General features: G+C 53.0%; 93 protein-coding genes, 2 pseudogenes and 1 riboswitch (1 of these 96 running past the window's edge). Of the genes and pseudogenes, 50 read left to right on the top strand and 45 right to left on the bottom strand.

What is annotated here, in order from left to right; translation table 11 throughout:
* Together GBAG_RS01130 and yjdN are read left to right on the top strand one after the other, a co-directional pair.
* Window positions 1–230 carry the 3' portion of a zinc ribbon domain-containing protein YjdM gene (locus tag GBAG_RS01130; RefSeq protein WP_034492586.1) on the top strand. Its footprint begins 106 nt before the window's first position, so only the last 230 of its 336 coding nucleotides appear in the window; its start codon lies off the left edge, out of view; it ends in the stop codon at window positions 228–230.
* Between the two features lie 167 nt (window positions 231–397).
* Entirely contained in the window at window positions 398–838 is a 441-nt protein-coding gene (yjdN, locus tag GBAG_RS01125; protein ID WP_034492584.1) for a VOC family metalloprotein YjdN, read from the top strand.
* A 113-nt stretch (window positions 839–951) separates the two neighbouring features.
* Here the strand turns inward: yjdN and GBAG_RS01120 are convergent, their stop codons facing one another.
* Window positions 952–2,166 carry a phospholipase effector Tle1 domain-containing protein gene (locus tag GBAG_RS01120; protein WP_051873610.1) on the bottom strand — a complete coding sequence of 405 codons (1,215 nt, stop codon included), beginning with the start codon at window positions 2,164–2,166 and terminating at the stop codon, window positions 952–954.
* 190 nt (window positions 2,167–2,356) lie between these two features.
* Here GBAG_RS01120 and phnC point away from each other — a divergent pair, with 190 nt between their 5' ends.
* From phnC to phnP, 14 genes are all read left to right on the top strand, one after another.
* Window positions 2,357–3,139: a phosphonate ABC transporter ATP-binding protein gene (gene phnC / locus GBAG_RS01115; RefSeq protein ID WP_034492581.1), complete on the top strand. Its 783-nt coding sequence runs from the start codon at window positions 2,357–2,359 to the stop codon at window positions 3,137–3,139.
* 34 nt (window positions 3,140–3,173) lie between these two features.
* On the top strand, window positions 3,174–4,190 hold the full coding sequence (gene phnD / locus GBAG_RS01110) for a phosphonate ABC transporter substrate-binding protein (protein ID WP_034492578.1): 1,017 nt from the start codon (window positions 3,174–3,176) through the stop codon (window positions 4,188–4,190).
* A gap of 111 nt (window positions 4,191–4,301) precedes the next feature.
* Window positions 4,302–5,084, top strand: coding sequence for a phosphonate ABC transporter, permease protein PhnE (gene phnE, locus GBAG_RS01105; RefSeq protein ID WP_034492575.1), 783 nt, complete (start codon window positions 4,302–4,304; stop codon window positions 5,082–5,084).
* A gap of 16 nt (window positions 5,085–5,100) precedes the next feature.
* Entirely contained in the window at window positions 5,101–5,826 is a 726-nt protein-coding gene (gene phnF / locus GBAG_RS01100; RefSeq protein WP_034492573.1) for a phosphonate metabolism transcriptional regulator PhnF, read from the top strand.
* Window positions 5,827–6,288, top strand: a complete 462-nt coding sequence (gene phnG / locus GBAG_RS01095; RefSeq protein ID WP_034492571.1) for a phosphonate C-P lyase system protein PhnG — start codon at window positions 5,827–5,829, stop codon at window positions 6,286–6,288.
* Window positions 6,285–6,869 (top strand): phosphonate C-P lyase system protein PhnH, encoded by a 585-nt coding sequence (gene phnH / locus GBAG_RS01090; RefSeq protein WP_034492569.1) that lies wholly within the window; start codon window positions 6,285–6,287, stop codon window positions 6,867–6,869. Before phnG ends, phnH begins: the two co-directional genes overlap by 4 nt.
* Window positions 6,869–7,933: a carbon-phosphorus lyase complex subunit gene (locus GBAG_RS01085; RefSeq protein WP_034492567.1), complete on the top strand. Its 1,065-nt coding sequence runs from the start codon at window positions 6,869–6,871 to the stop codon at window positions 7,931–7,933. Before phnH ends, GBAG_RS01085 begins: the two co-directional genes overlap by 1 nt.
* Window positions 7,926–8,774, top strand: coding sequence for an alpha-D-ribose 1-methylphosphonate 5-phosphate C-P-lyase PhnJ (locus GBAG_RS01080; protein ID WP_034492565.1), 849 nt, complete (start codon window positions 7,926–7,928; stop codon window positions 8,772–8,774). The genes GBAG_RS01085 and GBAG_RS01080 overlap by 8 nt, the downstream gene beginning before the upstream one ends.
* Window positions 8,771–9,529, top strand: coding sequence for a phosphonate C-P lyase system protein PhnK (phnK, locus tag GBAG_RS01075; protein WP_034492562.1), 759 nt, complete (start codon window positions 8,771–8,773; stop codon window positions 9,527–9,529). Before GBAG_RS01080 ends, phnK begins: the two co-directional genes overlap by 4 nt.
* A 115-nt stretch (window positions 9,530–9,644) precedes the next feature.
* Window positions 9,645–10,346: a phosphonate C-P lyase system protein PhnL gene (phnL, locus tag GBAG_RS01070; RefSeq protein WP_034492559.1), complete on the top strand. Its 702-nt coding sequence runs from the start codon at window positions 9,645–9,647 to the stop codon at window positions 10,344–10,346.
* Window positions 10,336–11,472, top strand: coding sequence for an alpha-D-ribose 1-methylphosphonate 5-triphosphate diphosphatase (gene phnM / locus GBAG_RS01065; protein ID WP_034492556.1), 1,137 nt, complete (start codon window positions 10,336–10,338; stop codon window positions 11,470–11,472). Before phnL ends, phnM begins: the two co-directional genes overlap by 11 nt.
* The gene (phnN, locus tag GBAG_RS01060) at window positions 11,472–12,005 is read left to right on the top strand and encodes a ribose 1,5-bisphosphokinase (RefSeq protein WP_034492553.1); all 534 of its coding nucleotides are present in this window, start codon (window positions 11,472–11,474) and stop codon (window positions 12,003–12,005) included. Before phnM ends, phnN begins: the two co-directional genes overlap by 1 nt.
* 106 nt (window positions 12,006–12,111) lie before the next feature.
* A complete protein-coding gene (gene phnO, locus GBAG_RS01055; RefSeq protein ID WP_034492551.1) occupies window positions 12,112–12,570 on the top strand; it encodes an aminoalkylphosphonate N-acetyltransferase in 459 nt (152 codons plus the stop codon).
* A complete protein-coding gene (phnP, locus tag GBAG_RS01050) occupies window positions 12,548–13,306 on the top strand; it encodes a phosphonate metabolism protein PhnP (protein ID WP_034492549.1) in 759 nt (252 codons plus the stop codon). Before phnO ends, phnP begins: the two co-directional genes overlap by 23 nt.
* A gap of 89 nt (window positions 13,307–13,395) precedes the next feature.
* On the opposite strand, the pseudogene GBAG_RS22890 reads toward phnP, so the two are convergent.
* From GBAG_RS22890 to pgi, 6 genes and pseudogenes are all read right to left on the bottom strand, one after another.
* Window positions 13,396–13,738: pseudogene (locus GBAG_RS22890) on the bottom strand (transposase).
* A gap of 127 nt (window positions 13,739–13,865) precedes the next feature.
* Window positions 13,866–15,962 carry a YjbH domain-containing protein gene (locus GBAG_RS01045; RefSeq protein ID WP_034492546.1) on the bottom strand — a complete coding sequence of 699 codons (2,097 nt, stop codon included), beginning with the start codon at window positions 15,960–15,962 and terminating at the stop codon, window positions 13,866–13,868.
* Window positions 15,962–16,669: a capsule biosynthesis GfcC family protein gene (locus GBAG_RS01040; RefSeq protein WP_034492544.1), complete on the bottom strand. Its 708-nt coding sequence runs from the start codon at window positions 16,667–16,669 to the stop codon at window positions 15,962–15,964. The genes GBAG_RS01045 and GBAG_RS01040 overlap by 1 nt, the downstream gene beginning before the upstream one ends.
* Before the next feature lie 59 nt (window positions 16,670–16,728).
* Entirely contained in the window at window positions 16,729–17,367 is a 639-nt protein-coding gene (locus GBAG_RS01035) for a YjbF family lipoprotein (RefSeq protein ID WP_034492542.1), read from the bottom strand.
* A 63-nt stretch (window positions 17,368–17,430) separates the two neighbouring features.
* Entirely contained in the window at window positions 17,431–17,676 is a 246-nt protein-coding gene (gene yjbE / locus GBAG_RS01030; protein ID WP_034492540.1) for an exopolysaccharide production protein YjbE, read from the bottom strand.
* A 371-nt stretch (window positions 17,677–18,047) separates the two neighbouring features.
* The gene (gene pgi, locus GBAG_RS01025; protein WP_034492539.1) at window positions 18,048–19,697 is read right to left on the bottom strand and encodes a glucose-6-phosphate isomerase; all 1,650 of its coding nucleotides are present in this window, start codon (window positions 19,695–19,697) and stop codon (window positions 18,048–18,050) included.
* Between the two features lie 211 nt (window positions 19,698–19,908).
* On the opposite strand from pgi, the gene GBAG_RS01020 reads away from it, so the two are divergent.
* Together GBAG_RS01020 and lysC are read left to right on the top strand one after the other, a co-directional pair.
* Window positions 19,909–21,714 (top strand): cation:proton antiporter, encoded by a 1,806-nt coding sequence (locus GBAG_RS01020; protein ID WP_034492537.1) that lies wholly within the window; start codon window positions 19,909–19,911, stop codon window positions 21,712–21,714.
* A gap of 51 nt (window positions 21,715–21,765) precedes the next feature.
* Window positions 21,766–21,926: riboswitch (Lysine riboswitch) on the top strand.
* Between the two features lie 270 nt (window positions 21,927–22,196).
* Window positions 22,197–23,552, top strand: coding sequence for a lysine-sensitive aspartokinase 3 (gene lysC, locus GBAG_RS01015; RefSeq protein ID WP_034492535.1), 1,356 nt, complete (start codon window positions 22,197–22,199; stop codon window positions 23,550–23,552).
* Here the strand turns inward: lysC and yjdP are convergent, their stop codons facing one another.
* Complete coding sequence (gene yjdP / locus GBAG_RS01010) at window positions 23,553–23,897, bottom strand: DDRRRQL repeat protein YjdP (RefSeq protein WP_034492533.1); 345 nt, start codon at window positions 23,895–23,897, stop codon at window positions 23,553–23,555.
* 288 nt (window positions 23,898–24,185) lie between these two features.
* Here yjdP and GBAG_RS01005 point away from each other — a divergent pair, with 288 nt between their 5' ends.
* The 6 genes from GBAG_RS01005 to GBAG_RS00980 all read left to right on the top strand — a co-directional run bounded on the left by GBAG_RS01005 (window position 24,186) and on the right by GBAG_RS00980 (window position 45,454).
* A complete protein-coding gene (locus GBAG_RS01005) occupies window positions 24,186–25,964 on the top strand; it encodes a sodium:solute symporter family protein (RefSeq protein WP_034492531.1) in 1,779 nt (592 codons plus the stop codon).
* Between the two features lie 482 nt (window positions 25,965–26,446).
* Entirely contained in the window at window positions 26,447–39,166 is a 12,720-nt protein-coding gene (locus tag GBAG_RS01000; protein WP_034492529.1) for an Ig-like domain-containing protein, read from the top strand.
* A gap of 10 nt (window positions 39,167–39,176) precedes the next feature.
* Window positions 39,177–41,099, top strand: a complete 1,923-nt coding sequence (locus GBAG_RS00995; RefSeq protein WP_034492527.1) for a TolC family protein — start codon at window positions 39,177–39,179, stop codon at window positions 41,097–41,099.
* Window positions 41,100–41,106: 7 nt separating this feature from the next.
* Window positions 41,107–42,003, top strand: coding sequence for an efflux RND transporter periplasmic adaptor subunit (locus tag GBAG_RS00990; protein ID WP_051873608.1), 897 nt, complete (start codon window positions 41,107–41,109; stop codon window positions 42,001–42,003).
* Window positions 42,000–43,352: an efflux RND transporter periplasmic adaptor subunit gene (locus tag GBAG_RS00985; protein WP_034492525.1), complete on the top strand. Its 1,353-nt coding sequence runs from the start codon at window positions 42,000–42,002 to the stop codon at window positions 43,350–43,352. The genes GBAG_RS00990 and GBAG_RS00985 overlap by 4 nt, the downstream gene beginning before the upstream one ends.
* On the top strand, window positions 43,349–45,454 hold the full coding sequence (locus GBAG_RS00980) for a site-2 protease family protein (protein ID WP_246864841.1): 2,106 nt from the start codon (window positions 43,349–43,351) through the stop codon (window positions 45,452–45,454). The genes GBAG_RS00985 and GBAG_RS00980 overlap by 4 nt, the downstream gene beginning before the upstream one ends.
* 212 nt (window positions 45,455–45,666) lie before the next feature.
* Here the strand turns inward: GBAG_RS00980 and GBAG_RS00975 are convergent, their stop codons facing one another.
* Complete coding sequence (locus GBAG_RS00975) at window positions 45,667–48,231, bottom strand: ATP-binding protein (protein ID WP_034492523.1); 2,565 nt, start codon at window positions 48,229–48,231, stop codon at window positions 45,667–45,669.
* Between the two features lie 273 nt (window positions 48,232–48,504).
* On the opposite strand from GBAG_RS00975, the gene GBAG_RS00970 reads away from it, so the two are divergent.
* From GBAG_RS00970 to GBAG_RS22465, 10 genes and pseudogenes are all read left to right on the top strand, one after another.
* On the top strand, window positions 48,505–48,936 hold the full coding sequence (locus tag GBAG_RS00970; protein WP_246864843.1) for an Hcp family type VI secretion system effector: 432 nt from the start codon (window positions 48,505–48,507) through the stop codon (window positions 48,934–48,936).
* Between the two features lie 78 nt (window positions 48,937–49,014).
* Window positions 49,015–49,563 carry a hypothetical protein gene (locus tag GBAG_RS00965; protein WP_034492520.1) on the top strand — a complete coding sequence of 183 codons (549 nt, stop codon included), beginning with the start codon at window positions 49,015–49,017 and terminating at the stop codon, window positions 49,561–49,563.
* 7 nt (window positions 49,564–49,570) lie between these two features.
* Entirely contained in the window at window positions 49,571–49,915 is a 345-nt protein-coding gene (locus GBAG_RS23200; RefSeq protein ID WP_072011122.1) for a putative T6SS immunity periplasmic lipoprotein, read from the top strand.
* A gap of 424 nt (window positions 49,916–50,339) precedes the next feature.
* Window positions 50,340–51,863: a sugar ABC transporter ATP-binding protein gene (locus GBAG_RS00955; RefSeq protein ID WP_034492516.1), complete on the top strand. Its 1,524-nt coding sequence runs from the start codon at window positions 50,340–50,342 to the stop codon at window positions 51,861–51,863.
* The gene (locus GBAG_RS00950) at window positions 51,856–52,851 is read left to right on the top strand and encodes an ABC transporter permease subunit (RefSeq protein ID WP_034492514.1); all 996 of its coding nucleotides are present in this window, start codon (window positions 51,856–51,858) and stop codon (window positions 52,849–52,851) included. Before GBAG_RS00955 ends, GBAG_RS00950 begins: the two co-directional genes overlap by 8 nt.
* A 76-nt stretch (window positions 52,852–52,927) precedes the next feature.
* Entirely contained in the window at window positions 52,928–53,860 is a 933-nt protein-coding gene (locus tag GBAG_RS00945) for an ABC transporter substrate-binding protein (protein ID WP_034492512.1), read from the top strand.
* A 188-nt stretch (window positions 53,861–54,048) separates the two neighbouring features.
* Complete coding sequence (locus GBAG_RS00940) at window positions 54,049–54,732, top strand: D-lyxose/D-mannose isomerase (protein ID WP_034492509.1); 684 nt, start codon at window positions 54,049–54,051, stop codon at window positions 54,730–54,732.
* Window positions 54,733–54,783: 51 nt separating this feature from the next.
* Window positions 54,784–55,644: a ketose 1,6-bisphosphate aldolase gene (locus tag GBAG_RS00935; protein ID WP_034492507.1), complete on the top strand. Its 861-nt coding sequence runs from the start codon at window positions 54,784–54,786 to the stop codon at window positions 55,642–55,644.
* 9 nt (window positions 55,645–55,653) lie between these two features.
* Window positions 55,654–56,661, top strand: a complete 1,008-nt coding sequence (locus tag GBAG_RS00930; protein WP_034492505.1) for a carbohydrate kinase family protein — start codon at window positions 55,654–55,656, stop codon at window positions 56,659–56,661.
* Window positions 56,662–56,934: 273 nt separating this feature from the next.
* Window positions 56,935–58,348, top strand: a pseudogene (locus GBAG_RS22465) (IS3 family transposase).
* A gap of 185 nt (window positions 58,349–58,533) precedes the next feature.
* Here GBAG_RS22465 and GBAG_RS00915 read toward each other — a convergent pair.
* Window positions 58,534–59,442, bottom strand: a complete 909-nt coding sequence (locus GBAG_RS00915) for a LysR family transcriptional regulator (RefSeq protein ID WP_034492501.1) — start codon at window positions 59,440–59,442, stop codon at window positions 58,534–58,536.
* A gap of 121 nt (window positions 59,443–59,563) precedes the next feature.
* Between GBAG_RS00915 and GBAG_RS00910 the strand changes: the two genes are divergently transcribed.
* From GBAG_RS00910 to GBAG_RS23155, 4 genes are all read left to right on the top strand, one after another.
* On the top strand, window positions 59,564–60,493 hold the full coding sequence (locus GBAG_RS00910; protein ID WP_034492499.1) for an alpha/beta hydrolase: 930 nt from the start codon (window positions 59,564–59,566) through the stop codon (window positions 60,491–60,493).
* Between the two features lie 306 nt (window positions 60,494–60,799).
* The gene (locus GBAG_RS00905; protein ID WP_032611697.1) at window positions 60,800–61,066 is read left to right on the top strand and encodes a type II toxin-antitoxin system TacA family antitoxin; all 267 of its coding nucleotides are present in this window, start codon (window positions 60,800–60,802) and stop codon (window positions 61,064–61,066) included.
* A complete protein-coding gene (locus GBAG_RS00900) occupies window positions 61,054–61,539 on the top strand; it encodes a GNAT family N-acetyltransferase (protein ID WP_034492494.1) in 486 nt (161 codons plus the stop codon). The genes GBAG_RS00905 and GBAG_RS00900 overlap by 13 nt, the downstream gene beginning before the upstream one ends.
* Before the next feature lie 342 nt (window positions 61,540–61,881).
* The gene (locus GBAG_RS23155) at window positions 61,882–62,031 is read left to right on the top strand and encodes a Hok/Gef family protein (RefSeq protein WP_072011121.1); all 150 of its coding nucleotides are present in this window, start codon (window positions 61,882–61,884) and stop codon (window positions 62,029–62,031) included.
* An 85-nt stretch (window positions 62,032–62,116) separates the two neighbouring features.
* On the opposite strand, the gene GBAG_RS00895 is transcribed toward GBAG_RS23155, so the two are convergent.
* Window positions 62,117–62,851, bottom strand: coding sequence for a response regulator (locus GBAG_RS00895; protein ID WP_034492491.1), 735 nt, complete (start codon window positions 62,849–62,851; stop codon window positions 62,117–62,119).
* 271 nt (window positions 62,852–63,122) lie between these two features.
* Here GBAG_RS00895 and fdhF point away from each other — a divergent pair, with 271 nt between their 5' ends.
* From fdhF to GBAG_RS00865, 5 genes are all read left to right on the top strand, one after another.
* A complete protein-coding gene (fdhF, locus tag GBAG_RS00885; protein ID WP_081908361.1) occupies window positions 63,123–65,270 on the top strand; it encodes a formate dehydrogenase subunit alpha in 2,148 nt (715 codons plus the stop codon).
* 206 nt (window positions 65,271–65,476) lie between these two features.
* On the top strand, window positions 65,477–67,432 hold the full coding sequence (gene acs, locus GBAG_RS00880; protein ID WP_034492484.1) for an acetate--CoA ligase: 1,956 nt from the start codon (window positions 65,477–65,479) through the stop codon (window positions 67,430–67,432).
* A 135-nt stretch (window positions 67,433–67,567) separates the two neighbouring features.
* Window positions 67,568–67,882, top strand: a complete 315-nt coding sequence (locus GBAG_RS00875; RefSeq protein ID WP_034492482.1) for a DUF485 domain-containing protein — start codon at window positions 67,568–67,570, stop codon at window positions 67,880–67,882.
* Window positions 67,879–69,537, top strand: coding sequence for a cation/acetate symporter ActP (gene actP, locus GBAG_RS00870; RefSeq protein WP_034492480.1), 1,659 nt, complete (start codon window positions 67,879–67,881; stop codon window positions 69,535–69,537). Before GBAG_RS00875 ends, actP begins: the two co-directional genes overlap by 4 nt.
* Window positions 69,538–69,671: 134 nt before the next feature.
* Complete coding sequence (locus GBAG_RS00865) at window positions 69,672–70,964, top strand: Gfo/Idh/MocA family protein (RefSeq protein WP_034492479.1); 1,293 nt, start codon at window positions 69,672–69,674, stop codon at window positions 70,962–70,964.
* On the opposite strand, the gene GBAG_RS00860 is transcribed toward GBAG_RS00865, so the two are convergent.
* Window positions 70,965–71,654 carry an LrgB family protein gene (locus tag GBAG_RS00860; protein WP_034492641.1) on the bottom strand — a complete coding sequence of 230 codons (690 nt, stop codon included), beginning with the start codon at window positions 71,652–71,654 and terminating at the stop codon, window positions 70,965–70,967. It lies immediately after the preceding gene.
* Window positions 71,647–72,072 (bottom strand): CidA/LrgA family protein, encoded by a 426-nt coding sequence (locus GBAG_RS00855; RefSeq protein ID WP_034492476.1) that lies wholly within the window; start codon window positions 72,070–72,072, stop codon window positions 71,647–71,649. Before GBAG_RS00855 ends, GBAG_RS00860 begins: the two co-directional genes overlap by 8 nt.
* A 103-nt stretch (window positions 72,073–72,175) precedes the next feature.
* Between GBAG_RS00855 and GBAG_RS00850 the strand changes: the two genes are divergently transcribed.
* Window positions 72,176–73,063, top strand: a complete 888-nt coding sequence (locus tag GBAG_RS00850) for a LysR family transcriptional regulator (RefSeq protein ID WP_034492474.1) — start codon at window positions 72,176–72,178, stop codon at window positions 73,061–73,063.
* 50 nt (window positions 73,064–73,113) lie between these two features.
* Here the strand turns inward: GBAG_RS00850 and GBAG_RS00845 are convergent, their stop codons facing one another.
* The 4 genes from GBAG_RS00845 to soxR all read right to left on the bottom strand — a co-directional run bounded on the left by GBAG_RS00845 (window position 73,114) and on the right by soxR (window position 78,392).
* The gene (locus GBAG_RS00845; protein ID WP_034492472.1) at window positions 73,114–74,760 is read right to left on the bottom strand and encodes a Na+/H+ antiporter; all 1,647 of its coding nucleotides are present in this window, start codon (window positions 74,758–74,760) and stop codon (window positions 73,114–73,116) included.
* Between the two features lie 373 nt (window positions 74,761–75,133).
* Window positions 75,134–76,483, bottom strand: coding sequence for an NCS2 family permease (locus GBAG_RS00840; protein ID WP_034492470.1), 1,350 nt, complete (start codon window positions 76,481–76,483; stop codon window positions 75,134–75,136).
* Between the two features lie 503 nt (window positions 76,484–76,986).
* On the bottom strand, window positions 76,987–77,649 hold the full coding sequence (locus tag GBAG_RS00835; protein ID WP_034492467.1) for a glutathione S-transferase family protein: 663 nt from the start codon (window positions 77,647–77,649) through the stop codon (window positions 76,987–76,989).
* 284 nt (window positions 77,650–77,933) lie between these two features.
* Window positions 77,934–78,392: a redox-sensitive transcriptional activator SoxR gene (soxR, locus tag GBAG_RS00830; RefSeq protein WP_034492464.1), complete on the bottom strand. Its 459-nt coding sequence runs from the start codon at window positions 78,390–78,392 to the stop codon at window positions 77,934–77,936.
* Between the two features lie 86 nt (window positions 78,393–78,478).
* On the opposite strand from soxR, the gene soxS reads away from it, so the two are divergent.
* Entirely contained in the window at window positions 78,479–78,802 is a 324-nt protein-coding gene (soxS, locus tag GBAG_RS00825; RefSeq protein ID WP_034492462.1) for a superoxide response transcriptional regulator SoxS, read from the top strand.
* A gap of 236 nt (window positions 78,803–79,038) precedes the next feature.
* Window positions 79,039–79,320, top strand: coding sequence for a YjcB family protein (locus tag GBAG_RS00820; protein ID WP_034492460.1), 282 nt, complete (start codon window positions 79,039–79,041; stop codon window positions 79,318–79,320).
* Window positions 79,321–79,381: 61 nt separating this feature from the next.
* On the opposite strand, the gene GBAG_RS00815 is transcribed toward GBAG_RS00820, so the two are convergent.
* The 11 genes from GBAG_RS00815 to ssb1 all read right to left on the bottom strand — a co-directional run bounded on the left by GBAG_RS00815 (window position 79,382) and on the right by ssb1 (window position 91,670).
* Window positions 79,382–80,407, bottom strand: a complete 1,026-nt coding sequence (locus tag GBAG_RS00815) for a LacI family DNA-binding transcriptional regulator (protein WP_051873605.1) — start codon at window positions 80,405–80,407, stop codon at window positions 79,382–79,384.
* A gap of 12 nt (window positions 80,408–80,419) precedes the next feature.
* Window positions 80,420–81,928, bottom strand: a complete 1,509-nt coding sequence (locus tag GBAG_RS00810) for a tripartite tricarboxylate transporter permease (protein WP_034492458.1) — start codon at window positions 81,926–81,928, stop codon at window positions 80,420–80,422.
* Between the two features lie 9 nt (window positions 81,929–81,937).
* Complete coding sequence (locus tag GBAG_RS00805; RefSeq protein ID WP_034492456.1) at window positions 81,938–82,405, bottom strand: tripartite tricarboxylate transporter TctB family protein; 468 nt, start codon at window positions 82,403–82,405, stop codon at window positions 81,938–81,940.
* A gap of 58 nt (window positions 82,406–82,463) precedes the next feature.
* A complete protein-coding gene (locus tag GBAG_RS00800; RefSeq protein WP_034492453.1) occupies window positions 82,464–83,435 on the bottom strand; it encodes a tripartite tricarboxylate transporter substrate binding protein in 972 nt (323 codons plus the stop codon).
* Window positions 83,436–83,451: 16 nt separating this feature from the next.
* Window positions 83,452–84,501, bottom strand: coding sequence for a sialidase family protein (locus GBAG_RS00795; protein ID WP_034492450.1), 1,050 nt, complete (start codon window positions 84,499–84,501; stop codon window positions 83,452–83,454).
* A gap of 11 nt (window positions 84,502–84,512) precedes the next feature.
* A complete protein-coding gene (locus tag GBAG_RS00790) occupies window positions 84,513–85,439 on the bottom strand; it encodes a dihydrodipicolinate synthase family protein (protein ID WP_034492447.1) in 927 nt (308 codons plus the stop codon).
* 12 nt (window positions 85,440–85,451) lie between these two features.
* Entirely contained in the window at window positions 85,452–87,098 is a 1,647-nt protein-coding gene (locus GBAG_RS00785) for a signal transduction protein (protein WP_034492444.1), read from the bottom strand.
* Between the two features lie 21 nt (window positions 87,099–87,119).
* Window positions 87,120–88,715 (bottom strand): FGGY-family carbohydrate kinase, encoded by a 1,596-nt coding sequence (locus GBAG_RS00780; RefSeq protein ID WP_034492442.1) that lies wholly within the window; start codon window positions 88,713–88,715, stop codon window positions 87,120–87,122.
* Window positions 88,716–88,961: 246 nt separating this feature from the next.
* On the bottom strand, window positions 88,962–89,738 hold the full coding sequence (locus tag GBAG_RS00775; protein ID WP_034492438.1) for an ABC transporter substrate-binding protein: 777 nt from the start codon (window positions 89,736–89,738) through the stop codon (window positions 88,962–88,964).
* 15 nt (window positions 89,739–89,753) lie between these two features.
* Window positions 89,754–90,932 carry a M20 aminoacylase family protein gene (locus GBAG_RS00770; protein ID WP_034492435.1) on the bottom strand — a complete coding sequence of 393 codons (1,179 nt, stop codon included), beginning with the start codon at window positions 90,930–90,932 and terminating at the stop codon, window positions 89,754–89,756.
* A gap of 201 nt (window positions 90,933–91,133) precedes the next feature.
* The gene (ssb1, locus tag GBAG_RS00765) at window positions 91,134–91,670 is read right to left on the bottom strand and encodes a single-stranded DNA-binding protein SSB1 (RefSeq protein WP_034492433.1); all 537 of its coding nucleotides are present in this window, start codon (window positions 91,668–91,670) and stop codon (window positions 91,134–91,136) included.
* A gap of 227 nt (window positions 91,671–91,897) precedes the next feature.
* Here ssb1 and uvrA point away from each other — a divergent pair, with 227 nt between their 5' ends.
* Window positions 91,898–94,729, top strand: coding sequence for an excinuclease ABC subunit UvrA (gene uvrA, locus GBAG_RS00760; protein WP_034492431.1), 2,832 nt, complete (start codon window positions 91,898–91,900; stop codon window positions 94,727–94,729).
* On the opposite strand, the gene GBAG_RS00755 is transcribed toward uvrA, so the two are convergent.
* From GBAG_RS00755 to dnaB, 5 genes are all read right to left on the bottom strand, one after another.
* A complete protein-coding gene (locus GBAG_RS00755; RefSeq protein ID WP_034492428.1) occupies window positions 94,730–95,083 on the bottom strand; it encodes an MmcQ/YjbR family DNA-binding protein in 354 nt (117 codons plus the stop codon).
* 288 nt (window positions 95,084–95,371) lie between these two features.
* On the bottom strand, window positions 95,372–96,085 hold the full coding sequence (gene aphA / locus GBAG_RS00750; RefSeq protein ID WP_034492427.1) for an acid phosphatase AphA: 714 nt from the start codon (window positions 96,083–96,085) through the stop codon (window positions 95,372–95,374).
* A 170-nt stretch (window positions 96,086–96,255) separates the two neighbouring features.
* Complete coding sequence (gene tyrB / locus GBAG_RS00745) at window positions 96,256–97,449, bottom strand: aromatic amino acid transaminase (RefSeq protein ID WP_034492425.1); 1,194 nt, start codon at window positions 97,447–97,449, stop codon at window positions 96,256–96,258.
* A gap of 59 nt (window positions 97,450–97,508) precedes the next feature.
* A complete protein-coding gene (alr, locus tag GBAG_RS00740; protein WP_034492422.1) occupies window positions 97,509–98,588 on the bottom strand; it encodes an alanine racemase in 1,080 nt (359 codons plus the stop codon).
* Between the two features lie 170 nt (window positions 98,589–98,758).
* Window positions 98,759–100,165, bottom strand: coding sequence for a replicative DNA helicase (dnaB, locus tag GBAG_RS00735; protein ID WP_034492420.1), 1,407 nt, complete (start codon window positions 100,163–100,165; stop codon window positions 98,759–98,761).
* A 78-nt stretch (window positions 100,166–100,243) separates the two neighbouring features.
* Here dnaB and GBAG_RS00730 point away from each other — a divergent pair, with 78 nt between their 5' ends.
* Window positions 100,244–101,227 (top strand): quinone oxidoreductase, encoded by a 984-nt coding sequence (locus GBAG_RS00730; RefSeq protein ID WP_034492417.1) that lies wholly within the window; start codon window positions 100,244–100,246, stop codon window positions 101,225–101,227.
* A 214-nt stretch (window positions 101,228–101,441) separates the two neighbouring features.
* Here the strand turns inward: GBAG_RS00730 and dusA are convergent, their stop codons facing one another.
* From dusA to GBAG_RS00715, 3 genes are all read right to left on the bottom strand, one after another.
* A complete protein-coding gene (dusA, locus tag GBAG_RS00725; RefSeq protein ID WP_034492414.1) occupies window positions 101,442–102,440 on the bottom strand; it encodes a tRNA dihydrouridine(20/20a) synthase DusA in 999 nt (332 codons plus the stop codon).
* A 94-nt stretch (window positions 102,441–102,534) separates the two neighbouring features.
* Window positions 102,535–103,842 (bottom strand): conjugal transfer protein TraF, encoded by a 1,308-nt coding sequence (locus tag GBAG_RS00720; RefSeq protein WP_034492411.1) that lies wholly within the window; start codon window positions 103,840–103,842, stop codon window positions 102,535–102,537.
* A gap of 168 nt (window positions 103,843–104,010) precedes the next feature.
* Entirely contained in the window at window positions 104,011–104,514 is a 504-nt protein-coding gene (locus GBAG_RS00715) for a cupin domain-containing protein (RefSeq protein WP_034492408.1), read from the bottom strand.
* Between the two features lie 109 nt (window positions 104,515–104,623).
* On the opposite strand from GBAG_RS00715, the gene zur reads away from it, so the two are divergent.
* On the top strand, window positions 104,624–105,139 hold the full coding sequence (zur, locus tag GBAG_RS00710; RefSeq protein ID WP_034492406.1) for a zinc uptake transcriptional repressor Zur: 516 nt from the start codon (window positions 104,624–104,626) through the stop codon (window positions 105,137–105,139).
* A gap of 62 nt (window positions 105,140–105,201) precedes the next feature.
* Here zur and GBAG_RS00705 read toward each other — a convergent pair whose 3' ends face one another.
* The 4 genes from GBAG_RS00705 to GBAG_RS00690 all read right to left on the bottom strand — a co-directional run bounded on the left by GBAG_RS00705 (window position 105,202) and on the right by GBAG_RS00690 (window position 108,059).
* A complete protein-coding gene (locus tag GBAG_RS00705) occupies window positions 105,202–105,411 on the bottom strand; it encodes a CsbD family protein (protein ID WP_034492637.1) in 210 nt (69 codons plus the stop codon).
* 157 nt (window positions 105,412–105,568) lie between these two features.
* Window positions 105,569–106,900, bottom strand: coding sequence for an MATE family efflux transporter DinF (gene dinF / locus GBAG_RS00700; protein ID WP_034492404.1), 1,332 nt, complete (start codon window positions 106,898–106,900; stop codon window positions 105,569–105,571).
* 73 nt (window positions 106,901–106,973) lie between these two features.
* A complete protein-coding gene (gene lexA, locus GBAG_RS00695; RefSeq protein WP_034492403.1) occupies window positions 106,974–107,582 on the bottom strand; it encodes a transcriptional repressor LexA in 609 nt (202 codons plus the stop codon).
* Window positions 107,583–107,690: 108 nt separating this feature from the next.
* Complete coding sequence (locus tag GBAG_RS00690) at window positions 107,691–108,059, bottom strand: diacylglycerol kinase (RefSeq protein ID WP_034492402.1); 369 nt, start codon at window positions 108,057–108,059, stop codon at window positions 107,691–107,693.
* 126 nt (window positions 108,060–108,185) lie between these two features.
* On the opposite strand from GBAG_RS00690, the gene plsB reads away from it, so the two are divergent.
* Window positions 108,186–110,615: a glycerol-3-phosphate 1-O-acyltransferase PlsB gene (gene plsB / locus GBAG_RS00685; protein WP_034492400.1), complete on the top strand. Its 2,430-nt coding sequence runs from the start codon at window positions 108,186–108,188 to the stop codon at window positions 110,613–110,615.
* A gap of 32 nt (window positions 110,616–110,647) precedes the next feature.
* Here plsB and ubiA read toward each other — a convergent pair whose 3' ends face one another.
* The 5 genes from ubiA to GBAG_RS00660 all read right to left on the bottom strand — a co-directional run.
* Window positions 110,648–111,520, bottom strand: coding sequence for a 4-hydroxybenzoate octaprenyltransferase (gene ubiA / locus GBAG_RS00680; protein WP_034492399.1), 873 nt, complete (start codon window positions 111,518–111,520; stop codon window positions 110,648–110,650).
* A complete protein-coding gene (ubiC, locus tag GBAG_RS00675; protein ID WP_034492397.1) occupies window positions 111,520–112,029 on the bottom strand; it encodes a chorismate lyase in 510 nt (169 codons plus the stop codon). The genes ubiA and ubiC overlap by 1 nt, the downstream gene beginning before the upstream one ends.
* A 173-nt stretch (window positions 112,030–112,202) precedes the next feature.
* Window positions 112,203–113,150 carry a maltose operon protein MalM gene (gene malM / locus GBAG_RS00670; RefSeq protein WP_034492395.1) on the bottom strand — a complete coding sequence of 316 codons (948 nt, stop codon included), beginning with the start codon at window positions 113,148–113,150 and terminating at the stop codon, window positions 112,203–112,205.
* Window positions 113,151–113,295: 145 nt separating this feature from the next.
* Window positions 113,296–114,606 (bottom strand): maltoporin, encoded by a 1,311-nt coding sequence (locus GBAG_RS00665; RefSeq protein ID WP_034492393.1) that lies wholly within the window; start codon window positions 114,604–114,606, stop codon window positions 113,296–113,298.
* 45 nt (window positions 114,607–114,651) lie between these two features.
* Window positions 114,652–115,343, bottom strand: a 692-nt coding sequence (locus GBAG_RS00660; protein WP_034492391.1) for a TOBE domain-containing protein, incomplete at its 5' end; no start/stop codon positions are given.

Here is a 115,343-nt window from a genome sequence, read left to right as displayed (position 1 = left end):
CGCAAGACAGCGACCAACTGATTGTTAAAGATGCCAACGGTAATCTGCTGGCTGACGGCGATAACGTCACCGTAGTGAAAGATTTGAAGGTTAAAGGCAGCTCTTCAATGTTGAAGATTGGTACTAAAGTCAAAGGGATCCGTCTGGTTGAAGGCGACCATAACATTGATTGCAAGATTGATGGTTTTGGCCCGATGAAGCTGAAGTCTGAGTTCGTTAAAAAGAACTAACTTAGTGTCGGATGACGCTGCGCTTATCCGACCTACGAAGGGTCGTTGTAGGGTAGATAAGCGCAGCGTCATCCACCATTCCCCCTCCCCCCGCCTGGCTAGCCCCGCGCCCCGCATCTAAACTTGTTCTGTCCATAAAATAATCTCTCTCTATGAGGAATTAGACCATGTCTATTGGCCCCTACATCTTTTTTGACGGCACCTGCGAAGAAGCTATCGAGTTCTACAAGCAAGCCGTTGGTGCTGAGTTACTGTTTAAAATGACTTTTGGCGAAATGCCGAAGGATGAAGCAAGCGACACCGCCGAGGGTTGCGGCAGCGGATTTAACTGGCCTGACGATAAAATCATGCATGCCAATGTACGTATTAGCGGCGGCGAAGTGATGATGAGTGACGGCAATATGTGCGCCGATAAAGTGAAACACACGGGTTACGCGCTGAGTCTTACCAGCAAAGATGTCGACGAGGGCAAACGCTGGTTTGATAGCCTCTCTGCCGGAGGCGATATCACCATGCCGTACGGAGAAACCTTCTGGGCGAAAGGCTTTGGCATGTTGACCGATAAATACGGTATTCCGTGGATGGTGAATGTCGAAAAACCGATGTAACCGGTTCGACCTGATGCCAAACGTAGGTCGGATAAGCGCAGCGTCATCCGACAAATCTGGCGAAAATGGTGGATGACGCTAGCGGTACAAACCGGGCACATGGGTAACACTTTTTACCGCGCAATCGCCCAATTAATGGGGATCACGTTTGCCGCATGCTGGTAATCCAGCAATGGGTGCGGAACATAAGGCCCGGTCTGCCACTCCCCGCTTACCGCCGACTGTTGTAGCAACGATTTTCCCCCATTAAGCCGCTCGATAACCGACTGATGCACCATCATTGACGAGCTAACGGGGGCAGGAAGCTGGCGCGGCATAATGCGCAAATAGCGCGTTGGCGGATACCATTCGCAGTGCATCGGGCCAAGCGCATCAGACACCACTTCGCCCCGCGCCAAATGAATACCCAAATCATCGAGCGCATCGTGCATCCACAAATACGCGCCATTAGACAAACAGCGATCTTCATCAGTGCCGCTGTAATAACCGCCCACATCATGATGAATCCCCGGAAACATCACCTGCAAAATACGGTCGCGGTTATCCCACAGCACCGGGGTTAAATCGACGCGCTGTTCATCTATTGCAATCGCCTGTAGCCCGTATTTGACCCGCGAATGCAGCTCTGTACTGTGAAAGCGAAAAATATCGTAACGTTTGTCGTTGAAATATTTAGGAATGCCCATCTGCCCGACGGTTTCCCAGACCGCAACCGCTTCAATGGAAGCCGGGCGCGTAATACAAGTGGGATCAACGCTGTCGCAGAAAAACCCAGGAAGCTCACGCAATACGCTGCCCAAAATACTCGGGCTCATATCCGGCCCATGAGCCAGATATTGCGCCCAGATGGACGAACCAAAACGCCAGGCCTCTTCTTTATTGCGCACGTTTAAATGCAGCCTGTCGCGGTTGAGTAAGCCGCGATCGACGATCATTTCTGCCAGCATTCGCGCGGTATAAGCCCCGTGGCTAAATCCGACAATATAAATCCGGTCGCCAGGCTGCCAGTGGCGGCTAATAAACGTATAGCCGCGAATAATCGGGATGATCAGGCTCGCGCCAAATGCGCCGCCCAGGCTTTTTACCAGGCCGTTATGCGGATCGCCCATGCCATGAATATATTTGGCCACTTGCAGCACATTGCCGCTGTTATCGGTAAGCGTCTTTTCTTGTTCATTTGCCAGTAGCAAACTTTGCTGGTCTACAGCACCTTTTAAATCAACGAATAACTGATAAACATTACTTGCCGCGGCTTCGTCATCCGCTTGTTCTTCAACACCAGGAGCGCTCCATGTGCCATCGGCACAAAAAATAATATTTTTGCTCATTGCTGAATTCCCAAGGCCAGAGGGTATCTGTAAGCAAAGCCAAAAACGAGACGCTAAACAATACGACAAATAGTTGATTAGCCTGATGACTTCCAGGCTGAGACTCACTCTTCATCATATGTACACTTATCCTTAACAAAATCGTCACATTTCATCGGCACCATGAGGCAACTTTTTAAGGAGCCGTGTGATGCAAACTATTATTCGCGTCAACAAACTGAGCAAAACCTTCAACCAGCATCAGGCATTAAATGCTGTTGATTTGGAAGTTAATGAAGGTGAGATGGTCGCTTTGCTGGGACCGTCTGGTTCAGGCAAATCCACTCTCTTACGTCACCTAAGCGGCCTGATTACTTCTGATAAATCAGCCGATTGTCATGTTGAATTGCTTGGCCGCACCGTCCAAAAAGCAGGCCGCCTGGCAAGCGATATCCGCAAGAGTCGTGCTCACACCGGCTACATCTTCCAGCAGTTCAACCTGGTGAATCGCCTGACAGTACTCGAAAACGTGCTGATTGGCGCGCTCGGTGCCACGCCGTTCTGGCGCACCTGTTTTAACTGGTTTACCCGCGAACAAAAGCAACGTGCGTTGCAGGCGCTGACCCGCGTCGGCATGGCGCAATTTGCGTATCAACGCGTCTCCACCCTGTCCGGTGGGCAACAGCAGCGCGTGGCGATTGCCCGGGCGCTGATGCAGCAGGCGAAAGTGATTCTGGCCGATGAACCGATTGCCTCACTCGACCCGGAATCCGCACGCATCGTGATGGAAACGCTGCACGACATTAACCGTCTGGACGGCATCACCGTAGTCGTGACGCTGCATCAGGTGGATTACGCCCTGCGCTATTGCGAACGCATTGTCGCCCTGCGACAGGGTCATGTTTTTTACGACGGAAGCAGCTCGGCGTTCGACAACGAACGGCTGGGAAATCTTTACCGCAGCATAAATCGCGTTGATGCGGTTGCTGCTTAACCACTTTGCTATCTACTTCAAGGAATAGTCAGCCATGAGCTACAAAGCCGTAAAAGCACTCGCCTTTACCAGCCTCCTGAGCGTTAGCGCCCTGTTCAACGCAGCCCATGCGGATGAGCAAGAAAAGTCCCTGAACTTCGGCATTATCTCCACCGAATCCCAGCAAAACCTGAAACCGCAGTGGGAACCGTTCCTGAAGGATATGGAGAAGAAACTGGGCGTGAAAGTGAATGCTTTCTTCGCGCCGGACTACGCCGGGATCATTCAGGGGATGCGTTTTAACAAAGTGGATATCGCCTGGTACGGCAACCTTTCGGCCATGGAAGCGGTGGATCGCGCCAACGGCCAGGTGTTTGCTCAGACGGTCGCGGCAGATGGATCGCCGGGTTACTGGAGCGTGTTGATCGTTAACAAAGACAGCCCAATCAATAATCTGCAGGACATGTTAGCGAAACGTAAAGAGCTGACTTTTGGCAACGGCGACCCTAACTCTACGTCGGGTTATCTGGTCCCTGGATACTACGTTTTCGCCAAAAACAACGCGGCACCGAACGAATTCAAACGCTCAGTGAATGCCAACCACGAAACCAACGCGCTGGCGGTGGCAAATAAACAAGTGGATGTGGCGACCAACAACACTGAAAACCTCGATCGTTTGAAGCAAACCGCCCCTGAGAAATTCAAAGATCTGAAAGTCATCTGGAAATCTCCGTTGATCCCAGGCGATCCGATCGTGTGGCGTAAAAACCTCTCCGAAGCCACCAAAGACAAAATCTATGACTTCTTCATGACTTACGGCAAAACGCCGGAAGAAGCTGCGGTGCTCAAAGGCCTGACCTGGGCGCCGTTCCGCCCATCCAGCGACCTGCAACTGGTGCCAATTCGCCAACTCGCCCTGTTTAAACAGATGCAAGGTGTGAAGGACAACAAAGGGTTAGCCGAGCCGGAAAAAACCACCAAAGTCACTGCCCTGCAAAACCAGCTTAGTGACCTGGATCGTTTGACCGCCGCGCTGTCTGCGATGAGCAACGTGAATAAAGCGGTTCAGTAAATTGTTGGTGGATGACGCTTCGCTTATCCCCCCTACGGCCCAGAGCTTGTAGGTCGGGTAAGCGCAGCGTCACCCGACAGTGTTAAGCAAAACCCAAACACGGAGCACCCCATGCAACAAACCATTCAGGTCGCCGCACCAAAACGTAGCTGGTTCTCGCTACTGAGCTGGGCGATTTTGTTAGCGGTACTCGTTGCCTCCTGGCAAGGCGCGGAAATGGCTCCGCTGACTCTGTTCCGCGATGCGGGCAACATGGCGACCTTCGCCGCCGACTTCTTCCCGCCTGATTTCAGCCAGTGGCAACAATACCTCGGTGAAATGGGCGTCACGCTACAAATCGCCGTCTGGGGCACCGCGCTGTCCATCGTGCTTTCCATTCCCTGCGGCCTGATGTGCGCCGACAATTTAGTGCCATGGTGGATTTACCAGCCGATGCGCCGCCTGATGGACGCCTGCCGCGCCATCAACGAAATGGTGTTCGCCATGCTGTTCGTGGTCGCCGTTGGCCTCGGCCCTTTCGCTGGCGTTTTAGCGCTGTTTATTCACACCACCGGCGTGCTGTCCAAACTGCTTTCTGAAGCGGTGGAAGCTATCGAACCCGGCCCGGTAGAAGGCATTCGCGCCACCGGTGCCAACAAACTTGAAGAAATTATCTACGGCGTGCTGCCGCAGGTGATGCCCCTGCTGATTTCCTACTCGCTGTATCGCTTTGAGTCGAACGTCCGTTCGGCAACGGTGGTTGGCATGGTGGGCGCAGGCGGGATTGGCGTCACACTTTGGGAAGCGATTCGTGGATTCCAGTTCCAGCAAACCTGCGCGCTGATGATTGTCATCATCATCACCGTCAGCCTGTTGGATTTCATGTCGCAACGGTTACGTAAGCATTTCATTTAACGAGGCTTTGTTGAAAATGCACTTATCCAGACATCCGACCAGTTACCCGACGCGTTACCAGGAAATCGCCGCCCTGCTCGAAGTGGAGCTGCGTAAAAACTACCGCTGCGGCGACTACCTGCCCGCCGAAAGCCAACTGGCAGCGCGTTATGAAGTGAATCGCCACACTCTGCGCCGCGCCATCGACCAGTTAGTTGAGAAAGGCTGGGTGCAGCGCCGCCAGGGAATTGGTGTGTTAGTGCTGATGCGCCCGTTCGACTACCCGTTAAATTCGCAAGCCCGCTTTAGCCAGAACCTGCTCGACCAGGGAAGCCACCCCACCAGCGAGCGCTTACTCGCGGTGCTGCGCCCGGCCTCCAATAGTGTGGCAGACGCGCTCGGCGTCACCGAAGGCGAAAACATTATTCACCTGCGCACACTGCGCCGCGTTAACGGTATCGCGGTGTGCCTGATAGACCATTACTTTGCGGAACTCGCCTGGTGGCCCACGCTGCAACAGTTCACCAGCGGTTCGCTGCACGACGTGATTCAGACCCAACTCGGTATCAACCTCACACGCACCCAAACACGCATCAGCGCACGCCGCGCTCAGGCCAAAGAAAGTCGCCTGCTGGAGATCCCGAATATGTCTCCGCTGCTGTGCGTGCGCACTCTCAACCACCATGAAGGTGACGCCTCGCCTGCGGAATACTCCGTCAGCCTGACGCGCGCCGACATGATTGAATTCACCATGGAGCACTAAATGGACGCACCGCATTTTGACACCGCACAGCGCCAGCAGTGGATGGCCGTGCTCGCCCACAGCCTGCCGCAAGAGTTGGCAGCCATTTGGGCAGAACAAAATCTCAACCCTGAATATCAAGTTATCCGCAAGGCCGAAACCGGACTTGCACAAATTCAGGCGCGAATGGGCGCAACCGGGCAACGCTTTTTTGCCGGTGACGCCACGCTCACCCGCGCCGTGGTGCAGCTCGCCAACGGGACTTACGGCTACAGCTACCTATTAGGGCGCGACAAAGCCCACGCCGAACGCTGTGCCGTGATCGACGCGCTAATGCAGGAAAAAGTTCGATTCCAGACTTTACAAGAAACTGTTATTGCGCCTCTGGCCGCCAATCGCGAACAGCGTTTAGCTGCTCGCCGCACCCAAATTAACAGCAGCCGAGTCGACTTCTTCACTCTGGTTCGCGGAGATAACGCATGACCCTGATGACCGCTTTCAACCTGCCCGTGCAGGACGCCCAACAGAGCTTCCGTCGCCTGCTAAAAGCGATGAGCGAGCCGGGCGTAATCGTCGCGCTGCATTCCCTGCAACATGGCTGGAAACCGCTGAATGTCGCCTCCACCAGCGTGCTGCTGACGCTTGCCGATAACGACACTCCGGTGTGGATTAGCGACGCTCTGAGCAATGACGTCACGCTGCAAAATGTCCGATTCCATACAAATGCCCCCATTTCCCTGACGCCTGAGCACGCGCAGTTTGCCGTCGCCGACGCAGAAATCACCGCCGGGCAGTTGAACGCGCTGGCGCAAGGCACCGACGTCGCCCCCGACACCAGCGCGACTTTGATTTTGCAGGTGCCGAGCCTGAGCGGTGGCCGCATGTTGCGCTTAACCGGCGCGGGTATTCGCGAAGAACGCATGATTGCCCCACAACTGCCGGACTGCGTGATCCACGAACTCACCGAACGCCCGCACCCGTTCCCGCTGGGCATCGACCTGATTCTCACCTGCGGCGACCGCCTGCTGGCGATCCCTCGCACCACTCATGTGGAGGTGTGCTGATGTACGTCGCCGTCAAAGGGGGCGAGAAGGCGATTGCCGCCGCCCACCAACTCCAGGAACACAATCGTCGTGGCAACCAAAACCTGGCCGAACTGAGCGTCGCGCAAATCGAGCAACAGCTTGGCCTGGCGGTGGATCGCGTGATGACCGAAGGCGGTATTGCCGACCGGGAACTCGCCGCTCTCGCCATCAAACAGGCCAGCGGCGACATGGTCGAAGCCATCTTTCTGCTGCGCGCTTATCGCACCACGCTGCCGCGCCTGGCGGTGAGCGAGCCGCTGAACACTGCCGAGATGCGCATCGAGCGCCGAATTTCTGCGGTCTACAAAGACGTGCCGGGCGGGCAATTACTCGGCCCAACTTACGATTACACCCACCGTCTGCTGGATTTCACCTTGTTGGCAAACGGCGAAGCGCCACAGCTTAAAACCACGGATGACCACGCCGAACCCGCGCCGCACGTATTCAGCCTGCTGGCAAAACAGGGGCTGGCGAAAGCCGAAGAAGATAACGGCGAAAAACCTGACGATATCACCCGCCAGCCGCCGGTTTACCCGTGTTCACGTTCCTCGCGCCTGCAACAACTGGTGCGCGGCGACGAAGGCTATTTGCTGGCCCTCGCCTATTCCACGCAGCGCGGCTACGGACGCAATCACCCGTTTGCGGCAGAGATTCGCAGTGGCTATGTCGATATGGAAATTGTGCCGGAAGAGCTGGGTTTTGCACTTAACGTCGGCGAACTGCTGATTACCGAGTGCGAAATGGTCAATGGTTTTGTCGCCCCCGAAAATGAAGACCCGCACTTCACGCGCGGCTACGGGCTGGTGTTCGGCATGAGCGAACGCAAAGCGATGGCGATGGCGCTGGTTGACCGCGCGCTGCAAGCGCCGGACTACGATGAAACGGTAGCAGGCCCGGCGCAGGACGAAGAGTTCGTGCTGGCCCACGCTGATAACGTCGAAGCCGCCGGGTTTGTCTCGCACCTGAAACTGCCGCACTACGTCGATTTCCAGGCCGAACTGGAACTGCTCAAACGTCTGCAAAAGGAACGTCATCGTGACTAAGGCACTCTCCGGCTACAACTTTGCTTATCTGGATGAGCAAACCAAACGCACCCTGCGCCGCGCCATTCTCAAAGCGGTCGCCATTCCGGGTTATCAGGTGCCGTTTGGCGGGCGAGAAATGCCGATGCCCTATGGCTGGGGAACCGGCGGCATCCAGATCACTGCCAGCGTGATCGGCGAAAACGACGTGCTGAAGGTGATTGACCAGGGCGCAGACGACACCACCAACGCCGTGTCGATTCGCAACTTCTTCAAGCGCGTCACCAACGTGGCGACTACCGAATCCACCGCCGACGCCACGCTGATTCAGACGCGCCACCGCATCCCGGAAACGCCACTTCGTGAGGACCAGATCCTGATTTACCAGGTGCCAATCCCTGAGCCGCTGCGCTTTATCGAGCCGCGCGAAACCGAAACCCGCACCATGCACGCGCTGGAAGAATACGGCGTGATGCAGGTGAAACTGTACGAAGACATCGCCCGTTTCGGCCATATCGCCACTACTTACGCCTACCCGGTGAAAGTGAACGAACGCTACGTGATGGACCCGTCGCCAATCCCGAAATTCGACAACCCGAAAATGGACATGATGCCCGCGCTACAACTGTTCGGTGCCGGGCGTGAAAAACGCATCTACGCGGTGCCGCCGTTCACCCGCGTCGAAAGCCTCGATTTTGACGACCATCCGTTTACCGTCCAGGCGTGGGAAGAGCCTTGCGCGATTTGCGGCTCGCACCACAGCTACCTTGACGAAGTGGTGCTCGACGATGCGGGCAACCGCATGTTCGTCTGCTCCGATACCGATTTCTGCCGCCAGAACAGCGAGGCCGCAAGCAAATGACTCAACCCTTACTTTCGGTCAATAACCTGACCCACCTGTACGCGCCGGGCAAAGGCTTCAGCGATGTGTCATTCGAGCTTTATCCTGGCGAAGTGCTGGGGATAGTCGGCGAATCTGGTTCCGGTAAAACCACGCTGCTGAAATCCATTTCCGCACGCCTCGCCCCACAGAATGGTGAAGTGGTGTACCTCGACTCTTCTTTATATGACATGAGCGAAGGCGAGCGCCGCCGCCTGCTGCGCACCGAATGGGGCGTGGTGCACCAACACGCGATGGACGGCCTGCGCCGCCATGTTTCCGCGGGCGGCAACATCGGCGAGCGTTTAATGGCAACCGGTGCGCGTCACTACGGTGACATTCGTGCCACCGCCGAGCGCTGGTTAGAAGAGGTGGAAATCCCGGCTTCGCGCATCGACGACCTGCCAACCACCTTTTCCGGCGGGATGCAGCAACGTCTGCAAATTGCCCGCAATCTGGTGACGCACCCGAAACTGGTGTTTATGGACGAGCCAACCGGCGGGCTGGATGTTTCGGTGCAGGCGCGTTTGCTCGACCTGCTGCGCGGCCTGGTGCGTGAACTCAACCTGGCGGTAGTGATTGTCACCCACGATTTGGGCGTGGCGCGTTTGCTGGCCGACCGCCTGCTGGTGATGAAACAGGGGCAAGTGGTGGAAAGCGGCCTGACCGACCGTGTGCTGGACGACCCGCACCATCCGTATACCCAGTTGTTGGTGTCATCGGTGTTGCAGAACTGACATTTGTCGGATGACGACGCTGACGCGTCTTATCCGACCTACGAACAACGAACCTGTAGGTCGGATAAGGCGAAGCCGTCATCCGACGTCATGGCATACGTTTTAAGGAACCAACATGTACAGATTACGGGTTGAAAACCTCAGCAAAACCTTTGTGTTACACCATCAACACGGCATCCGTTTGCCGGTGCTGGCGAATGCCTCTCTGGAAGTGGAATCGGGCGAATGTGTGGTGCTGCACGGCCATTCCGGCAGCGGAAAATCCACTTTGTTGCGCTCGCTGTACGCCAACTATTTGCCTGACCAGGGCCATATCTGGGTCAAACATAACGACGAGTGGCTCGATATTGTGCAGGCTCCGGCGCGTGACGTGCTGGCGGTGCGCCGCCAGACCATCGGCTGGGTGAGCCAGTTTTTGCGTGTCATCCCGCGAATTTCAGCGCTTGAAGTCGTGATGCAGCCGCTGCTGGATTTGGGCGTCTCGCGTGACGTCTGTGAAGACAAAGCGTCCATGCTGCTGACGCGCCTGAATGTGCCGGAGCGCCTGTGGAACCTGGCTCCATCAACGTTTTCCGGCGGCGAACAGCAACGCGTAAACATCGCCCGTGGCTTTATCGTCGACTACCCGATTTTGCTGCTTGATGAACCGACGGCCTCGCTGGATGCGAAAAACAGCGCCGCCGTGGTGGATTTGATACTGGAAGCCAAAGCGCGCGGCGCGGCAGTGGTCGGGATTTTCCACGATGAAAGCGTGCGCAACCAGGTCGCAGATCGTTTACACAATATGGCAACCGTTGAGGCCAAAAATGATCATTAATAACGTCAAGCTGGTGCTGGAAAATGAAGTGGTTAACGGCTCGCTGGAAGTGGCCGACGGTGTGATTCGTAATTTTGCCGACAGCCCAAGCCAGTTGCCGCAGGCGCAAGATGGCGAAGGTGGCTGGCTGCTGCCGGGGCTTATCGAGCTGCATACTGATAACCTCGACAAATTCTTTACCCCACGCCCAAAAGTCGACTGGCCCGCGCATTCGGCGATGAGCAGCCACGATGCTTTAATGGTGGCGAGCGGGATCACGACCGTGCTGGATGCCGTCGCCCTTGGCGATGTGCGCGACGGCGGCGACCGCCTGGAAAACTTAGAGAAAATGATCAACGCGGTGATGGACAGCCAGGCGCGTGGCGTGAACCGCGCCGAGCACCGCCTGCATCTGCGCTGCGAACTACCGCACCACACCACGCTGCCGCTGTTCCAGCAGTTGATCGACCGTGGCGGCGTGTCGCTGGTGTCGTTGATGGACCATTCACCAGGCCAGCGTCAGTTCTCTAATCTGGTGAAGTATCGCGAATATTATCAGGGAAAATATCAGCTTAACGACGCCGACATGGACCACTATGAAGCGGAACAGCTGGCGCTGGCTGATCGCTGGTCGCAACCCAACCGCCTGGCGATTGCCACTGAATGCCGCGCACGCAATATTGCGCTCGCCAGTCACGACGACGCCACCCGTGCGCACGTCGCAGAATCTCATGAACTGGGCAGCGTCATCGCCGAGTTCCCGACCACGCTGGAAGCCGCACAGGCGTCGCGCCAGCATGGTTTGAGCGTATTAATGGGCGCACCGAATATCGTGCGCGGCGGGTCGCATTCCGGCAACGTGGCGGCACATGAACTCGCACAAGTTGGCCTGCTGGATATTCTCTCCTCCGACTATTATCCGGCGAGTTTGCTGGATGCCGCGTTCCGGGTCGCTTTTGAAGAAACCAACCCTTTCACCCTGCCACAAGCCGTAGCACTGGTGACACGCAACCCGGCCAAAGCGCTGAACCTGGACGATCGCGGAGTGCTCGCAGAAGGCAAACGTGCCGATATGGTACTGGCACATCAACATGGCGATCACATTCACGTCGGCCACGTCTGGCGTCAGGGAGTACGGGTGTTCTGATGAACAAAATAGTCTGGTTGATGGGGCCGTCAGGCTCCGGGAAAGACAGCCTGCTCGGCGCGCTGCGCCAGCAGGAGAATAATCAACTGCTGGTGGCGCACCGATATATCACCCGCGCCGCCGACGCTGGCTGTGAAAATCATATCGCCTTGAGTGAAAAGGAGTTTACTCAGCGCCAGCGCCAGGGCTTGTTTGCCCTGTGCTGGCAGGCGCATCACCAACGTTACGGCGTGGGCATCGAGCTGGATATCTGGCTCGATTCCGGGTTCGACGTGGTGGTGAACGGTTCGCGCCAGCATCTGTCCCAGGCGCGGGCGCGTTACGGCAAAGCGTTAGTGCCCATTTGCCTGCATGTTTCGACGGACGTGTTGCGCCAGCGCCTTGAAGCTCGCGGGCGCGAAACCGCGCTGCAAATCGAGCAGCGCCTGCAACGTGCGGCACTTTACGCCCCGAATTTGGACGAGTGCTTGATACTGAATAACGACGATAGTCTTGATGAATCTGTCTCGTCGTTTATACATTTGATCTATTGAGCTGCTTTAATGTCGGATGACGCTACGCTTATCCGACCTACAAGTGCATGATTTTGTAGGGTGGATAAGCGTAGCGTCATCCACCAAATTCACAAGGAAACGCGCCATGCTTGAATTACGCCGCGCCACACTCGCCGATAGCGATGCCGTTTACGCTTTGATTTGTGAGCTAAAACAGGCGGAGTTTAACCGCCAGGCATTTAACGTGGGTTTCGCAGCCAACCTCGACGATCGCAACTTATGCTACCAACTTGCGTTACTTAACGGTGCTGTTGTCGGCATGATCAGTTTGCATATGCAATTTCACCTGCATCATGTGAACTGGGTGGGTGAAATCCAGGAGCTGGTGGTGATGCCCGCCGCACGCGGCCACGGCGTGGGCAGCAAACTGTTAGCCTGGGCAGAAGAACAGGCGCGGATTGCAGGCGCGGAACTCACCGAGCTTTCCACCAGCGCCAAACGCCTCGACGCGCACCGTTTCTACCAGCGCGAAGGCTATCAAAATACCCATTTCCGCTTTACTAAACCGGTGGAGAGTTTGAGTGAGCCTGACGTTAACCCTTAGCGGAACCGGCGGTGCGCAACTGGTGCCCGCTTTCGGCTGTTCTTGCGCGGCCTGCGAGCGCGCGCGCAATCATCCACACTATCGCCGCAAGCCTTGTAGCGCAGTCGTGAAGTTTAACGACGCGGTCACGCTGCTGGATGCGGGCATTCCCGATTTAATGGACCACTGGCTGCCTGGAGAATTTCAGCAGTTTTTGCTCACCCATTACCATATGGACCACGTTCAGGGCTTGTTCCCGCTACGTTGGGGCGTGGGCGATAAAATCCCGGTTTACGGCCCACCGGATGAGCAAGGCTGCGACGATCTGTTTAAACATCCTGGAATTCTCGATTTCAGCCACACGCTGGAACCGTTTGTCGGGTTTACGCTGCAGGCGCTGCGCATAACCCCTCTGCCGCTCAACCATTCAAAACTCACTTTTGGTTATCTGTTTGAAACTCCGCACAGCCGTGTGGCGTGGCTATGCGACACCGCTGGCCTGCCGGAAAAAACGCTGAAGTTTCTGGCGAACAATAAACCGCAGGTGATTGTGATTGATTGCAGCCACGAACCGCGTGCCGAAACACCGAAAAACCATTGCGATTTCAATACGGTTATCGAGTTGAATAAACACATGGGTTGCCCGCGCGTGATCCTCACACACATCAGCCATCAATTTGATTGCTGGCTGATGGACAATGCGTTGCCGCAAGGGTTTGAAGCCGGGTTTGACGGGATGGTTATTCGGGTGGATTAGTGTTTTTGTCGGATGACGCCTGCGGCTTATCCGACCTACGATTTGCGATTTGCGATTTGCGATTTTGTAGGGTGGATAAGCCGTAGGCGTCATCCACCGGCTTTTCGTTCTCCGGCTTGAAAATCTTCGACTTTCCCCGCCCAATCCGCTGGATAAAGCCCATTTCTGACATCACGGTGAAAAGACGAATACGGCCACTCAATGGCTGATTTCACTAATCCATGCTTAACCGGGTTGATATACACGTAATCGACATGCGCCTGATAATCCCGCTCATCCCGAATGCTGTGCTCCCAAAAACGTTTTTGCCTTTCGAATGGATTGCCTTAACTCAACAATCTTTCTGGTGAGCAAATCGGATTGACGGTCATGCAGGTTTACAGTGAAGAACCATGTTCCACCCGCAACACGCATACGGCGGTAATTCGACATTGAAGCATCCTTGTTTGTTGTCGTATGACGCTTCGCTTATCCGACCTACGAAGCTACCAGAAGAACATATCACCAGGGTATCCGGTTTTTTATTCCCTTACCAAAAACCGGAAACCCCCTCGCAAACTTAGCGGAAATTAATATCTCTGTCGCTCGTCATGCCATACAGCTCAAACTTGCGTCCCAGCATCTGCCCACCGTCGCGAGTTAAAGGCGTCCAGCTTACCTGCGCGCGGCTGCGGGTTGGCGATGAAGAGAAGATATCCAGCGGCACATTGACGTAGAAACCTTTGGTGAAATCCCCTTCCCCGTACTCTTCTTTCGAGACGTTAGTGATCGTCGCGTAGGTGCCGACCACCACGCCGCTGTCGAAGCGTTTCGAGATTTCCAGCGTGCCGCCTTTATCTTTCGCCAGATACTGGCCGATGCTGAGTTTAACCAGCACATCGTCCGCAAACGGTGGCGTCCAGTAACCGGTGATATGCCCGGTTGGTGCGCTGTAATCGGTGAACTTCATCATGTCCAGCGAGCTGGTCCAGTCACGCTGTTTGACGTAGTTGGCGTTGGCACCAATCGCCCAGTTGCTATCGACCGGGCGGTACAACACTTCCGCGCCCACGCCGCCGTACATGGTTTCGAGATAGCCGCCGTAAACCTGCCCGTACCAACTGTTGCCCAGGTACTGGAAGTAGTTGGCTTGCAGGTTATTGACGTAAACATCATTTTCAACGTAGTCGCGAACGTGGGTACGCACACGCGGCAGCGTCGAGTCGTTCGGCGGATTGGTGTAATTAAATTTGTCGTAGTTATTGGCGATGTTAGCAAACAGGCTGCCGGTGGTGAGCAAGTGGTCCGTGACCCACCAGTCGGCGGTTCCCATCACGCCAACCTGATACATATAGAAGCTTTCCGGCCCGCCAACCGACTGGTTGAGCACCGGGTTTATCGCGAAATTCACCTTTGATTTGTCGATGAAATACCCTTGCTCGGTTTTCTCAGGGATCACCGGCTCGACGCGTTTTTGCACCAGTTGTGTTTCATGCCCCAGCGGCTCGCCTTGCAGATGGTTTTGCAGGCTGGCGACATCCGTTTCCGTCGTCACCTGCGGCATATTCAGGCGCGTTTCGGTGATGCGGAGGGTGCGAATATTTTCCGGCAGGTCGTTCATGATAATGCGGTTGGCGCGTTCAATACCTTCGCGGGAATCACGGTATTTCACCTGCTCGCCGGTTACATACAGCGTATCGCCTTTGACCTGGATATTCGGGTTGGCCAGCCCCGCGTTGTATTTAAGCTGTGTGAGCTGATTGGCGACCACCGTCGGCTGGAGAATTTCATCTTGCGGTTGCGGCTGGTATTGCGGGCGACGATTGTCGTTATAGCCCGGTCGCAAATCGTTGAAGTTGGTCCGCAACGTCACGCCAAACATGAAGGTGTTGCCGCGTTCGTAGCTGACGTTAACGTCGGCCCAATCGGCGACACGGTAGATAGCGCCGACGTTAACGTTGCTACGCTGCTCGAGTTTCCCGGCAAAATCCTGGGTGTAATTATTGCCTTCATATTCCACTTTCAGGCGCAGCGGTTGCCACGGCGTCTGGTATTCAATGCCGCCAAACAGAGACGCCGGGCCGTGGAACATGCCGCTAAAGTTGAACGAACCCGCCTGATTGTAGCTGTTATCACGATAGCAATAACCGTCGCTGACTTCGCAGAATGGGTTTTTCACGTTACCACTGGTGCCCATGTAGCCCCAGCCCATTCCGAGTGTGAAATCGAACGGCCCCCAGGCTTTGCTCGCCACAATATATTCACTGTCGAACAACCCGGTACCGCCTAAATCGCGCACGCCGACCGCCACTTGCGGCAGGTAATATCCCTCTTCCCAGAGGCGTACTTTCATGTCGAACGCTTTGTCTTTGTAGGTTTGATTACCCGAGAAAGCCTCGACGCTGCTGTATTGTTTGGTACGCACGTCGGTGTAGCGCAGCGTGGTTTCAAGCCACGGGAAAAGCTGCACCGAAGCCGAGTAAAAGCGGTATTGGTCGTTATCGCGGTAGTTAAGGCTGAATTCGCCCTCACGCGCCATGCGTGCCGTTGGGGTTTGTAGCAAACCGACGCCGCCGAAATCCGATTGTGACGGGCCAACAGGTGCCGGAAAAGTTTCGGCATGGCAGGCCGCGGAGACCGCCAGCGCCAGCAAGCTGTAGAGCGTTTTATTCTTCATCAATCCGGTCTCCGATGGGTCAGAGAGTTGAGGATTTGCTGATTCAGGCTGTTGAAATCAGAGTTAAAAAGTCGGTCGCTGAAACCGACAAACAGGATGCTGCCGGGAGTGAGTTCCACATGGCGTTTATTCCAGTACGCGACCGGCGCTTTTTGCGTTTTGCCGTCCGGGTAAATCACCCACGCATAGCTGCGGTCAGCCCCGCTGAGTTTGTCGATGCCATCCAGATATTCATCGGCACTGCGCCCGGCTACAAACGGCTTCTCGCCCGGCGAGCTGACCAAACCCATCAGCGTGATGGTGGTCGGCTGTGCGCCGGTCCACAGGCTGTATTCGCCCTGAAGTGGGACGTTGGCACGCGGGCGAACGCGCACCCAGTCAGGATCGAGGTCAACAAACTGCCGTCCGGTGACGTGTATGGCCTGCATCTGCTGGCGCATGCCGTTGATAGCTGCGGCGTCGTCGCCGTCTTCCTGCGCGGCAAATTCGCTTAGTTGAGCGAGTAATTTCTGGTGATTTTGTTCAGCCACCGCCGTTGCCTGGCGTTCGCTGATGACGGCACCCGGCCACCAGGCGTTTGCCAGCGCAGGTTGTGTAACTAAATCAGCCAGTCTTTCTACGTTTTTAATGGTTTGATTTTGTGGGTAAATCGTCACATTTCCGGCAGCGTAAGCATTGAATACCAGGGTGGATAAGCAAAGCGCCATCCACCCTTTCGCGCAAACCCGTCGGATGACGCTGCGCTTATCCGACCTACGTTTTATTTTCATTCTTTCGCCGCCTTCAACAGGATCGTGTTAACAGGCCAATAATCGGGGCCAAGATATTGTTTTGACTGGCGGATATGACCTTCGCTGTCTACCCAGAAGCGGTTATGCCAGGTTTTGCCGTCGGCAGTAATTTCTTCGTCGAGCACGCGAACCGGCGTGGTACTCATCGCCACTTTTAGCGTGTCGGTACCGTCCCAGGTGAAGGTCGAACGCGCCGTCGCCATGCGCACCTGTTGGCGTTCAGTCCAGGCCATTTGCCGCGTCCAGCTTGCGCCATCAATAATCTGATTCGGGTTGGTTAGCGGGTCGTTTGCCAGGTTAGTGACCTGCTGGAGGTTGTCGCCAAGCCCGGTGGTTTTCACGATGCGGCTATGTTCGGTGACGATCATCGAGCGGTCTTGCGTCACCCATTTTTGTTGGCCGTTTTCGTCAAAGGCCAGCACCACAAAAATTTGCGGGCCGTTATTGATGCGCATGTACTGGCTGGCGTAGCGCATATTTTGAATTTCATCATGAGTTAGCTGTATGCCGTCATCCCCCACCATGCTGTGCCAGAGCGAGGAGCCAAGGCCTTTGGTGGTGTCGGAACATGCCTGAAGTAACAGGCAAGAAAGAAGAATTACGAGTCGCTGCACGAGGTTTCCCCGGAGTCGAAATAACCACACCGAAGTGTGGTTAGAGTTAAATCACCCGCGAAATTAACGGGTGCTGGTCGTGGTGGTGGTGGTGGTCCCGGTATTGGAACCATCACCGCCACCGGTTGCAGCAAGTGCTACACCCACTGCCGACCCGACAGTGCTGGCGCTGGTCGCAGTAGAACTCCCTGCGGACACATTCGTTGCTTGTGCGCCAGCTGCTTCACCCACAGAAACAGGGTCAGCATTTGCCGCGCCAGCCGCTGCCAGCGTGAATATGGCGAAAGCGCCATAAAGAACTTTTTTCATAACAATTTCCCTTCATTGAATGAATGGAGGTTGCCCAAAAGAATTTCAGGCGCTTTCGAGTATACACAACAAGTAATAGCGACAGACCGCAGCGGGGAATAAGGAACGAGCTTTAAGATAAATGGAAATATAACAATATTGGCAATATCGTCATTTAATTTAGATGATAAAAAACAGACAGTTAAAATACAATCAAGAGGAAATACAATCTACTTAATCCGAAAGTAAACCCGTAAAACTATCAGGTTATAGGTGTTTTTAGGATTAACCTCACGCCGGGGAATTAAGCTATTTACGGGGCAAGGGGAATTATCTTATTTAAATAAATAAGCCGACCATAAGGCCGGCTTATATTTAATTCCAGACGCTAATTATGCACGCCAGGATTTATAACGGTTGATTAAACCATTTGTAGAACTGTCGTGGCTGTTGATTTCAGCCGCATCGCCCAGCTCAGGCAGAATACGGTTAGCCAGTTGCTTACCTAATTCCACGCCCCACTGGTCGAAAGTGAAGATGTTCAAAATCGCGCCCTGGGTGAAGATCTTGTGCTCATACAGCGCAATCAGTGCGCCGAGGCTGAACGGAGTGATTTCACGCAGCAGGATGGAGTTAGTTGGGCGGTTGCCTTCGAATACTTTGAACGGCACAACGTGTTCCAGAGTTTTTGGATCTTTACCCTGGTCAGCATATTCCTGCTCAACTACATCGCGTGCTTTACCAAATGCCAGCGCTTCTGTCTGAGCAAAGAAGTTAGACAGCAGTTTAGGATGGTGGTCAGAAAGCGGGTTGTGGCTGGTCGCAGGCGCGATGAAGTCACAAGGAACCATTTTGGTACCCTGGTGAATCAGCTGGTAGAACGCATGCTGACCGTTAGTGCCAGGCTCGCCCCAGATGATTGGGCCAGTCTGGTAATCCACCGCGTTGCCGTTACGGTCAACGTATTTGCCGTTGGATTCCATGTTGCCCTGCTGGAAGTAAGCAGCAAAACGGTGCATGTACTGGTCGTATGGCAGAATCGCTTCGGTTTCTGCGCCGAAGAAGTTGTTGTACCAGATACCAATCAGCGCCAGCAGCACAGGCAGGTTCTGTTCTGCCGGAGTGTTAGCAAAATGCTTATCCATAGCGTGTGCGCCGGACAGCAATTCAACAAAGTTTTCGTAGCCGACTGACAGGATGATAGACAGACCAATCGCGGACCACAGGGAGTAACGGCCACCGACCCAATCCCAGAATTCAAACATGTTGGCGGTGTCGATACCGAACTCGCCAACCGCTTTCGCGTTGGTAGACAGCGCCGCAAAGTGTTTCGCAACGTGTTTGTTATCGCCAGCGGTTGCAAGGAACCAGTCGCGCGCGCTGTGGGCGTTGGTCATGGTTTCTTGCGTGGTGAAGGTTTTAGAGGCAACCAGGAACAGCGTGGTTTCCGGGTCAACATTCTTCAGCACTTCGGCAATGTGGGTGCCGTCAACGTTAGACACGAAATGCATATTGAGGTGGTTTTTGTATGGACGCAGCGCTTCGGTCACCATGAATGGGCCGAGGTCTGAACCGCCGATACCGATGTTCACCACGTCAGTAATCGCTTTGCCGGTGTAGCCTTTCCAGTTGCCGCTGATAATGCTTTCAGAGAAGGTTTTCATCTTCTCAAGCACCGCGTTCACTTCTGGCATGACGTCTTTGCCATCAACGATGATTGGCGTGTTGCTGCGGTTACGCAGTGCAACGTGCAGCACAGCACGGTCTTCAGTGCGGTTAATTTTCTCGCCAGAGAACATGGACTTGATTGCGCCCTGCAAATCCGTCTCTTTTGCCAACGCTTGCAGCTTGGTCAGGGTTTCTTCAGTGATGCGGTTTTTGGAGTAATCCACCAGCATTAAATCGTCGAAAGTAGCGGAGAACTTGCCAAAACGATCAGCATCCTGCGCGAACAGCTCAGCGATTGTGACGTCTTTCATTTCGTCAAAATGCGCCTGCAAGGCCTGCCATGCAGCGGTCTGCGTTGGGTTGATATTTTTCATAGCGTTACCCTTTTGATTTGAGAACTGTGACTGCGGTCAATTGTATATCCACAAAACGGGATTTGTGATGATTTTTCTGCCATTGCACAGGGAATACCGTTTCAGGTTATGTGCCAGCGAAAAAGTTATCGAAGCGGACTCAGCCCATCTGGACCCCGTCTACACTGAGAAAAACAGTATGGCGCTGTAAACCAGGTAAGGTAAAAATTTTATGGAACTGTCCGTACCCCTTTTATTGGTGATTATCACCATTAGCTCGCTGGCGGCGCAGTGGCTGGCGTGGGCGATTAAGCTTCCGGCTATCCTCCCTTTACTGTTATTCGGGCTGATTCTCGGCCCGTTTACGCATGTGCTTAGCCCCGACCAACTTTTTGGCGAACTGCTGTTTCCTGTGGTTTCCCTCGCCGTGGCCATTATTTTGTTTGAAGGTGCGCTCACGCTGCGTTTTGATGAGATTCGCGGTTTAGGCGGCGTGGTGCGCAACCTGGTCAGCGTTGGGATGCTGGCGACTTTTGCCGTGATTAGCCTCGCCTGTTGGTGGCTGTTGGCCTTAGAACCGGCGCTGGCAGCACTGGTGGGTGCCGTGACGGTCGTGACCGGCCCAACGGTTATCGCTCCGCTGATGCGCGTGGTGCGCCCGAACGCCGCGATTAACCGGGTGCTGCGCTGGGAAGGGATTGTTATCGACCCGGTCGGCGCGATTTTTACGTTGCTGGTGTTCCAGTTCATCACGCTGCGCCAGGAAGCAGGTTCGCATCTGCAATTGCTGATGATCTTCGCTCAGACCGTGGTGGTGGGTTTAGCCTGCGGCGCGCTGTTTGGCTGGTTGCTTGGCACCGCGTTAAAACGCGTGTGGTTTCCAGCATATCTGCAAAATTTTGCCGTACTCGCAGTGGTGTTGCTGACGTTCGGCCTTTCAAACTCGCTGGCCGATGAGTCAGGGTTGTTGGCGGTGACAGTGCTGGGCATCTGGCTGGCGAACATGCGCGATGTGGATGTCAGCGATATCGTCGCGTTCAAAGAAGAGTTGTCGGCCATTCTTATCTCGGCTTTGTTTATTATTCTCGCTGCCCGCCTCGATATTCATGGCGTGCTGGCGATGGGCTGGCCGCTGGTCGTTTTGCTGCTGGTGATTCAATTTGTCGCCCGCCCGTTATGCATTGCGATTTCTACTCTTGGTTCGTCGTTAACCCTGCGCGAAAAGCTGCTGCTGAGCTGGATTTCTCCGCGCGGTATTGTCGCGGCGGCGGTGAGTTCGTTATTCGCCCTGACGCTGCAAAAAAGCGGTTACGAAGGCGCGGATAAACTGGTCAGCGTGGTGTTCGCCATCATTATTGGCACCGTGGTGCTACAAAGCCTGACCAGCGGCCCGCTGGCAAGGTGGCTCGGCGTGCAACAACGCAAACCAAAAGGGGTACTGATTATTGGCGCAAATACGGTGGCGCGAACGCTGGCTCACGCTCTGGTGAAACAAAACATTCCGGTAATCCTCACCGATAATAGTTGGGAATATTACCGCCTGGCCCGCATGGAAGGATTGCCCGCTTATTACGGAAATGCGTGGTCGGAGCATGCGGAAAACGTGCTCGATTTAAGCAACACAGCGCAAGTGCTCGCGCTCTCACCGAACCGTCACCAAAACGCGCTGGCGGTTTATCACTTCAGCCATATTTTCGGCAACGATAAGGTTTTTGCTATCCGTTCCGGTTCCGCGTTGAAAGGGCGAGGCAGTAACGAAAGCGCGCGTTTTCGTCGCCATGAGAAACTTTTTCCTGAGGATGTCACCTGGAGCAATTTAAGCAGCCAGCTTGCCAAAGGAGCGACCATTAAAGCGACCCGCCTGAATGAAAATTTTGGCTGGCTGGAATATCTGGAGAAAAATCGCGGCGTCGTGCCACTTTTTGCCCGTCTGGAAGAAGGAAAAACTATCGCGATAAACGGACAAACCACCCCAACGCTGCCCTGCACTTTGATTGCATTGGTGCAGACCGATAAATCCCCGGCTTCCAGACGTTGACATCTGGCGCGTAACATTTTATTTGTATACGGCTACTTGCTCACTTGTGAGTAAGCCAGAAGAGGCGCGTCGCCCAGGTATCGTGTTTGAGGAGCCAATCCGCAGACGACACAGGAGGGGGAGCGACGCCGAGGTAGTGCATGTATGGCAGCATGTATTATCGGCCACGGGGGCTGAATCCCTTGGGCTGTCACCAGGAGCACTCAGTGCTCCAAATTATTCCCCGAATTTATTGGCGTTGCAGCAAGGCGACAAGCTAATGAATCCCGATGAGCTTACTTGAGTAAGTGATTCGGGTGAGTTAGCGCAGACAACGCCGCTGCGGCGTCAAGAAATCGGGGAAACAAGGTGGGGCGCTTCTGGGTGTATCGTAGTTCAGAACTTCTATTCTACGTCTGCCCCGTATCCCGCTCTTCCCTTGTGCCAAGGTTGATTGACTTTTTTGCCATAGCGATGGCTCCCTGACACGAGGCTGTACCGTAATGTCCTACCCACAAACCGTTATTGCCAAATTTGGCGGCACAAGCGTTGCAGATTACGACGCGATGAACCGCAGCGCCGACGTGGTGCTGGCTGATGAAAACGTTCGCGTTGTCGTTCTTTCCGCATCGGCAGGTATCACCAATTTGCTGGTGGCGCTGGCAGGCGGACTGGAAGCTACAGAGCGTTTTGTTAAGCTCGATGCGATTCGCAAAATTCAATATGACATTGTCGAACGTTTAGCTAACCCGCAAATCATCCGCGAAGAAGTCGAGCGTCTGCTCGAGAACATCACCACTCTGGCTGAAGCGGCTTCGCTTGCAACTTCAACCGCATTGACGGATGAACTGGTTAGCCACGGCGAGCTGATGTCTACGCTGCTGTTTGTCGAGATCCTGCGCGAGCGCAAAGTTGACGCGCAATGGTTTGATATCCGTAAAATCATGCGCACTAACGACCGTTTTGGCCGCGCCGAGCCGGATGTCACCACCTTAGCGGACCTGGCGAGCCAGCAGCTCCTGCCACGTCTGGCGCAATCTCTGGTTATTACTCAAGGCTTTATCGGTAGCGAAGCGAAAGGCCGCACCACCACGCTTGGTCGTGGCGGCAGCGACTATACCGCGGCATTATTGGGCGAGGCGTTACATGCAAGCCGTGTCGATATCTGGACTGACGTGCCGGGCATTTACACCACCGATCCACGCATGGTGCCCGCGGCAAAACGCATCGACAAAATTGCGTTTGAAGAAGCGGCTGAAATGGCAACATTCGGTGCAAAAGTGCTGCACCCGGCCACGTTATTACCTGCGGTTCGTTGCGGTATTCCGGTGTTTGTGGGTTCCAGTAAAGACCCAAAAGCCGGTGGCACGCTGGTGTGTAATCAAACTGAAAACCCGCCGCTGTTCCGCGCGCTGGCCGTTCGCCGCAAGCAAACGCTGGTGACGCTTCACAGCATGAGCATGCTCCACTCCCACGGTTTCCTTGCGGAAGTGTTCAACATTCTGGCACAACACAATGTGTCTGTTGATTTGGTGACCACTTCTGAAGTCAGCGTCGCGTTGACGCTGGACACCACCGGCTCCACATCCACCTCAGACAGCCTGCTGACGACGTCTTTGCTGACCGAGCTTTCTTCATTGTGCCGCGTTGAAGTGGAAGAAAACCTCGCGCTGGTTGCTATCATCGGCAACCAATTGTCGAAAGCCTGCGGCGTGGGCAAAGAGGTGTTTGGCGTGCTTGAACCGTTCAATATCCGCATGATTTGCTACGGCGCATCCAGCTATAACCTGTGCTTCCTGGTGCCGGGCGATGACGCAGAAAAAGTGGTGCAGAAGTTGCACCACAATTTGTTCGAGTAATTAACGATAGTTATCGTCTAAGCGCCGCTCATCTTCCTCAAGCTGGCGGCGCTGTTCGTCTAACTGACGCTGCTGGTCATCGAGCTGGCGGCGTCGGTCTTCAAGCTGACGGCGGCGATCCTCATACTGCCGACGCCCATCTTCGCTACGCTGCCTGTCCTGCTCTTCCCAACGGCTATCATCCTGCTCATCGTCACGGTTATCGTTTGGCTTATAAGCGTCGTTTATTGCCTGCGAAATAGAACCGACAATCGAGTTGTCAAACAGGCCATCCAGCGCATCGGCGTGGGCAATTGAGGTCATGGTCAGGGTGCCGAGCAGCAGCACAGTGGAGTAGCGATTCATAAGCCTGTCTCATGAAATTGGTTCGCTAAACGATAAGAAAAAGGCCTGTGTGCCAGTAGCGGAGAAATCCCAATTTTTAACTAACATTCCCCTTACATATCACCTTACTGGTTAATGATTCGTCCCCCGCCGCCCCTAAGATCCTTCTCAAGCACTAACAGAAAAATCCTAAAACATGATCCTCGTCCGCTATTTAAAATAAACATTGAAACGCTATTTCAAGTTATATGATTGCGGTGTTTTAATGTTTCCAGTTGAAACTTACTCATACGGACATGGGGTACTAAAATGTCTTACGACTATATTGTAATAGCGGGTTATTTTTTGTTAATGGTGGCGATTAGCCTGCTATTTAAAAAAATGGCAAATAATAGCACCAGCGACTATTTCCGCGGTGGCGGCAAGATGCTGTGGTGGATGGTTGGGGCAACGGCATTTATGACGCAGTTCTCCGCCTGGACCTTCACGGGTGCCGCTGGTAAAGCCTTTACCGATGGCTTCGCCGTGCTGGCGGTGTTTATCGGCAACATGTTTGCTTATCTTCTGGCGTGGGCCTACTTCGCTCGCCGCTTCCGCCAAATGCGCGTAGACACCCCAACTGAAGCGGTTCGCCGCCGTTTTGGCCCGGTCAACGAGCAGTTCTTTACCTGGGTTATTATCCCGCTGAGCGTGATTAACGCAGGCGTGTGGTTAAACGGCCTTGGGGTATTTGCCTCCGCTGTATTTAACGCCGATATCATCACGACTATCTGGATTACCGGCCTCGCGGTGCTGGCGATTTCCATGTTGAGTGGCGCATGGGGCGTCGTGGCATCCGACTTTATTCAAACATTGGTTATCGCAGTCATTTCCGTCGCTTGCGCAGTGGTTGCCCTGTGGGCAGTGGGCGGCCCGGCAAACATCGTGACTGAATTCCCATCCGGCTTCTTTACTGGCCCGGATATGAATTACCCGTTACTGATGGTTGGCACCTTCCTGTTCTTCGTGGTGAAGCAACTGCAAAGTATCAACAACATGCAGGAGTCCTATCGCTTCCTGAATGCTAAAGATTCCAAAAACGCCAGCAAGGCCGCTTTAATGGCGCTGCTAATGATGCTGGTTGGCGCGGTGATTTGGTTCATTCCACCGTGGGCGACGGCGATTCTTTACCCGAATGCAGGCGCACAATATCCAGAACTTGGCGCGAAAGCACGTGATGCGGTTTACCTGGTGTTTGCCCGCGAAGCGATGCCGCTTGGCACCGTTGGACTGTTGATGGCTGGCCTGTTTGCCGCAACCATGTCTTCTATGGACTCAGCACTAAACCGTAACTCCGGCATCTTCGTACGTAGCTTCTACGCAACGATTGTGCGCAAAGGCAAAGCGACCGACAAAGAGCAACTGCGTGCGGGCCAAATTGCCTGCCTGGTGAACGGCCTGTTGGTTATCTTCATGGCGCAGTTCTTCAACTCGCTCAAGCACCTGAGTCTTTTTGACCTGATGATGCAAGTCGCGACCCTGCTGCAATCGCCGATTCTGGTGCCATTGTTCTTCGGTATGCTGATTCGCAGAACGCCTTCCTGGGCGCCATGGGCAACCGTAGTATTCGGCCTGGGCGTCTCCTGGATGGTGGTTGATGTGTTCACGCCGCAGTACGTCATGTCCTGGTTCGGGGTTGAAACACTGACTGGCCGTGAAGTGAGCGAGCTGAAAACCATCATTCCTATCGTTGCACACCTGGTGCTGACCGGCGGCTTCTTCTGCCTGAGCGCCCTGTTCTACAAACCGCAGGCCGACAGCAATGTCGCCGCAACAGATGCATTCTTTAAAGATGTCGAAACGGAGTGTGTTGAAGACGACGCGCAGGACATCGTTGACCGTATGCAACGTAACAAGCTGGGCGACCTGACTATCTACATGGCTGCGGGCTTGTCTGCGATGATGCTGATTCCAAACCCAATGTGGGGCCGCCTGCTGTTCCTGGGCTGCGCTGCGGTGGTGTTTGCTGTCGGATACGCGTTAAAACGCAGTGCGCGAATTGATGATGCCACTGTCATCCTCAAGCCCTCGACGCAAGCGCAACGTTAACCGCAACGTGAATAGACAACACGCTTAATCCCCCAAAGCCACCGAATCCGGTGGCTTTTTATTTATCTTCACATCTTGCTAACATTATTTGGTAACTCATTATTTCTCAGATAATAGCTATTATTAGAAATATAAAAGTATTGCTTACTATTTAATCTAATTTAGCTCGATTCGTTCCTGGCAATTCACGCTTAATAATGCATTAAACTCTCAGATAGAAACTATTCCGTGATGCGAAAATTAAAATAGAACAATAACTGCACGTGGCTTTATTATTAACTCTGGAAACAATTTAGTTCTTTTATCCCGCCATCTCCCTTTCTGCCAAAAACCTTATAGAAAGCATGTGAATATTTCGAAAAACTCACTCTCAATACATTCGTAAATATTATGTAATAAGCCCATCTAATACATTCATATTATGTAAACACGTTGTATCATTATCTTAATGCTACGACGCGCTACCAGAGTGATGCACCGCTATGTCGACACAAAGAAGAGACAACCCCGCCCGCCCCCGCCATCATCGTTTCGCTCTGGAGCCACGACAATTGTTTGATGGCGCAGCCGTCGCTGAAGCCGCAAGCCATACGGATAACCCGCTAGACGCGCAGCATCACAATAACGCGCCGGACGCCTCGAAAGCGGTGACTGTGCCGCAATCAACCGCCCCTGCTCCGGCGTCCATTACCGCGCCCACGCCTGCACCTGCTGACGCACCAGCCTCTGCCCCGCACGAGGTGTATGTTGTCGACAGCCACGTGCAGAACTGGCAGTCGCTGGTAGGCCAGTTGCCAGAGGGCAGCCGCGTGCTGGTGCTGGACTCAAAGCAGTCCGGGCTTGAGCAGATTAATGACGCCTTAAAAAACGATAAAAATATCAGCGCGATTCATATCATCAGCCACGGCGCGAGCGATGAAATCACCCTCGGTAGCGACAAACTTAACGATAAAACGATTGCGCAGTATCAGCAGCAGCTAGAAAAGCTGGGCGAAAAGCTCACCTCTGATGGCGATATTTTGCTGTATGGCTGCAATGTCACCGCACAAGATACCGTGCTCATTACGCGTATGGCGGATTACACCCATGCGGATGTGGCGGCGTCGAATGACGAAACCGGCAGCGCGGCAAAAGCCGCAGACTGGACGCTTGAGTCCAGCACTGGCGTCATTGAAACGCGCTCGTTATCCCTGGCTTATGACGGTGTTTTACAAGCGCCGGAAATCACCACTCGCGTGCCGGATATGGTGGTTTCTGAGCCAAGTGCACTGCGTCCGGGTGCTGAAACCGGGAGCTTCAGTGGCTTAACGCTTAACGTCAGCGATGAAAACGTCGCGATTAGCGTGAGCTTAACGAATGCTGCCGCAGGGGATTTGGTTAACGGTGCAACTTCCGGGAAAACCCTGGAGTTCGTCGGAAGCGTGGCGGATGCACAGGCCTGGCTTAACTCGCTGAAATTCACCGCCAGTGACACCGAACTGGGGCATCAGTCGGCCTCAACCGATGTGCAGTTTTATGTCCTTAGCCTTTCTGGTAACGACAGCCTGGTCACGCACATTTCGATTACGCCAGCCAACGATCCGGTTACGGTCGCCGACAGCACGCTCATCGTGCCGGAAAGAAATGGTTCGGGCACCGTGATTACTGAAGCCACGCTCGCAGCACTCGATCCTGAATTACAGATTGGCGCGCAAAGCGCATCGCAAATTGTCTACAGCCTGACGGCGATACCGCAATACGGTTATCTGACGCTCAACGGCACGCGCCTGGGCGTGGGGTCGGTGTTTACTCAGCAAGATGTGCGCAACGGTACGCTGAAATATGTCCACACCGCGACGGGTGACACACAAAACACCGCCGATGGTTTTTCCGCCAAAGTGAACGACGGCGCAACGCCCATCGGCCAATCCGACACGGTAAACGTCACCCTTGAGATAGCACCTGAAAACCAGCCGCCCACCATTAGCGGCGGGGGCATTGTGTATGAAGGTCAGCCGCAAAACGCAGCCAACACGGGGAATGTCGGGCAGTACATCGTGGCCGAAAGTGGTGGCGATACGCAGGACATCAATCTCACGCTAACCATTACTGCGTTGCCCGCTCACGGCACACTTTATTTTAAGGGCGTGCCGGTCACACAAGGCCAGCAGTTCAGCTATGCCGAACGCAATTTTTTGACCTATGAAAATGACGGCCAGGACAACGTAGGAACGGATTCATTCGGCGTGACCGTGACTGACGAAGGCGGTGGTACAGCTACGTCTGCCAGCGCCAGTAACACGATAATACTTGATATTCAGCCGGTAGATGACGACCCGTTCCTTGATACCGAATCCAGCCTGCACGCCGATGTGGTGCCAGGCCCGGCTGATGTGGTGCTTACGCCCGAAATGCTCACCAGCCTGGATACCGACTCCCCGGCCGAACGTGTCAGTTTTGTTGTGGATACCGCCGGGCTGACGCACGGTTATTTGACGCTCAACGGCTTGCTGTTAAAGACCGGCGACACCTTCACTATGGAAGATGTGATTGAAGGTAAAGTCGCGTATGCGCAGTATCTGAATGCGCAACCGGGCGGCATCGACGTGTTTAACTTCCGCGTCATTGACCACTCCACTGCGCTGCGCTGGAACCCGGACGGCACCACATTTACCCGCCAGGGCGGGATTTGGGACGGCGACGCGGCAACCGATCGGTTAACCCATTTCCAGTTCACGATTGGCCTGGTTCGCCTGGCAAACAACCCGACGCCGGATAACGTCCCACCGTGGAATATTCCCGACAGCACGAACAGCTCAGATTATATCGGCACCGATCCCGATAACCCAACGCAGCCGCCGCACGGCGCCATTAACGAAGGCGGCTCGCTGGCGCTGTCTGGCACCGGAAACATCTCCGACGCCACGCCGGGCATGAGTTATGTGGTGCAAGGGATTAGCCCGAATGAAATCGTGTATACCTATCTCGGGACCGATGCGGGCCAAAGCGGCCTGACCATCATGAAAAGTGATGGCAACGGCGGCATGGTCGCGGTTAACGCGTTTGGGTCTTTCACCCAGGCCGAACTGGATGCAGGCCTGGTGCGCATCGTTCATGACGGCGGCGAAAACTTCGAGTTTAATGCTCGTTTCTCCGTTTCCGCAGGGCAAGTCACGCTCGACGCCAATGGCAACCCGGTGGCAGTGACGTGGAACCCAGAGCTTAAAATTTTCGTCACTCCGGTTAACGATGCGCCCGTGATTACAGGCTCCTCCAACACGGTTCTGGCAGAAGGCGAAACGGTGTATATCACCACCTCGCAGCTGAATTTAAGCGACCCGGATGACGCCAACAGCGGCTCGCCGTGGGAAAACATCGCCAATATTAATGGCAGTAATAACTACGCACTCAATAACGAAGTTGTCGGAGCTAACGCCCTAAAAATTGTCTTCCAGTCGCTGCCAACCGGTGGCGTATTGCAGTATTTCAATGGCACCAGTTGGGTCACGATCACCAGCGCCGATATCGGTACGCTAAAACTCGATGCCAGCCTATTGAAAAACGATAACAGCAGCGGGCTGCGGTTTGTCAGTAATGGCTCTGAAGTCCGCAGCACCAGCTTTATTGTCGCGGCAGTGGATCGCTGGGGTACTGCGTCTGCGGCCAACGCGACGGTGGGGATTATCATCACCAACGTTAACGATGGCCCGATGATCCCGGCAACGCCTGACAGCCCGGATATCACCGTGCCGCCGGACTCGCCCAATAACATCGGCGGTCAGCCCGCTAACAACCCGGCTACGGTGGTGGAAGGCGGTTACGTCCAGCTCGACAATTCTCAGCTTCAGGCCTACGACCCGGACAGCTCGCCCGAGCAGGTGCAATATACGGTTTCCACCGTCCCGGCTCACGGACGCCTGGCGTACTCCACCGACGGCGTGAATTTTAGCTTCCTCGGCAATGGCTCCACCTTTACCCAGGCGGACATCAACAATGGCCGTATTTATTACCTGAACAACGGCGATGAAACTGCTGGTGCCGGGCTAAATGCCGACGGTTTTAACTTCACGCTTTCGGATGGCGATAAAGAGCAATCGGGGAATCACTTCACGATTAATGTCACGCCGACCAACGACAAACCCACCGTCACCGCGCCTTCCGGCCCGATTGATATCGGCGGCAGTTCGCACGCCATCAACGGTTTTACCGTGGCCGACCCGGATATCACAAGCGATACAAGCGCTACCAATATCCTCGAAACGACCGTGCGCTTACTGCACAGCAATGGCAGCACCTTTAGCCAGGCCGAATACAACAACATCGTGCTGACGGCGGCGGCAAACACCGGAGCGACCGTCACAGGCGGTATCAATGGCTATTTGGTGATCACCGGAACCGTCGCCCAGATTAACGCGGCGCTGGCGGGTTTGACCGTCACCTTCCCTGATGACCGCAACGCGCAATACCAGGTGCAGGTCATCACCGATGACCGCCTGCGTGACGACAACGGTAATTTAGATGGGGCGGCTAACGGCGGCCCGGTAAACCAGCCTGCGACTCCGGCATTCGGCACCCTGCCCGGCGCGGTTGATGGCACCACTTACAACTGGTATCTGGACGGCGTTCCCGCCAGTAACGGCAACATCTCCGCTAATCAGGTGGTGATTAACGCCTCCGAAACCAATGACCCCGGCAATCTGGTGGTCGGTAATACCGACAAAACCACCTTCGAAGATCAGCCGACGATTATCGGTGGCGATATCACTATCGCGGATGACGAGTCAGCGGCTTTCGGCAAAAACGTGACCGTGACGCTGACCGTCGCCCAGGGCCAACTGGGGATTGCAGGCGCAGATGACAACAGCGGTTTTATTATTGATGGCGTCACGATTACGGGCGATAACAGCGGGCAACTCGTGCTAACCGGCACCGCCAGCGCCATTCAGGCGTTGCTCAATGACCCGACCCGTGGCCTGACTTATCTCAGCGATAAAGATGCCAACCACGATCAAAACGCGGCGGCGGCAGGCGATGTGACGCTCAATATTCATCTGGATACCTCGGCGTCTAGCGTCGGGAACACCACCAGCGCAGTGCCGGCAGATGTGCAAGTCGCCATTACCATTACGCCGGTTAACGATGCGCCAACCGTGACCGCGCCAACAGACACGATTCTGCTTGATAACAACGCACCCGGTGGCAACAGCGTCGGCGGGTTTGTGATAAGCGACCCGGATATTTCGGATGCGGGCGGCATTGCGACAGGCGAACAAAATATCGTGCAAGTGACGGTGCGGATCACCGATCAAAACGGTAATCCGTTCGATGTTTTACAATATCGTGACCAGCAAAACTCGGCGGTGACTATCTCCTCGCTGAACACCACATCGGGCGTGACGGTGCAATCCACCAGCCCGGATGGCGTCAATCCGCCAGCAAATGGCGTCAATGCACCGCTGGTGATCACCGGTACTATCGACCAAATCAACGCTTATCTCGCGCAATTACAGGTAAGAATGAACGGCATCCAGGTTGATGATGCTGACCAGTATTTCCGCGTTGAAGTGATTGTTGATGACCGCATGCGCGATGCAAACGGCAGACTGACGACCGGTGCCAACGGTGGGAATAATGCCAATCCTACGGGCGATGGGACATCACCCGTTCCGACCACTGAAGTCAGCCCTTACGCTAAAGTCCCAACCGGGCTTGAGCTAAACGTCGCGACCACGTATCGCACCGTTTTCCAGAGCAGTATCAACGACCCGGCGCATATCGATCTGGGCGGCAGTCCGGTGCTCAACACCAATGAAAACAGTGCCACGGTCACGCTGCCACCGATCACCCTCAGTGATGTGGATGCGGGCAGCCAGACTATGACGGTGACGGTTAAGCTGCCGAACGGATTTACCTTTGTCGCGCCAACCGGCAGCGGCGGCACCGTCACCGGAGCAGGCACCGACACGCTGACCTTTACCGGCTCATACACGCAAATTAATACTTATCTCGCGGGGCTAAAAGTCTCGCTGCCTGACGTGCCTGGAAGTGCCACGGCGTCGGACTGGAACGGCAATTTTGGCGTGACGGTGGCGGTCAACGATGGCGGCAACTCCGGTTCGCGCCCGGTGACATTACCCAATATGACCGATCCTAATTCTGACCCAGGCCAGGTCGAATACGAAGATGGCCCTGGCGGCACCTCGTCGGCATTGATCACGACGCGCACCTTTACCTTCACGGTCAATCCGGTGAATGACGCGCCCGTGGTCGTCGGCACGCCGACGGTGACAATCCCGACGCTCGAAGAGGACACACCCGGAAGTTCAGTGAACGGTCAAAGCGTTAACAGCCTGTTTAGCGGCTTCTTCAACGACCAGCACGACACCGTGGATAACAGCACCAATGGCGGCGCGGGCGGCTCGCTGGCGGATAACTTCTACGGCGTGGCTATCACGCAATTAACCACCAACGCCGCTCAGGGCGAATGGCAGTATTCCCTCGATGGCGTGAACTGGCTTGCCGTGGGCAACCGCAGCGACAGTAACGCGTTAATCCTTACGGCCAGTTCGTCACTGCGTTTTGTGCCTGCCGCAAACTATTTTGGCAACCCGGCAACGCTGGGTGTCCGGCTGGTAGAAACCAACGTCAACGGCGATATATCTTCCACGCCGACGGTTCTTCCCAACGGCAGCGTCACCGATATCAACACCACGGGCGGGCATGGCGGCACCTCAATCTACAGTGAAACCGTCATCACCCTCAGCACCGTCGTCACCAACATTAACGACCGCCCAACGCTGGGTGATAAAACGCTGACTATCGCCGAAGACACCAACGGCACGCAGACGGTTGGGCAACTGTTCCAGTCGGTTTATGGTGATGCTACCGATAACCAGACCGCGATTGCAGGCGGCGGAAACGCCAGCGGCGCATTGGGTTACGTGGCGATTTACGCCAATGACACCGATGCCAGCAAAGGCCAATGGCAATATTTTGATGGCACCACCTGGCAGGCGATCCCGTCCGATCTGGGCGAGAACCGCGCCTTTGTGCTCGCCAGCAACACGCAGATGCGCTTTGTGCCAACCGCCGATTACAACGGTTCGGTCAGCGGCGGTCTGCATTTGCGCGCCTCCGACACCACCGACACCACCGCCAACGGGATCTTTGGCGGTCGGGTGAATTTCTTCGATTTTGCTCGCGATAACGACCCGACTTCGCACTGGTCAAATACCGCCACCCTGGGCGTGAATATTACGGCAGTGGCCGATGCGAACAACGACAGCTTCACCACTCACGCCAATGTGCCGCTGATTAAAAATGCCAGCGACCTGCTGGCTAACGACTCGTTTACCAACGCGGATAAAACCGTTACCACGGTGACGCAACCGACAAACGGCACGCTGACTTACGTCGGCGGCGTGCTGACGTATACGCCAAACCAGGGCTTTGTCGGCACCGATTCTTACACCTACACCGTCACCAGCGGCGGCGTAACGGAACAGGCAACGGTGACGATTAATGTCACCAACCAGGCGCCGATTGTTGCCAACGAAAACCAGACGCTCAACGAAGATACGTCGGCCTCGGGCAACGTCTTAACCAACGACCGCGATCCGGATGGCGCAGTCGATACCCTCACGGTGAAAACCTTCACCGTTGAAGGGCAAACTTACAGCGCGGGCACCACCGTGACGCTGGCAGGCAGCCACGGAACTCTGACCGTTAATGCCAATGGGACGTACAACTACACTCCTGGCGGCGACTGGCACGGCGATATTCTGGTCAGTTACGTCGTGACCGACGGCAACATGAACGGTGACAAAACCGCGACGTTAGGGCTGCACATTGCCGCCGTAGACGATGCGGTCGATAACATCGAAAAAGAGCATACCGGTACCGTCATTACCACCGATGTGCTGGCGAACGATAGATTTGTAAACCCGGATCGGGCCGTCACCGATTTCAGCCAGGGTACGCACGGCACCGTGACTCGCGGCCCCGGTAACACGCTGATTTACACCCCGACGCCGGGCTATGTCGGCCAGGATAAATATACCTATACCGTCACCAGCGGCGGCGTTACCGAAACCGCCACGGTGTTTATTCTACTGACCAACACACCGCCAACGCCAACCACTCAGGTGGCTTCAACGCCGGAAGATACGGCGCTGAATGGCGACGTGCTGCATACCATTGTTGACCCCGATAACGACCCGTTGCACGTGACCGATTTCCAGATTGCGGGAATCACAGGAACATTCCAGGCGGGCGATAGCGTCGTTATTGCCGATAAAGGCACCTTTATCCTGCGCGCCAATGGCACTTACACCTTTGTGCCGATTGCCGACTGGAACGGCAAAGTGCCAACCATCACGTTTAACGTGTCGGATAATACCTTCGACCCGCCGACCCAAAGCACGCTGGATATCACCGTCACGCAGGTTCAGGACTCGGTGAACGACTCGGTATCCACACATGCCGGGACACCTGTCACCATCGACGCGCTAAACAACGACCGTTTCAGTAATGCCGATGCCACCATCACCGGCACCGGCGTGCCTGCGCATGGTTCGGTGAGTATTGTGAATAACCAACTGGTTTATACGCCGGATGCGGGTTATGTCGGCGAAGATTCCTTCACCTACACCGTCACCAGCGGCGGCATCACCGAAATCGCGACGGTCACGGTCACGATGACCAACGTCGCGCCGACGGTGCCGAATGTGTATATCACCACCACGGAAGACCGCCCGATTCTCGACACCCTGCTTGGCGGTGCGACGGATGGCGACAACGATAATCTGAGCATTGTTAAATTCACGATTAACGGCACCGATTACGCAGCGGGACTCACCCCGGTTGATATCCCCGGCATGGGCCGAATCACCATCACCCAGCAAGGGCTGTATTTATTTACCCCGCTCGCTGACTGGAATGGCATCGTGCCGCCAATAAATTACACCGTGAGTGACGGCAACCAGGGCGGAGAAGTCAGCAGCACGCTGGTGATTACCGTGACGCCAGTGGTAGATATTCAGGCAGACCAGGCCAGCACGCACTCTGATGACGCCGTGATTATTAACGTGTTAGCCAATGACACCTTCACCAACGCCGACCGCCAGGTCTCGGTTTCCGGGATCAGTGCCCAGGGTGGCAGGCTGGAAGTGCTGTCGAATAACACGGTGCGTTATTCGCCACCTGCGGGCTACGCGGGGCGCGATAGCTTCACCTACACCGTCACCAGCGGCGGCATAACTGAAACCACAATTGTCTCGATTCTGGTCACGAACACTTCGCCACTGACCGGCGACATGCAGTTGACGATGAACGAAGATGGCACGCCGCTAAGTGGTGAGCTGAATGTGACAGACCCGGACAACGACGTCCTGCGTGTGACCTCGTTCGAAGTGGCTGGCATAGCGGGCAGTTTCCCGGTGCTAAATCTGGGCAGCCCAACCGTTGCAGTGATCCCAGGCGTTGGGACGTTTACGCTAAGTTACGACAGGCAATACACCTTCACGCCGGTCGCCGACTGGAATGGCATCGTGCCGCAAATTAGCTACACCGTGACGGATGACAACGGCGGCGCGCTGGTGGTCGGTAAAATCGACATTGCGGTAAATCCGGTGACGGACATCGCCGATGACAACGTGACGATACACGCCGGAACCAGCACGACGACTAACGTGTTTGCAAACGACACGTTCGAAAACTCAGGCAGGGAAGTCACCAGCGTGGGCACCGCCCAACATGGCACCGTCACTTTTAGCGCTGACGGCAATATTGTCTATACGCCAGCGCCTGCATTTGTCGGCAACGACAGTTACACCTACTCCGTCACCAGCGGCGGCATTACCGAAACCGCCACGGTGTACATCACCGTCATCAACTCCCCTCCGGTGGCGCAGCCTGATGTCAACGCGGGTGACGAAGACACGACCATCACCGGGAACGTTTTAACCAACGATACCGACGCCGATAACAGCACCACCGTTCAGGACACGCTGACCGTCACAGGCTTCACCCTGGCTGGCGATTCGCTTTCTCGCGTGGTCGGCAGCCCGGTATTTATCTCCGGGCAAGGCCAATTCACCCTCAACGCGGATGGCACCTACACGTTCGTCCCGGTCAAAGACTGGAACGGCACGCTGCCGGTGATTACCTACCAGATTAGCGACGGGCGAAACGGCGGCACCAGCAGCAGCACCCTGACGCTGACAGTCACGCAAGTGCAGGACATCGCCCGCGACAGCGCCACCACACACGCCGGAACGCCTGTCGAAATTGACGTCCTGGCCAACGACACCTTTGAAAATAGCGACCATCAGATAACCGCCACCACCAACGGCCTGCACGGCACCACAACGATTGTGAACGGGAAAGTGGTTTACACCCCGGTCGCGGGTTTTGTGGGAAATGATATCTTTGGCTACACCGTAACCAGCGGCGGCGTGCGTGAAGTGACCTTTGTCACCGTCAACATTACCAACACCCCGTCCCAGGCGGTTGATGACAGTAACTCCACGCCAGAAGATAGCGTGGCGAGCGGTAATGTGCTGACCAACGATACCGATGCTGATAACGACAAACTGACCCTCACCGGCTTTACCGTGGATGGCACGACGATTTATGCGGCGGGCGGCGCGCTCAACATCCCCAATATGGGCGTGTTAGTCATGCAGGAGGACGGTAACTGGACGTTCACCCCGGTCGCCGACTGGAATGGCACTTTGCCGGAAGTGACGTATTTCGTCAGCGATGGCAATAATGGCGGCGAATCCGAAGCCAAACTGCGGGTCATCATCACGTCGGTAAAAGATGCTTTTGACGATAACGTCACGGTACACGGCAACACTTCCGTGACCACCGATGTCTTCGCCAACGACACTTTCGCCAACGGCGATAAAATTATTCAGAGCGTGACCCAGGGCAGCCACGGCACGGTGAGCATCGTCAACGGCAAAATCACCTACACGCCGAACGTGGGGTATGTCGGCCCCGACACCTATACCTACACCGTACTGAGCGGCGGAATTATCGAAAGGGCGACGGTTAACGTGACGGTGGAAAACACTCTCCCCGTGACGCGCCCGGATCTCAACATTACGCCGGAAGATAATGTCGTCAGCGGCAACGTGCTGAATAACGACACCGATCCCGACGGCGACCCGCTCACCGTCACGCAATTTAGCGTCGGCGGGCAAACTGCGCCTGCAGGATATCCGGTGATTATCGCGGGCGTGGGGGCATTCACCTTACGCAGCGACGGTAGTTACACGCTAACCCCTATTGCCGACTGGAACGGCGTGGTGCCCACCGTCACTTACACCGTTAACGACGCGCTGATTGGCGGCAATTCCATCGGCACACTGAATATTATTATTTCGCCGGTGGCTGATATTAATGCTGACGACGCCACCCTCCACGCCGGGAACCCGGTGACGACGGATGTCCTCGCCAACGATAACTTCGAGAACCCGAACGCCATCATCACCGCCGTGACTAACGGCGCAAACGGCACCGCCGTCTTGCAGCCAGACGGGCAGATAACCTATACGCCGCGCGCGGGCTTTGTCGGCACCGATACCTACACCTACACCGTGACCAGCGGCGGCGTCACTGAAACCACCACCGTCACCGTTCATGTGATTAACAGCGCGCCCGTCGTCAGCCCGGAAGGGGTCATTACCCCGCAAGGGGACGCGGTTTCCGGCAACCTGTTAACCAACGATTCGGACCCGGACGGCGACCCGATTCATCTGTCCAGCTTCCAGGTTGGTGGCCAACGTTACGCCGCGGGCGAAACCGCTGTGCTGGCGGGCGTTGGCAGCCTGACGGTGCTGCGCGACGGCAGTTACACCTTTACGCCTGTGAGCAGTAAATTCGGCTTCGTTCCGCCCGTGACCTACACCGTGAGCGATGGCAATGAAGGGGGCGAAACCAACGGCACATTGCGCATTCTGGTCGCGCCATCGGCGGAAATTCAGGTCAGAGAATCTGGCCTGACGCCGCTTGACCCTGGCGCTCAGGAAGTCAGCGGCACGCTGGATGTGCTGTCGCTGGATAAACTGCGCACCCTCACCTTCCAGGGGCGGGTGATCACCGCCGAGCAGCTTTTGCAGCTCAATCCGCTGTCGCCAATCACTATCGAAACCGTGACCGGCACCATCACGCTGCTGGCGTATTACAGCCCGGCCGACGGCGAAGGCCGCATTGATTACCGCTTCACCCTGCGCGGAGCGGTGTCGCAGCCTGGGTTTGTCAGCACGTACAACGATTACGCCGTGCAGGTGAACGGAGCCACCATCGGTCAGTTACGCATTACGGTGTTTAACGATTCGCCAACCGCCACCGATGACAACGCCGACATCTTGCAGGACCAGGGTCAGGAATCTGCCAGCGGCAACCTGTTTAACGATGACCGCATCGGGGCAGATGGGGCGGCAAACAACGGGCCAGTCACCGGGGTGAGTTCCGAAAATACCGGCAGCGCGGGCATCATTGGCGGCAATACGTCCGGGCAATACGGCACGCTGACACTCGACAGCCAGGGCAACTGGCGTTACCAGGTGAACAGCAGCGATCCGCGTGTGGCAGCCCTTGAAGCCAACGCGTCGTTGAGCGAAGTGTTCGTTTACACCATCACCGACAGCGATGGGAACACAAGCGAAGCGCGTCTGACCATTTTGATTCATGGCATCACCGCCATGCCAAACACCGACAACCGGGACGGCGACCAGATTTTCGGTCGCGAAGAAGAGGAACAGCTGTCGCCTTATAGCCAAAGCTACGAGCCGGGCTTGTTTATTCTGCCGTTGGTCTATGATTTACAAAGCGATTCAGTGGGTCTGCAAACTCGCCTTAACAGTCGGTTTGCCGCCTACGGTTATGGCATCGAACATGCCAATGCGCCAGTCATGCAACAAGCGGTGCTGTTCTCTCGCTGGTACAGCGACACACGCGAACAACGCACGTTGCCAGGCCTTGAAAGCAACGGACTGGGGCAAAACTCGCTGGGGAACTCATTTGGCCCATTCGCCGTAGGGCAGCCTGAAAAAGCCGTTGAAGCACCCGTTGAACAAACCGTTGAACAAACAGTTGAACAACCTCCGGTTATCGCACTGGGGGCACAACCACTCACGGCGCAGCTCGCGGCTTTAGAGAAACACACTTTGGCATCTGGAAAACACATTGCGGTCCCGACAATGACTCGCCGGTAAAGGCTTTAAGATGGAAATAACAACGATGAACGCATACGTGATAACTGAACAAAAAAAACGTGGCGTGCCGTTAGTCAAACCTGTTGCCGGGTTGATTGCGGTGCTGATTTTGGCAGGCTGTGGCACCATTAAACCGGAACCGCTTTCTCAGGATGAAATAACCGCGCGAGTGAATCGTGACCGGGCGGAAATGTACCGCGGGCAGGAAGCACTCAGCGGCCCGATGACGTTGTCCGACGCCATGGCGCGCGCGTTGAAATACAACCTCGACTACCGCCTGAAAATGATGGAAACCGCGCTGTCGCGCAGTTTGCTGGATGTTTCGCAACAAGACATGCTGCCAAAACTGATGGCAGATGCGGGCTATCGCTGGCGTAATAACGACTCCGGCGGCACCAGCGTCGGCATTGATGACGGGCTGGTCAGCTTGCGTCCGTCCACATCTGAAGAGCGCGAACATTATCTTTCCAGCGCCACCTTCTCCTGGGATCTGCTCGATTTCGGGATGAGCTACTTCCGAGCCAAACAGCAGGCCGATGAAGTCAACATTGCCGAAGAACGCCGCCGTAAAGTGCTGCAAAACATCGTCCAGGAAGTGCGTGATGCCTACTGGCGTGCGCTGGGTGCGCAGCGTTTACTCGACGAAACTCAACCGTTGGCCGAGCAAATTGCCCAGGCGCTGGATAAAACGCGTGAAGCCGAACAGGCCGGGATCCTGCCGCCAATCGAAGGGCTGGAATATCAACGCGCCCTGCTTGATGCCATGACCTTGCTGAACCAGAAGCGCCAGCAAATGGAACTGGCGAAAAGCGAGCTGACCGCACTTATCAACTTGCCGCCAGGTACGCCGCTGGTGTTGCAAGACACGCCAACGCCGCTGGCTCCGGCCCCGACAAATATTGATAAGCTTGAGCAAATGGCGCTCGAACGCCGCCCTGAGCTGCGCGAAGAAGATTACAAAACGCGTATCGACAGTTACGAAACCAAGCGCCAGATTGCCTCGTTATTCCCGAGCCTGAACTTGTTCGCCGGGCTGAATTACGACTCCAACGATTATCTCTACAACAATGACTGGATTGAAGGCGGCGTGGGTGTCTCGATGAACCTGTTTAAACTGCTGAGTATTCCGGCCATCAGTAACGCCAGCGATGCCCGCGCACAAACCGACGACGCTCGCCGCATGGCGCTGAGTATGGCGGTTCTGACCCAGGTGCGGGTAGCCACCGAGCGCTACAAACTTGCCTCGTATGACTTCCAGATTGCCGAGCAATCCGCACAGGTCGATCAACGCCTGGCGAGTATTTCCCGCGCCGGATCTGACAACTCGCTGACCAGTGACCTCGAAACATTGCGTACTCAGGCGCGTTCGATTGTGTCGCGCTTCCAGGAAGCCTCATCGTATGCCGAAGCCCAGGCCGCTTACGGGCGCGTGCTGAACTCCGTGGGGATTGATTTGCTGCCGGATCAGGTCACAAAAACCGACGTTGCCAGCTTATCGCGACAAATCGCCACCAGTTTGCGCCAGCAAGAAAGCAGCGTATTTGCTCATACCGCGGGCATCAGCGTGGAAAAACACCCGATTGCGATTCAGATTACGCGCGTGCCGTCCGGCGTGTCGCGTGGTGCTGTCGAACAGTCGGTTGGCCGTGTGATTGAAGCCAATCACCTGTCGCTGGAACCGTCGCCAAATAGCCTAAATCTGCAAATGAGCTTTAGCACCGGAGCCAGCAGCGGCACGCGTAAAGGCGTGTGGACGATGCGCGTGAAGGATGCGAGCGGAGCCGAAGTGCTGACGCGCCAGTACACCAGCTATCTGCCAAACGAAACCAGTACGCGTTCCATTACCGCCCTGGCAGAAGCCGCGACGTTATCCATTACCAGTGATTTGCAGAGGCTCGCAGGAGCGCCCCCTGTTCTGACCGCGACGCCATGAGGCTTTTATGAATACAAAAACAATGGTGGATGACGCTACGCTTATCCACCCTACAAAACATGCGAATCATTTTCGTCCGGTGAATGCATCCTTGAATGGTCTTCGTAGGTCGGATAAGCGCAGCACCATCCGACAAAAATTTATCGCCGGGTTAATCTGCGCCCTTTCCTGCCTGTCTGTTCCTGCGTTTGCCCAGGACGGCAACACCCAGGTGCGCTTCCTGGTGCTCGCCAACCGCGAAAGCCCGCTTTCCAGCGTGGTTCCCGGACGCATGGCGAAAATCAACGTGCAGCTCGGCGATTCCGTCACGCAAAACAAAGTGCTGGCGACCATGGACTGTAGCGATTTGGTGGCGCGTAAAAATGCCGCCGAAGCGGAATATCACGCCGCGCAATTGCGTTACGAAGCCAAAGCAAAACTACAAGGTTTGCAGTCTGCCGCCGCACTGGAAGTGGGTTTAGCCGCCTCCGAAGTGAACCGTACCAAAGGCCAGATGGGGATTTTTGACGCCCAACTGGCGCAGTGCAAATTCATCGCGCCGTTTAACGGACGGGTGGCGAAAATCTACGTCAAAGAAGGCCAGGGCATTGGTGCGGGAGCGCCGGTGATTGATCTCGTCGGCAGCGGCACATTGCGCGCGCGTTTAAACGTGCCGTCAAATTGGGTGGCGTGGCTGAAAATTGGCTCGCAGCTGAATGCCTCGGTCGGTGAAACGGGCAAACAATATCCGCTCACCGTGACCAATATCAGCGGCAAAGTGGACGCCGTCAGCCAGACCATCGAAATCGAAACCCGCTTCCCGGAAAAAACGGATGACGTGCTGCCAGGAATGAGTGGGCAAGCCGTGGCGATTTGCCCGCCGGATGAAAACCGTTGCCTGAAAAGCGGAGCTGCAAATTCGTGACTTCCCCAACAGCCTTCTACCAGCTTGCAGCAAGGGTAGAAGCGATAAGCCACTGCGCAGAGTTAGGCTTCGCGATATGTAATGAAACACGCCAACTGGTGGAATATCGCCAGGCGGCGCTGCTGTCCCTCAGTGCATCAAACCGCGCAAAACTGGTCGCCCATTCCGGGTTAAGTGATACCGACAACAACACACCGTACGCCTTGTGGCTGGCGGATGTGGCCAAAGAAATCGCCCCCCATTGCCGGGCGCTGCCGCCCGAAGCCCGCGTGCTGGCGCTGGCTCCTGCACAACTCAGTGAACCTCTCGCCCGCCAGTGGAGCGAATGGCTGCCGCCGCACGTTTGGGTGCTGCCGTTAACCGGTGCCGACGGCGAAATTCACGCGCTGTGGTTTTTAGGGCGCGATGACGCCTGGCCGACCTCGCTTGCCCCGGATTCACCGGAATTTGCGCTGCTGCAACTGAGCGGTTTATACGGTTACGCCTGGTGGGCATTGACCGCAAAGCCCTCGCGCTTCCGGCAATTCTGGCAGCGTAATACCGGGCGGCGTCTGGCTTATATCCTGCTGGCGATTGTGCTGGTGATGTGTATTCCGGTGCGGGAATACACGCTGGTTCCCGCTGAAATTATCTCGCTACAAAGTGAAGTGATTGCCGCCCCGGATTCCGGCGTGATTCAACGCATGGTGGTTTTGCCTAATAGTGATGTGAAGAAAGGCCAGGTGCTGGCGACGCTTGACGACACCACGCTACACAACCGTCTCGCCGTAGCGCAGGCGGAACTGGAAACCGCAGAAACCACGCTGCATCAGGCTTCGCAACAAGCCATTGAAGATCAGCAGGCGAAATCAGAGCTGGCGATGGCAGAAGGCAAATATCGCGAGAAAAAAGTCGAAGTCGAGTCGATAAAACGCGATCTGGCAAAACTGACGATTCGCGCCCCCGGCAACGGCGTGTTTGTCTATTCCGACCCGGATGACTGGGCTGGCCGCCCGGTACAGACCGGCGAGCGCATTGGTTTACTCGCCGATCCGAACAATTTAGGCGTTCGCGCCTGGGCACCCGTGAGCGAGTCCACCAACCTTGATCACGGTGCGCCGATGAAAGTGTTTTTGAAAGTCGCGCCGCTGGACTCGTTTACCGCGAAACTGGATTACGCGGGCTATCAAACCGTCGAAGCGCCGAACGGCATCGCCAGTTATCTGCTGCGCGGCACGCTTGATGGTAAACCGGCGGTGGCGCGTATCGGCTTGCAGGGTACGGCTCGCGTGACAGGTGACTGGGCGCTGCTCGGTTACTTGCTGCTGCGCCGCCCCATCGCCACATTGCGTGCCGGGAGCGGCTGGTGATCAACGCCGCTGCCACCGCTCCACCGTGGCCTGCGCTGCGCGATGAACTGCGCCTCAACAGCGCGGGCAGCAACCGCGACGGCTCCCCGGCGTGGCATTTATCGGACCCGGTGCGAAACCTGTTTTTCCGTCTCGGCTGGCTGGAAATTGAAATCCTCAAGCGCTGGCAATTAGCCGATGCCGGGAAGATCGCGCAGGCAATTAATCAGCAAACCACGCTGAATGTCGAAGAAGAAGATATCAAAGCCTTTGTGCTGTTTTTGCAGCAACAGCAACTGCTGCGCACCGCCCGTTTTCGCCCGGCATCGTCGGCGTGGAAATGGCTGCTGCACAGCTATTTGTTTATCCGCATTCCGCTGGTTCACCCGGAAAAAGCCCTGCGCAAAGCGCTGCCGTGGGTGCAACCGCTGTTCAGCAAAACCTTTCTTTGGCTGACGCTGTTTGTGGCAATCACCGGTATTGTGCTGGCGGCTCGCCAGTGGGATACCGTCGTCGCCACGCTGCATAATTCGGTGAACTGGCACGGTGCCGTAGCGTTTGCCATCGCGCTGGTATTTTCTAAATGCTGGCACGAAATGGGCCACGCGCTGACCGCTACAAAGCATGGCGTGCGGGTCGGGCATATGGGCGTCGCGCTGTTGGTAATGTTGCCGATGGCCTACACCGACACCGGCGAAAGCTGGAAACTGATTCGTTCGCGCGACCGGCTAAAAATCGCCGCCGCCGGGATTGTTTCTGAGCTGGTGCTGGCGGCGTGGGCGACGTTGCTGTGGTCATTCGCCCCCGAAGGCAGCGTAAAGAACGCACTGTTTTTCCTCGCCACCACCGCCTGGATTATGACGGTGGTAGTCAACGCCAGCCCGTTTATGCGCTTCGATGGCTACTACATTCTGAGCGATATTCTCGACTTTCCAGGCCTTCACGAACGCGCCGGAAACTGGGCGAAGCGGGCGATGCGCTGGCATTTGTTTGGCATCAACGACCCGAAGCCCGATAACGTCACTCCGGCCTTCGCCCGCTTTCTGACGGTATTTGCTTTCGCAACCTGGATTTACCGCCTGCTACTGTTTATCGGCATCGCGGTTTTGGTCTATCACGCGTTCTTTAAGGCGCTGGGCGTGGTGCTGTTTTTAATAGAGATTGTGACTTTTGTGGTGCAGCCGATGATCAGAGAAATCAAAACTATTTGGGCGCGTCGGCAGGAAAGCCAGCCGTTTTATCGCCGCAGATTACTGTTGATTACCGCCATCGTGTTGCTGGCCATTTTTGTGCCGTGGTCGAATAAAGTGAGCCTGCCGGGCGTGATAGAAGCCGGTTTTGTGCAGCCGATTTATACGCCTTACAGCGCAAAACTTGAGAAGGTTTTTGTCACCGACGGGCAAGAAGTGAAAGCCGGGCAACCGCTGTTTGAGTTGATCGCCCCGCTGCCGGAAACGTCACAGCGCAAGGCCGAAGAGATGCGTCGTGCCTGGGAATTCAGCGCGCGGGGTGCGTTGGGTCTGGATAAAGACGGCCCGGCAAAACAGGTGCTGGCAGACCAAATGGCACGCCAGTATTCGCTTCAGCAAAGTGCGGGCAACAGCGAATTGCTGCGTCTGCGGCTGGTGGCGGCGTCTGCGGGAAGGATTGAAGACCGTGATTTGTCGTTGCAGCCTGGAAGCTGGGTTTCGCCAACGTCACACATCGCGACCCTGGTGAATGCCGACCGTTGGCGAGTGAAAGCGCTGGTGGGCGAGGAAGATCTGGCGCGATTACGTGTGGGTTCACCCGCCAAAATTTATCAGAACGGTGAATGGCATCCGCTTATCGGGCGTGTGGTTTCTATCGATCATAACGTAGTGACGCGCCTGCCCTCGCTGCTGCTGGCTAAAGATCATGGCGGCCCGGTGCAGCTGAACCCGACGGCTCAGGCAAAAGATCTGCGCCCGCAAGGCGTGTGGTATCGCGTGTCGATTGAAGGTGACGGGAAAACCGCGCAGCTTAACCGGGAAAATCTCGCCGCAATTTCGGTTGAGAGCCAACGCCAGAGTCTTGCGCATCGCTGGTTTAATAGCGTGTCATTGATGTTAATTCAGCAGACGGGTATGGGGAAAGACGGGTAAAGTCAGCCCCTCTTTGCAGAGGGGCTAAGTCCTTGCTACAGGATGATCAGTGAGGTGCATATCAATACATGTGGCAGCTAAGTTGTGTCCTGGACCCACCCACTTCCTCCTGCGATACTGGAAGGGGTCGTTCTATTAATGTCCGTTTCCAGACTTTTAGTCAATTGTTTGACGATGACCTTTTCATTGATTTGCAAACCTGACACAAAATGTTATGGATTCCGTGCAAGGCGCAAAGCCTGCGCCAGTTTTTGCTGGTTGAAAGGCTTACGCAAAAGCTCGACCGGCGGCAGTTGCTGCCCGCTGCGGCGCAGATCCTGGCCACTGATTAACAAGCAGATCAGATGCGGATAATGCTCGCGAGCGTGCTGGATCACCTCTGCCCCGCTCATCGGCCCAGGAAGCATTAAATCGCTGATAACAATTTGAATATCCGGCACATCTTTCAGCAATTGCATGGCCTGCTGGCTGTCGCTGGTTTCCAGCGTCAGATAGCCAAGCTGATGCAATTGCTCGCAGAGCGTCTGGCGCACATCGTGTTCATCTTCCAGCACCAACACTAACGGGTTCTCTTCAGCATTAGCTCCTGCTGGTTCCGGTAATACTTCGCTGACCGCCTGCGCGGGCGCGCGCGGCAATTGTAAACGTACCAACGTTCCCTGCCCTGGCGCACTTTCAATTTCCACTCGTCCACCGGACTGGCGCACAAATCCATACACCATCGACAACCCCAAACCGCTGCCGCTACCCGTCTGTTTGGTGGTGAAAAACGGCTCGAAGACATGGGCTTTTATCTCCGCAGACATCCCCTGCCCGCTGTCGATCACTTCCAGCGCCACCATATCCTGCTTTCCACCGCCCGAACGCACCACACGCTGATTCCAGGTACGAATTTTTATGCTGCCGCTTTGCCCATCCATCGCGTCACGTGCGTTCATCACCAGATTGATAATCGCATTCTCAAGTTGATTGACGTCAATCCAGGCGGGCCAAGCCGGATGCTGGGCTTCAATTTCAAGCGTCAGAGCGGCAGGCAGCGAATGGCGGATCAGCGGGTCGAGGTTTTCCAGCAGATGTTTCATCGACACTGCGTGCGGGTGCAGTGACTGTTTGCGGGAAAACGCCAGTAAGCGCTGGGTCAGTTGTGCGCCACGTTCGGCGGCTTTTAAGGCGCGCTGAATGCGTATGGCATCAGGCGAATCCACAGAGGTCAGTTCCAGACTGCCGATAATCACCGCCAACAAGTTGTTGAAATCATGCGCCAGGCCGCCGGTTAACTGCCCCACCGCTTTCATCTTCTGGCTGTGAACCAGCGCCTCCTCCAGTGCTTTGCGCTCGCTGCGCTCCAGCACCACGTTGACCATGCCGCGCCCCGGCACCGGGCTAAAACGCAGCTCGATAGTGCGATTGTCCGCAAGCCTTAGCTCCTGCGGTTTAGGGAGCGGGCGCGAAAGGTTCTCAACGATATGTTCCTGGAGCGGCGTCACCTGTTTTAGCAGGTTCATATAATGTTGCCCACGCTGGAGATGCTCCGGCGAAAGCCCCAGCAGCAGCGGATACTGCGGGTTCCACACCACCAGGAATCCATCGTTATCAAACAGCGCAAAACCGTCGCGCATGGCGTGGAAGGTGGTTTCCAGTTGCGTGCTTTTTTCTTTCAGCAGTTTCGAGGTGTGTTCCAGCGATGCGGTGTTTCTCGCAAAAACGTTAAACGCTCGCGCCAGTTCGCCCAGTTCATCACGCCGCTGCAACGCAGGCACGCTTACATCGCGCTCGCCCCGCGCCAGCCGCGTCATCGCATGGGAAATCGCCGTCAGGTTCGAGCCGAGGTTGCGGTAAATATACCACCCGGCAAAACCCGTAATCACCAGTGCCAGCAGGGCAAATAGCCCGATAAACGCAATCATTGATTGCAGCTCTTTGTGGCTCTGCTCGGTACGGTTGAGCGACTCCTGCGCCACTTTTTGCACGTACAGGTTGATGTCCTGATTCAAAAACGCGACCAGCGCTTTGATGTGGTACATGTACCAGGAAATCCCGAGATCGCTGTTTTCAAGCTGATCCGCAAGTGGCAGCAATTGCTGCAAATGAGCGGTTAACTCCTGCAATATCCCATCAACCAGCGGTGAATCGGCGTGCTTCGGGAGTTGCGCCATCACGTCCGTAAGCTGCACTACGGTCGCTTTTGGCGATGGCGTTTGAATGGCAATCAGAATCAAGCGGTCCATTTCCGTTAGCAGCCGCGCCTCCGGCAGCGCTAACCCGTCACGGGCATTGATATCCTGAATATGATGCAAGTAACTTTGGTTTTGATACAGCGCACTGAGCAGCGCATTGCGCTCCAGATGGCGACGATGACCAAGCTCCAGCATCCGCGTGACGCTGCTTTCCAGCTCGTTGCTGCGCTCCGTGATGCGTGTAACCAACTCCGGCTCGTGGCTAGCCAGCGGGGCATTAGCCAGATGATTAAGCGAGTTTTGTAGCGCCTGCTGCGTTTGTTGCAAACGCTGCGCTTCACTTTGATATTCCAGCGCACCCACCACTTGCGTGAGACGCACCGCCGCCGTCGCCACATTGGCGGTATCCCGCGCCAGCTCCATGCTGCCGGACATATCACTCAGCGTTTGCCCCTGAACTTGCTCCTGCAAGCGGCTGGCGTGATCAAAACCTAAAATCGCCACGCCGCACACCAGCAAAGTCACCGCTACTACCAGCAGGTTAAAGGACAGCAAACGTCCACGGGCGCTGGTGAGAAAGGGTGTGCGGGGTGTTGGCATGGTTTGGCTCCGGGTTGTAGCCGAATGTATGAAAACAGAATTGCCATATTCTCCAACTGGTGTCTAGTATTCTCCACTCAAAGGCAATCACTGCAATAAAGCATGGAAACCTTAATAGCTCCCTCGACAAGTCGGTAGAATTATTTATTCGAAATTCAAAATTCAATATCCAATAAATAAGCAGCCATTAAATTACTAATTATTTACACTAAAGTAAGGTGCAACATGGCAAATTCAATTTATCTGACACTTAATGGAAAAAATTAGGGGTTAATATCTGTAGGATGTATGTCCCTTGATTCAATTGGAAATAAAGCGCAGATCTCACATCTTGATCAAATTATGGTATATGAGTTAAACCACCGACTAACACGCATTGATAACGTCAATCATCACTGCCTAACCATCAGAAAACCTATTGATAAATCCTCACCATTATTGAGTAAAGCAATTAATGACAATGAAATATTAACTTGTGAATTTCCTGTGTATAGGACCAATCGCTTTGGTATAAATGAGCTGTATTACATTATAAAATTGACCGACGCGCGTATTTGTGACTTACAGCTCCACGTCCCCCATGTAGTTGACGACAGCAAAGGGCTTGCGGAAGAGACAGTTTCATTTGTTTATGAAGCAATTAGTTGGGAACATTGCACCGCAGGAACAAGTTCTTATAGTTTGTGGATGGATCGTGTCCTCTAACAGCATGCGAAGTAATGACTAACTTGTAAAATATTAAATGACGCTAAGACAACTCATTAGCTAAGTAGGATTCAAGATATGTATCAAGGGCAAACAAAATATAATGCTATATCGGAAGGAGGGCTGAGGCGATTAACATTAGGTGAGATTAAATTAGCCTCTACACTTTATGGTTTCAGTATTCACTACAATCAAGTATGGATTCACTTAGAAAGTTACCTACCTTTTAATCTGCAGAACCCAGGACAAGCTATGAGTCCTAACGGTGAAATGTGGTTTAGGCAGGAAAAATATCGGGATGACTTCTCTCTTTCTCATGGGCCAAGTTTTAAGCATCTTTTTCTTCATGAAATGATGCATGTCTGGCAACATCAACGAGGAATGTGGGTAAGAACCAGAGGAGCTTTCTCTTGGGTTGCTGATTACACCTATAGTTTAGACAAGGCTAGATTGCTTGATTATGGGTTAGAACAACAAGCAAGTATTGTGAGTGATTACTGGTTGTTAAAAAATTATGGATTCTTTGGGAACAGTAATCTTTATGCTTACAGAGATTATAATGCTGATGCACCAGAAATAGATCTGTTGGCTATATACGAAAAGGTATTAGGGATCTTTCCTAAATGAAAAACTTATTTTTTTAATTTTTTTATGTACATTATTAACAGGTTGCCCTGGTGGAAATAGAGAAGGGAAAGAAATCGGAGATTATAAACCATTCTACGTAACACGAGGAAATATATGTTTCAGTGTGAATAAAAATGATGTGCTAAGTCGCTATACTTTGTATTCTAATCAAGGTGGGGAAAAAAGACTCGTCGTTAATGATAGAGTTAAACTCTCCTATCCTGATACCTGTATAAATGTAGACCTGAATATGGGCTACCAGTATTCATCAAGTTATAACTTGAATGGTATTAATTATCACTATGATTTTTTTATCGATAATAACGGGAGTGTCACAGGATTAAACCAATGATTAAGAATACCTTAAGCAGCTGATGTGTATCTATATGATGAGAGTAAAATGAAACGATTCATGAAACAGTTCTTTTTTGACTGGATAAAAACCGAAACATTGTATTCATATTTACCGTTGGCCATTATTATTATTTTGTCCTGCACTTTTTACAGATATTTTCCTGAGCATTGGGGGAAGTTAACGTTGTTTTCAATTTTTATTGTCATCGTCGCGGTCTGGAAAATAGCGAAGCATATAGAAAAATAACCTTCCATCTAAAAGTTCTTCACTCATATTTCCAACATTCTCCGAGGCGCAATCAACGTACCGGTATTTGAAGAATGATGGGTATATGACAAATGTGAACAGCCTCTGACATTCTGCATTTACTTTGACGTGTTCAACTGGCAGCAATCGAACCTTCACCCGCAGGAGTCGCACCATGAGTAGCGTTCCCATTCTGGAGATGCGCAATATTGCCAAATCATTTGGCAAGTTCTATGCGTTGAAAGGTGTCGACTTAACGGTGTTCCCCGGCGAAATTCACGCGCTGATGGGGGAAAACGGTGCCGGGAAAAGTACCCTGATGAAGATTCTCGCCGGAGCCTATACCGCCACCAGCGGCGAGATTTTAATTAACGGCGAACCCTACAGCATCAAAGGGCCGAAAGACGCACTCAACGCAGGCATCACGCTGATTTACCAGGAGATGCAGCTTGCGCCGAATCTTACCGTCGCTGAGAACATCTTCCTCGGCAGCGAGCTGTCACGCGGTGGTTTAGTCAAACGCAAAGAGATGGTGATGCAGGCCCAGACGGTTATCGACCGCCTCGGCGCGCAGTTTAAGGCCAGCGATTTGGTTTCGCGCCTGACGATTGCCGAACAGCAGCAGGTGGAGATCGCCCGCGCGCTGCACCGCAACAGCCGCATTTTAGTGATGGACGAACCCACCGCCGCCCTTTCCTCGCGTGAAACGCACCGCCTGTTCGAGCTGATTATGCGGCTGCGCGATGAAGGGATGGCGATTATCTATATCAGCCACCGCATGGCGGAAGTGTACGAGCTTTCCGACCGTGTGAGCGTGCTGCGCGACGGGCAATACGTCGGTAGCCTGACGCGTGAACACCTCAATGCCAACGAACTGGTGCGCATGATGGTGGGCCGCCCGCTAAGCGATCTGTTTAATAAAGAGCGCGATATTCCGCTGGGCAGTGTGCGTCTGAACGTTCACCACCTGACGGACGGCGTAAAAGTCCAGCCGGTCAGTCTACAAGTGAAATCCGGCGAGATAGTCGGCCTTGCGGGGCTAGTCGGTGCCGGGCGTTCTGAACTCGCACAGCTGATTTTTGGCGTGCGCAAATCCACCGGCGGCACGATAGAAATCGACGGCAAGCCCGTCAAAATCCATTCACCACGCGAAGCGATTAGCCACGGGATCGGTTTCCTGACCGAGAACCGCAAAGAGCAGGGTTTGTTCCTCGAACTCGCCGCGCAAGACAACATCACGATGGCGACCCTTGAGCGTGACGCGCACTACGGCTGGCTGGATCGCAAAAAAGCCCAGACCATTTCTGACGATGCCATCAGTTTGCTGAATATTCGCGTGCCACACGCGCAAGTACGGGCTGGCGGGCTGTCTGGCGGCAATCAGCAAAAACTTTTGATTTCACGCTGGGTGGCGATCGGCCCGCGCATTTTGATCCTTGATGAGCCAACGCGCGGGGTAGATGTCGGTGCGAAAAGTGAGATCTACCGGATCATGAGTCAGATGGCAAAACAGGGCGTGGCGATCTTGATGATCTCCAGTGAATTGCCTGAAGTGGTCGGCATGAGCGACCGGGTGTATGTGATGCGTGAAGGCAGTATCGCCGGGGAGTTGCACGCCGCTGATATCACGCAAGAGAAGATTATGACGCTGGCAACCGGCGTTGAAGATGCCCATAAAAAAGGGGTTCACCATGGCTAGCCCAACCACGCCACAACAAGTCGCCAAATCTGCCTCGCTGAAAAAAGCGCTGTTTGGCGATTTGATGCAAACCGTCGGGATTTTGCCGATTTTGATCCTGATCGTCGCCGTTTTCGGTTTTATCACGCCAAACTTTTTTACCGAATCTAATTTGTTGAATATCGCCCGTCAGTCGTCGATCAACATCGTGCTCGCCGCCGGGATGACCTTCATTATTTTAACCGGTGGGATAGATCTTTCCGTTGGCTCCATTCTGGGCACCACGGCTGTGACCGCAATGGTGGTTTCGCTGATGCCGGGTTGGGAATCGCTGTCGATTCCTGCCGCGCTGATGATGGGCACCGGGCTGGGGCTGTTTAACGGCATGTTGGTCGCCTGGGCCGGACTACCGCCGTTTATCGTCACGCTCGGCACTTATACCGCGCTGCGCGGAGCGGCCTATTTGCTGGCCGACGGCACCACGGTGATTAACTCCAATATCAATTTTGAATGGATAGGCAACTCGTATCTTGGGCCGATTCCGTGGCTGGTTGTGATTGCCCTGGCGGTGATTGTGGTCTGCTGGTTCATTCTGCGCCGCACCACGCTTGGCGTTCATATCTACGCGGTCGGCGGCAATATGCAGGCCGCACGCCTGACCGGCATCAAAGTCTGGCTGGTATTGCTGTTCGTATATGGCATGAGCGGTTTGCTTTCCGGGCTAGGCGGCGTGATGAGTGCTTCGCGGCTCTACAGCGCCAACGGCAATCTTGGGATGGGTTATGAGCTGGACGCCATCGCTGCGGTGATTCTTGGCGGCACCAGTTTCGTCGGCGGTATCGGCACGATTACCGGCACGCTGGTCGGCGCGCTGATTATCGCCACGCTCAACAATGGCATGACGCTGATGGGCGTCTCGTATTTCTGGCAACTGGTGATCAAGGGTGCGGTGATCATCATTGCGGTGCTGATCGATAAATACCGTACCCGTCACCATCAAAGTGCATAACAAAACACAACACAACAATAGTCGTAGGTCGGATAAGCGTGAGCGTCATCCGACAAAACCAGACAGGAGATTCACCATGCGTTTAAAACTACTCGCTGCTGCACTCATGATTGCCGCTGTGCCTTTCGTTCAGGCAAAAGAATTGAAATCCATCGGGGTGACGGTGGGCGACCTCGCCAACCCGTTCTTCGTACAGATAACCAAAGGTGCGGAACTTGAAGCCCGCAAACTGGCGGGTGACAACGTGAAAGTGACGCTGGTTTCCAGCGGCTACGATCTCGGCCAACAGGTATCGCAAATTGATAACTTTATTGCCGCGAAAGTGGACATGATCATCCTGAATGCCGCGGATTCTAAAGGGATCGGCCCGGCGGTAAAACGTGCGAAAGACGCCGGGATCGTGGTGGTGGCGGTGGACGTGGCGGCGGAAGGTGCCGATGCAACGATCACCTCGAACAACACCCAGGCGGGTGAGATAGCCTGTAAATACATTGCGGATCGCCTGAAAGAAAAAGGCAACGTGGTGATCATCAACGGGCCGCCGGTTTCTGCGGTGCAAAACCGTGTTGAAGGTTGTGAAACCGAATTTAAAAAACACCCGGGCATTAAGATCCTTTCTTCTAACCAGAACGCCAAAGGCAGTCGTGAAGGAGGACTTGAAGTGATGACCTCATTACTGGCGGCTAATCCGAAGATCGACGGCGTGTTTGCCATCAACGATCCAACCGCGATCGGTGCCGATCTGGCGGCGAAACAAGCTCAACGTAACGAATTCTTTATCGTCGGCGTGGATGGAAGCCCGGATGCGGAAGAAGCGCTGAAACGCGGTGGAAATACGCTGTTTGTCGCAACGCCTGCGCAAGATCCGCAAGTGATGGCGGCGAAAGCGGTGGAGATTGGTTACGACATTCTGCAAGGCAAACCAGCGCCTAAAGAGCCTGTGCTGATCCCGGTGACGATGATCGATAAAAACAATATCGGCACGTATAAGGGCTGGACGGTGAAATAACCGATTTTCCAAACTCGTAGGTGAATAATCCTTCGGGTTATGGAATGCATATTTACCCTAAATAATTCGAGTTGCAGGTAGGCGGCAAGCGAGCTTATCCCCAGGAGCTTACATAAGTAAGTGACTGGGGTAAGTGAGCGTAGCCAACACCCCTGCAACTTGAAGTATGACGGGTAAAAGGAGGGAAAATGAAACGTTCTGAAGTAAACCAAATCCTCTCTCAAACGCGCCATTTCTTTATGCAGCACGATGTCCATTTGCCTCCTTTTGCCTCATTCGACCTGGCGAAATGGCAGCAGGTTGATAAACAAATCTGGCAGGAAGTGATTGATTTAAAACTCGGGTGGGATGTTACCGCATTCGGTGGCAATGATTTTCTCACTCAGGGTCTGACGCTTTTCACGCTGCGTAATGGTTCACCCGATGGCGCGCCGTATGCCAAGTGTTATGCCGAAAAAATAATGCATGTTCGCGACGGCCAAATCACGCCGATGCATTTTCACTGGCGCAAACGCGAGGACATTATCAATCGCGGCGGCGGCAATCTGATTGTCGAATTGTGGAATGCCGATCAGTTTGAACAGGCCGAAGAAAGCGACGTCACCGTAGTGATTGATGGTTGCCGCCAGACGCACGCGGCGGGCAGCCAACTACGTCTCTCACCGGGGGAGAGCATTTGTCTGGTGCCGGGCATTTACCACAGTTTTTGGGGCGAGCCGGGTTATGGCGATGTGCTGGTTGGGGAAGTGTCGATGGTGAATGACGATGACCATGACAACCGTTTTCTCAAGCCGCTCGAGCGCTTTAACGCCATTGTTGAAGACGAACCCGCGCGGCAATTGCTGTGCAACGAATATCGCCAGACCCTTTAATTTCCAGACCTTATTTTCCAACCATATTTTCCAACACCAGGGGAAACTATTATGGCTTTGATATCGCTCGCCGATGGGCTGAAACACGCGCGGGAAAATGGCTACGCGTTAGGCGCGTTTAATGTCCTCGATAGTCATTTTCTGCGCGCGCTTTTTGCTGCGGCAAAGCAGGAAAACTCGCCGTTTATCATCAATATTGCCGAAGTCCATTTTAAGTATGTCTCGCTGGATTCGCTGGTCGAAGCCGTCAAATTCGAAGCGGCTCGCCATGATATTCCGGTGGTGCTGAATCTCGATCACGGCCTGCATTTTGAGGCAGTCGTTCGCGCTTTACGCCTCGGTTTTAGCTCAGTCATGTTCGATGGTTCTACACTTGAATATGAGGAGAATGTTCGGCAGACGCGTGAAGTGGTGAAAATGTGCCACGCGGTGGGTGTTTCGGTTGAAGCGGAGCTGGGTGCCGTCGGCGGTGACGAAGGCGGTGCGCTGTATGGCGAAGCCGACAGCAACAAGTTTACCGATCCCAAAATCGCGCGTGATTTTGTCGACAGAACCGGCATCGACACGCTGGCCGTCGCTATCGGCAATGCGCATGGCAAATACAAGGGCGAACCAAAACTCGATTTCGACCGCCTGGCCGCGATTCGTAGCCAAACCGGTCTCCCGCTGGTGCTACACGGTGGTTCCGGCATCAGCGATGAAGATTTCAGAAAAGCGATAACGCTCGGCATTCACAAAATTAATTTCTACACCGGGATGTCACAGGCAGCGCTGAGTGCCGTCGAGCAGAGAATGAATCAGCGTCATGCCATTTATGACGAATTCGCGGAGTTATTACTGGGTATAGAAGAGGCGATTACGGATGTCGTCGCACAACAGATGCAGATTTTTGGCAGTTCGGGTAAAGCGTAAGGAGTAGGTATGACAGAGCGCAGCGGCATTATCGCCGCCGGAAACATGTTAGTCGATCATGTGCATCAAATTGTGCAGTGGCCGCAGCGCGGTTGGCTCGCGGAAATTGTCCACAGCGAACGCTCCACCGGCGGCGCTCCGCTTAACGTTCTGCTGACACTGGCAAAAATGCATGTCGGCCTGCCGCTCCAGGCCGTGGGTTTAGTCGGTGACGACCACGACGGTGATTACATTATGGCCATGCTCGATCAGTATCATGTGAATCGCCAGCATGTGCACCGCACCACCTTTGCGCCAACGTCGATGTCGCAAGTGATGACCGACCCTGACGGGCAGCGCACGTTTTTCCACTCGCCAGGTGCGAATCGCCTGCTTGATTTACCCGCTTTTGACCGTCTTGAATCGTCGTTCAAAATCTTCCATTTGGGTTATTTATTACTGCTCGATAGCCTCGATATGGAGGATGCGGAATACGGCACGCGCAGCGCCAGATTGCTGGCGATGATGACGCAGCAAGGCTATGAAACCTCGCTGGATTTAGTCTCGCGCCAGGGCGACCCACGTTACCGCCCGATGGTGCTCCCTGCCCTGCGTTGGCTCGATTATCTGGTGATAAACGAGCTGGAAGCCGGTGAGTTTAGCGGGCTGGAAATTCGCCATTTAAACGGAGCGCCGCATATAGAAAATATTGCGCAAGCAGCAACGTTGCTGCTGGAATCGGGCGTGAAGCAAAGAGTTGTCATTCACTGCCCGGAAGGCGCATGGGGGGTGGAAAAAGGAAAAGAAGGTATGTGGGTACCTTCGTTTATGCTCGCCCGGAATGAAATTATCGGCAGCGTCGGCGCGGGTGACGCATTTTGCGCCGGAATATTATATGGCTGCCATGAAAAATGGTCGTTGGCTGACAGCCTGAAATTAGCCCACGCCTGCGCGCGCTCTAATCTTTTATGCGCAAATGCGATAGATGGGGCAAAAACATTAACGGAATTACAGAGTTTTATTAGTGAGCAGAGTTAATATTTATTACGTCATCGACTAATAATGATGGCGTGAATATATTATTTGAGAGAGACGTTCCATAACAATGTAATTTCAATCAATAAATTACATTGTGGATTTCATATTAAATAAATAAAAACTGAGTAAACTATGCGGCGGGTGCTTAGGGCTTTCAGTCCTGAGCATAAGTGAGGGATATTCTTGAACGTTAAGAATAAGAAAGCCCCGGGCAACTTTACGTTAACCTGTGCACTGCACCCATTTAGTTGGACTCTCTTACTGGAGAGCCCCATGTCAAAACGTAAATATCCTTTCGAAATGCGCCTGGCAGTGGTTATGCACTATTCCACTACTGATGAAGGTTACCGTTTAACATCTGCACGTTTTAACATCCCTAGAACACAGGTGAAGATGTGGGTGGCTGCCTATGATGCCTATGGCGAAGAGGGGCTAAGACCCAAATATAAAGGCGTTTCAGTAGACCCTGAGATCCGGGTGGCCGCTATAAAGGACGTGCTGGAAGGGAAGATGTCCTATAATCAGGTCGCTATTAAATATAAGATCGCAGGCCCTGGGGTTATAGCTAAATGGTTGAAAGTTTCGATAAAAATGGATATGACGGCCTCCGATCTCTTCGCGTTGGGAAAAGAAGGGCACTTCATATGATAGAAACCCCTGAAGCGGTTGAGGCTGCAATTGAACGTTCAAAAGTTCAGCGTATCAAGGAACTTGAAAGGAGAGTCAAGTATCTGGAATTAAAGGTTTTGTATCTAAAAAAGCTGAAAGCCTTGGTTCGGTGAGGGAGAAAGTCAAAGTTATTGATGAACTGAGGCAGCACTATCCATTTGATGAACTTCTTGAAATCGCCAGCATTCCTCGAAGTACTTTTTACTATCACCTGAAAGCACTTAAGTTACCGGAAAAATATGCTGAGCTAAAATGCAGAATCAGGGAAATCTACGACGACAATTACGGTCGTTATGGCTATCGCAGAATAACGATGGCTTTAAAAAGAGAAGTTTGTGTAATCAATCATAAAGTTATTCAACGACTTATGAATGTTATGACGCTTAAGGCAGCGATCAGAGTTAAGCGTTACAGTTCATGGCGCGGACAACGCGGTGAAACAGTCGACAATCTCCTTCAACGAAACTTTAAGGCCAGCCGACCTAACGAAAAGTGGGTCACTGATGTCACTGAGTTTGCTGTAAACGGCCGGAAACTCTATCTCTCTCCCATCCTGGATCTCTTCAATAACGAAGTGATTTCCTACAGTATTTCCGAACGACCAACCATGCCGATGATCGATGAAATGCTCCTTAAGGCATTTGCCAGAATGGACGCTGACAGCAATCCTGTTCTTCATTCTGATCAGGGCTGGCAATACCGGCACAGGTGGTATCAGTATCAGTTGCGCGAGTTCGGGGTTTTGCAAAGTATGTCCAGAAAAGGAAAGTGTCTGGATAATGCCTGTGCAGAATGCTTTTTCGGAACGTTAAAATCGGAATGCTTTTACACCCGTAAATTCAATGATGTTGACGAACTGAAGGTTGCCCTCGAGGATTACATTCGTTACTACAACACCCGCCGTATTAGCCTTAAATTCAACGGCCTCAGCCCGCTTGAGTATCGCCTACAGACCTATCCACTACGAATTTATACCAATGACTTTATCAAGGAGGTTGTCTGGAAAACGTTTAGATAAGAGCCAGTTGCATGCTCTGGATTCTTATGTTTCTGGCTAATGAGTTTAAAACACCATCCAGATGCCGTTGCCGAAGCGCCATAGGACACGAGGACGCTCATTTCCGCTATGAGCGATGAGTAGACGTTAGGCCTTAAGAAATATCTTGAACAGCAGCGTTTGGGATATGTATGGATGGAAATTCCTTATTCCCAAGGTGATCCTTGCTCCCAGCTTTCAATAAGCAGGTCAATAAAAGAGCGGATTCGAGGTGATAAGTGTCGTTTACTGGGATAAATCACTCGAATAGGTTCCGGAGGAAAAGGATATTCCTCAAGAACAGGCATCAATCTTCCACTACGCAAATCCTCGCCTAGCAAATAGGTGGGTAAGTGGACGATTCCGAACCCAGAAATAGCCGATGCACGCATGGCTTCAGAACTGTCGAGGTTCAGTCGCCCTGGTCCTTCATGCACAAATGTCCCTTCCGGGGTGGCGAACCGCCAGCTACGTCTTTTCTCTGCACTAAGAAGAAAGATTGTGTCATGTTCGGTTAAATCTGCAGGTGTCTTTGGAATGCCTCGGGAGGATAAATACTCGGGTGATGCGCATGTGACAATTTGCTGCGATGCTATTGTTCGGGTAAGAATTCGCGAATCATCTCGCGGTTCACCTATACGAATTGCAATATCAAAGCCTTCTTCAATAAGGTCTACAAACCTGTCGTTAAAGGACACCTCCGCACGAAGTTCTGGCCACTTTTTTAGATAAACATCCAGAATGGGGAGAATATGTCGCTGCCCAAAAGATAGCGGCGCACTCAGCCGGAGAGTCCCGGTTGGCTTAACTCTGCGCATGGCCATGGTGGCATCCACTTCCTCAAGGTCTTCTAGTATCTGACGGCAACGATCAAACATGACCCTCCCTTCATCGGTAAGACTCAGACTCCGGGTGGTGCGGTTAAGAAGACGAACCCCCATACGCGTTTCGAGCCTGACAATGCTTTTGCCAATGGCAGAACGTGTGAGCCCAAGAGATCCCGCTGCGTGGGTGTAACTCCCGGCTTTTACAGCAGCGACGAACGCTGCGATGTCACCAATACTGTTGATCTCCATGCTTTATTTATCTCATCCAATACGGGCGTTAACGTACCCTAATATGGGAAACACATTCCCCAAATGTTTATCTATTATAGATTCCTGTTCTCTTTTAACGCAAATACAAACAGGGATAACAATGTTGAATCAACAAACCAAACAAGCCGTAAAAGAATGGTCAGAAAGTCTGGCCGGTCTGGGTCCAATCCTTACGGGTGAGGATACCGTAACGCCTATGAGTGAGGTGCGTGACGCCTATACCCGTATGCTGGCTAAAAACCCTGCACCTGCCGGTGTGAGCTTTACTGAGGTCGACATGGGGGGCGTGCCGGGAACACTGGTGACTCCCGACAACCTTGAAACCGATGCCATCGTTATGTACATCCACGGCGGAGCTTATATTGTCGGCGAATCAGCTGGCTATCACGGTATTGGCGGCAACTACGCCAGCATGCTGGGCGCACGGGTTTATATGCCGGATTACCGTCTGGCGCCGGAGTATCCTTTCCCAACGCCCGTTAACGATACCGTTCGTGCGTATGAGTGGTTAATTGAACAGGGCTTTGACGCCAGCAAAATCGTGCTGGCGGGCGAGTCTGCCGGTGGAGCGATGGTGGTCACCGTTATGGTTGCTGCACGCAATAAGGGCTTATCGCTTCCAGCCGGTGGTGTCTCTATCTCACCATGGGCAAACCTTGAACATACTGGCGTATCGATGAACAACAGAGAAGGTCTCGATCCCCTAAACACAAAAGCGGGTCTGGATTTTCTGGCACGCACCTTTCTGGGAGATGCATTATCTAACCATCCAATGGCATCACCCGTGTTTGCCGATGTAACGGGTCTGCCACCTGTGCTCGTTCAGATTGGCGAAAACGAACTCATGCTGAGCGACGCGATGCGTCTGGCAACTCATCTGGGTGATAACCGCGTTCGCGTAAATCTGGAAGTCTGGCCGGGTATGTTCCACGCCTGGCATTTCTTCTCAATGATGCAGCCAGAAGCGGTTCAGGCTCTCGAAAGTTCAGTTGCCTTTATCAAGCAAGCTCTGCGGGATGCATCTAAGTAATTATCAATGATGATTGCTTAAAGAATGGGCGCGTCTAATTGCGCCCATCAGAAGTGAAAATGACGGATTTATAAAAACAACTTTCTTTATCTCCCGATCCTATTTCGCATGCTGCCCAGCGGGGTCTGCAACTATTTTTCTATTAGTCACACCTGCTTTTAGACCGTGGCGTTAGCAATGTCCGCTCCTGGCACACAGCGGACATCAGTATTCAAAAATTTGAAAAAAGATAACTTTCTGTATAGCATTTGCTATACGTGGTCGTTGTGCTATTCTTGTAAAGCAAACGCTATACAGGGGTGTCTTATGAAATCAGATGTTCAACTTAACCTTAGAGCTAAGGAATCGCAGCGGGCGCTCATAGATGCGGCTGCGGAAATCCTCCACAAGTCACGTACAGATTTCATTCTTGAAATGGCCTGTCAGGCTGCCGAGAATGTGATCCTCGATCGCCGGGTATTTAACTTTAACGATGAGCAATATGCGGAGTTCATCGATATGCTTGATGCACCGGTCGCAGATGATCCCATTATCGAAAAACTGCTGGCAAGGAAACCCCAGTGGGACATGTAACAGCACCAGAACCTCTGTCCGCTTTTCATCAAGTGGCTGAGTTCGTCAGCGGTGAGACTGTGCTCGATGACTGGTTAAAGCAGAAAGGCCTTAAAAACCAGGCTCTCGGAGCGGCCAGAACGTTTGTGGTATGTAAGAAAGATACGAAGCAAATAGCCGGCTTTTACTCTCTGGCCACCGGGAGCGTCAATCATACTGAAGTGACAGGGAATCTTCGGCGTAATATGCCAGATCCCATCCCTGTCATCATACTTGCCCGCCTTGCTGTCGATCTCTCATTGCGCGGAAAAGGGCTTGGCGCTGATTTACTTCATGATGCAGTGCTTCGTTGCTATCGGGTTGCCGAGAATATAGGTGTACGTGCAATCATGGTTCATGCGCTCACAGAAGAAGCCAAAAATTTCTACATTCACCATGGTTTCAAACCATCACAAACTCAGCCGCGGACATTGTTCCTCAGACTCCCTCAGTAATGCGAAAGGACCTTATGTTCGGAATTTATGAGCAATAATTAAATGGTGCGCATGCGGTTAGTTCAATAGACATACTTCATGAGAGAAGATGGTGAACGAGTTAATGGCTAGACAAGAATGCACGTGCAGTAGGAATGCTGTGGAATGGATAATACGGCTGCGAAATTGATTATTTAGCTTTATAGGGAACAAAAAAGAGCCCATGTATTAAATGGACTCTTTCTCTGATGCCTCGGTTAATCTGTCCAACTTTTTGGGGTCAGTACAACCCGAGGCTGATCCTCAACCCTGAACAAGTTGAGGTTAGCCTCTTACTCGCCGCAAGGCAAGGAGTAAAAAGGCATGAAGCCTACAAGAACTGTTGTCATATGTTTATTAATTGTTTGCTTAACATTAATAGCAATTACCTTATTAACACGCCGTAATTTATGCGAAGTGAAAATAAGGAATGATAAACAGGAGGTAGCGGCCAGGCTGGCCTGCTCCGAATAGTAAAGCTATCCGGGCGGGGTTCGCCCCGCCCAACTTGTGAAGGAATGAAGGGAGTAGTCTTAAGCACCCATTTATTATATATAATTCAAGCCGCACTATTCTCCGCCTGAATAACATCAGCCGAAAATACATATCCCACACCGCGAATAGTTCTGATTAATGCTGGCTGATGTGGGTTCGGTTCTATTTTTTTACGCAGGCGCATAATCAGCACATCTATCGTTCTGTCGAACACTTCCAGGCTTTCGCTGTGGGTCAGTTCCAGTAATCTCTCACGCGATAACACTTTGCGGGCGTTTTGTACCAGGGCCAGCAGCAGGCCATATTCGCCCTGGGTGAGATCAACTTGTTCATGCGCACAATTGAATAGCTGGCAACGCCCGGTATCGAGTCGCCAGCCGTTGAAATGTACGCCGTTGGTTTTGGTTGTCGGGGTTTCAATCGCTAATGCGCCGGAACGCCGCAGCACCGCTTTCACTCGCGCCACTACCACTCGCGGGTTAAATGGTTTGCCGATGTAATCATCCGCGCCCATTTCAAGGCCGACCACCACGTCAGATTCGCTACCCAACCCAGTGAGCATCACCACCGGCAAATCTGGCCGTTGGCGCTGAATCTGTTGCAGCACCAGCAGTCCATTAATATCCGGCAAAATCATATCCAGCAGCACCAGCGCAATTTCTGGAAACTGCGCGATGGCTGTCAGCGCATCATTTCCTGTGTGGCAGACCCGCACCTCAAAAACGTGTTCGTTTAGCACGTCTCGTAGTACGTCACAGATTGCCAGATCGTCATCCACCAGCAAAATTGCAGGTTTCATGGTTGTACTCCGCGATGGATGCATTAGGAAATTATAAGTGTGGGTGATTGTTGATGGAGTACCGCATAAATCCCAATAGACCGTGCCGAATTTTCAACCAGTGTCACAAACCTCGTGGTGGTCGACACGTCACTTTTGACGATGTCCTGTTTTTCGTCAGGGTTTTGCTGCTTTTATCACCGTAAGATGCCTGTAATTCCCACTCTTTCTATGTGGCATAGATAATGCATAGAGAGCTGCAAGGTAAGTAATATTGACTGGAGCAACACTGATGAAAAAAGTCGTCACGGTTTGCCCCTATTGTGCCTCGGGTTGCAAAATCAACCTCGTGGTCGATAACGGCAAAGTCGTCAAGGCGGAAGCGGCTCAGGGTAAAACTAACCAGGGCGATTTATGCCTGAAGGGTTACTACGGCTGGGATTTTATTAACGATACTAAAATCCTCACTCCGCGCCTGAAATCTCCGATGATTCGTCGCCAGAAAGGCGGCAAACTCGAAAACGTTTCCTGGGATGAAGCGCTGAACTACGTCAGCACCCGTCTGAGTGAAATCAAAGCGAAACACGGCTCCGATGCCATCATGACCACCGGTTCTTCCCGTGGGACAGGCAACGAAACTAACTATGTAATGCAGAAATTTGCGCGCGCCGTTATTGGTACTAATAACGTCGATTGCTGCGCACGCGTCTGACACGGCCCATCGGTTGCAGGTCTGCACCAATCGGTCGGTAACGGCGCTATGAGCAACTCAATCGTCGAGATTGAGGATACCGATTTAGTGTTTGTGTTCGGGTATAACCCGGCAGATTCACACCCTATCGTTGCTAACCGCGTGATTCGCGCAAAGCAAAAAGGGGCGCAAATCATTGTTGTCGATCCGCGTAAAATTGAAACCGCGCGCATCGCTGATATGCATTTGCAGTTAAGAAATGGTTCTAACATCGCCCTGCTTAACGCAATTGGGCATGTGATTATCGAAGAAAACCTGTACGACCAGTCATTCGTGGCCGAACGTACCGAAGGTTTCGACGAGTATCGCAAAATTGTTGCTGGCTACACGCCTGAATCTGTTGAAGAAATTACTGGCGTTACTGCGGCGGAAATTCGCAGCGCTGCACGCATGTATGCGAAGGCGAAAACCGCCACGATTCTGTGGGGCATGGGCGTGACCCAGTTCTATCAGGGCGTGGAAACTGTTCGCTCGCTGACAAGCCTTGCGCTGATGACTGGCAACCTGGGTAAACCGAACGTCGGTGTTAACCCGGTTCGTGGTCAAAACAACGTTCAGGGCGCCTGCGATATGGGCGCACTGCCGGATACTTATCCTGGCTATCAGTACGTTAAAGATGATTTCAGCCGCGAGAAATTCGCGAAAGCATGGGGCGTGCCATCGCTGCCTGCTCACACTGGCTATCGCATTAGCGAACTGCCGCACCGTGTGGCACATGGCGAAGTGTATGCGGCGTACATCATGGGCGAAGATCCGCTTCAAACCGATGCGGAGCTTTCAGCTGTTCGCAAAGCATTTGAAGAACTCGAGCTGGTGATTGTACAAGACATCTTCATGACCAAAACCGCGGCTGCCGCCGATGTGATTTTGCCGTCCACTTCGTGGGGCGAACATGAAGGCGTTTATACCGCCGCTGACCGTGGTTTCCAGCGCTTCTTTAAAGCGGTAGAACCGAAGTGGGACTTGAAAACGGACTGGCAGATTATCAGTGAAATCGCCACTCGTATGGGCTACCCGATGCACTACAACAACACCCAGGAAATTTGGGATGAGTTGCGTGGTCTGTGCCCTGATTTCTACGGTGCCACTTACGAGAAAATGGGCGAGCTGGGTTATATCCAGTGGCCTTGCCGCGATGTTGCTGAAAGCGACCAGGGTACGTCGTTCTTGTACGACGGTAAGTTCGACCGTGCAAACGGCCTTGGCGAGTTCTTTACCTGCGACTGGGCGCCGCCAATCGACAAAGTCACCGAAGAGTACCCGATGGTACTTTCCACGGTGCGTGAAGTCGGCCATTACTCTTGCCGTTCGATGACCGGCAACTGTGCGGCATTGGCAGCTCTGGCAGATGAACCAGGCTATGCGCAAATCCACACCGACGATGCCGCGCGTTTGGGTATCGAAGATGAAGCGCTGGTGTGGGTCAATTCACGCAAAGGCCGAGTTATCACACGGGCGAATGTGAGCGAGCGTCCTAATAAAGGTGCCGTTTACATGACGTATCAGTGGTGGATTGGCGCGTGTAACGAGCTGGTGACTGAAAACCTCAGCCCGATTACCAAAACGCCGGAGTATAAATACTGCGCCGTGCGCGTCGAGCCCATCGCCGATCAGAAAGCTGCCGAACAGTATGTGATTGACGAATACAGCAAGTTAAAAGCCAGTTTGCGCGAAAGCGCGGCGGGTTAATAATCCCCAGGAAACACTCGAAAGCTGCCTGCCTGGCAGCTTTTTTTTTGCTTTTCTCCCCTCTCTGCACGGGATGCATTGATTAAATTTTCAACCATTTAATTAATGCGTGATCTGTCGCCCAAATAATAAACAAAGCTTCCCAGGCACTCTGCGATTAACGTTTATGTGACATATTATTAACATCCTAAAAGGAGAAAAAAAGCATGAGCCAAATACATAAACACGCCATTCCCGCAAATATTGCGGACAACTGCCTGATAAATCCGGAGCAATACCAATCCATGTACCAACATTCGGTACATGACCCAGACGCATTTTGGGGCGAACAAGGGAAGATCCTCGATTGGATCAAGCCTTATCAGAAGGTGAAAAATACCTCTTTCGCACCGGGAAACGTCTCAATCAAATGGTATGAAGACGGCACGCTAAACCTGGCCGCCAACTGCCTGGACAGACACCTGAAAGAACGCGGCGATCAGACTGCGATCATCTGGGAAGGCGATGACGCAACCCAAAGTAAAACTATTACCTACCGTGAACTGCATCGTGAAGTGTGCCGTTTCGCCAATACTCTGGTGGAACTGGGCATCAAGAAAGGCGATGTGGTGGCGATTTATATGCCGATGGTGCCGGAAGCGGCCGTTGCGATGCTGGCCTGCGCGCGCATTGGCGCGGTGCATTCCGTGATATTCGGTGGCTTCTCACCGGAAGCGGTCGCCGGGCGCATCATCGATTCCAGCTCTAAACTGGTGATTACCGCTGACGAAGGTATTCGTGCCGGGCGCTCCATTCCGCTGAAGAAAAACGTCGATGACGCGCTGAAAAACCCAGGCGTCAAAACTGTCGAACACGTTGTCGTGCTTAAACGTACCGGCGGTAATATCGAATGGCACGAAGGCCGTGACCTGTGGTGGAACGAACTGGTTGAGAAAGCCAGTGCTCACCACCAGCCAGTCGAAGTAAACGCCGAAGATCCGCTGTTTATCCTTTACACCTCCGGTTCAACCGGCAAGCCAAAAGGCGTGCTGCACACCACCGGCGGGTATCTGGTTTATGCCGCAACCACCTTTAAATATGTCTTTGATTACCATCCGGGCGACGTGTACTGGTGCACCGCCGACGTGGGTTGGGTCACCGGACACAGCTATCTGCTCTATGGCCCGCTGGCGTGTGGTGCGATCACCCTGATGTTCGAGGGCGTGCCAAACTGGCCTGCACCAAACCGCATGGCACAAGTCGTTGATAAGCATAAGGTGAATATTCTCTACACCGCACCAACCGCGATTCGTGCGCTGATGGCCGAAGGTGATAAAGCCGTTGAAAACACCGACCGTTCGTCGCTGCGCATTTTGGGTTCGGTAGGCGAACCTATCAACCCGGAAGCGTGGGAATGGTACTGGAAGAAAATCGGTAACGAGAAATGCCCGGTGGTGGACACCTGGTGGCAGACCGAAACCGGCGGTTTCATGATCACCCCGATTCCAGGCGCGACCGAGCTGAAAGCTGGTTCTGCCACGCGTCCGTTCTTCGGCGTGCAGCCTGCACTGGTGGATAACGAAGGTAATCCGCAACAAGGGGCGACCGAAGGTAACCTGGTGATCACCGATTCATGGCCGGGCCAGGCGCGCACGCTGTTTGGCGACCACGAACGTTTTGAGCAGACCTATTTCTCGACCTTCAAAAATATGTATTTCAGCGGTGACGGCGCACGCCGTGACGAAGACGGTTACTACTGGATTACCGGACGTGTGGATGACGTGCTGAACGTGTCCGGCCACCGTCTGGGTACCGCAGAAATCGAGTCGGCACTGGTGTCTCACCCGAAAGTCGCCGAAGCGGCTGTGGTCGGCATTCCGCATAACATTAAAGGCCAGGCGATTTACGCATACGTGACGCTCAATCACGGCGAAGAGCCGACGCCTGAGCTGTATACCGAAGTGCGCAATTGGGTGCGTAAAGAGATTGGCCCGCTTGCCACGCCGGATATTTTGCACTGGACAGATTCACTACCGAAAACCCGCTCCGGCAAAATTATGCGTCGCATTTTGCGCAAAATTGCCGCCGGGGATACCAGTAACTTTGGTGATACTTCAACGCTTGCCGATCCGGGCGTTGTTGAGAAGTTACTGGAAGAAAAACAATCAATTACCATGCCTTAATCTTTTCCCCCTCTCCCTCAGGGAGAGGGCTGGGTGAGGGTTGTTTCATGGTGATATGCCCTCATCCCAACCTTCTCCCTCAGGAGAAGGAGCCAAAAAAATAAAACCACCCCCTTACCTCTGGAGAGATCTGTGATGAGTGATCAACTTTATCAGCGGATAGAAGACAGTGCGCATTTCAGGGAGTTAGTCGCTAAACGGCAACGGTTTGCCACCATTTTGTCCATCATCATGCTGGTGATTTATATCAGCTTTATCCTGCTCATTGCCTTTGCTCCCGGCTGGTTGGGTACGCCTTTGCACGAAGGCACCACCGTCACACGCGGCATTCCGATTGGCGTCGGCGTGATTCTGATTTCATTCTTCCTCACGGGCGTTTATGTCTGGCGGGCGAACGGTGAATTTGACCGTCTGAATAACGCTGTGCTGCGCGAGGTGAAGGTATCATGAAACGTCTTCTCGGCCTTGCTGCCGCACCGCTGTTAAGCCTGCCAGCCTCTGCGTTTGCCGCGGATGCCATTACGGGGGCTGTGCAGCGCCAGCCTACCAACTGGCAGGCGATTATCATGTTTATTGTGTTCGTCGCGTTCACCCTGGGCATCACTTATTGGGCCTCGAAACGCACCCGTACCCGTAGCGATTATTACACTGCGGGCGGCAATATTACCGGCTTTCAGAATGGCCTGGCGATTGCGGGCGACTATATGTCTGCCGCATCGTTCCTCGGTATTTCGGCGCTGGTGTTTACCTCCGGCTATGACGGCCTGATTTACTCCCTGGGCTTTTTGGTCGGCTGGCCGATTATCCTGTTCCTGATTGCCGAACGCTTACGAAACCTCGGCAAATACACCTTTGCCGACGTCGCTTCTTATCGCTTAAAACAAGGGCCAATCCGTATTCTTTCAGCCTGCGGTTCTCTGGTGGTTGTCGCCCTGTATCTGATTGCTCAGATGGTTGGCGCAGGCAAACTTATCGAGCTGCTGTTTGGCCTGAACTACCACGTCGCGGTGGTGCTGGTCGGCGTGTTGATGGTGATGTACGTCCTGTTCGGCGGCATGTTAGCCACCACCTGGGTACAAATCATTAAAGCCGTATTGCTGCTGTTCGGCGCAAGTTTCATGGCCTTTATGGTGATGAAACACGTCGGCTTTAGCTTCAACAATTTGTTCGCCGAAGCGATTGCCGTGCACCCGAAAGGGGTGGCAATCATGAGTCCGGGCGGGCTGGTGAAAGACCCGATATCGGCGCTGTCGCTGGGATTAGGTTTGATGTTTGGTACCGCGGGCTTGCCGCACATTCTGATGCGTTTCTTCACGGTCAGCGATGCTCGCGAAGCGCGTAAAAGCGTGCTCTACGCTACCGGTTTCATGGGTTATTTCTACATCCTGACCTTTATCATCGGCTTTGGTGCCATCATGTTGGTCGGTGCAAACCCCGCCTTTAAAGATGCCGCAGGGGCGTTGATTGGCGGCAACAACATGGCGGCGGTTCACCTCGCGGATGCGGTAGGCGGCAGCTTGTTCTTAGGCTTTATCTCGGCAGTTGCCTTTGCCACCATCCTTGCGGTGGTTGCCGGTTTAACGTTGGCGGGTGCGTCTGCGGTTTCGCACGACCTTTACGCCAACGTGTTCCGCAAAGGGGCTTCTGAACGTGACGAGCTGAGAGTGTCCAAAATCACCGTTCTGGTGCTGGGCGTGGTGGCTATCTTGCTGGGGATTTTGTTCGAGAAACAAAACATCGCCTTCATGGTCGGCCTGGCGTTCTCGATTGCGGCGAGCTGTAACTTCCCAATTATTCTGCTCTCGATGTACTGGTCGAAACTGACCACGCGTGGCGCGATGATTGGCGGCTGGCTTGGCTTGCTGACAGCGGTGATCCTGATGATCCTCGGCCCAACGGTTTGGGTGCAGGTTCTGGGCCACGCAACGGCAATCTTCCCGTACGAATACCCGGCACTGTTCTCGATTCTGGTGGCGTTCGTCGGTATTTGGGTATTCTCAGCGACTGATAACAGCCCGGAAGGCAATCTCGAACGTGAGAAATTCCGTGCACAGTTCATCCGTTCCCAGACCGGGATCGGCATTGAACAAGGTCGTGCGCATTAATTAGCATTAACTCTCCCCGGTTCGTTCGAGCCGGGGATCACATTTTCGCCTTTCCAGCATTTCAATCCCGCTCCAGAGGGCTACAGTAGCTCATAAATGAAACGATGTTTTATTTAATAACTGGCGAGGACTGGATGAAAAAGTATGCCCTGGTAGGAACCGGCGGACGTGCCGGGTTATATATCGAAGCCATTAGCGGTAAATGGAAAGATAACGCGCAACTGGTCGCATTTTGCGACACCAACCAGACGCGAATGAATTATGCCAATACGCTTTTGAGTCAGGCGGGTGCCGCTCCGGCATCAACCTGGAAAGCGGCAGATTTCGACACCATGATTCATGAAACACGCCCGGATATTGTCATCGTCACCACCATGGACCGCACGCACGACGAGTACATTGTGCGGGCGCTGCATGCCGGTTGCGACGTGATTACCGAAAAACCGATGACCATTGATGAAAAGCGTGCGCTGCGCATTCTCGATGCCATTGAAGAAACCGGTCGTCAGGTGCGTGTCGCCTTTAATTACCGTTACGCACCCCATCACAGCAAAATCCGTGAATTGCTAATGAACGACACCATTGGCGAGGTGTTTTCAGTGCATTTCGAATGGCTGCTCAATACCGAGCACGGCGCGGATTACTTCCGTCGCTGGCACCGCGAGAAACGCAACAGCGGCGGCCTGCTGGTACATAAATCCACTCACCATTTCGACCTGATGAACTTCTGGTTAGACAGTTATCCGGAACGCGTTTATGCGGAAGGTGGGCTGCGTTTTTATGGCAAAGAGAATGCGCAGATGCGATGCGTCTCGCAGTTTTACCCACGCGCGCACGGTTTCGATGCCGCAAAAGATGACCCGTTCGCGTTGCACATGGAAGAGAACGAACAGCTCAAAGCGCTGTATCTGGATGCGGAACACGAAGATAACTATTACCGCGATCAGAGCGTTTTTAGCGACGGCATCACTATCGAAGACACGCTATCGGTGCTGGTGAAATACCAAAACCAGGTGCAGATGACTTACTCGCTAAATGCGTATTTGCCGTGGGAAGGGCTGAATGTGGTGTTCAACGGCAGTCGTGGGCGGCTTGAAATGAAACTGGTGGAGATGTCGTATGTGAATGCCGGTGGCGATCGCGAAAACGAAGGTAGCCTCGAAAGCTGCGATATCACCGTGTTCCCGATGTTTGCCGCGCCGTATAAAGCCGATTTCAATATTGGTGCAGGCGGCCATGGCGGAGGCGATAACGCGATGCTGGCTGATTTATTTGGCGAGCCGGGCAACGACCCGCTGAAGCGAGCCGCCGATCACCGCGCCGGAGCGATGTCGATTCTGACCGGAATCGCCGGGAATATTTCGATGCAGCAGCAGCGTCCGGTGCAGTTTAAGGAGTTTGAACTGGTGTCGCGGTTAAAAAAGTAATCAAAACATGAGCCAACCCACCAATGGCGCAATCAACACCATGACGACGCCGGAAAACATCATCACCAGACTGGCGACCACACCTTCCTGCGGGCCTAGCTCGTAGGAACGTGCGGTGCCTGCGCCGTGCGAAGCGGCACCAAAACCCGCGCCTTTTGCCATTCCTTCACGGATAGCGAGGCGCAAGAACAGCACATCGCCCACTGCCATGCCAAATACCCCCGTCACGACGACAAATAACGCCACCAGCTCCGGCTGCCCACCGAGCGGTTTGGCCGCGGCGAGCGCAAATGGCGTGGTAATAGAACGCACCGCCAGGCTGCGCTGAATTTCATCTGATAAGGTAAACAAACGTGCCAGCCAAACCGAGCTGGTGACTGCCACCACCGTCGCCGTGATAACCCCTGCGGAGAGTGACATCCAGTGGCGCTTAATTACATTCAGGTTGTCATACACCGGTACCGCAAAGGCGATGGTCGCCGGGCCAAGTAACCACAGCAGCCAGTGCGCTTCACCCATATAATTTTGATAAGAGATATGACCAAAAATCAGTATCGCCACAAGCAAAATCGGCGTTAACACCAAAGGCATTAACGGCAATTTGCGAAAGCGGCGATAGAGTTTTTTATTGGCAAAATACAGGCCAAGCGTGACAACCAGGCAGAGAATACTTAACTGGAAATTACTCACCACTCGCCTGCCTGCGGGCAATACGCGCCAGTTCGTAACGGTAGACTTTATCCACTACCAGGGCGGTGGTGCTCAGTACCAGCAAGGTACTAATGGCGATAACCAGGAAGATACGCCAGCCATCGACCATCAGTAATTCGGCGTAATTTACCACCGCAACCACGGCTGGCACGAAGAACAGCAGCATCTCTGCCAGTAACCAGCGGGAACCGGCTCGCACCCATTTCAACGGCACCACGCGGCAAACAATCAGCGCCAGTAACAGCAGCATTCCGACCAGGTTTGCAGGCAGCGGCAAATGCCACCAGTCAACCAGCTGTTGGGCGAAAATAAACAACCCTGCATATAACGCGACTTGCACCGGCACCTGAATGCGGCGAAAAAGAACAGGCGTAAAACCACGTAACGCCACGGCCATGAGAGTGGCACTCCAAAGAAATGTGAGGTAGCGATTATAGTTAGCTCACTTCAATGATAGAAATGAATTAAAATTATCAAAGGTATAGTCAACAGGAATAGTTATGGACATCCGGACGCTGCGTTATTTTGTTGAAGTGGTTCGCCAGCAAAGTTTTACTCGCGCTGCCCAGAAGATGTTCGTGACTCAGCCGACCATCAGCAAGATGCTGCGCAATCTCGAAGATGAACTGGGTTGTACGTTACTGATTCGTGATGGCCGCAAGCTCTTGATGACGGATACTGGCGAAGTGGTTTATCAGCGCGGTTTGGCGATCCTGGCGGAGTTTCGTCAGTTAGAAGCCGAACTTGGCGATATTAACCATCTGAACAAAGGCGTGCTGCGCCTCGGTATTCCGCCCATGGTGGGAATGTTGATGGCCGGGCCGATTAGCCTGTATCGCCAGCGCTACCCCGGCGTCGAGCTGAAGATTTCCGAATTTGGCGGTTTGACGGTGCAACAAGCCGTGCTCAATGGCGAGCTGGATTTAGCCATGACCGCACTTCCCGTTGATGACGAACACACGTTCTCCTCGCTCCCTCTGCTGCACAATCCCTTGTGCGTTCTGGTTCCGCGTTCCGGCCCGTGGATGAAGCGCGAAAGTATCGACCCGATAGAACTCGCCGCACATCCCCTGCTTATCTATAACGAAGATTTCGCCCTGAGCCGCCAGCTCATTCAGTTGTTCCACGAACACGGTTTTACACCGCGCATTGCGGTGCGCAGCGGGCAATGGGATTTCCTCGCTGCGATGGTGCAGGCAGGCGTGGGGATCGCCATCTTGCCGGAAACTATTTGCCAGAAGCTGGATAAAAACACGCTGATGTGGCTGCCGTTAAATAGCGATTTAACCTGGCAACTGGCAATGATTTGGCGTGAAGGAGTTTATATTTCCCAGAGTGCACAGGCGTGGATTGCGTGCTGTAAGGAGTTTTGGCCGGTAGTGGATTAGTTTGCCCTCACCCCGACCCTCTCCCCCAGGAGAGGGAGAGGAATCGCCGCTTACTGCTGCTCGACCAGCAACGCTTCGAGCAAATCGAGATCGTGCAGCAGTTTCATCAGCGTTTCGTTGCTGATTTTCTGCGTGGCGCGTAAATGGTACAGCTCGGCGCGTTCGGAACGTAATGCCGCCAGGCGGAAGCGTCGCTCAAGATTTTCTTCCAGCTCGCTGCTTTCCACATCGTTACGCCCGTCAGCCCGGCGGCGCAAGTTCCCGATAACCCGCGAACTCACCTCTTTTAGCAGCTGATCGTCGATGTTTTCATTCACATCGGCTTGCAGACGCTCTTCCATTTTCTCAATGGCGGTAATCGCGACTTCTGCCGTGGCGGCCCTGGCGATACGTTCTTCCTGGCGTGCCATTGATTTATCGGGAACTTCCACGTTACGTAATAAAATCGGCAGCATGATAACGCCCACAAATAACGAGAACAGAATCACCCCCGCCGCGAGGAAGATAAGCTCGTAACGCGCCGGGAATGGCGTACCGTCGCCCAACAGCAGCGGAATCGAGAGCACACCCGCAAGCGTAATCGCCCCTCGCACACCGGCAAATGACGCAATGCAAAGCTCGCGAGTTGAGTAGCTGCCGAACTCCAGCGGGCGCTTTTTCATAAAGCGCAGGCTGATGCGTTTCATGGTCCACAGCCATAAGAAACGCACGCCGATCAGCGCGAAATAGATTAGCCCGACATCAACAAACAGCATCCATAATTCAACGTTCGGATCGGCATTCGCAGCCGCGACAGAGGTTTTCAGGATCCCCGGAAATTGCAGGCCCAGCATCAGGAAAACCATGCCGTTGAACACGAATTCGAGCATCGCCCAGACGCTGTTCGCACGCAGGCGCATCGCCAGTGGTGCGCTGCGTAACACGCCGGAACGGGTAATCGTCATACCTGCCGCAACGGCGGCCAGGATACCGGAAACGCCGATATGTTCGGCAATCAGATAAGAAGCAAATGGCAACAACAGCAACAGCAGGATTTGCGTGGCCGGTTCGTCGCCGCTCCAGCGGCTCATCAGGCGCAGTGATTTACCATACAGCCAGCTCACGGCAATCCCCGCCAACAGGCCGCCAATCGCCACTTTGAAGAATTCAACGGTTGCGCCACCGACGGTAAACACCATCGTGCCGACGGCCACCGCGACCGCCATTTTCAGCGATACCAGGCCGGATGCGTCGTTCATTAACGCTTCGCCCTGCAAAATGCCCATGATTTTCTTCGGTATGCGCCCTTCTCCGACAATGCCGGAAAGTGCCACGGCATCGGTCGGCGAGAGCACCGCCGCCAGCGCAAACGCAGGAATGAGCGGAATGCCCGGCACCAGGAAGTAAATCAGGAAGCCAATACCGACCACCGTGACCAGCACCAGAACCAGCGCAAGGCCGATAATTTCCCGCCCATGGTTGAGGAATTCGTGCGTCGGCGTTTTCCAGCCATCGGCAAATAGCAGCGGCGGAATAAACAGCACCAGGAACAGTTCCGGGTTGAAATCGACGTGTAATCCAAAGTGCGGCCAGGCGAGCAGTGCACCAATCGCAATTTGCATTAACGGGAGCGGGATCTGGAATGGCAGCATGCGTGTAGCCACACCAGAGAGCGAAACCACAAGGGTCATGATGAGAATAGTAAAGAAGATTTCCATGCTTTCCTTAGTCGCGGTGTTTTGTGAAACCCTTTTTGCAGGATGTTGTTATACCCAATAGTAAAACAACTTTTTACCCCCGTCATACTTCAAGTTGCAGGTGCGTTGACTGCATCCGCGCGCCCCAGTCACATAGTTATCTATGCTCCTGGGGACTTGCGGTCTTGTCGCCTTTCTGCAACTCGAATTATTTAGGGGTTCACCGGAAGGAAACAGGAAAAGATTTGAGGTGTTTTTGGGAGGATTTGCAGGGCGGGAAAGTTTGAACTCCCCCACCCGAATTACTGGTGGATGACGCTTACGCTTATCCACCCTACAAGGGCTGCATTACGTAGGTCGGATAAACGATAGCGTCATCCGACATAACGATAGCTTAAATGGCCCAGCCGCCTGCGTAGAAGGCTACAAGCGCGATCGCAATCACCACCGTTCCGATGTTCAGCTTACGCCACTCACCCGATACGATGCGGCCAATCACCAGGGAGGCGAAACCAATCATGATGCCGGTAACGATGTTACAGGTCAGCACAATGAACACCGCAGTGATCAGGCCCGCCATAGCATCAACGAAATCAGCGAAGTCGATTTTTGCTACGTTGCTCAACATCAGTAAGCCCACATACATCAGCGCCGGAGCGGTGGCATAAGCAGGAACCAGATAAGAGAGCGGAGAAAGGAACAGGATCAGCAGGAACAATACGCCAACGGTGATTGCCGTCAGGCCAGTTTTACCGCCCGCCGCCGTACCTGCCGCAGATTCGATGTAAACCGCCGCCGGAGCCGCACCCACCAGGCCCGAGAATACGGAGCTGAGGGAGTCGGTGGTCAGCGCTTTGCCGCCATCAATGATTTGGCCGTCTTTATCCAGCAGATTTGCCTGGCCCGCAACGGCGCGAATGGTGCCGGTTGCATCGAATACCGCTGTCATGACCAACGCCAGAACGCTTGGCAACACCACTGGGTTCAGCGCGCCCATGATATCCAGGCTACCAATCAGCGAATTACCCGCTTCGTCTTTCAGCGAAGGCATAGCGAAGATGCCGGAGAAATGCACTGTCGGATCGAAAATCAGGCCGAAAATAGAAATCCCGATGATGGTCAGCAGAATGCCGCCAGGGACTTTCAGTTTTTCCAGACCGATGATTACCGCCAGGCCAATCAAAGACATAATGACCGGGAAGCTGGCGAAATGGCCAAGCGCAACAGGCAAGCCGTCCAGTGGGTTTTTGATAACCAAACCGACACCGTTTGCTGCAATCAGCAGCAGGAACAGGCCGATACCGATACCGGTGCCATGCGCAACACCCATCGGTAAGTTACGCAAAATCCAGCTACGAATACCGGTTGCGGAGATAATGGTGAACAGCACACCCATCAGGAACACGGCGCCTAACGCAACCGGAACGCTGATGTGTTGGCCGAGCACCAGGCTGAATGCGGTGAACGCCGTCAGTGAAATAGCGCAACCAATGGCCAGCGGCAGATTCGCCCACAAGCCCATCAGCAGAGAGCCAACACCGGCGACCAGACAAGTTGCCACAAAGACCGCCGCAGGAGGGAAACCTGCTTTACCGAGCATGCCCGGTACCACGATCACGGAGTACACCATCGCGAGGAAGGTCGTTAAACCCGCAACAACTTCCTGGCGAACGGTGCTGCCACGTGCAGATATTTTGAACCAGGCGTCGATGCCGCTGGTTGCACGCGGAGAATGATTAGACATAGTGAAAAATCCCCTGAGATTTTTATGATTAAGTCGGTATGCGTGGCGGAATCCGCTTCTAATTAAACGTTCATATTCTAAAAAACGACGAATAAATCCCTGTGCTGCGTTTGCGACAAAAAAGGGCGTCACAAAAAAAGCAAACGTTTAACTCCGCGCATACAAACTGTGCGTCAAAATTAAGGCAAACGATTATCCGGCCTTCTTACATGGATTTTCAACCGAACTTTGCCGCTTTTTGCCGAAAAATGCGTTAGCCGGTCAAAATATCGCCACCTCATGCGCAAACGTTATCGTCGATGCGCAATTTAGCAACAATGATGCAAGATACGGGTAATACATTTTCCTGGCTCATAGGATTTTTCAATATCCAAAACTAATATCCTAAATCATTCGATTCGCATTGCGGCGGCAAGAGAAAGAGTCCCAATGAGCTGACATAAGTCAGTGATTTGGGCGAGTGAGCGCAGCCAACAAAAAGGCGAATTGAAGAATGACGGATATTATGGGATTTCGAAAGGCCCACCCTGCTGAACGGCCCTCTGCCAGGCGGGGCGCATTTGCACCTGGTTATACCAATTCTGCAAATTCGGCAGGTCGTTTATGCCACCGCGAGACAGCAAAGCGATAACCGGGAAACTCATTTGAATATCCGCCGCACTTATCGCTTGCCCGGCAAACCAGGGCGTTTTTTGCAGACAATCTTCGAGGTAACGCGCATGCGTCAAAATCTGTTTGTTCAGATATGCCTTTTGCACGCCCTGCCCCAAAACATTGCCGACCGGACGTAACAACCACGGTACAGGTGCTTTGCCCAGGCTACCAAAGACCAGTTTCATCATCAGCAAGGGCATCAACGATCCTTCGGCGTAATGCAGCCAGAATCGATAACGCAGTTTGTCCTCGCAGGAAATCGGCTTGAGGCGGCTTTCGGGGTCATAGGTTTCTTGCAGATATTCGATGATTGCCCCGGATTCCACGAGGATATTGCCGTTATCTTCCACCACCGGCGATTTCCCTAGCGGGTGCACGGCTTTTAATGACTCTGGTGCGAGCATCGTGGGTTCGCGCTGATAACGAACAATCTGGTACGGCACCTGAAGCTCTTCTAGCATCCATAATATGCGCTGCGAGCGGGAGTTATTGAGATGATGAACGGTAAGCATGAGTTAACCTTCTGTTTAGCAAGATGAGTTAACTATAGGAAACGTTGCGCAATGTGGCGCATTAGAATTGTTCAAAAAACATGCAAATTCACCTTGAAACCTGACGATGCCTGGCTACACTTAAATTGTCAGTGCAATCCGGAACCTCCTGAGAATGTGTGATTGAGGGACGCTGATGTCGGGGGAAACCCTCCTTGCGAAAAGCGGGATAGATCGAAAGACAAAGACCGGGTAATAAACTAAAGCGCCGAAGTTGGGCGCTTTAGTTTTGCCTGCGATTCACCTTAATCATCTTCTAAAAGACGTGCGCCAGTCCCCTCTTCACCCAGTTTATCGCCAGGATTTCGCAGCGGGCAGTCGGCACCCGATAAACAACCGCAGCCGATGCAGCCATCAAGTTCGTCACGCAACGCAGTCAGCATGTTGATGCGCCGATCAAGTTCTTCACGCCATTGCGACGACATCTTTTTCCAGTCGTTTTTATTGATTTTATGGCCGTCCGGCAGCACGCCAAACTCTTCACCAATGGTCGCCAACGGAATGCCGATTCGCTGGGCAATTTTAATAATGGCGACGTTTCGCAGCACATCACGCGTATAACGCCGCTGGTTTCCGCTATTTCGTCTGCTTTTGATCAGACCCTTGCTTTCATAGAAGTGCAAAGCGGAAACAGCCACGCCGCTGCGCTTTGCCACTTCTCCAGGACTGAGTAACGGTTTAAAGCGCGGTGTTTTCTTTTCCATAATCCTCTTTACCTCAAGTTAACTTGAGGAATTATACTCGCTGCCAACAAAACCTGCTAACGAACACACAGGCTTGAGGATGACTTATGGCACACCAGGACATTATTCAAACTTTGACTGAATGGATTGACGATCACATTGATCAACCGCTGAACATTGACGTTGTGGCAAAAAAATCAGGCTATTCAAAATGGTACCTTCAACGAATGTTCCGTACCGTTAAGCGCCAGACGTTAGGTGAATACATTCGCCAGCGCCGTCTGCTGATGGCAGCGAAAGAGCTGCGAAATACCCAGCGCCCCATTTTTGATATCGCGATGGACTACGGTTACGTTTCTCAGCAAACATTTTCCCGCGTTTTCCGCCGTGAGTTTGACCGCACACCGACTGATTATCGTCACCACGCCTGACGGTATTTGCCGCAGTATTGTTGCCTGAACATTCGAGAAATGGGTCAGAAAATGCGCCACAGAACTGGCGATTAAAAGAACAAATGTGATATAGTTCACAAATCCTGTGAGACAGGATTCTTCTTACATTTTTTGTACCCACTTATTCCCCTGACGGTCCTGAGTTGTCATTGCTGCGCCTTATGTCGCGCATAACCGTTTAGCGTAATGAGTTATGTGATTAAGGAACAATTTTCATGGCGGCAATTACTACCAGCGTTTTATTAATGCGCTGGCCTTTAGTCAGTGCGGTTCTGATGTTTTTAGCCAGCACGTTGAATATCCAGTTTCGCAAATCCGACTACACGTTTTTTGCTATCGTCAGCAGCATGCTGGGGATTGCCTCTGCGTTGTGGTTTGCGACCGGCTTATTGGGGCTGGAGTGGGCCGATTTCCCGGTCATCTGGGCGTCGTTCAAAGACATTATGATTGAGATCTCAAGTCACGCGCCACCTGAATGGCCGATGGTGCTGACCTGATTGGTCAGCCAGAAATGTGAAAGGCCTCTGTTATATACGAGGCCTTTTTTGTTTTTGTCGATCAGCGTTTTGCGTCGCGCGCATTCACCGTGCTTTGCCTGAATACCAATTCCGCTTTAGCTCTGCTACCTGGCGGTTCATCATGCCGGGCGAGTTTTTCCAGCATCAACTGGCAGGCTTCTTGCGCAAGATGCTTCTCGTTTTGGCGCATCGCCCAAATATTATTCGCAAGGAAACTGAGCATAATATTGTCATCGAAGGTGCCAATGTTTATCTCGTGCGGAATATAGCCGTATCGCTCGCGCAATACCCCCAGTGCACCTTGTAAAATTGGCAACGACGACGCAATAAAATGCTGCGGCCAGTGGTGATGGGTATCAATATAATCCACCATCATTTTTTCACCGTCGCTTAGCTGGTTATGCCCGGCGCTGCTGATGTGCTCGGGCATAATTTTGACGCCATGCTGTTTCATCGCGGCACGAAAACCGGTCAGTCGGTCAACGATTGACGGTGAATTCGGGTCGCCCACGAAGAACTGAATCGGCGCGTGAGTATGGTCCAGCATCGCGTCCGTCAGCCGAAACCCGCTATCCACGTTATCCGTCACCACGCAACACGCCCCTTCAACGCCAAAATCCCTGTCAAGAAACACCAGCGGTTTCTGGCAGTTTTTCAGGTAATGCGCCTGGCTTGTTGCGTTGGTCGAGACGACAAAAATCCCATCAACGTTGCGATTCTCCAGCGATTTCACTAACAAATTTTCATACGCCGTATCGTTGTTGGTGCAGCTAATCATTAACTGATAACCCTGCTCACGACAGCGTGCTTCCAGTAATTCGGCCAATGCAGAAAAGAAGGGGTTAGACAGGCGCGGGATCACCAGGCCAAAGGTGTCCGTCTTATTAAGCTTTAAACTCCGCGCAGCAAGATTGATGGTATAGCTATGTTTTTTAACGTAACTATTGATTCTTTCCTGGGTCTTTTCGCTAATGCGATATTTCTGCGCATTGCCATTCAACACGGCTCGCACCGTGGTGATTGAAACGCCAAGATCCGTGGCGATTTGCTCAATTGTCTTTGCCAATCTGACTCTTCCTTAGCTGGGTTGTTTACGCCATAAGGCTTTTAAACGCGGGCCAAAAATCGGTAACAACAGCGTCAGTATTGCGATACCTAAAAACACTGCGCAGACCGGGCGCGTGAGGAATATCATCGGGTCGCCTTCGGAGATAACCAGCGTGCGGCGGAAATTCGACTCGGCCATCGGCCCAAGAATAATACCGATAACAATTGGCGACATCGAAAAATCCAGCTTAATCAGGATATACGCCGCAAGCCCTGCGCCCATCATGACAAACACATCGGTCATATCATGGTTAACGGAATATGCCCCAACCGAGCACAGCACAAAGATAATCGGCACCAGTACGCGGCGCGGCACGCTCATCACTTTGGCAAATAAGCGCATCCCCATAAAGCCCATGATGCCCATAAAGATATTCGCCGCAAACAAACCGATGAAAATGGAATTGACTTCAACTGGATGATCCGTGAATAACTGCGGGCCGAGCGCCAGCCCCTGCACCATAAACGCGCCCATGATAATTGCCGTCGCGCCATCGCCTGGAATACCGAGTGTCATGAGTGGAACCATTGCGCCACCGGCCACAGAGTTTGCACCCGCTTCTGGCGCTGAAACGCCTTCCGGTGAGCCGTGCCCAAATTCTTCCGGGTGTTTTGACCAGCGCTTGGCTTCGTTGTAAGCAATAAACGAGGCGATATCGCCGCCAGTCCCAGGAATTGCGCCGATACCCGTACCGATCACCGACGAGCGAATATAGGTTGGCATCACGCGTTTAATATCAGACCAGGTGGGCAGAATGCGGTCAATTTTACTTTTGGTCTGTCGAACAATTCCCGCCAGCTTTTCGCGGTGATCCTCTTCAAGGCTTAATAAACCCTGAGAGAAAGCAAACAGGCCAACCAGCACGGGAATAAAGGAAATGCCGCCCATCAGGTAAATTGAATCAAAGGTAAAACGCATGCCGCTGGTCATCGGGTCCAGACCAATGGTGGCAATAAATAAGCCCAGTACACCACCAATTAAACCTTTAATAACCGACTGCGACGACACGCTGGTAATAATGCTAATACCGAAAATGGCGAGAGCAAAATATTCTGCGGATGAAAATCCAGTCGCCACTTTTGCCAGCAGCGGCGCAATTAAAACCAGTGCAATGGTACTGAAGACGCCACCGAACATTGATGCCAGCGTGGATAAACCCAGCGCGCGTCCCGCTTCGCCACGTTTTGCCATCGGATAGCCATCAAGCACCGTTGCCGCAGAAGCAGGCGTGCCTGGCGTGCTGATTAATATCGCCGTAATTGAACCGCCATATACCGCACCGCAATAAACCCCCAGCAGCATCAGGATGCCGGTCATTCCCTGGAAGGAATACGTCAGCGGCAGCAGCAGGGCGATACCCATATTCACCGTTAAACCCGGTAGCGCACCAATGATGATCCCCGCCAGAACGCCAAGCAAAATCATGCCGGTCGTTTCTAAGCTAAAGACAATCATCAGGGCATCAAGAATTTCGTTCATCTTAGCCTCTTAGAATGACTCGGAAAATATGGATTCCGGCAGCGGTGAATTAAAGACAACTTCAAATGAGACATATATACACAGCACAATCAGCGCGGTAGTAATGGCTAAAAATAGCGGACGCCGCTCACCCATTACCCACATAATTGCGGGAATCAAAATTACCGATGAAGCAATAAATCCGGCATAACAAAGGGCCACCGCGTATATCACCATCAGAACCGTGACACCATAGGCTTTACGCACCGGATAAGAGCTAAGATCGGCTTTTTCGCCATCTGTAGTGCCACGCTGCAAATAAATACTTATCCACTGGATAACGCCTAAGCCAATAAATAACCAGGCCAGGGTATAGGGCCAGAAACGCTCACCTAATATGCCGTTTTCATCAAACATCGGCATATTGCGCGAGAGGAAGATAATCGCTATCCCCAATACCAGAGAGAACATCCCAACAAAAAAATTCTGCGTTCGCATTGTCGAATCTCCCTCCTGCCGGCATTTACCGACAGGAGATGGGTGATATTTTTATCGATTATTTTTTCTTGGTTTCGGCGATCAGTTTGCCGTACAGCTCATGGTCGTCTTTCATCATTTCGTAGGCATCATCACCGGTAATCACGACCGGCATAATGCCTTGTTTCTTCAGTGCTTCCTGGTATGCCGGGGTTTTCACCACTTCGGTAAACGTATCAACCAGTTGTTTCTTGATGTTGTCGTCCACTTTTGCGGTGGTCGCCAGAACCGCCCAGGCGCGCATTTTTACGTTCACATCCAGATTCAGCGCTTCTTTAAATGTCGGGACATCCGGGAATAACGGGAAGCGTTTTTCATCCATCACACCGAGCACTTTTAAAATACCGGCATCGACCTGAGATTTAACTGAACCCGGTGTGGTTAACACCGCATCAATGTGCTCGCCCACTAATGCGGCGATGGAAGGACCGGTGCCTTCGTTATAAGGAATACGGTTGAATTTCGTGCCAGTAATTTTCTCAATGTTGATGGTCGCGAGATCGTAAATGGCGCCCATGCCGGAGTTACCCACTTTAATTTTCCCTGGGTTCGCTTTCGCGGCATCAATAAATTCTTGCAGCGTGTTGTATGGCGATTTGGCATTTACCACTACCGCAACGGGGTCAGCGATGGTAGTGACGATGGGGGTGAAATCTTTATACGTTACCGGTGATTTCCCCTGGTGCGGGAACATCGCCAGCTCAACGGTCGTCATCACCAGTTTATAACCGTCCGGACGCGCTTTTGCGACTTCCAGCAGGCCCGTAATTCCGTTGCCCGCAGGCTTGTTGACAGGAACCATCATGGTGCCGGACGGCATTCTGTCACGTGCAAATTCAATGACGGTACGCGCGGAAGTATCCGTGCCGCCACCTGGGTTTTTAGGGATAACGACATCAATGTTCTTTTTCGGGTAGGTCAGAGTTTGTTCGGCATGAACGGCACCAAACGGTAGCAACATCAATAAGGCACATAACAGGTTCTTTTTCATAGGGTCTCCACTGTTTTTATTTGTTGTGTGTAATTGTCTGATAAACGATGTTTGTACGGTTAAAAGTCCAGGTCAGATGTAAAACCTCCCCCTCGGCAATAATGGCTGGATAGGAAAACTCACCTTTGCTGTGTTCTAAAGCCCAGGGTTGCGACCACGTTGCGCCATTATCCTGCGATTCCAGTAAAGCAATCGGATAACGGCGACCCCAGTTTCCTTCGATGGGATTACATGCCAGAACCAGCGTTCCACAGCTGAGTCTCACCACATCAATTCCACTGTTATTATTAGGAAGCGCTGTGGCATAGGCCGCGCACCAGCTACGACCATAATCAACAGAATCAGTACGATAGATCTTTCCACGCGTGCTGCGTAGTAACGCATGAATATTCCCCGTTTGGGATTCCCACAACGTGGGCTGAATCACACCATCCCAGGCAAACACTTGCTTTAAATTGCACTCCCACAGCGCATTATCTTTAAGCCCCTGCCAGGTGTTTTCGTCCGCGCCTTGCCCCGGTGACTGGTGCTCAAAAGGCATATCGACTTTGTACCAGGACTGCCCGCAGTCCGCAGAAACATCGACAAACGCATCCCAGTGCTGGTCATTTTCCGTTGAACCTGGCGCTAACCACTCGCCGTTACTCATCACCAGAATTTTATTTTTCACCGGTCCGCGTGGCTGTGTATCGCCGTTTATGAGTGAGTGCGGCGCGCTCCAGCTCAGGCCACCATCGTGCGAAACCGCCACGCGCGTCGTCCAGGTGTGGACGTCCGGCCCCACTTTATAGAAAAGCCAGACCGCGCCTTGCTGGTAGTGAAGCACCGGATTCCAATGCGCCAGACCCGGCTCCGCCATGATGCGCTGCGCGGGGTGCCATTCACCGTTTTCAGAGCGCGACAGCCAGATGGCGGTGTCGCCACTGCCTTCTTTTGTTCCGGCAAAAAAAGCCACCAGCACGGAATTATGCTCCGGCAACGCCACCAGCGTAGAGGCATGGCATTGGGCAAAATCCGTTTGCGTTTCGGACAGTAAAAACTGGCGGCTTTGCTGAGTAAACGGCATCGGTTATCTCCTTATATCGCCAGCGTTTTCTGAATATCGCGCCCCAACTGCACCATGCTGTCGATAGCCTGTGGGAAGAAGGTTTCACGATAGCCCTGGCTGCTGCGAACCCGGCAGGTATGAGTTGAGAAATTACCAATTTGCTGCTGGAAAGATTTCGCACAAACCGGGTAATCCAGGTTTTCTGCCAGCGCCGCCGTAGAGAGGTAATCCGCCAGGCGTTGGGCCTTTTCTGGCTGTGTCTGGAAGTTTTCGTACAGCCAGACATACAGCTCAGGATGGAAGTTCGCCATCACGCCGCTGTAGGCCTGGCAACCTTCTTGCAGCGATGAAAGCAGCGTCTGACTATTCGCGTTTGCCAGATGCAGGCGGCTACCTTTGGTTAATGCCAGGCGGCGCTTGATCATCGGCAAGCTGCAACAAGTGTCTTTGATAAAGGTGTAGCGACCGCTTTGCGCACACCACGCCACGGTTTCTTCACTCAACAAACGCTTATAAGGGAACGGACATTCGTAAATACCGAGATCGACATGCTTTGGCACATCTAAAGTCAGGCGCTGCAGATTTTCCAGCGCCAGTGCGTCGTTTTCTCCGGCCAATGCCAGGCGGTTACTGATGAGAATCACCGCGTCCACGCCGGTATCAGACATCTTAATCAACTGCTCACGCTGGTGATTGAAGGCGTTGGCGGTATGGCCGGAAGCCACCACCGGCACGCGGCCTTTCACGCACTTCACGACGAATTTCACCAGTTCGAGAGATTCTTCGTCGCTTAAAAAGAACATTTCACTCGACTGGCAATCGGCGAATAAGCCATGCACGCCAGCCGACAGATACCACTCGATTAAGCGTTCCAGCGATGTCCAGTCGATCTCTTTTTGTTCGGTAAATGGCGTTAACATCACCGGCCAGATACCACGGTATTTTTGCTCGTTCATCCACTCGTCCTCTTACAACAACCGAATTGCGTCACCGGCAACGTGAACCCGAATACCCTGGGTCAGCGACTGAGCAACGAAGGCCTGCAAAACCGTTTGCAGTTCATTTTCTGGAACATACGCCACCGTCAGGTGGTTACTTTGATGGCCTGCCATCAGGTCGTCGCGCCCAACACCATCCAACACGGCGTTAAGCAAAGGCCATTCGTAGCAGGTCGCACGGCGACGGCGTTCGAACTCGTCGGCCGGTAATTCCACCGCATGCCCGGTGCCAATATGCATGATGACGTCAGTCCCTTCGTAGTGCGCACGCGCCCAGATAAAGCGCCCGGCTTTGCCCTGGCCGCTAATGGTGGAGCCGCCATAAGGGAAGTACATCGCTGGCTGGCGATAACCTGTCGCCCCGGCAATTCCCCCTTTCAGGTGTTCGAACGGTACGGCGCCAGAAATTTCCAGATCCCAGTAAAATGTATCCTGATAAACGCTGCCCCAGCGGATGTCGTGCAGCGTAGTTTCGGCAGGTAAGGAGAAGGAGGTCAGCAAGCGCCACAGCATGGTTTGCGGGATGGCGGTACCCATATCCACTTCGTTGATACACGGGATCGGCTGGCCTTCGTTGATGATATTTCCCTGCTCGTCCGGGATAGGGAAACGCTCGGTTGAGCCAATCGCACCTTCGGCAAAATCAGAAGCCGCGCAGCTATCTTTCAGGCCTTGCTGGTATTGTACGCCCACCGCAGAGAGACCAAAACGCTGCACAAATCGCGCCATCGCAATCATCATGGCGCACTGCTCTTTAACTTGTTCGCGGGTCAGTTCTTCGCGGCTGTTTTCACCAAACTGGAATTTCATGCCGCGTTCCTGATACCAGGCCAGGCACGTTTCACGCAGGTCATCAGGCACTTTTGCCATTTCCACCAGCAGCGCCGATTGCGAAAGGGATTCGATTGGCATGCCGATATTCACCATCGCCTGCTGCGGGAATACGCCGTTAATCATCCCCATACAGAAGGTGTCGAACAGGCCGAGGATCTCTTTGTTTTTCAGGATAAATTCACCGGCATTTCGCCCCATTGCCCCGGCTTGCGTCGCCATCACCGGGTGGGTCGGTGCTATCTCTTGCAGGTAGCCGGTAGAGTGCTGCAAAGAACCATAGCGCAACCAGGTTTGCAGGCCATTGACGAACAGGTCGTCATCAAAATTTTCTGACCACAAACGCGAGTACGATTTCCCGAGGCTGGTCAGCGATCCCGCCAGACAGAGCATGCCCACCAGACCGGGCCACGTGCCGTCAAAGTTTGCCAGTAGCAAAACCGGCCCTTTGTGATGAACCAACGAAGGTGCAACGTGATGAGAATATTGCCAGGCGGTCAGCAGCACTATCACCGGCGCGTTTTCGTCAATTTGAGCGAACAGCGAGCTGCCCTGGCGCTGGCTGCTGATAAACCCGTGGCCACGTTCTTCATCTATCGGATGAGCGCGCTTCATGCTGTAACCCAGCGAACTCAGGGCATCGTGCAATTTCGCTTCGTATTTTTGTTGTACCGGCCAGCAGGCGAGGTTCGCTGATTCGCGTAAATCTGCATTGGTCACCATCAGGATTTCATTGTTACCCGCAGTGATTTTTTGCGACACAGAAGGCAGAGTTTGTGTAAGCACTTTCTTTTTCCTTTTATGTAATTAAGGGGCCACGAGGGTTTGCTGCATCACAGCCTGATAGCGCTGCTGGTCCTGGTACATTTGCAGGTAAACCTGATATTTCGCGTCGTGGAATGCACGGTGTACAGCGTCGGGCTCAATGGTTTTATCGCGCCTGACCATGGCACCAGCCGCCGTTGAAAAACTGCTGAATGCCTTGCAGGCAACAGCGCCATTAAGTGCCGCCCCAAGCGTAACGGCATCTTCTTCTTCAACCAGATGGATGGCGCGCCCGGTGACGTTGGCGTATTCGCGCAGCCAGAGCGGATTTTTAGTCGCGCCGCCGCACAGGGTTATCGAGTCAATGCGCTGGCCGTTGTGTTCCATGGTGTCGATGATGTGGCGCGTGCCGTAAGCAATGGCTTGCAGCGTGGCGAGGTATAGGCGCGCAAGCTGAGGCTGGCCTTTTTCGAGCGTCAGCCCGGCGATCATGCCACGGGCGTTAGCGTCGGATCGTGGTGAGCGGTTGCCGTGGTGGTCCGCCAAAATATGGAGTTGGCTGGTAGGGTATTTTTCGCAGGATTCGAGTTGCGCGACCCATTGGTTCAGGATTTGGTAAACGCTACAGCCCAGCGCGTCGGCTTCATTTTTTAATGCAGGCCAGGCGTCGCTTTGCATCAATGCCCAGTCCACCAGCGCCCCGGCAGCACTTTGACCGCCTTCGTTGAGCCACCAGCCTGGGTACATCGCGGCAAAATAAGGTCCCCAAACGCCAGGCACCGATTTCGCCTCTTTGCTGACAATCATGTGGCAATTCGAGGTGCCGCTGATAATCGCAAGATTAGCTTCAGGAGCCGCCGCGACTAATGCCAGGCCGCCCGCGTGGGCGTCAATCAAACCGCTGGCGACAACGACATCAGGCGTTAAGCCTAACTGCGCGGCCACATCAGTGCGTAGAGTGCCCACTGGCTGCCCCACTTGAATAATGCTCGGTGGGATTTTATTCACCAAATCCGCTAATTCGACGGACTCCAGCAAACTCTGGCTAAACCGTTCTTCATGCGCCAGATAGTTCCATTTGCATGTCAGCGTACAAACGCCTGCCGCATCCACACCCGTGGCACGCCATACCAGGTAATCGGCTAAGTCGAAGAACCGCCAGATGGAGGCATAACGCTCAGGAAAATGGTTTTTCAGCCACAGGATTTTAGGCAATTCCATCTCAATGCTGACCTGTCCACCGACGTATTGCAGCGCGGAATCATTCGTGGCGTTGATACGTTGAGTTTCTTCGCCTGCACGGTGATCCATCCACATCACGATGTCGTGGTCAGCATCACCTTCCTCGCCTACCGCCACCGGCTGCCCGCGTTCGCCCACCGCCACCAGTGAACATGTCGCGTCAAATCCAATCGAGACCACTTGCTGTGGTTGCACACCGGCAAGGCTTATTGCCTCGCGCACCGTGGTGCACACCTGCTGCCAGATATCACTGGAGGATTGTTCGACTCGGTTAGTCTGGTAGTGAAACTGCTGGATGGGACGAACAGAAAATGCCAGGCGGGTGCCTTCCATCGTGTAAATTCCGGCTCTGACACTTGCGGAACCCACATCAACGCCAACAAATAATTTCGTCATTTTTGTGCTCTCATCGGCTACTGCGTCGAGAAAGCATATTGGTTAAGTGAATAGTTAAACACAACTGCTCACTGTTTAATTTGTGATCAGCTCGACAAGCTGGAAGGAGTTTCAAATGAAGATTAAAGGTTAAGATGTTGTTTTTGAATTGTTTAATGACGTACGATTTTTAGACTATTTTTTAGCGCGCAACAGAGCGGCTGAAGAAAAGCACCAGGCCAGTTTGCGCCTGGTGCGGTACTGAAATTACGTCCCGGAATAGATGTCGAAACTAAAGTATTTAGAGGCGAGCTTTTTATACGTGCCATCCGCAATAATCTGGCTTATCGCGCCATTTAGCGCTTCGCGTAATTGCGCATCATCTTTACGCAGACCAATCGCCGCGCCCGCCCCAAATAATTCCGGGTCCTGTAATGCTTTGCCGACCATAGCAAAATCTTTGCCCTGCGGTTTGTTCAGGAAGCTATATTCCGCCATCACCCCGGAAAGCACTGCCGCGTCGATGCGTCCGGACTCTAAATCCTGCACCACTAAATCAGCCCCCTGATAAGCCACCACGTTAACCCCGGCACTGCGCCAGTTTTTATTCGCGTAAGTTTCCTGGGCAGAGCCTTGCTCAACGCCGATGGTTTTACCTTTCAGCTGATCAATTTCCGGTTTGATGGGATTATTTTTATGTGCGACTAAAAAGACCGGGCCGTTATATATTTTATCGGTAAAGGCGATTTGTTCTTTGCGTTTTTCCGTCATGTACATGCCGGAAAGAATGGCATCAAACTTTCTGGCTTGCAGCGCGGGAATAATGGCATCAAAGTTATTTTCTACCCATACACATTTAGCCTGAAGTTTTTCACAAATAGCATTACCTAAATCAATATCAAACCCGACGACTTTCCCCGCGGTATCTTTTGACTCAAAGGGAGCGAATGTAGGATCGACGCCAAAGCGTATTTCTTTAATATTATTTGCAAATACCGAGCTTGTCGCCAGCAGAGCAATTAATGGCAGAATATATTTTTTCATGTTAGCTCCTGGATATTAACGACAGTAAGTTTGTACTAAACGGGAAAAGAATGAGGCGCCGGTGGAAATAATCGCATCGTTAAAGTCATAACCCGGGTTATGTACCATGCAGCCGCCTTTTTCCCCTTTTTCGCCATTGCCTAATAAGAAATAACTGCCCGGTCTTTCTTGCAGCATAAAGGCAAAATCTTCGCTGCCGGTGGATGGAAGCACCGTATCGAGCACCGCATCTTTACCAAAAAACTCGACAGCCAGCTCACGGGCAAAGGCCGTTTGTTCATCGTCGTTAATCAAGACGGGATAGGAGTCGTAAACTTCCACGTCGCAGCTGGCACCAAAGCTTTTCGCCGTGAAGTCGGCTAACTCTTCAATTCTTTTTATCAGCAGGTCGCGAATTTCTGGTTTCATGGCGCGCACGGTTAATTCCATTACCGCGCTGTCGGGAATTACGTTGGAGGCAATGCCCGACTGGAAGGTTCCAACGGTAACAATGGCGGTTTCGCCTGGTGTGACATTGCGGGAGACAATGGTTTGCAATGCGGTGATTAGCGCCGCGCCCGTCACGATGGGGTCAACGGTACGTTGCGGATAAGCACCATGGCCGCCATAGCCTTTGATGGTGATTTTTACGGTGTCTGCCGAGGCCATAAAGTTGCCTGAGTAGAAACCTAGTTTTCCGGTCGGCAAGCCTGGCATATTGTGCAGGGCAAAGACACGGTCGCATGGGAAACGCTCGAACAATCCCTCTTTAATCATTAAGTCCGCGCCGCCAATGGCTTCTTCGGCTGGCTGGAAAATGAGATGGACTGTGCCGTTAAATTCGCAGGATTCGGAAGCAATATATTTTGCAGCCGCCAATAAAATAGTGGTGTGCCCGTCGTGGCCGCAGGCGTGCATTTTCCCGGCCACGGTGCTGGCCCAGGGTAAATTCGTTTCTTCAAAAATAGGGAGTGCGTCCATATCAGCCCGCAGACCAATAGATTTATTCGAATCCCCTTTTTTCAAAGAACCCACAACCCCAGTAGTGCCAATTCCTCGCGTGACTTTATATCCCCAGGATTCAAGTTGTTTTGCCACTAAATCGCTGGTTTTAAACTCTTCAAGACTTAATTCTGGGTTTGCATGCAGATAATGACGTATTGCAATCATCTCATCTTCTGATGCTTTTATTTCTGGAATTACGAAATCCGTCATGCTGCTCTCCGGTGGAGTTATCAGTGTTGTGTTTGCATAAACAACTTAGCTTGATAACATTTTAATGCAAGCAGGAATACTTATGACGCGGAGCAATACATTCGGATTATTAATAGTTAATTTAATCTGGCCGGATAAAAAAACCCGCGGATATTATCAATATCCGCGGGCCTTATAATGCACTCAGTCTAACGAATGATCTTAGAATGGAATATCGTCATCGAAGTCCATTGGTGGTTCATTGTTAGATGGCGCTGGAGCGCTCTGCTGCGGACGAGATTGCGCGCCGCCGCTGAACTGGTTGCCACCCTGCTGTGGTTGCTGAGGCTGACCCCAACTACCTTGCTGCTGGCCTGGCGCGCCACCGCCGGCAGGAGCACCGCCCGCTGCACGGCCGCCCAACATTTGCATGGTGCCACCCACGTTAACCACGACTTCGGTAGTGTATTTTTCAACGCCAGCCTGGTCGGTCCATTTACGCGTCTGCAATGCGCCTTCGATATAAACCTGGGAGCCTTTACGCAGGTATTCGCCTGCAACTTCTGCCAGTTTTCCGAACAGCACAACACGGTGCCATTCAGTTTTTTCTTTAGTTTCGCCGGTTTGCTTATCGCGCCAGGACTCTGACGTGGCCAGAGTAATGTTGGCAACTGCGCCACCATTTGGCATGTAGCGTACTTCCGGGTCTTGACCCAGATTCCCGACGAGAATCACCTTGTTTACGCCTCTGCTGGCCATGATCGTGTCTCCTGAAACGTTTATTAATAGTGTAAACCCTCGATTCTACCACGCCACCCCTAATCTTTATAGCTGCGGGATGCATTCCAGAATGTCGGAAGGATATACATTATTGCATTAAAGCACTGGATATCCATTCAGGTTTTATTGTGTCATAATTAGCCGTTTGTGATCGTCGGCGGCCTCCTGTGCGGCCTGGCAAAAAGCGTTTAAACCGGGAAAGGTGAATGGATAAGATCGAAGTTCGGGGCGCCCGCACCCACAATCTCAAAAATATTAACCTCGTTATTCCGCGCGACAAGCTGATTGTCGTGACTGGGCTTTCGGGTTCTGGCAAATCCTCACTGGCTTTCGACACCTTATACGCCGAGGGGCAACGTCGTTACGTTGAGTCCCTCTCCGCCTATGCGCGTCAGTTCCTGTCGTTGATGGAAAAGCCAGATGTCGACCACATTGAAGGCTTGTCGCCTGCGATTTCTATCGAGCAGAAATCCACCTCGCACAACCCGCGTTCAACCGTCGGCACTATTACAGAAATTCATGATTACCTGCGCCTGCTGTATGCCCGCGTGGGTGAGCCGCGCTGCCCGGATCACAACGTGCCGCTGGCGGCGCAAACCGTCAGCCAGATGGTCGATAACGTTTTAGCGCAGCCGGAAGGCAAACGCCTGATGCTGCTTGCCCCCATCATTAAAGACAGGAAAGGCGAGCACACTAAAACGCTGGAAAACCTCGCAAGCCAGGGTTACATCCGCGCCAGGATCGACGGCGAAGTGTGCGATCTCTCCGATCCACCAAAATTAGAATTACAGAAAAAACATACCATTGAAGTGGTCGTTGACCGTTTCAAAGTGCGCGAAGATATCGCGCAGCGTCTGGCGGAATCCTTTGAAACCGCGCTGGATTTATCCGGCGGTTCTGCGGTTGTCGCCGATATGGACGATGAAAAAGCAGAAGAGTTGCTGTTCTCGGCAAACTTCGCCTGCCCGATTTGCGGCTACAGCATGCGCGAGCTGGAACCACGTCTGTTCTCGTTCAACAACCCAGCCGGTGCCTGCCCAACCTGTGACGGGCTTGGCGTGCAGCAATATTTCGACCCGGAGCGTGTAGTACAAAACGGCGAGCTTTCCCTTGCCGGCGGCGCGATTCGTGGCTGGGATCGCCGTAATTTCTACTACTTCACCATGATGCGCTCGCTTGCGGAGCATTATAAATTCGATGTCGAAACACCATGGAATGAACTGAGCGCCAGCGTGAAAAACGTGGTGCTTAACGGCTCTGGTAAAGAAAGCATTGAGTTCAAATATATAAACGACCGTGGCGATACGTCTGTGCGCCGCCATCCGTTTGAAGGCGTTCTGCATAATATGGAACGTCGCTATAAAGAAACCGAGTCTTCCGCGGTGCGGGAAGAACTGGCGAAATTTATCAGCAACCGTTCATGTGCAAGCTGCGAAGGTACGCGTCTGCGCCGTGAAGCACGCCATGTGTTTGTTGAAAACACGCCGCTGCCAACGATCTCTGACATGAGCATTGGTCATGCGATGGAATTCTTCCACAACATGAAGCTGAGTGGGCAACGTGCGCAAATCGCTGAAAAAATCTTGAAAGAGATTGGCGATCGCCTGAAATTCCTGGTGAATGTCGGCCTGAATTACCTCTCGCTTTCCCGTTCCGCCGAGACACTTTCCGGCGGTGAAGCGCAGCGTATTCGTCTGGCAAGCCAGATTGGCGCGGGTCTTGTGGGCGTGATGTATGTGCTCGATGAGCCGTCAATTGGCCTGCATCAGCGCGACAACGAGCGCCTGCTGGAAACGCTGATTCACCTGCGCGACCTCGGGAATACCGTGATTGTGGTCGAGCACGACGAAGATGCGATCCGTGCCGCAGACCATATTATTGATATCGGCCCTGGTGCAGGTGTTCACGGCGGCCATGTCGTTGCTGAAGGCACGATGCAGGATATTATCGACGCGCCAGAATCACTGACCGGGCAGTTCCTCAGCGGTAAGCGTGAAATTGCGCTGCCGAAAAACCGCGTTCCGGCCGATCCTGAGAAGGTGTTGAAGCTGGTTGGCGCGAAGGGCAACAACCTGAAAGATGTGACGTTGACGCTGCCCGTGGGTTTGTTTACCTGCGTGACCGGGGTTTCAGGTTCCGGTAAATCGACGCTGATTAACGATACGCTTTTCCCGATTGCTCAAACCCAATTGAACGGTGCAACGCTTGCAGAACCTGCGCCGTACCGCGACGTTCATGGTCTGGAGCATTTCGACAAAGTTATTGATATCGACCAAAGTCCGATTGGACGTACACCGCGTTCAAACCCGGCAACTTACACCGGCGTGTTTACGCCAGTGCGCGAGCTGTTTGCGGGCGTGCCGGAATCCCGTGCGCGGGGTTATACGCCGGGGCGTTTTAGCTTTAACGTGCGTGGTGGGCGTTGTGAAGCGTGCCAGGGCGATGGCGTTATCAAAGTTGAGATGCACTTCCTGCCGGATATTTACGTGCCGTGCGACCAATGCCGTGGCAAGCGATACAACCGCGAAACGCTGGAAATTAAGTACAAAGGCAAAAGCATCCACGAAGTGTTGGATATGACCATTGAAGACGCTCGTGAATTCTTTGATGCCGTACCTGCGCTGGCGCGTAAGCTGCAAACGTTAATCGACGTGGGCCTGTCTTACATTCGCCTGGGTCAGTCTGCGACCACGCTGTCGGGCGGTGAAGCACAACGTGTAAAACTGGCGCGTGAGCTTTCTAAACGCGGCACCGGACAAACGCTGTATATCCTCGATGAGCCGACGACTGGCCTGCACTTTGCAGATATTCAGCAATTGCTGGAAGTTCTGCACCAGTTGCGCGATCAGGGCAACACCATTGTGGTTATCGAGCATAATCTGGATGTGATTAAAACCGCAGACTGGATTGTTGACCTTGGCCCAGAAGGCGGTAGCGGCGGCGGCGAAATTCTCGTTTCCGGTACGCCAGAAACTGTCGCAGAGTGCGAAACGTCACATACCGCTCGTTTCCTCAAGCCTTTGCTGAAATTGAAATAGTCAGTCAGAAAGCTGCTGCCTGGTTTCCTGGGGCAGCAGCGATAATGCCTGCTGATACGAAGCATCCACCAGGTAGTAAATCTGCGAGTCAGGAAGTGTGCCATCCAGGTAAAGCGTGCTCCAGTGCGCTTTATTCAAATGCGCGCTAGGATGCACATCACTATGTTGTTCACGTAATAAGTCGGCAAGTGCCGGGCTTGCCTTTAACGACACTGCCGGGCGCGCTTCCACGTCATGCACCATCGCATACATCACATCCGCCACTTTGATTTGTGTCGCCTTCCAGTCGCTATGAACCGCTTGTTCGGCTCCGGGCTTGTTCATGCAGTATTGCAATAACTCCGAATTGGTCATTTTAATTCCCCTTGAGAGACTCCCGTGAAAAGGATGTGCTAGCCAGTTTAAGAAACCGGCACCTCTAAGTGTGCGAGCAACTCGCCAAAAGGTAAAACTCAACGGGGAAATTTTGATGAAAAAAACGGCAGCGGGATGGGTATAGCGTCATTAAAACCGATTTTACCCTAAATAATTCGAGCTGAAGAAAGGCGGCAAGTGAACTCACCCCAGTCACTTACTAAAGTAAGTGACTGGGGTGAGTGAGTGTAGCCAACGCACCTGCGGCTTGAAGTATGACGGGTAAAATTAGTATTCGGAGTTAACGATAACCTCTTCGCCAAATGCCCCTGCTTTTGGCAATGGTTGATAGCTGGAGTTAGAAGCACGTAACAGACGAATACCGCGCGCGCCTACATCCTGCGCGGCAGTAATATCACCGTCTGAATCGCCGTAAAACACTTTGATTTTCTTATCTTTCAGCCACTGCGTTTTGGTGTTTTGCCCTGGCTGGTCGCCCGCAAAGATAACCGGGTTCACACTAGCCTGCGGGATCTGGAAATCATTTTGCAGCGTTTTAGTCACGGTTTCTGTTTTGGTCGGGCTGCGGCCAGTGACGAAATAAATGCTGTCGCCACGTTTGAGGTGCATGGCTATCAGGTTTTTCGCCACCTCTTTTGGCATGCTGAAATCATCCCAGCCGTTGTTCATTTTTTCCCAGAATGCTGGGTTTTTCAGGTAATCCTGTTTACCTGGTGAATACTCTTTTTGCCCGCGATAGAAGCCAGGGCTTGAGAACAGAACCGTGTCGTCGATATCAAAACCTACCGCCATCGGCGCACGCCCTAACAGGCTATTTTCGATTTGTGCGACCGACACCCAGTGCACAGGAACTTGCTGCGCGAGTTGCGCAACAGTAACGCCAGGATTCAGTGGAGCGGGAGCTGATTCTTTTGCGAGAGCAGACTGATTCAATCCAAGTAACAAACACGCGGCACTGAGTGCCATCGTTAGCTTACGCATTATTTTCCCTCTTTCTCGTTAATTTTTATGATTATAAATCGGAACAAGTGGTCAAAAATCAGATCGACAATACCGAGGCCTAAGCGCCAGAGAAAGGTTTTTTTCAAGATTTGTCATAGAAAAAGGCGATGATCACACATCGCCTTTCGGGGAACAAAGTAAGTGAGTACTTACATTACTGCGGCAAACGCCTGCGCTACGCGTTGCACGTTGTTGCTGTTCAACCCGGCAACACACATGCGTCCGCTGGCAATCAGATAGACACCAAACTCATCACGCAGGCGGTCAACCTGTTCCGCGCTCAAACCGGTGTAGCTGAACATCCCGCGTTGTTGCAGCAGGTAGTCAAAATTGCGGTCTGGCATTTCAGCTTTCAGAACAGAAACCAGTGCCTGGCGCATATCGAGAATACGGCGGCGCATGGTTTCGACTTCCGCCAGCCAGTTAGCTTTCAGTTGTTCGTCATTGAGCACCAAAGCCACAACCTGCGCGCCAAAGTTTGGCGGGCTGGAGTAGTTACGGCGCACGGTCGCTTTCAGTTGGCCCAGCACGCGGCTTGCGGTTTCGGTGTTTTCACAGACCACCGACAGCCCGCCGACACGTTCGCCATACATTGAGAAAATTTTGGAGAAAGAGTTGCTGACCAATGCAGGCAACCCGGCGCTGGCTATCGCCCGAATCGCGTAAGCGTCTTGTTCCATACCCGCGCCAAAGCCCTGATAGGCGATGTCGAGGAAAGGAATCAGTTCGCGAGCTTTGAGGATTTCGACCACCACATCCCACTGCGCATCAGTCAGGTCAGAACCTGTCGGGTTATGGCAGCATGGATGCAGCAGCACAATGCTTTGTGCTGGCAGCGTATTCAGCGTTTCCAGCAATGCCTCGAAGCGCACGCCATTGGTTTCGGTATCGAACCATGGATAAGTGTTCACTTCAAAACCGGCACCGCCGAAGATAGCGACATGGTTTTCCCAGGTCGGGTCGCTGACCCAGACCTGCGAATTTGGGAAATAAGTTTTCAGGAAGTCTGCACCGACTTTTAACGCACCAGAGCCGCCAAGTGTTTGAATCGTCGCGATACGCCCTTCGAGCAAAGCCGGGTGATCTGCCCCAAACAGCAACGGAGCAATCGCGCTGCGGTAGGTATTCAGGCCTTCCATCGGCAGGTAAATCGATGCGCCATGTGGTTGAGAATTCAGACGTTCTTCTGCCTGAGCGACAGCCTGTAACTGCGGGATGACCCCATTTTCGTCGTAATAGAGGCCAATGCTGAGGTTTACCTTGTCGCTACGCGGATCAACTTTGAAACGTTCCATAAGGGAAAGGATTGGGTCGCCAGCATAGGCGTCAACTTTTTGAAACACGGTGAGGTTCTCCTGGTTTACAGTGTCGCGAACAACCAATGTAAACCAGGGAAGGACAACTAGTCCAGATACTCCATCGCTACCCTTGAAGTCAGGCGCGTGATAAGTTCGTAAGCACTCACTTTTGTGATTTCCGCAATGCGTTCAACCGGCAGGTTATCGCCCCACATCACCACGCTATCACCCACTTTGTCTGCTGAGTTCGGGCCAAGATCGACACAAATCATGTCCATGGCAACACGCCCGACAATCGGCACTTCGCGGCCATTGACCAGCACTGGCGTACCGGATGGTGCTGCGCGTGGATAACCGTCGCCGTAACCAATCGCCACCACACCCAGGCGGGTATCGCGCTGCGCAATCCAGGTGCCGCCGTAACCTACCGCTTCGCCCGCTTTGTGTTCGCGAACGGCAATCAGGCTGGAAGTAAGAGACATCACCGGCTGAAAACCAAAATCGGTGCCCCACGGTTTTTGCTCCACCGGAGAAACGCCGTACAAGATAATGCCAGGGCGAACCCAGTCCAGATGCGAGTCCGGCCACAACAGGATGCCGCCAGATGCGCCAATGGAACGCTCCCCTGGTTTGCCTGCGGTAAATGAATTGAAAATATCGAGCTGGCGCAGCGTGGCGTCAGATTCCGGCTCATCAGCACGCGCAAAATGACTAACGATATTTACCGGCTGGCTGACGTTTTTACAGCGGCAAAGGCGCTGATAAAAGGCTTCTGCTTCTTCAGGCAAGATGCCCAAGCGGTGCATGCCGGTATCCAGCTTCATCCACACGGTAATCGGATGGCTTAACTCGGCCTGCTCCAGCGCTTCGAGCTGTTCAATACAGTGGACGGCAGTCTGGAAATTCTGCCCGGCAATCGTCGGCAGGTCGCTTGCATTGAAGAAACCTTCGAGCAGCAGAATGGGCTGGGTAATTCCCCCTGCACGCAACCGAACACCTTCTTCAAGACGGGCAACGCCGAAAGCATCGGCATCAGTCAGGGTAAGGGCCGTCTCCAGCAGACCATGCCCGTATGCGTTTGCTTTCACAACCGCCACCATACGGCTGGCTGGAGCCAGTTCGCGCAGACGTTGCAGGTTGTGTCGCAGAGCGCGGCGGTTAATTTTTACGGTTGCCGCTTGCATGTTCGTTCCTTGCGAAATTTTTGTATATGGAATTGGAATGCCCAAATCCTCTAAATCATTCGGGCTGCAAGAAGGCGGCAAACTCGTGAATCCCCATGAGCTTACACAAGTAAGCGATTGGGGTAAGCGAGTGCAGCCAACGCACTTGCAGCGTGAAGGATAACGAGGATTTAATCTTCGTCGTATTGAGGACCAGCATAGTTATCGAAGCGCGAGAACTGCCCGTTAAACGTCAGGCGCACGGTACCGATTGGGCCGTTACGCTGCTTGCCGAGGATGATTTGCGCGATGCCTTTCTCGTCACTGTTGTCGTTATAAACTTCGTCACGATAGATAAACATAATCAAGTCGGCATCCTGCTCGATAGAGCCGGATTCACGTAAGTCGGAGTTGACCGGGCGTTTATCAGCACGTTGCTCCAAAGAACGGTTAAGCTGCGAGAGCGCCACCACCGGCACCTGTAGCTCTTTTGCCAACGCTTTGAGCGAGCGCGAAATCTCGGCGATTTCCAGCGTACGGTTATCAGACAGCGACGGCACACGCATCAATTGCAGGTAGTCGATCATGATCAGGCTCAGGCCGCCATGTTCGCGGTAGATACGGCGCGCACGTGAACGCACTTCCGTTGGCGTCAGGCCGGATGAGTCATCAATGTACATGTTGCGTTTTTCAAGCAAGATGCCCATGGTGCTGGAAATTCGCGCCCAGTCTTCATCATCGAGCTGACCGGTACGGATTTTGGTCTGGTCAACGCGTGACAGCGACGCCAGCATACGCATCATGATTTGTTCGCCGGGCATCTCGAGGCTGAAAATGAGAACCGGTTTTTCCTGCAACATCGCGGCGTTTTCGCACAAGTTCATCGCAAACGTGGTTTTACCCATCGACGGACGCGCCGCCACGATGATCAGATCCGATTTTTGCAGACCTGCTGTTTTCTTGTTCAAATCCTGGTAGCCCGTATCCACGCCTGTTACGCCATCGTGCGGCGTCTGGTAAAGCGTTTCGATACGCGAGACTGTCGCTTCGAGGATTTGGTCGATACTTTTTGGCCCTTCGTCTTTATTCGCGCGGCTCTCAGCAATCTGGAACACGCGGGATTCGGCGAGGTCGAGCAAGTCTTCGCTGGTGCGCCCTTGCGGATCGTAACCGGCATCGGCGATTTCATTCGCCACAGAAATCATTTCACGAACTACGGCACGTTCACGCACGATATCGGCGTAAGCGCTAATGTTCGCCGCACTTGGCGTGTTTTTTGATAATTCGGCCAGATAGGCGAAACCGCCAACGCTTTCCAGATTGCCCTGAAGTTCAAGAGATTCAGAAAGCGTGATCAGATCGATGGGCTTGCTCATTTCGAGCAAACGCTGCATCTCGGTGAAGATCATGCGGTGTGGACGGCTGAAAAAATCGTTAGCCACGACGCGCTCAGAAACGTTATCCCAGCGTTCGTTGTCCAGCATTAAACCGCCCAACACCGACTGCTCCGCTTCCAGAGAATGTGGCGGCATTTTCAGCCCTTCCATCTGACGATCGCGGGGTTCTTTCGGTTTGTTGAAGGGTTTATTTCCTGCCATAGTGAGGGAGTTACCAAAATCAGATAAGAGAGACGAGAGTTTACTCTATCTCCCTCCGAGGAAACAGAAGGAGTTCTCATGGCAACACGCATTGAATTTAGTCAACACGGCGGGCCTGAAGTGCTAAAAGTCGCGGAATTCACCCCAACGGCCCCCGCAGAGCACGAAGTGCAAGTTGAGAATAAAGCGATTGGTATCAACTACATTGATACATACATTCGCAGCGGTTTATACCCACCGCCGATGCTACCCAGCGGCCTCGGTACAGAAGCTGCAGGGGTCGTGACTAAAGTTGGCAGTGCGGTAACACATCTTAAAGTCGGCGACCGAGTGGTGTACGCGCAGTCCGGGCTTGGCGCATACAGCAGCGTGCATAATGTGCCCGCCGATAAAGCCGCAAAACTTCCTGATGCTATCTCTTTTGAACAAGCCGCAGCGTCATTCCTGAAAGGTCTGACGGTCTATTATCTGCTGCGTAAAACCTACGATATCAAAGCCAATGAAGTTTTCTTATTCCATGCTGCGGCCGGTGGCGTTGGGCTGATCGCCTGCCAGTGGGCGAAAGCGTTGGGTGCCAAATTAATCGGTACGGTCGGCTCTGCGCAAAAAGCAGAAAGCGCCAAACAAGCCGGCGCCTGGCAGACCATTAACTATCGCGAAGAGAATCTTGTCGAGCGGGTAAAAGAGATTACCGGCGGCAAAAAAGTGGCGGTGGTTTATGACTCGGTTGGGAAAGATACCTGGGAATCATCGCTGGATTGTCTTCAGCGCCAGGGTTTGATGGTGAGTTTTGGCAACTCCTCCGGCCCGGTTACGGGTGTGAATCTGGGCATTTTGAACCAGAAAGGCTCGCTGTATGTTACTCGTCCGTCACTAAATGGTTACGTGACCACGCGTGAAGAGCTTGAGGAAGCCTGCAACGAACTGTTCTCGTTGATTGCCAGCGGCGTGATAAAAGTCGATGTGTCTGATAACCAGAAGTTTGCCTTGAGCGATGCCGCTCAGGCTCATACAACGCTGGAGAGCCGCAGCACACAAGGCTCTAGTTTACTGATTCCATAAAAGAATTTGGGCCTCCCGAGGGAAGCCCATTCTTTTTTTGTTCGCACGGTATGTAGGGTACAGCGCGATGAATTCGTGTTTTCGCAACCCGTTAATAATGTCAGGTTTGGTAAATAATTGATATCCCGCGACCCGCAAACTTAGCCAGAAAGATGCGAGGTTGTGATCAACTCCGCAATACCTGAGCAATCTGCCGGGTTATTACAAACAAAACCTAGCGTTTGTCGGCAACCAATGACAGTGCATGTTCTACAACATCAATTCCGGCACCTGCTTTATGGGCGTTTTCGCTCAGGTAACGACGCCACTGGCGCGCACCGGGGATCCCCTGGAACAGACCGAGCATATGGCGAGTGACATGGCCTAAGTAAGTGCCGTTTGCCAGTTCACGCTCGATGTACGGGTACATGGCGCGAACCGCCGCAACGGTGTCGACTTCTTGCGAGTCAATGCCAAAAATCTCACGATCAACCGCCGTCAGCAGGCCTGGGTTTTGATAGGCTTCGCGCCCAACCATCACGCCATCCATATGTTCGAGATGCGCTTTCGCTTCTTCCAGCGATTTGATACCGCCGTTAATCGACATCGTTAAATGCGCAAAATCACGCTTCAACTGATAGACACGCGGGTAATCCAGCGGTGGAATTTCACGGTTTTCCTTCGGGCTTAAACCCGAAAGCCAGGCTTTACGGGCATGAATGATGAACATTTCACATTCGCCCTTCCCGGCAACCGTACCGATAAAATCACACAAAAATTCGTAACTGTCCTGGTCATCAATGCCGATACGCGTTTTGACGGTGACAGGGATAGATACCACGTCGCGCATCGCTTTAATGCAATCAGCAACGCGCTGCGCATCCGCCATCAGACATGCGCCGAACATACCGTTTTGCACCCGATCCGACGGGCAACCGACGTTCAGGTTAATTTCATCGTAGCCACGTTCTTCAGCCAGTTTCGCGCATTGTGCCAGCGCGGCCGGGTCACTTCCGCCTAATTGCAAAGCGATGGGATGCTCGTCTTCGCTGTACGCCAGATAATCCCCTTTGCCGTGAATAATCGCACCGGTGGTCACCATTTCGGTGTACAGCAGTGTCTGGCTTGATAACTGACGCAAGAAATAACGGCAGTGGCGATCGGTCCAGTCGAGCATCGGTGCAATAGAAAAACGATGTGGCTGGAATGGAGTCTGGCTGATTTGTGAGGACATAGGCACTGGCGTTTACGGGCTACGGTTAAAAAAGGGTCGGTACTATAGCATAAAGCAGCGTCGGGACACCTGCTCGTCCCGACGGCTATTTTTATCAGAAGGTGACGCTAAGCTGTGCGCCTGCACCCCAGGTCTGGTCCTCGCCGTACAGCCCCATTAAATCGACATGCACGCGATTAAAGGGCGCGAAGCCAACACCGCCGGTAAAGACGTTGCTATCGTTTGCTTTAACATCTGCGCGATAGCCCGCCCGCACCGCAAGCCATGACAGCGGCGTAATTTCAGCACCGACCCCAACGTACTGCGAGTCTTCTTCGCTTTTGAAGCCTTTGGTTTCGGTGAGATCGCCATCGGCGCTAAGGGTAATGAGGTCGTTATGCCAGGAGACACCTGCGGTCACTAACGGACGAATTTGGTAAGTGTCTTTGTAGTTGACCGTCTCGCCGGTTCTGCCATTGGTGATCAAGATGTCTTTGGTATCAATGTCACGCGAAACCAGGTTCTGGCCGCTCAAACCTACCGTCCAGTTTTCGCCAAAATCGGCTGCCATGCCCGCATCGACGTTGAAACCCGTGTCGTCATTACGATAGCGGCTATTTTTCCAGTCGTTGCTGTCGTAGGAATAGATCGACGTGGTGTAGTTGTATAACCAGGTTTTTTGCAGCTTTGGCGTGATGCCAAAAGAGACCGGTACGCCGCCAAGGTCAAACTGTTTCGCCAGCGTCACGCCATAGTCGGAGACAATAGCGGCGCGGCCTGAGGCGGTGGAGTTCAGCTGGCTGGTAATAGCATCGGAGCCGTTAATAGCGGCGTCCAACGCCACTCCGCCTGCAACAACATTAGAATTAGCGATGCCGTTGAGGTAATCAATATCTTGTTGATCAATAGAGGAACTGACGTGCGCACGCGCATAAGCTTTTGCAACAAATGCCACCGAAAGCACGTCATTCGGAATACTGACTGCGATGCTCGCCCCCGCTTTAGCGTTTGCGGTTTTCCCTTTCAGATCGTTTAGTTCACCAGCCAGATCGCCCGCCGCCCCCTGAAGCTGATTGAGTGAACCATTTGGGTTTAAAAGGATATCCTGCAGGGTAAGATCGTCGAAAACGTTTTTGTATTGATCGACCGTATCGCTAATTTCATCAATCTGATCCTGCAGGTTATCTTTATCAGTAATTTGACCGCTGACCGCAGGCAGAATTACCGTTACCGTATCATCCTGCTTTGCTTTTGCCAGCAAGGCGGGGTTGGTGAGAACACCACTTCCGTAACTTCCGGAGGCAACACCCGTGCCCCCCATTGCATCACTACGTGCTTCAGCCCAGGTACCAGCCGCGAAGACCGGATTTGCCACAAATAAAGATGCAGCGCTAAGCGCCACCAAAGTTTTAATTTTTTTCATTCACCGCTCGTCTGTTGATCAGTTGTAATAACTAGCCCCCGCCAGTTATGACTGAACGCAGGCAGACTATTGCTGTGAATAAAAAGCTAAAAAGTGAGCTGTTTCGCCCATAGAAATCCTGTTTCTATCCATCAGGATTATCGGTTCAAAATTCCTTTGCAGACTTATTTATAGTTTACCGTTCGTTTTTCGGGAAGGCAGACCATCGTGCTGACCAAAGAATTGCGGTGGATGGTCAATCCAGCGATCTTTACGTTGTGCTGCATAAGAGGGGTTTAAGGGGTAGTAAATTCTGTTTTCCGCTTTATTGGCTTCGCCGACAATCAGCAGTCGCACTTCATGTTCGGTGTTATTAATAAAAGTATGGCAAACGCCTGTCCCTGCCGGGAAGCCGACACTATCTCCAGGTTCCAGCGCATAGAGGTGCCCGTTAATCCACACTTGCGGATGCCCTTCCAGGACATAAGCAAACTCTTCTTCACTGCTTTCGGCGTGCGGATAAGAAGTCCGGCGGCCAGGCAACAAGCGTTCATGATGTATCCCCAGGCGTGTTAAACCCAGTTTGCGAGCCAGCGGTGCGCCAATGGAAAATAATTCAGTGCTATCGGGATAGGTTGAATCATCTTCACCTTCCAGTTCTTTCCAGTGGCGAATGCAATCAGGTTTATTCATAACAAACTCCGGGATAGTCATCTCAATATGATGTGACCAGAATGGCGCACCATTCGGCGTTTTTTGCGCATTGTGGTAAAGTGTAGGGCTAATCTACAGGGGAATGCTGATGGACATCACGACTTCACAAAACGTGTTAGCGCAGGCTGAAAAACTATGCGAGCAGCGTAATGTGCGCCTGACGCCACAACGCCTTGAAGTACTGCGTTTGCTGACACAGCAGGCAGGTGCAATCAGCGCTTATGATTTGCTGGATTTACTGCGTGCCAGCGAACCGCAAGCTAAACCCCCGACGGTGTATCGTGCGCTCGATTTTCTTCTCGAACAAGGTTTTGTACACCGTGTAGAGTCAACCAACAGCTATGTTTTATGCCATCTTTTTGATCAACCGACTCACTCATCAGCCATGTTTATCTGTGACCGATGTGGCGCGGTGAAAGAACAGGGTGCGGAAGGCGTAGAAGATATTATGCAGCAGTTGGCAGCCGAGTTAGGCTTTGCTCTGCATCATAATGTTATTGAGGCGCATGGATTATGCAGTGCTTGTGCGGAGGTTGAAGCGTGTAGCCACCCGGAAGCCTGTGGGCATGACCATTCGATTCAGTCAAAGAAGAAGTCGCGTTAGGGGTATGGGTACGTCCGTGTACCTGGGCAGGGCTGAGAGTTAACACATCTGAGGGAAACTAATTACCAACGGTATTTGTTGCGAGTTTCCCAATCAACGACTTCTTCCTCTGCCTTATCCTTTTCATATCCATAACGTTCCTGGATTTTGCCGACAAGCTGATCGCGCTTCCCTTCAATGACGGTCATATCATCGTCAGTCAGTTTGCCCCATTTCTCTTTTACTGTGCCTTTGAACTGTTTCCAGTTACCGCCGATTTCGTCTTTATTCATAATAATATCCTCATCGTTCGGTGAAAAATTACTAACAAAAATTACCATCGTCCGGGTGCTTCCGTTTGGCTGACACCCTGTTTCTGCTGGACGTGGGAATAATTGTAGTCAAGGATATGGCGGTATGGGGAAAACTAAGAATGTTTAACCTAACGGCTTAATCTTGAACATTGTTAAACCAGGTATTTTTCTGCCAGTGGCGACGCCAGATCCAGCCCAGCGACAAACCTCTTAGCGCAAGGAATACAGCTAACGAAAGCCACAACCCGTGGTTGCCTAAATACGGTACGGTAAACATCGACAGGCCAAAGCCCAACGCCGCGACAGCCATGCTATTGCGCATTTCAGTCCCTCGAGTTGCGCCTATAAACATGCCATCGAGCAAATAGCACCACACGCCGACAACGGGTAAAATTATCTGCCAATACAAATAGATATCCGCTTGCCGTTGCAGCTCAGCAATTGAGGTCAAAAGGGAAACAATTTGCTCACCCAATAAGGCATAAACGGCGGCGAATGCCAGTGCGACTAAACCGGCCTGGCGACATGCAGCCCCCCAGACTTCGAGTAATTGCCCCCGATTTTTTGCCCCATAAGCCTGCCCGGAATGTGCCTCAACGGCATAGGCAAAACCATCGAGCGCGTAAGCGGTGAAGGTCAGCAACGTCATTAGTACCGCATTCACCGCGACGATTTCGCTACCCAAACGCGCGCCAAAGATGGTCACGGAGGCAAAACAGATCTGTAATAACAGCGAGCGGAGCATGATGTCGCGGTTAAGCGCCAACAAACGCCGAACATTACCGCGCCACGCCTGTTTGAGCATTTCACCACTGATTCCACGCAGGCCCATGACCTTTTTCACCATGAGCAAGCCGATGATAAATGTGGCGTATTCAGCCGTGACAGTAGCGAGTGCCGCCCCCTGAACATTCATATGCAGCCCCATCACCAGCCACACGTCGAGCACAATATTCAGAACGTTACCGACCACTAACAAAATAACCGGCGCGCGTGCGTATTGAACGCCCAGCAACCAGCCGAGCAAGACCAAATTAGCCAGGGAGGCCGGGGCGCTTAGCCAACGAATCTCAAGAAAACGTTGCGCCTGAAAGAGCACGTCCTGATTACCGCCGACAATACGCAGAGCCAGCGAGATTAGTGGTTCGCGCAGCAAGACAATGGCAATACCCGCTCCGAGTGCCAGCAATAAAGGCTGCACCAATGCGCGAGCTAAAGCGGAGGGGTTATTTGCGCCAAAGGCCTGGGCGGTTAAGCCGGTGGTACTCATGCGCAGAAACAGCAATAACATAAACAAGAAGCTCGTTGCCGTCGCTCCAATCGCGACACCACCGAGATAAACAGGACTATCCAGATGACCAATAACAGCCGTATCGACAAGGCCAAGCAGCGGGACGGTAATGTTGGAGAAAATCATGGGTAAAGCGAGGCGCCAGAGCGCACGATCCGCTGTGGAGAATAATTGCATGACCTCTCCTGAAGGAGATCAAAGAGAATTAAGACAGTGATGCGCACTTAAATGCGCATCACCTAAAGAGATTTTACAGCCAGTCGCCGTTGCGAATAACCCCAACAGCCAGCCCTTCAATCGAGAAGTTATGCTCGCGCAGGTCAACCACTATCGGCTCGAATTCGCTGTTTTCTGGCAGCAGATGAACGGTATTCCCTTGCTGTTTCAAACGTTTAACGGTCACTTCATCATCAATGCGCGCAACCACAACCTGGCCGTTACGCACATCCTGAGTTTTATGCACCGCCAGTAAATCACCGTCCATAATACCGATGTCTTTCATAGACATCCCGCTGACGCGCAGCAGGAAGTCGGCATTCGGTTTGAACAATGAAGGATCTACCTGGTAATGGCCTTCGATATGCTGCTGCGCAAGGAGTGGTTCACCCGCAGCGACGCGCCCAACCAGCGGGATACCGGTGATCTCTTCCACCAGCAAACGAATGCCACGCGAAGCGCCGGAAACAATCTCAATCACGCCTTTACGGGCGAGAGCTTTTAAATGTTCTTCTGCAGCGTTCGGAGAACGGAACCCCAGACGTTGAGCAATCTCGGCACGTGTCGGCGGCATGCCGGTCTGGCTGATATGATCCCGAATAAGATCAAACACCTCTTGCTGCCTGGTAGTTAACGCTTTCATTCCGCCCCCTGGGTGTTTATACAGTTATGCTGTGAGTATATACAGTTAAAGGCGAATTTGGAACCACAAATTGAGCAAAAAACCAGGCACTTAACTATTATGGAAAGACTATCGCAAATGCTGCCAAAGCAGCGTGACCCAGGTAATCACTGCAAGGATAATGGCGATTAATACAGCGGCTGAGCCCATATCTTTTGCTCGCCCGGAAAGCTCGTGATAGTCAGTACCAACACGGTCAACGAGGGCCTCAATAGCGCTATTGAGGATTTCGACAATCATCACCAACACCACTGAACCAATCAGTAAAATACGGGTAATAGGGTCAACATCTAACCAGCAGGCAATAGCAATGGCGATGACAGCCGAAACGCCCTCCTGGCGGAAAGCAGCTTCGTTGATCCAGGCCGCTTTTAGCCCTTTCCATGAATAGCCTGCAGCTTTGATAATACGGGTAAGTCCAGTGGTACTACTCGCCATTTTGGGCAACCTTTTCAAATTATTTGCATCAATGCTTGTCAAAATTATAACGCCACAGAAATCTGGGTCAGATTCTGATATTCTTGCGGCGAATTTGCATCATTAACCTGAGGCTTTACATCGTTTATGTCAGGCTGGCCAAGAATCTACTACAAATTACTTAATTTACCATTAGGCGTTCTGGTAAAGAGCAAGTCTATTCCGGCAGATCCACAAGCCGAACTGGGCTTAGATCCCACACGTCCAATAATGTACGTGCTGCCCTATAACTCAAAGGCGGACTTATTAACGCTGCGCGCTCAATGCCTCGCGCATAACTTGCCCGACCCTCTCGAGCCGTTAGAAATCGACGGAGCGGTGCTGCCGCGCTATGTCTTTATCCATGGTGGGCCGCGTGTATTCACTTATTACACGCCGAAAGAAGAGTCGATCAAGCTGTTCCATGATTACCTCGATTTACACCGTAGCAATCCAAATCTGGACGTGCAGATGGTGCCTGTTTCGGTCATGTTTGGCCGTTCACCGGGGCGCGAAAAAGGCGAAGTAAATCCGCCATTAAGAATGCTCAACGGCATTCAGAAATTCTTCGCCGTCTCCTGGCTTGGCCGCGACAGCTTCGTGCGTTTTTCTGCACCGGTTTCGCTACGCCAGATGGCAACCGATCACGGCACAGATAAAAAAATCGCTCAGAAACTGGCGCGAGTGGCACGTATGCACTTCGCTCGTCAGCGTTTAGCGACTGTTGGCCCGCGTCTGCCGGTGCGTCAGGATCTGTTTAACAAACTTCTGGCATCAAAAGCTATCGCTCGCGCGGTAGAAGACGAAGCGCGTAGCAAGAAAATCTCCCATGAAAAAGCACAGCAAAATGCTGTCGCGCTGATGGAAGAGATTGCCGCCAACTTCTCTTATGAAGCCGTTCGTTTGACCGATCGCGTGTTAGGTCTGACGTGGAACCGTTTGTACCAGGGCATTAACGTTCACAACGCTGAGCGTGTGCGCCAACTGGCTCATGACGGCCATGAGATTGTCTATGTGCCCTGCCACCGCAGCCACATGGACTACATGCTGCTGTCTTACGTGCTTTATCACCAAGGGCTAGTTCCTCCGCACATCGCGGCGGGTATCAACCTGAATTTCTGGCCAGCAGGCCCGATTTTCCGTCGCCTGGGCGCGTTCTTTATTCGCCGTACCTTTAAAGGCAGCAAACTCTATTCCACCGTGTTCCGTGAATATCTTGGCGAGCTGTTTAGCCGTGGCTATTCCGTTGAATATTTTGTGGAAGGTGGGCGTTCCCGTACCGGGCGTTTGCTTGATCCGAAAACCGGCACGCTGTCGATGACCATTCAGGCCATGCTGCGCGGTGGTACTCGTCCAATTACATTGGTGCCAATTTACATTGGCTACGAGCATGTAATGGAAGTGGGGACTTACGCCAAAGAACTGCGTGGAGCGACCAAAGAGAAAGAGAGCTTTATGCAGATGGTGCGCGGGCTGAGCAAGCTGCGTAACCTCGGCCAGGGCTATGTGAACTTCGGCGAACCGATGCCGTTGATGACCTTCCTCAACCAGCGCGTTCCTGAATGGCGTGATTCAATCGATCCAATCGAAGCGATTCGCCCGGCGTGGCTGACGCCAACGGTCAATGAAATTGCTGCCGAGCTGATGGTGCGTATCAACAATGCAGGGGCGGCAAATGCCATGAACCTGTGTTGTACCGCATTACTCGCTTCGCGTCAGCGTTCACTCACTCGTGAGCAATTGACCGAACAACTCAACTGCTACCTGAGCCTGTTGCGTAATGTGCCGTATTCACCAGATGCGACCGCCCCAGACCAGCCAGCAGAAGCGTTGATTGAACACGCGTTGCAAATGAACAAGTTTGAAGTAGAGAAAGATACTATCGGTGACATCATCATTCTTCCGCGTGAGCAGGCGGTACTGATGACTTATTACCGTAACAACATCTTGCATATGCTGGTGTTGCCTTCTCTGCTGGCCGCGATTATCACGCAGCATCGCCACATTTCACGCGGAGAGCTTCTGCGTCAGGTCGAATTACTCTACCCGATGCTGAAAGCTGAGCTTTTCCTGCGCTGGGAAAAGGCGCAGCTTGTCAGTGAAATGGATGCGCTGCTCAATGAGATGGTTCGTCAGGAACTGATTACTCTTGCGGGTGAGGAAGTGCTGATTAACCCGGCTCGTTCACGCACTATGCAGCTTCTGGCTGCGGGTGTTCGTGAAACGCTGCAACGTTATGCGATTACTTTCTGGCTGTTGAGCGCTAATCCATCCATCAACCGCGGGACACTGGAGCGCGAAAGCCGCACCGTTGCCCAACGCTTGTCTGTTTTGCATGGTATTAACGCACCGGAGTTCTTTGATAAAGCCGTGTTCACCTCGCTGGTGTTAACCCTGCGTGATGAAGGCTATATCAGCGATACCGGAGATGCGGAGCCAACCGAAACCATGAAGGTCTACCAGATGTTGGCAGAGCTAATCATGCCGGATGTGCGTTTGACGATTGAAAGTGCGACGTCGCAGGCTGCGACCGAGTAAAACGAAACAGGCGGGGAAACCCGCCTGTTTTTTTAGAAGTGCAGGTAACTCAGCACCAGACCAATAAACAACACCAGCCCAACGTAGTTATTATTCAGGAATGCACGGAAACAGGCGTCACGATCGCGGTTCGCAGTAAGACGTTGCTGATGAATAAACAGCGCACCCGCCAGAGCAATCGACCAGTAAAACGCTCCACCCAACCCGTTCAGCCAGCCAATCACCGCCAGCAGTACCATCACTGTAATCTGCAAAATGCCGATGATCAGATTGTCATAGCGCCCGAACAGTATCGCCGTGGATTTAATACCAATTTTTAAATCATCATCGCGATCGACCATCGCGTACTGTGTGTCGTAGGCCACGGCCCAGCAGATATTGGTCAAAAACATCAGCCAGCAACTGAGCGGTACAGATTCACTCACCGCCGCAAATGCCATTGGTATTGACCAGCCGAATGCCGCACCTAACACCACCTGTGGCAGGTGGGTATAGCGTTTCATAAACGGGTAAACCCAGGCCAATGCCAGCCCCGCTACCGATAACAAAATTGTCATGGTATTGAGTGTCAGCACCAGTAAAAACGACAGCAGAACCAGCACAGCAAATAAGATGCGTGCCTCTTTCTCGCTGACTGCCCCACTCGGCAGTGGCCGGTGCGCCGTGCGTTTAACATGCCCATCAAATTTACGATCGGCGTAGTCGTTTACCACGCAGCCCGCAGCTCGCATCATCCAGACGCCAGCGATGAACACACATAAAATGGTCAGCGGCGGCACACCCGGTGTCGCTAACCACAACGCCCATAACGTGGGCCATAGCAATAAAAGCGAGCCAATCGGCTTATCAAGCCGCATCAGGCGTTGATAGGCCTGCCATTTGCCCTGTTTCAGACTCCACTCCATTATTTTTCCTCTACATACAGCGGGGATGCGGGGAGAAACAGCTCGGTCAACACTAATGGTTTTCCGGCTAATCTCAGGCGGGAACGACGCCCCCACAGCTCCTCATTGCGGCCAATCTCAATGAAATCCCGTGTCAGGGAAGATGCACTAAACAGGTAACGCCCAAGAGGTGTGGTTCCGAGTTGCTGCAATGCAAGCTCTGGCCCCTCGAGGGTAGATTCAGGAACGATGGTACGCCCTAAAAGCCAGGGTTCATCATCGCCGCAGAGCATGATTTCACGCAACCAGTAACGTTTGGCTTCAGGCAGCAAATCAGCTTCAGGAATATCGGCACGCGAATCGAAAAAACCTTCACGCACAATACGCACGCTGACACGCGAGCAATATTGTTCAAAGCGCTTGGTCATTGAATCTTCAAGCAACAACCAGTCAAGAAGCGATGCACTCAGCCCCTCGGGGATCGTAGCCTCAAAGCGTAAGGCGCGCAGTGGCGAAAGCGCGTCAGACATGTGAATTTCTCCGAAACAAAACCGAAAATCATTGTAACGCAGAATAGGTATAGCGGGGCAGGAAAAGCACAACAAGCGTTTAACAACGCCGAGTCAACTTGAAGGATGAAGAAGGAAAAAAGGTGCGCCCGCAGGCGCACCAAACCTCAAACATCAGCACTGCGGGGAGACGGTCACCCCTTGCCTTTTACACTGCTGATAAAAGTTTTACGGGCAGTCGTCGATCCCAGGCGTTCAGCTTCGTCGAGCAGTTTCAGGGCTTTGTCTACATCGCCTTTCGCTACGGCATCTTTGATTGCCTGGTTGAAGTACGTTTCTGTGTCACTTAGCACTGGCTCAGATTTCTTGGCTGGCGCGGGTGCCGCTACTGGTGCAGCAACGGCTACCGGGGCAACGTAGGTTGCGGCTGGCGCTGCGGTATTACCCACAGTAACCGGGCCTGGGCCTGATGAACCAAATAACGGCCCAACCAGAATGCTGGAGTTTGAAGAGGTTTTGACTTTCACTTTCAAGAGACCGTCGGTGGTATGGCGGGCAATCGGGTCTGGAATATCCGGTACAGCGTTACCCGTGCCTTTTGCATAGGCTTTTGCCGGGTCGAGCATTTTGGTGGTTTGCTGTGTGTCTTTGTTGGTGGTGAACACTAACAAATAGAGTTTTTGCTGCCCCAATGCTGGCGTCAGCTTAATCGTCCCTTCCAGGCGATCGGCGGACATCACGCCCGGTTCCTGGTAGGTAAAGTAGCTTGACGGGAAATAAGCCGCGGGCGTCATATTCTGGTCAAGAACCAGTACGTTCGGCGCAAATACCGTGTTTTTACTGATTTCACTAGTGAGCGTGATGGTCAATTCACCAATATTTGCAGGCACACTATAAGCCGCGACCGGGCCAGTAATATCACCTGCGCTCAGGCTCTGACCACTGGTAGCCAGTGTGGTGGTTAATGTTTTTGATTGATCGACGGGCGTCCACTGTAGCTGTTGTAACGCTGAACTCGGCACTGCTGGCGCCGCAGAAATGTCTTGTGGAACGATATTCACATCAGCCAGGCTGACTGCGGGAATGCTGGCGAGCAGCCCTGCGGAAAGGCAGAGTGCGAGGAGACTTTTTTTCATTTTCATTGTTATAAACCTCGAATGGAAAGTCGGTGGAAAGTTGGCCAGGCAATAGCCCTTTCCACCTGAAACAAGCATTGGCATACAAGGGTAATAACAAGGGGTTCAGTGGCGAACCCCTTATCACTTCTTACTTTAAGCTACTGCTGTATTACCACCAGATTTCCATCTGGGCACCGAAGGAGAACTCGTCGTTGTCGCCACGGCTGGTAGAGAACGTACCGTTGCCGGTAGAATCAGCGATAGCAAAGCGAGTTGAGTCGCCGTTGGCATCTTTAGCGTAACCCCATTTCTCATCCCACTTCGCGTAGGTTGCGAAGACACGCAGTGCCGGACGGGACCAGATGCTGTCGCCTGCCTGCCATTGTTGTGCCAGGGTAATTTTGTATTGACCATTATGATCGCCAGTTTCCTGGGATTTCACGTTGTCGTAGCCCACTTCCAGCAGGGTACTCATGATAGGCGTCCATTTGAACATTGGACGAACACCGATGGTGTACCATTCAGTCCCCTGGTTATCATCCATATCCAGGTTCTGATACATACCGACGTACATCAGATCCCAGCGGTCAGCCAGAGTAATCGCACCGTGATCGATAACACGAATCATGCTGCCATCGTTGTTCAGAGAACCGCCCTGCGCCTGACCTTTACCTTGCGAGGTCATGGAGTCAGTTGCGTACTGGACGACAAATTTGTTGTAGCCTTTCATCATGCTTTGGGTGTGTTCGATTGTCCCCATCCAGCCATCTTTAGATGCGCCAGGTTGCAGGTAATAATCGTCAGGAATGTTAGTGTGACCGTAATCAACACCCAGTTCTAAAGTACCGCCAGGGTTGGTTTCGATCCCCGCCCAACGCACGTCAAATACATCGTTTGGTACTTTATTGCTGTAGTTACGAGAACCATCAGCATTGAAATCATTGAATGCAGCCGAGCCGCCTGATTCAGAAGAACGAGTCGCTGCGAAGGACAGTTTACCCACGCCGACGTCGATGTTTTCAAGACCCGCACCAGGACCTGAAATATCCCAGTAGTAGAAGTCGATCATGTGAACGTCATGACGTTGATAGAAACGCTTACCGGCCCACATGTTGGCGCCTGGCAGTGCATCAATCAGATTTTTACCCTGCACGTTTGCTTCACGGAATGCCGGGCTAGTTGCTTCCCAGTCATTATCCTGAGCAACGGAGTACGCCACGTTAGTATCGAAATAGAAGCTCTTGTCGCCTTCTTTCCACACTTCCTGGCCCAGTTTTAATTCCGCATAGGTTTCACATTCGTTACCAAGACGGTATTTAGATTGAGCACCAGTTGCCTGGAAACATTCCTGTGTGCCGCCGCTGCCGGTCCAGCCAATACCAGAACGGGCATAACCGTGGAAATCCACTGCCATTGCCTGAACAGACATAACGCCTGCTGCTACGGCGACTGCCAGTGGGAGTTTGCGCAGAGTAATCATCGTTCTATCTCCTGAGATCATTGCTTTTCTTTTTTATGGGAATGCTTAAACACCTGGCTCTTGATGCAGCCGACGACATGCAGTGCCATCTTCACGGAACAGATGGCAGCGCTCTGGCGGCAAGCCAATAGCGAATGTGGCACCCTCTTTTACCAACACCACGTCATTCTGGCGGTACACCAGGTTCTGACGGATGGCGGGGATTTGAATATGAATCTGAGTTTCATGGCCGAGCTGCTCGACAACCTGAACTTCACCTTCAAGGGTCACGTCAGCGATGTCGCTTGGCAGCAGATGCTCCGGGCGAATCCCCAGAGACATGTTTGCGCCGACCTGAACTTCTTTGCTTTCAACCGGCAGCCAGACTTGCTGACGGTTCGGTAATTCAACCTGCACTTGATCGATAGCCGTGGCGGTGACTTTCACCGGCAGGAAGTTCATTTTTGGCGAGCCGATAAAGCCCGCAACAAAACGGTCAGCCGGGTAGTGATACAGCTCGAGCGGTTTGCCGACCTGCGCGACACGCCCGGCGTCCAGCACCACAATTTTGTCGGCAAGCGTCATCGCTTCAACCTGGTCGTGGGTGACGTAAATCATGGTGCGCCCGAGGCGCTTATGCAGTCGGGAAATCTCAATGCGCATCTGCACCCGCAGTGCCGCATCAAGGTTTGAAAGAGGTTCATCAAGCAGGAATACACGCGGTTCAGCCACCAGCGTACGGCCAATAGCTACTCGCT

The organism is Buttiauxella agrestis ATCC 33320 (genome assembly GCF_000735355.1).
Lineage (GTDB): Bacteria > Pseudomonadota > Gammaproteobacteria > Enterobacterales > Enterobacteriaceae > Buttiauxella > Buttiauxella agrestis.
Note: the sequence above shows the minus strand (reverse complement) of the source record. Positions and strands in the feature narration are given on the sequence as shown.

Coding starts and splice junctions, on each gene's coding strand:
- yjdN (WP_034492584.1), top strand. CDS start 398: ATGTCTATTGGCCCCTACATCTTTTTTGACGGCACCTGCGAAGAAGCT.
- GBAG_RS01120 (WP_051873610.1), bottom strand. CDS start 2,166: ATGAGCAAAAATATTATTTTTTGTGCCGATGGCACATGGAGCGCTCCT.
- phnC (WP_034492581.1), top strand. CDS start 2,357: ATGCAAACTATTATTCGCGTCAACAAACTGAGCAAAACCTTCAACCAG.
- phnD (WP_034492578.1), top strand. CDS start 3,174: ATGAGCTACAAAGCCGTAAAAGCACTCGCCTTTACCAGCCTCCTGAGC.
- phnE (WP_034492575.1), top strand. CDS start 4,302: ATGCAACAAACCATTCAGGTCGCCGCACCAAAACGTAGCTGGTTCTCG.
- phnF (WP_034492573.1), top strand. CDS start 5,101: ATGCACTTATCCAGACATCCGACCAGTTACCCGACGCGTTACCAGGAA.
- phnG (WP_034492571.1), top strand. CDS start 5,827: ATGGACGCACCGCATTTTGACACCGCACAGCGCCAGCAGTGGATGGCC.
- phnH (WP_034492569.1), top strand. CDS start 6,285: ATGACCCTGATGACCGCTTTCAACCTGCCCGTGCAGGACGCCCAACAG.
- GBAG_RS01085 (WP_034492567.1), top strand. CDS start 6,869: ATGTACGTCGCCGTCAAAGGGGGCGAGAAGGCGATTGCCGCCGCCCAC.
- phnK (WP_034492562.1), top strand. CDS start 8,771: ATGACTCAACCCTTACTTTCGGTCAATAACCTGACCCACCTGTACGCG.
- phnL (WP_034492559.1), top strand. CDS start 9,645: ATGTACAGATTACGGGTTGAAAACCTCAGCAAAACCTTTGTGTTACAC.
- phnM (WP_034492556.1), top strand. CDS start 10,336: ATGATCATTAATAACGTCAAGCTGGTGCTGGAAAATGAAGTGGTTAAC.
- phnN (WP_034492553.1), top strand. CDS start 11,472: ATGAACAAAATAGTCTGGTTGATGGGGCCGTCAGGCTCCGGGAAAGAC.
- phnO (WP_034492551.1), top strand. CDS start 12,112: ATGCTTGAATTACGCCGCGCCACACTCGCCGATAGCGATGCCGTTTAC.
- GBAG_RS01045 (WP_034492546.1), bottom strand. CDS start 15,962: ATGAAGAATAAAACGCTCTACAGCTTGCTGGCGCTGGCGGTCTCCGCG.
- GBAG_RS01040 (WP_034492544.1), bottom strand. CDS start 16,669: ATGGCGCTTTGCTTATCCACCCTGGTATTCAATGCTTACGCTGCCGGA.
- yjbE (WP_034492540.1), bottom strand. CDS start 17,676: ATGAAAAAAGTTCTTTATGGCGCTTTCGCCATATTCACGCTGGCAGCG.
- pgi (WP_034492539.1), bottom strand. CDS start 19,697: ATGAAAAATATCAACCCAACGCAGACCGCTGCATGGCAGGCCTTGCAG.
- GBAG_RS01020 (WP_034492537.1), top strand. CDS start 19,909: ATGGAACTGTCCGTACCCCTTTTATTGGTGATTATCACCATTAGCTCG.
- lysC (WP_034492535.1), top strand. CDS start 22,197: ATGTCCTACCCACAAACCGTTATTGCCAAATTTGGCGGCACAAGCGTT.
- yjdP (WP_034492533.1), bottom strand. CDS start 23,897: ATGAATCGCTACTCCACTGTGCTGCTGCTCGGCACCCTGACCATGACC.
- GBAG_RS01005 (WP_034492531.1), top strand. CDS start 24,186: ATGTCTTACGACTATATTGTAATAGCGGGTTATTTTTTGTTAATGGTG.
- GBAG_RS01000 (WP_034492529.1), top strand. CDS start 26,447: ATGTCGACACAAAGAAGAGACAACCCCGCCCGCCCCCGCCATCATCGT.
- GBAG_RS00995 (WP_034492527.1), top strand. CDS start 39,177: ATGGAAATAACAACGATGAACGCATACGTGATAACTGAACAAAAAAAA.
- GBAG_RS00990 (WP_051873608.1), top strand. CDS start 41,107: ATGAATACAAAAACAATGGTGGATGACGCTACGCTTATCCACCCTACA.
- GBAG_RS00975 (WP_034492523.1), bottom strand. CDS start 48,231: ATGCCAACACCCCGCACACCCTTTCTCACCAGCGCCCGTGGACGTTTG.
- GBAG_RS00965 (WP_034492520.1), top strand. CDS start 49,015: ATGTATCAAGGGCAAACAAAATATAATGCTATATCGGAAGGAGGGCTG.
- GBAG_RS00955 (WP_034492516.1), top strand. CDS start 50,340: ATGAGTAGCGTTCCCATTCTGGAGATGCGCAATATTGCCAAATCATTT.
- GBAG_RS00950 (WP_034492514.1), top strand. CDS start 51,856: ATGGCTAGCCCAACCACGCCACAACAAGTCGCCAAATCTGCCTCGCTG.
- GBAG_RS00945 (WP_034492512.1), top strand. CDS start 52,928: ATGCGTTTAAAACTACTCGCTGCTGCACTCATGATTGCCGCTGTGCCT.
- GBAG_RS00940 (WP_034492509.1), top strand. CDS start 54,049: ATGAAACGTTCTGAAGTAAACCAAATCCTCTCTCAAACGCGCCATTTC.
- GBAG_RS00935 (WP_034492507.1), top strand. CDS start 54,784: ATGGCTTTGATATCGCTCGCCGATGGGCTGAAACACGCGCGGGAAAAT.
- GBAG_RS00930 (WP_034492505.1), top strand. CDS start 55,654: ATGACAGAGCGCAGCGGCATTATCGCCGCCGGAAACATGTTAGTCGAT.
- GBAG_RS00915 (WP_034492501.1), bottom strand. CDS start 59,442: ATGGAGATCAACAGTATTGGTGACATCGCAGCGTTCGTCGCTGCTGTA.
- GBAG_RS00910 (WP_034492499.1), top strand. CDS start 59,564: ATGTTGAATCAACAAACCAAACAAGCCGTAAAAGAATGGTCAGAAAGT.
- GBAG_RS00905 (WP_032611697.1), top strand. CDS start 60,800: ATGAAATCAGATGTTCAACTTAACCTTAGAGCTAAGGAATCGCAGCGG.
- GBAG_RS23155 (WP_072011121.1), top strand. CDS start 61,882: ATGAAGCCTACAAGAACTGTTGTCATATGTTTATTAATTGTTTGCTTA.
- GBAG_RS00895 (WP_034492491.1), bottom strand. CDS start 62,851: ATGAAACCTGCAATTTTGCTGGTGGATGACGATCTGGCAATCTGTGAC.
- acs (WP_034492484.1), top strand. CDS start 65,477: ATGAGCCAAATACATAAACACGCCATTCCCGCAAATATTGCGGACAAC.
- GBAG_RS00875 (WP_034492482.1), top strand. CDS start 67,568: ATGAGTGATCAACTTTATCAGCGGATAGAAGACAGTGCGCATTTCAGG.
- actP (WP_034492480.1), top strand. CDS start 67,879: ATGAAACGTCTTCTCGGCCTTGCTGCCGCACCGCTGTTAAGCCTGCCA.
- GBAG_RS00865 (WP_034492479.1), top strand. CDS start 69,672: ATGAAAAAGTATGCCCTGGTAGGAACCGGCGGACGTGCCGGGTTATAT.
- GBAG_RS00855 (WP_034492476.1), bottom strand. CDS start 72,072: ATGGCCGTGGCGTTACGTGGTTTTACGCCTGTTCTTTTTCGCCGCATT.
- GBAG_RS00850 (WP_034492474.1), top strand. CDS start 72,176: ATGGACATCCGGACGCTGCGTTATTTTGTTGAAGTGGTTCGCCAGCAA.
- GBAG_RS00845 (WP_034492472.1), bottom strand. CDS start 74,760: ATGGAAATCTTCTTTACTATTCTCATCATGACCCTTGTGGTTTCGCTC.
- GBAG_RS00840 (WP_034492470.1), bottom strand. CDS start 76,483: ATGTCTAATCATTCTCCGCGTGCAACCAGCGGCATCGACGCCTGGTTC.
- GBAG_RS00835 (WP_034492467.1), bottom strand. CDS start 77,649: ATGCTTACCGTTCATCATCTCAATAACTCCCGCTCGCAGCGCATATTA.
- soxR (WP_034492464.1), bottom strand. CDS start 78,392: ATGGAAAAGAAAACACCGCGCTTTAAACCGTTACTCAGTCCTGGAGAA.
- soxS (WP_034492462.1), top strand. CDS start 78,479: ATGGCACACCAGGACATTATTCAAACTTTGACTGAATGGATTGACGAT.
- GBAG_RS00820 (WP_034492460.1), top strand. CDS start 79,039: ATGGCGGCAATTACTACCAGCGTTTTATTAATGCGCTGGCCTTTAGTC.
- GBAG_RS00810 (WP_034492458.1), bottom strand. CDS start 81,928: ATGAACGAAATTCTTGATGCCCTGATGATTGTCTTTAGCTTAGAAACG.
- GBAG_RS00805 (WP_034492456.1), bottom strand. CDS start 82,405: ATGCGAACGCAGAATTTTTTTGTTGGGATGTTCTCTCTGGTATTGGGG.
- GBAG_RS00800 (WP_034492453.1), bottom strand. CDS start 83,435: ATGAAAAAGAACCTGTTATGTGCCTTATTGATGTTGCTACCGTTTGGT.
- GBAG_RS00795 (WP_034492450.1), bottom strand. CDS start 84,501: ATGCCGTTTACTCAGCAAAGCCGCCAGTTTTTACTGTCCGAAACGCAA.
- GBAG_RS00790 (WP_034492447.1), bottom strand. CDS start 85,439: ATGAACGAGCAAAAATACCGTGGTATCTGGCCGGTGATGTTAACGCCA.
- GBAG_RS00780 (WP_034492442.1), bottom strand. CDS start 88,715: ATGACGAAATTATTTGTTGGCGTTGATGTGGGTTCCGCAAGTGTCAGA.
- GBAG_RS00775 (WP_034492438.1), bottom strand. CDS start 89,738: ATGAAAAAATATATTCTGCCATTAATTGCTCTGCTGGCGACAAGCTCG.
- GBAG_RS00770 (WP_034492435.1), bottom strand. CDS start 90,932: ATGACGGATTTCGTAATTCCAGAAATAAAAGCATCAGAAGATGAGATG.
- ssb1 (WP_034492433.1), bottom strand. CDS start 91,670: ATGGCCAGCAGAGGCGTAAACAAGGTGATTCTCGTCGGGAATCTGGGT.
- uvrA (WP_034492431.1), top strand. CDS start 91,898: ATGGATAAGATCGAAGTTCGGGGCGCCCGCACCCACAATCTCAAAAAT.
- GBAG_RS00755 (WP_034492428.1), bottom strand. CDS start 95,083: ATGACCAATTCGGAGTTATTGCAATACTGCATGAACAAGCCCGGAGCC.
- aphA (WP_034492427.1), bottom strand. CDS start 96,085: ATGCGTAAGCTAACGATGGCACTCAGTGCCGCGTGTTTGTTACTTGGA.
- alr (WP_034492422.1), bottom strand. CDS start 98,588: ATGCAAGCGGCAACCGTAAAAATTAACCGCCGCGCTCTGCGACACAAC.
- dnaB (WP_034492420.1), bottom strand. CDS start 100,165: ATGGCAGGAAATAAACCCTTCAACAAACCGAAAGAACCCCGCGATCGT.
- GBAG_RS00730 (WP_034492417.1), top strand. CDS start 100,244: ATGGCAACACGCATTGAATTTAGTCAACACGGCGGGCCTGAAGTGCTA.
- dusA (WP_034492414.1), bottom strand. CDS start 102,440: ATGTCCTCACAAATCAGCCAGACTCCATTCCAGCCACATCGTTTTTCT.
- GBAG_RS00720 (WP_034492411.1), bottom strand. CDS start 103,842: ATGAAAAAAATTAAAACTTTGGTGGCGCTTAGCGCTGCATCTTTATTT.
- GBAG_RS00715 (WP_034492408.1), bottom strand. CDS start 104,514: ATGAATAAACCTGATTGCATTCGCCACTGGAAAGAACTGGAAGGTGAA.
- zur (WP_034492406.1), top strand. CDS start 104,624: ATGGACATCACGACTTCACAAAACGTGTTAGCGCAGGCTGAAAAACTA.
- GBAG_RS00705 (WP_034492637.1), bottom strand. CDS start 105,411: ATGAATAAAGACGAAATCGGCGGTAACTGGAAACAGTTCAAAGGCACA.
- dinF (WP_034492404.1), bottom strand. CDS start 106,900: ATGCAATTATTCTCCACAGCGGATCGTGCGCTCTGGCGCCTCGCTTTA.
- lexA (WP_034492403.1), bottom strand. CDS start 107,582: ATGAAAGCGTTAACTACCAGGCAGCAAGAGGTGTTTGATCTTATTCGG.
- GBAG_RS00690 (WP_034492402.1), bottom strand. CDS start 108,059: ATGGCGAGTAGTACCACTGGACTTACCCGTATTATCAAAGCTGCAGGC.
- plsB (WP_034492400.1), top strand. CDS start 108,186: ATGTCAGGCTGGCCAAGAATCTACTACAAATTACTTAATTTACCATTA.
- ubiA (WP_034492399.1), bottom strand. CDS start 111,520: ATGGAGTGGAGTCTGAAACAGGGCAAATGGCAGGCCTATCAACGCCTG.
- ubiC (WP_034492397.1), bottom strand. CDS start 112,029: ATGTCTGACGCGCTTTCGCCACTGCGCGCCTTACGCTTTGAGGCTACG.
- malM (WP_034492395.1), bottom strand. CDS start 113,150: ATGAAAATGAAAAAAAGTCTCCTCGCACTCTGCCTTTCCGCAGGGCTG.
- GBAG_RS00665 (WP_034492393.1), bottom strand. CDS start 114,606: ATGATTACTCTGCGCAAACTCCCACTGGCAGTCGCCGTAGCAGCAGGC.